Source organism: Mycobacterium sp. RTGN4 (assembly GCF_033804635.1).
Lineage (GTDB): Bacteria > Actinomycetota > Actinomycetes > Mycobacteriales > Mycobacteriaceae > Mycobacterium.
Genome location: NZ_JAPZLB010000007.1, coordinates 170015 through 285357, shown reverse-complemented (window position 1 = coordinate 285357; position 115343 = coordinate 170015). Strand labels below are relative to the sequence as shown.

Annotated in this window: 108 protein-coding genes and 1 pseudogene (2 of these 109 running past the window's edge); 36 read left to right on the top strand and 73 right to left on the bottom strand. The window is 66.3% G+C overall.

What is annotated here, in order from left to right:
* Positions 1–390, top strand: partial view of a PQQ-binding-like beta-propeller repeat protein gene (locus SLQ30_RS17550; RefSeq protein WP_319447048.1) — the final stretch only. It extends 924 nt beyond the left edge of the window; the window shows 390 of its 1314 coding nt (coding positions 925–1314); its start codon lies off the left edge, out of view; the stop codon is at positions 388–390.
* A gap of 4 nt (positions 391–394) precedes the next feature.
* On the opposite strand, the gene SLQ30_RS17545 is transcribed toward SLQ30_RS17550, so the two are convergent.
* From SLQ30_RS17545 to SLQ30_RS17515, 7 genes are read right to left on the bottom strand one after another with little or no spacing between them, the layout of a single operon-like run.
* Positions 395–1099 carry an esterase gene (locus SLQ30_RS17545; protein ID WP_319447049.1) on the bottom strand — a complete coding sequence of 235 codons (705 nt, stop codon included), beginning with the start codon at positions 1097–1099 and terminating at the stop codon, positions 395–397.
* Positions 1100–1153: 54 nt separating this feature from the next.
* Positions 1154–2269: a THUMP-like domain-containing protein gene (locus tag SLQ30_RS17540; RefSeq protein WP_413468074.1), complete on the bottom strand. Its 1116-nt coding sequence runs from the start codon at positions 2267–2269 to the stop codon at positions 1154–1156.
* A gap of 44 nt (positions 2270–2313) precedes the next feature.
* Positions 2314–3309 carry a class I SAM-dependent methyltransferase gene (locus SLQ30_RS17535; RefSeq protein WP_319447051.1) on the bottom strand — a complete coding sequence of 332 codons (996 nt, stop codon included), beginning with the start codon at positions 3307–3309 and terminating at the stop codon, positions 2314–2316.
* Between the two features lie 10 nt (positions 3310–3319).
* The gene (locus SLQ30_RS17530) at positions 3320–3979 is read right to left on the bottom strand and encodes an enoyl-CoA hydratase (protein WP_319447052.1); all 660 of its coding nucleotides are present in this window, start codon (positions 3977–3979) and stop codon (positions 3320–3322) included.
* Positions 3976–4782 carry an NUDIX hydrolase gene (locus tag SLQ30_RS17525; protein ID WP_319447053.1) on the bottom strand — a complete coding sequence of 269 codons (807 nt, stop codon included), beginning with the start codon at positions 4780–4782 and terminating at the stop codon, positions 3976–3978. Before SLQ30_RS17525 ends, SLQ30_RS17530 begins: the two co-directional genes overlap by 4 nt.
* A complete protein-coding gene (locus SLQ30_RS17520) occupies positions 4779–5651 on the bottom strand; it encodes an ABC transporter ATP-binding protein (RefSeq protein ID WP_319447054.1) in 873 nt (290 codons plus the stop codon). Before SLQ30_RS17520 ends, SLQ30_RS17525 begins: the two co-directional genes overlap by 4 nt.
* On the bottom strand, positions 5579–6223 hold the full coding sequence (locus SLQ30_RS17515) for a hypothetical protein (RefSeq protein ID WP_319447292.1): 645 nt from the start codon (positions 6221–6223) through the stop codon (positions 5579–5581). Before SLQ30_RS17515 ends, SLQ30_RS17520 begins: the two co-directional genes overlap by 73 nt.
* Before the next feature lie 286 nt (positions 6224–6509).
* Here SLQ30_RS17515 and SLQ30_RS17510 point away from each other — a divergent pair, with 286 nt between their 5' ends.
* Positions 6510–7952 carry a PLP-dependent aminotransferase family protein gene (locus tag SLQ30_RS17510; RefSeq protein ID WP_319447055.1) on the top strand — a complete coding sequence of 481 codons (1443 nt, stop codon included), beginning with the start codon at positions 6510–6512 and terminating at the stop codon, positions 7950–7952.
* Here SLQ30_RS17510 and serB read toward each other — a convergent pair.
* Positions 7949–9187: a phosphoserine phosphatase SerB gene (gene serB / locus SLQ30_RS17505; RefSeq protein WP_319447056.1), complete on the bottom strand. Its 1239-nt coding sequence runs from the start codon at positions 9185–9187 to the stop codon at positions 7949–7951. The two genes, SLQ30_RS17510 and serB, sit on opposite strands and share 4 nt — an antisense overlap.
* A 36-nt stretch (positions 9188–9223) precedes the next feature.
* The gene (ctaD, locus tag SLQ30_RS17500; protein WP_319447293.1) at positions 9224–10969 is read right to left on the bottom strand and encodes a cytochrome c oxidase subunit I; all 1746 of its coding nucleotides are present in this window, start codon (positions 10967–10969) and stop codon (positions 9224–9226) included.
* A 247-nt stretch (positions 10970–11216) separates the two neighbouring features.
* Here ctaD and SLQ30_RS17495 point away from each other — a divergent pair, with 247 nt between their 5' ends.
* A complete protein-coding gene (locus SLQ30_RS17495) occupies positions 11217–12281 on the top strand; it encodes an iron-siderophore ABC transporter substrate-binding protein (RefSeq protein ID WP_319447294.1) in 1065 nt (354 codons plus the stop codon).
* Here SLQ30_RS17495 and SLQ30_RS17490 read toward each other — a convergent pair.
* Genes SLQ30_RS17490 through SLQ30_RS17440 form a run of 11 tightly spaced genes read right to left on the bottom strand, consistent with a single transcriptional unit; the run spans position 12278 to position 23868 of the window.
* Positions 12278–13321 carry an isopenicillin N synthase family dioxygenase gene (locus tag SLQ30_RS17490; RefSeq protein ID WP_319447057.1) on the bottom strand — a complete coding sequence of 348 codons (1044 nt, stop codon included), beginning with the start codon at positions 13319–13321 and terminating at the stop codon, positions 12278–12280. The two genes, SLQ30_RS17495 and SLQ30_RS17490, sit on opposite strands and share 4 nt — an antisense overlap.
* The gene (locus tag SLQ30_RS17485) at positions 13318–13851 is read right to left on the bottom strand and encodes a hypothetical protein (protein ID WP_319447058.1); all 534 of its coding nucleotides are present in this window, start codon (positions 13849–13851) and stop codon (positions 13318–13320) included. The genes SLQ30_RS17490 and SLQ30_RS17485 overlap by 4 nt, the downstream gene beginning before the upstream one ends.
* The gene (alc, locus tag SLQ30_RS17480) at positions 13848–14873 is read right to left on the bottom strand and encodes an allantoicase (protein WP_319447059.1); all 1026 of its coding nucleotides are present in this window, start codon (positions 14871–14873) and stop codon (positions 13848–13850) included. The genes SLQ30_RS17485 and alc overlap by 4 nt, the downstream gene beginning before the upstream one ends.
* Complete coding sequence (locus SLQ30_RS17475; RefSeq protein WP_319447060.1) at positions 14870–15622, bottom strand: aspartate/glutamate racemase family protein; 753 nt, start codon at positions 15620–15622, stop codon at positions 14870–14872. The genes alc and SLQ30_RS17475 overlap by 4 nt, the downstream gene beginning before the upstream one ends.
* Entirely contained in the window at positions 15619–16917 is a 1299-nt protein-coding gene (gene allB, locus SLQ30_RS17470) for an allantoinase AllB (RefSeq protein ID WP_319447061.1), read from the bottom strand. Before allB ends, SLQ30_RS17475 begins: the two co-directional genes overlap by 4 nt.
* Complete coding sequence (locus tag SLQ30_RS17465) at positions 16917–17765, bottom strand: N-acyl homoserine lactonase family protein (RefSeq protein ID WP_319447062.1); 849 nt, start codon at positions 17763–17765, stop codon at positions 16917–16919. The genes allB and SLQ30_RS17465 overlap by 1 nt, the downstream gene beginning before the upstream one ends.
* Positions 17765–19345, bottom strand: a complete 1581-nt coding sequence (locus tag SLQ30_RS17460; RefSeq protein ID WP_319447063.1) for an ABC transporter substrate-binding protein — start codon at positions 19343–19345, stop codon at positions 17765–17767. The genes SLQ30_RS17465 and SLQ30_RS17460 overlap by 1 nt, the downstream gene beginning before the upstream one ends.
* The gene (locus SLQ30_RS17455) at positions 19342–19977 is read right to left on the bottom strand and encodes an isochorismatase family cysteine hydrolase (protein ID WP_319447064.1); all 636 of its coding nucleotides are present in this window, start codon (positions 19975–19977) and stop codon (positions 19342–19344) included. The genes SLQ30_RS17460 and SLQ30_RS17455 overlap by 4 nt, the downstream gene beginning before the upstream one ends.
* Entirely contained in the window at positions 19978–20982 is a 1005-nt protein-coding gene (locus tag SLQ30_RS17450) for an ABC transporter permease (RefSeq protein WP_319447065.1), read from the bottom strand. It abuts the gene before it with no gap.
* A 7-nt stretch (positions 20983–20989) separates the two neighbouring features.
* On the bottom strand, positions 20990–21862 hold the full coding sequence (locus SLQ30_RS17445) for an ABC transporter permease (protein WP_319447295.1): 873 nt from the start codon (positions 21860–21862) through the stop codon (positions 20990–20992).
* Positions 21862–23868 carry an ABC transporter ATP-binding protein gene (locus SLQ30_RS17440; RefSeq protein ID WP_319447066.1) on the bottom strand — a complete coding sequence of 669 codons (2007 nt, stop codon included), beginning with the start codon at positions 23866–23868 and terminating at the stop codon, positions 21862–21864. The genes SLQ30_RS17445 and SLQ30_RS17440 overlap by 1 nt, the downstream gene beginning before the upstream one ends.
* Positions 23869–24082: 214 nt before the next feature.
* Between SLQ30_RS17440 and SLQ30_RS17435 the strand changes: the two genes are divergently transcribed.
* Positions 24083–24748, top strand: coding sequence for a TetR/AcrR family transcriptional regulator (locus SLQ30_RS17435; RefSeq protein WP_319447067.1), 666 nt, complete (start codon positions 24083–24085; stop codon positions 24746–24748).
* Here SLQ30_RS17435 and uca read toward each other — a convergent pair.
* Positions 24745–28377, bottom strand: a complete 3633-nt coding sequence (uca, locus tag SLQ30_RS17430; protein ID WP_319447068.1) for an urea carboxylase — start codon at positions 28375–28377, stop codon at positions 24745–24747. The two genes, SLQ30_RS17435 and uca, sit on opposite strands and share 4 nt — an antisense overlap.
* 179 nt (positions 28378–28556) lie before the next feature.
* On the opposite strand from uca, the gene SLQ30_RS17425 reads away from it, so the two are divergent.
* Both SLQ30_RS17425 and SLQ30_RS17420 read left to right on the top strand, forming a co-directional pair.
* The gene (locus SLQ30_RS17425; RefSeq protein WP_319447069.1) at positions 28557–28832 is read left to right on the top strand and encodes a YciI family protein; all 276 of its coding nucleotides are present in this window, start codon (positions 28557–28559) and stop codon (positions 28830–28832) included.
* A 138-nt stretch (positions 28833–28970) separates the two neighbouring features.
* Positions 28971–30026 (top strand): NAD(P)-dependent alcohol dehydrogenase, encoded by a 1056-nt coding sequence (locus tag SLQ30_RS17420; protein WP_319447070.1) that lies wholly within the window; start codon positions 28971–28973, stop codon positions 30024–30026.
* Positions 30027–30035: 9 nt separating this feature from the next.
* Here SLQ30_RS17420 and SLQ30_RS17415 read toward each other — a convergent pair whose 3' ends face one another.
* A complete protein-coding gene (locus SLQ30_RS17415; RefSeq protein WP_319447071.1) occupies positions 30036–30395 on the bottom strand; it encodes a DUF3349 domain-containing protein in 360 nt (119 codons plus the stop codon).
* 78 nt (positions 30396–30473) lie between these two features.
* Between SLQ30_RS17415 and SLQ30_RS17410 the strand changes: the two genes are divergently transcribed.
* Both SLQ30_RS17410 and SLQ30_RS17405 read left to right on the top strand, forming a co-directional pair.
* A complete protein-coding gene (locus SLQ30_RS17410; RefSeq protein WP_319447072.1) occupies positions 30474–30638 on the top strand; it encodes a CopG family transcriptional regulator in 165 nt (54 codons plus the stop codon).
* 84 nt (positions 30639–30722) lie between these two features.
* Positions 30723–31568 carry a class I SAM-dependent methyltransferase gene (locus SLQ30_RS17405; protein ID WP_319447296.1) on the top strand — a complete coding sequence of 282 codons (846 nt, stop codon included), beginning with the start codon at positions 30723–30725 and terminating at the stop codon, positions 31566–31568.
* 3 nt (positions 31569–31571) lie between these two features.
* Here the strand turns inward: SLQ30_RS17405 and SLQ30_RS17400 are convergent, their stop codons facing one another.
* Positions 31572–31892, bottom strand: a complete 321-nt coding sequence (locus SLQ30_RS17400; RefSeq protein ID WP_319447073.1) for a DUF3349 domain-containing protein — start codon at positions 31890–31892, stop codon at positions 31572–31574.
* 247 nt (positions 31893–32139) lie between these two features.
* On the opposite strand from SLQ30_RS17400, the gene SLQ30_RS17395 reads away from it, so the two are divergent.
* Complete coding sequence (locus SLQ30_RS17395; protein ID WP_319447074.1) at positions 32140–33747, top strand: APC family permease; 1608 nt, start codon at positions 32140–32142, stop codon at positions 33745–33747.
* Positions 33748–33833: 86 nt separating this feature from the next.
* On the opposite strand, the gene SLQ30_RS17390 is transcribed toward SLQ30_RS17395, so the two are convergent.
* Positions 33834–34922, bottom strand: a complete 1089-nt coding sequence (locus SLQ30_RS17390) for a saccharopine dehydrogenase NADP-binding domain-containing protein (RefSeq protein ID WP_319447075.1) — start codon at positions 34920–34922, stop codon at positions 33834–33836.
* 90 nt (positions 34923–35012) lie between these two features.
* Here SLQ30_RS17390 and SLQ30_RS17385 point away from each other — a divergent pair, with 90 nt between their 5' ends.
* Entirely contained in the window at positions 35013–35579 is a 567-nt protein-coding gene (locus SLQ30_RS17385; protein ID WP_319447076.1) for a TetR/AcrR family transcriptional regulator, read from the top strand.
* 6 nt (positions 35580–35585) lie between these two features.
* Here the strand turns inward: SLQ30_RS17385 and SLQ30_RS17380 are convergent, their stop codons facing one another.
* The 5 genes from SLQ30_RS17380 to SLQ30_RS17360 form a co-directional block, all read right to left on the bottom strand.
* A complete protein-coding gene (locus tag SLQ30_RS17380; protein WP_319447077.1) occupies positions 35586–37283 on the bottom strand; it encodes an alpha-glucosidase in 1698 nt (565 codons plus the stop codon).
* Positions 37280–38284 carry a glycosyltransferase family 4 protein gene (locus SLQ30_RS17375; protein WP_319447078.1) on the bottom strand — a complete coding sequence of 335 codons (1005 nt, stop codon included), beginning with the start codon at positions 38282–38284 and terminating at the stop codon, positions 37280–37282. Before SLQ30_RS17375 ends, SLQ30_RS17380 begins: the two co-directional genes overlap by 4 nt.
* Before the next feature lie 51 nt (positions 38285–38335).
* Positions 38336–39208: a class I SAM-dependent methyltransferase gene (locus SLQ30_RS17370; RefSeq protein ID WP_319447079.1), complete on the bottom strand. Its 873-nt coding sequence runs from the start codon at positions 39206–39208 to the stop codon at positions 38336–38338.
* 65 nt (positions 39209–39273) lie between these two features.
* Positions 39274–40236 (bottom strand): class 1b ribonucleoside-diphosphate reductase subunit beta, encoded by a 963-nt coding sequence (gene nrdF, locus SLQ30_RS17365; protein WP_413468073.1) that lies wholly within the window; start codon positions 40234–40236, stop codon positions 39274–39276.
* Positions 40237–40372: 136 nt separating this feature from the next.
* The gene (locus SLQ30_RS17360; RefSeq protein WP_319447081.1) at positions 40373–41116 is read right to left on the bottom strand and encodes a TetR/AcrR family transcriptional regulator; all 744 of its coding nucleotides are present in this window, start codon (positions 41114–41116) and stop codon (positions 40373–40375) included.
* Between the two features lie 170 nt (positions 41117–41286).
* Between SLQ30_RS17360 and SLQ30_RS17355 the strand changes: the two genes are divergently transcribed.
* A complete protein-coding gene (locus tag SLQ30_RS17355) occupies positions 41287–42471 on the top strand; it encodes a geranylgeranyl reductase family protein (RefSeq protein ID WP_319447082.1) in 1185 nt (394 codons plus the stop codon).
* Positions 42472–42477: 6 nt separating this feature from the next.
* Here the strand turns inward: SLQ30_RS17355 and SLQ30_RS17350 are convergent, their stop codons facing one another.
* Together SLQ30_RS17350 and SLQ30_RS17345 are read right to left on the bottom strand one after the other, a co-directional pair.
* Positions 42478–43311, bottom strand: a complete 834-nt coding sequence (locus tag SLQ30_RS17350) for a GNAT family N-acetyltransferase (protein WP_319447083.1) — start codon at positions 43309–43311, stop codon at positions 42478–42480.
* Between the two features lie 41 nt (positions 43312–43352).
* Positions 43353–44075, bottom strand: coding sequence for a LysR family substrate-binding domain-containing protein (locus SLQ30_RS17345; RefSeq protein ID WP_319447084.1), 723 nt, complete (start codon positions 44073–44075; stop codon positions 43353–43355).
* A gap of 29 nt (positions 44076–44104) precedes the next feature.
* Between SLQ30_RS17345 and SLQ30_RS17340 the strand changes: the two genes are divergently transcribed.
* Positions 44105–44491 (top strand): DUF5997 family protein, encoded by a 387-nt coding sequence (locus SLQ30_RS17340; RefSeq protein ID WP_319447085.1) that lies wholly within the window; start codon positions 44105–44107, stop codon positions 44489–44491.
* A 7-nt stretch (positions 44492–44498) separates the two neighbouring features.
* On the opposite strand, the gene nrdE is transcribed toward SLQ30_RS17340, so the two are convergent.
* From nrdE to SLQ30_RS17320, 4 genes are all read right to left on the bottom strand, one after another.
* Positions 44499–46673: a class 1b ribonucleoside-diphosphate reductase subunit alpha gene (nrdE, locus tag SLQ30_RS17335; protein ID WP_319447086.1), complete on the bottom strand. Its 2175-nt coding sequence runs from the start codon at positions 46671–46673 to the stop codon at positions 44499–44501.
* A complete protein-coding gene (gene nrdI, locus SLQ30_RS17330; RefSeq protein ID WP_319447087.1) occupies positions 46640–47086 on the bottom strand; it encodes a class Ib ribonucleoside-diphosphate reductase assembly flavoprotein NrdI in 447 nt (148 codons plus the stop codon). Before nrdI ends, nrdE begins: the two co-directional genes overlap by 34 nt.
* A gap of 31 nt (positions 47087–47117) precedes the next feature.
* Positions 47118–47369, bottom strand: a complete 252-nt coding sequence (gene nrdH / locus SLQ30_RS17325; protein WP_319447088.1) for a glutaredoxin-like protein NrdH — start codon at positions 47367–47369, stop codon at positions 47118–47120.
* 486 nt (positions 47370–47855) lie between these two features.
* Positions 47856–48398 carry an NADPH-dependent FMN reductase gene (locus tag SLQ30_RS17320; RefSeq protein WP_319447089.1) on the bottom strand — a complete coding sequence of 181 codons (543 nt, stop codon included), beginning with the start codon at positions 48396–48398 and terminating at the stop codon, positions 47856–47858.
* A gap of 90 nt (positions 48399–48488) precedes the next feature.
* On the opposite strand from SLQ30_RS17320, the gene SLQ30_RS17315 reads away from it, so the two are divergent.
* From SLQ30_RS17315 to phoA, 4 genes are all read left to right on the top strand, one after another.
* Positions 48489–49106: a TetR/AcrR family transcriptional regulator gene (locus SLQ30_RS17315; RefSeq protein ID WP_413468068.1), complete on the top strand. Its 618-nt coding sequence runs from the start codon at positions 48489–48491 to the stop codon at positions 49104–49106.
* Positions 49094–50161 (top strand): DNA polymerase IV, encoded by a 1068-nt coding sequence (locus SLQ30_RS17310; protein ID WP_319447298.1) that lies wholly within the window; start codon positions 49094–49096, stop codon positions 50159–50161. The genes SLQ30_RS17315 and SLQ30_RS17310 overlap by 13 nt, the downstream gene beginning before the upstream one ends.
* 9 nt (positions 50162–50170) lie before the next feature.
* Entirely contained in the window at positions 50171–51310 is a 1140-nt protein-coding gene (locus SLQ30_RS17305) for an AAA family ATPase (RefSeq protein WP_319447090.1), read from the top strand.
* Between the two features lie 89 nt (positions 51311–51399).
* Positions 51400–52920: an alkaline phosphatase gene (gene phoA / locus SLQ30_RS17300; RefSeq protein WP_319447091.1), complete on the top strand. Its 1521-nt coding sequence runs from the start codon at positions 51400–51402 to the stop codon at positions 52918–52920.
* On the opposite strand, the gene SLQ30_RS17295 is transcribed toward phoA, so the two are convergent.
* Together SLQ30_RS17295 and SLQ30_RS17290 are read right to left on the bottom strand one after the other, a co-directional pair.
* Positions 52907–53761, bottom strand: a complete 855-nt coding sequence (locus tag SLQ30_RS17295) for an SDR family oxidoreductase (protein ID WP_319447092.1) — start codon at positions 53759–53761, stop codon at positions 52907–52909. The genes phoA and SLQ30_RS17295 overlap by 14 nt on opposite strands.
* 17 nt (positions 53762–53778) lie before the next feature.
* Positions 53779–54651, bottom strand: a complete 873-nt coding sequence (locus tag SLQ30_RS17290; protein ID WP_319447093.1) for an NAD(P)H-binding protein — start codon at positions 54649–54651, stop codon at positions 53779–53781.
* Between the two features lie 65 nt (positions 54652–54716).
* On the opposite strand from SLQ30_RS17290, the gene SLQ30_RS17285 reads away from it, so the two are divergent.
* Entirely contained in the window at positions 54717–55160 is a 444-nt protein-coding gene (locus SLQ30_RS17285) for a winged helix-turn-helix transcriptional regulator (RefSeq protein WP_413468067.1), read from the top strand.
* Between the two features lie 9 nt (positions 55161–55169).
* On the opposite strand, the gene SLQ30_RS17280 is transcribed toward SLQ30_RS17285, so the two are convergent.
* A complete protein-coding gene (locus SLQ30_RS17280) occupies positions 55170–55805 on the bottom strand; it encodes a TetR/AcrR family transcriptional regulator (protein WP_319447094.1) in 636 nt (211 codons plus the stop codon).
* 129 nt (positions 55806–55934) lie between these two features.
* Between SLQ30_RS17280 and SLQ30_RS17275 the strand changes: the two genes are divergently transcribed.
* Entirely contained in the window at positions 55935–57416 is a 1482-nt protein-coding gene (locus SLQ30_RS17275) for a cytochrome P450 (RefSeq protein ID WP_319447095.1), read from the top strand.
* A 32-nt stretch (positions 57417–57448) separates the two neighbouring features.
* Here the strand turns inward: SLQ30_RS17275 and SLQ30_RS17270 are convergent, their stop codons facing one another.
* Both SLQ30_RS17270 and SLQ30_RS17265 read right to left on the bottom strand, forming a co-directional pair.
* Positions 57449–57931, bottom strand: coding sequence for a homocitrate synthase (locus tag SLQ30_RS17270; protein WP_319447300.1), 483 nt, complete (start codon positions 57929–57931; stop codon positions 57449–57451).
* 156 nt (positions 57932–58087) lie between these two features.
* The gene (locus SLQ30_RS17265; protein WP_413468066.1) at positions 58088–58645 is read right to left on the bottom strand and encodes a Fic/DOC family protein; all 558 of its coding nucleotides are present in this window, start codon (positions 58643–58645) and stop codon (positions 58088–58090) included.
* Between the two features lie 120 nt (positions 58646–58765).
* On the opposite strand from SLQ30_RS17265, the gene SLQ30_RS17260 reads away from it, so the two are divergent.
* The gene (locus SLQ30_RS17260; protein WP_319447321.1) at positions 58766–58903 is read left to right on the top strand and encodes a hypothetical protein; all 138 of its coding nucleotides are present in this window, start codon (positions 58766–58768) and stop codon (positions 58901–58903) included.
* Here SLQ30_RS17260 and SLQ30_RS17255 read toward each other — a convergent pair.
* A complete protein-coding gene (locus tag SLQ30_RS17255; RefSeq protein ID WP_319447096.1) occupies positions 58873–59919 on the bottom strand; it encodes a putative nucleotidyltransferase substrate binding domain-containing protein in 1047 nt (348 codons plus the stop codon). The two genes, SLQ30_RS17260 and SLQ30_RS17255, sit on opposite strands and share 31 nt — an antisense overlap.
* Before the next feature lie 125 nt (positions 59920–60044).
* Here SLQ30_RS17255 and SLQ30_RS17250 point away from each other — a divergent pair, with 125 nt between their 5' ends.
* On the top strand, positions 60045–61577 hold the full coding sequence (locus SLQ30_RS17250) for an amino acid permease (RefSeq protein ID WP_319447097.1): 1533 nt from the start codon (positions 60045–60047) through the stop codon (positions 61575–61577).
* 69 nt (positions 61578–61646) lie between these two features.
* Positions 61647–62399: a sulfite exporter TauE/SafE family protein gene (locus tag SLQ30_RS17245; protein WP_319447098.1), complete on the top strand. Its 753-nt coding sequence runs from the start codon at positions 61647–61649 to the stop codon at positions 62397–62399.
* Between the two features lie 4 nt (positions 62400–62403).
* Here the strand turns inward: SLQ30_RS17245 and SLQ30_RS17240 are convergent, their stop codons facing one another.
* Both SLQ30_RS17240 and SLQ30_RS17235 read right to left on the bottom strand, forming a co-directional pair.
* Positions 62404–63468 (bottom strand): phosphotransferase family protein, encoded by a 1065-nt coding sequence (locus tag SLQ30_RS17240; protein WP_319447099.1) that lies wholly within the window; start codon positions 63466–63468, stop codon positions 62404–62406.
* 43 nt (positions 63469–63511) lie between these two features.
* Positions 63512–64318: a class I SAM-dependent methyltransferase gene (locus SLQ30_RS17235; protein ID WP_319447100.1), complete on the bottom strand. Its 807-nt coding sequence runs from the start codon at positions 64316–64318 to the stop codon at positions 63512–63514.
* A 102-nt stretch (positions 64319–64420) separates the two neighbouring features.
* Here SLQ30_RS17235 and SLQ30_RS17230 point away from each other — a divergent pair, with 102 nt between their 5' ends.
* Positions 64421–65674: a M23 family metallopeptidase gene (locus tag SLQ30_RS17230; RefSeq protein WP_319447101.1), complete on the top strand. Its 1254-nt coding sequence runs from the start codon at positions 64421–64423 to the stop codon at positions 65672–65674.
* 37 nt (positions 65675–65711) lie between these two features.
* Entirely contained in the window at positions 65712–66386 is a 675-nt protein-coding gene (locus SLQ30_RS17225; protein WP_319447102.1) for a helix-turn-helix domain-containing protein, read from the top strand.
* Between the two features lie 10 nt (positions 66387–66396).
* Here SLQ30_RS17225 and SLQ30_RS17220 read toward each other — a convergent pair whose 3' ends face one another.
* The 3 genes from SLQ30_RS17220 to SLQ30_RS17210 all read right to left on the bottom strand — a co-directional run bounded on the left by SLQ30_RS17220 (position 66397) and on the right by SLQ30_RS17210 (position 70393).
* A complete protein-coding gene (locus tag SLQ30_RS17220; RefSeq protein WP_319447103.1) occupies positions 66397–67761 on the bottom strand; it encodes a neutral zinc metallopeptidase in 1365 nt (454 codons plus the stop codon).
* 53 nt (positions 67762–67814) lie between these two features.
* Entirely contained in the window at positions 67815–69551 is a 1737-nt protein-coding gene (gene poxB / locus SLQ30_RS17215; RefSeq protein WP_319447104.1) for a ubiquinone-dependent pyruvate dehydrogenase, read from the bottom strand.
* 74 nt (positions 69552–69625) lie between these two features.
* Positions 69626–70393, bottom strand: a complete 768-nt coding sequence (locus SLQ30_RS17210) for an SDR family NAD(P)-dependent oxidoreductase (protein ID WP_319447105.1) — start codon at positions 70391–70393, stop codon at positions 69626–69628.
* Positions 70394–70506: 113 nt separating this feature from the next.
* On the opposite strand from SLQ30_RS17210, the gene SLQ30_RS17205 reads away from it, so the two are divergent.
* Positions 70507–72048, top strand: coding sequence for a molybdopterin-dependent oxidoreductase (locus SLQ30_RS17205; protein ID WP_319447106.1), 1542 nt, complete (start codon positions 70507–70509; stop codon positions 72046–72048).
* A 6-nt stretch (positions 72049–72054) separates the two neighbouring features.
* On the opposite strand, the gene SLQ30_RS17200 is transcribed toward SLQ30_RS17205, so the two are convergent.
* Together SLQ30_RS17200 and SLQ30_RS17195 are read right to left on the bottom strand one after the other, a co-directional pair.
* On the bottom strand, positions 72055–73065 hold the full coding sequence (locus SLQ30_RS17200) for a VWA domain-containing protein (RefSeq protein WP_319447107.1): 1011 nt from the start codon (positions 73063–73065) through the stop codon (positions 72055–72057).
* On the bottom strand, positions 73062–74066 hold the full coding sequence (locus tag SLQ30_RS17195) for a VWA domain-containing protein (protein ID WP_319447108.1): 1005 nt from the start codon (positions 74064–74066) through the stop codon (positions 73062–73064). The genes SLQ30_RS17200 and SLQ30_RS17195 overlap by 4 nt, the downstream gene beginning before the upstream one ends.
* A gap of 279 nt (positions 74067–74345) precedes the next feature.
* On the opposite strand from SLQ30_RS17195, the gene SLQ30_RS17190 reads away from it, so the two are divergent.
* The gene (locus SLQ30_RS17190) at positions 74346–75887 is read left to right on the top strand and encodes an ATP-dependent DNA ligase (protein WP_319447109.1); all 1542 of its coding nucleotides are present in this window, start codon (positions 74346–74348) and stop codon (positions 75885–75887) included.
* A gap of 4 nt (positions 75888–75891) precedes the next feature.
* Here the strand turns inward: SLQ30_RS17190 and SLQ30_RS17185 are convergent, their stop codons facing one another.
* From SLQ30_RS17185 to SLQ30_RS17170, 4 genes are all read right to left on the bottom strand, one after another.
* Complete coding sequence (locus SLQ30_RS17185) at positions 75892–77268, bottom strand: MFS transporter (protein ID WP_319447110.1); 1377 nt, start codon at positions 77266–77268, stop codon at positions 75892–75894.
* A 90-nt stretch (positions 77269–77358) separates the two neighbouring features.
* Complete coding sequence (locus tag SLQ30_RS17180; protein ID WP_319447111.1) at positions 77359–78594, bottom strand: cytochrome P450; 1236 nt, start codon at positions 78592–78594, stop codon at positions 77359–77361.
* A complete protein-coding gene (locus SLQ30_RS17175; protein WP_319447112.1) occupies positions 78591–79454 on the bottom strand; it encodes an SDR family oxidoreductase in 864 nt (287 codons plus the stop codon). Before SLQ30_RS17175 ends, SLQ30_RS17180 begins: the two co-directional genes overlap by 4 nt.
* A gap of 10 nt (positions 79455–79464) precedes the next feature.
* The gene (locus SLQ30_RS17170) at positions 79465–80532 is read right to left on the bottom strand and encodes an LLM class F420-dependent oxidoreductase (RefSeq protein WP_319447113.1); all 1068 of its coding nucleotides are present in this window, start codon (positions 80530–80532) and stop codon (positions 79465–79467) included.
* Positions 80533–80626: 94 nt separating this feature from the next.
* Here SLQ30_RS17170 and SLQ30_RS17165 point away from each other — a divergent pair, with 94 nt between their 5' ends.
* Positions 80627–82123, top strand: a complete 1497-nt coding sequence (locus tag SLQ30_RS17165) for an acyl-CoA carboxylase subunit beta (RefSeq protein WP_319447114.1) — start codon at positions 80627–80629, stop codon at positions 82121–82123.
* Complete coding sequence (locus SLQ30_RS17160; protein WP_319447115.1) at positions 82120–82509, top strand: lipocalin-like domain-containing protein; 390 nt, start codon at positions 82120–82122, stop codon at positions 82507–82509. Before SLQ30_RS17165 ends, SLQ30_RS17160 begins: the two co-directional genes overlap by 4 nt.
* Here the strand turns inward: SLQ30_RS17160 and SLQ30_RS17155 are convergent.
* From SLQ30_RS17155 to SLQ30_RS17145, 3 genes are read right to left on the bottom strand one after another with little or no spacing between them, the layout of a single operon-like run.
* Entirely contained in the window at positions 82506–83549 is a 1044-nt protein-coding gene (locus SLQ30_RS17155; protein ID WP_319447116.1) for a TIGR03857 family LLM class F420-dependent oxidoreductase, read from the bottom strand. The genes SLQ30_RS17160 and SLQ30_RS17155 overlap by 4 nt on opposite strands.
* Entirely contained in the window at positions 83546–83920 is a 375-nt protein-coding gene (locus tag SLQ30_RS17150) for a nuclear transport factor 2 family protein (RefSeq protein WP_319447302.1), read from the bottom strand. The genes SLQ30_RS17155 and SLQ30_RS17150 overlap by 4 nt, the downstream gene beginning before the upstream one ends.
* Positions 83921–83925: 5 nt before the next feature.
* Positions 83926–84969 carry a phosphotransferase gene (locus SLQ30_RS17145; protein ID WP_319447117.1) on the bottom strand — a complete coding sequence of 348 codons (1044 nt, stop codon included), beginning with the start codon at positions 84967–84969 and terminating at the stop codon, positions 83926–83928.
* A gap of 68 nt (positions 84970–85037) precedes the next feature.
* Here SLQ30_RS17145 and SLQ30_RS17140 point away from each other — a divergent pair, with 68 nt between their 5' ends.
* Positions 85038–85661, top strand: coding sequence for a helix-turn-helix domain-containing protein (locus SLQ30_RS17140; protein ID WP_319447118.1), 624 nt, complete (start codon positions 85038–85040; stop codon positions 85659–85661).
* Here SLQ30_RS17140 and SLQ30_RS17135 read toward each other — a convergent pair.
* On the bottom strand, positions 85627–87159 hold the full coding sequence (locus tag SLQ30_RS17135) for a carboxylesterase/lipase family protein (RefSeq protein WP_319447119.1): 1533 nt from the start codon (positions 87157–87159) through the stop codon (positions 85627–85629). The genes SLQ30_RS17140 and SLQ30_RS17135 overlap by 35 nt on opposite strands.
* 112 nt (positions 87160–87271) lie before the next feature.
* Between SLQ30_RS17135 and SLQ30_RS17130 the strand changes: the two genes are divergently transcribed.
* The 4 genes from SLQ30_RS17130 to SLQ30_RS17115 are packed head-to-tail and all read left to right on the top strand — an operon-like array spanning position 87272 to position 91168.
* Complete coding sequence (locus tag SLQ30_RS17130) at positions 87272–88294, top strand: aromatic ring-hydroxylating oxygenase subunit alpha (RefSeq protein WP_319447120.1); 1023 nt, start codon at positions 87272–87274, stop codon at positions 88292–88294.
* Positions 88291–88911: a cysteine hydrolase gene (locus tag SLQ30_RS17125; RefSeq protein WP_319447121.1), complete on the top strand. Its 621-nt coding sequence runs from the start codon at positions 88291–88293 to the stop codon at positions 88909–88911. The genes SLQ30_RS17130 and SLQ30_RS17125 overlap by 4 nt, the downstream gene beginning before the upstream one ends.
* The gene (locus SLQ30_RS17120; RefSeq protein ID WP_413468065.1) at positions 88908–89510 is read left to right on the top strand and encodes a PaaI family thioesterase; all 603 of its coding nucleotides are present in this window, start codon (positions 88908–88910) and stop codon (positions 89508–89510) included. Before SLQ30_RS17125 ends, SLQ30_RS17120 begins: the two co-directional genes overlap by 4 nt.
* Positions 89511–89533: 23 nt before the next feature.
* Positions 89534–91168: an acyl-CoA synthetase gene (locus SLQ30_RS17115; RefSeq protein ID WP_319447122.1), complete on the top strand. Its 1635-nt coding sequence runs from the start codon at positions 89534–89536 to the stop codon at positions 91166–91168.
* Here SLQ30_RS17115 and SLQ30_RS17110 read toward each other — a convergent pair.
* Positions 91165–92655, bottom strand: coding sequence for an aldehyde dehydrogenase family protein (locus tag SLQ30_RS17110; protein ID WP_319447123.1), 1491 nt, complete (start codon positions 92653–92655; stop codon positions 91165–91167). The two genes, SLQ30_RS17115 and SLQ30_RS17110, sit on opposite strands and share 4 nt — an antisense overlap.
* Positions 92656–92812: 157 nt before the next feature.
* On the opposite strand from SLQ30_RS17110, the gene SLQ30_RS17105 reads away from it, so the two are divergent.
* A complete protein-coding gene (locus SLQ30_RS17105) occupies positions 92813–93949 on the top strand; it encodes a cytochrome P450 (protein ID WP_319447304.1) in 1137 nt (378 codons plus the stop codon).
* 25 nt (positions 93950–93974) lie between these two features.
* Here the strand turns inward: SLQ30_RS17105 and SLQ30_RS17100 are convergent, their stop codons facing one another.
* From SLQ30_RS17100 to SLQ30_RS17090, 3 genes are all read right to left on the bottom strand, one after another.
* Positions 93975–94823 (bottom strand): mycofactocin-coupled SDR family oxidoreductase, encoded by an 849-nt coding sequence (locus SLQ30_RS17100; RefSeq protein WP_319447124.1) that lies wholly within the window; start codon positions 94821–94823, stop codon positions 93975–93977.
* A gap of 17 nt (positions 94824–94840) precedes the next feature.
* Positions 94841–96304 carry an aldehyde dehydrogenase family protein gene (locus SLQ30_RS17095; protein ID WP_319447305.1) on the bottom strand — a complete coding sequence of 488 codons (1464 nt, stop codon included), beginning with the start codon at positions 96302–96304 and terminating at the stop codon, positions 94841–94843.
* A 156-nt stretch (positions 96305–96460) separates the two neighbouring features.
* Positions 96461–98644, bottom strand: coding sequence for a molybdopterin-dependent oxidoreductase (locus tag SLQ30_RS17090; RefSeq protein WP_319447125.1), 2184 nt, complete (start codon positions 98642–98644; stop codon positions 96461–96463).
* Between the two features lie 71 nt (positions 98645–98715).
* Here SLQ30_RS17090 and SLQ30_RS17085 point away from each other — a divergent pair, with 71 nt between their 5' ends.
* Positions 98716–99864 carry a thiolase family protein gene (locus SLQ30_RS17085; RefSeq protein ID WP_319447126.1) on the top strand — a complete coding sequence of 383 codons (1149 nt, stop codon included), beginning with the start codon at positions 98716–98718 and terminating at the stop codon, positions 99862–99864.
* A gap of 49 nt (positions 99865–99913) precedes the next feature.
* Here the strand turns inward: SLQ30_RS17085 and SLQ30_RS17080 are convergent, their stop codons facing one another.
* On the bottom strand, positions 99914–100663 hold the full coding sequence (locus tag SLQ30_RS17080; protein WP_319447127.1) for an alpha/beta hydrolase: 750 nt from the start codon (positions 100661–100663) through the stop codon (positions 99914–99916).
* 91 nt (positions 100664–100754) lie between these two features.
* Between SLQ30_RS17080 and SLQ30_RS17075 the strand changes: the two genes are divergently transcribed.
* A complete protein-coding gene (locus SLQ30_RS17075; protein WP_319447128.1) occupies positions 100755–101786 on the top strand; it encodes a zinc-binding dehydrogenase in 1032 nt (343 codons plus the stop codon).
* 10 nt (positions 101787–101796) lie between these two features.
* Here SLQ30_RS17075 and SLQ30_RS17070 read toward each other — a convergent pair whose 3' ends face one another.
* The 10 genes and pseudogenes from SLQ30_RS17070 to SLQ30_RS17025 all read right to left on the bottom strand — a co-directional run bounded on the left by SLQ30_RS17070 (position 101797) and on the right by SLQ30_RS17025 (position 112281).
* A complete protein-coding gene (locus SLQ30_RS17070; RefSeq protein WP_319447306.1) occupies positions 101797–102771 on the bottom strand; it encodes an NAD-dependent epimerase/dehydratase family protein in 975 nt (324 codons plus the stop codon).
* A 20-nt stretch (positions 102772–102791) separates the two neighbouring features.
* Positions 102792–103982 carry an acyl-CoA dehydrogenase family protein gene (locus tag SLQ30_RS17065; RefSeq protein WP_319447129.1) on the bottom strand — a complete coding sequence of 397 codons (1191 nt, stop codon included), beginning with the start codon at positions 103980–103982 and terminating at the stop codon, positions 102792–102794.
* A gap of 11 nt (positions 103983–103993) precedes the next feature.
* On the bottom strand, positions 103994–105040 hold the full coding sequence (locus tag SLQ30_RS17060) for an acyl-CoA dehydrogenase family protein (RefSeq protein WP_319447307.1): 1047 nt from the start codon (positions 105038–105040) through the stop codon (positions 103994–103996).
* Positions 105041–105042: 2 nt separating this feature from the next.
* Positions 105043–105882 carry an amidohydrolase family protein gene (locus SLQ30_RS17055; RefSeq protein WP_319447130.1) on the bottom strand — a complete coding sequence of 280 codons (840 nt, stop codon included), beginning with the start codon at positions 105880–105882 and terminating at the stop codon, positions 105043–105045.
* Positions 105879–107510, bottom strand: coding sequence for an acyl-CoA synthetase (locus tag SLQ30_RS17050; protein ID WP_319447131.1), 1632 nt, complete (start codon positions 107508–107510; stop codon positions 105879–105881). Before SLQ30_RS17050 ends, SLQ30_RS17055 begins: the two co-directional genes overlap by 4 nt.
* A 2-nt stretch (positions 107511–107512) precedes the next feature.
* On the bottom strand, positions 107513–108730 hold the full coding sequence (locus tag SLQ30_RS17045; RefSeq protein WP_319447132.1) for an amidohydrolase family protein: 1218 nt from the start codon (positions 108728–108730) through the stop codon (positions 107513–107515).
* Positions 108727–109581 carry an enoyl-CoA hydratase gene (locus SLQ30_RS17040; RefSeq protein WP_413468064.1) on the bottom strand — a complete coding sequence of 285 codons (855 nt, stop codon included), beginning with the start codon at positions 109579–109581 and terminating at the stop codon, positions 108727–108729. The genes SLQ30_RS17045 and SLQ30_RS17040 overlap by 4 nt, the downstream gene beginning before the upstream one ends.
* A gap of 99 nt (positions 109582–109680) precedes the next feature.
* Positions 109681–110687, bottom strand: a pseudogene (locus SLQ30_RS17035) (dihydrodipicolinate synthase family protein).
* Between the two features lie 12 nt (positions 110688–110699).
* Positions 110700–111497 carry an SDR family NAD(P)-dependent oxidoreductase gene (locus tag SLQ30_RS17030; RefSeq protein ID WP_319447133.1) on the bottom strand — a complete coding sequence of 266 codons (798 nt, stop codon included), beginning with the start codon at positions 111495–111497 and terminating at the stop codon, positions 110700–110702.
* A gap of 22 nt (positions 111498–111519) precedes the next feature.
* Complete coding sequence (locus SLQ30_RS17025; RefSeq protein WP_319447134.1) at positions 111520–112281, bottom strand: crotonase/enoyl-CoA hydratase family protein; 762 nt, start codon at positions 112279–112281, stop codon at positions 111520–111522.
* A 425-nt stretch (positions 112282–112706) separates the two neighbouring features.
* Between SLQ30_RS17025 and SLQ30_RS17020 the strand changes: the two genes are divergently transcribed.
* Positions 112707–113492, top strand: a complete 786-nt coding sequence (locus tag SLQ30_RS17020; protein WP_319447135.1) for a TetR/AcrR family transcriptional regulator — start codon at positions 112707–112709, stop codon at positions 113490–113492.
* Between the two features lie 7 nt (positions 113493–113499).
* On the opposite strand, the gene SLQ30_RS17015 is transcribed toward SLQ30_RS17020, so the two are convergent.
* The gene (locus SLQ30_RS17015; protein WP_319447136.1) at positions 113500–114684 is read right to left on the bottom strand and encodes a CoA transferase; all 1185 of its coding nucleotides are present in this window, start codon (positions 114682–114684) and stop codon (positions 113500–113502) included.
* Positions 114685–114709: 25 nt separating this feature from the next.
* Positions 114710–115343 carry the 3' portion of a thiolase family protein gene (locus tag SLQ30_RS17010; protein WP_319447137.1) on the bottom strand. 542 nt of this gene lie beyond the right edge of the window, so only the last 634 of its 1176 coding nucleotides appear in the window; its start codon lies beyond the right edge, outside the window; the stop codon is at positions 114710–114712.

Sequence of the window (115343 nt, the reverse complement as noted above, 5' to 3'; positions counted from 1 at the left end):
TGGTCGGTGCCGTTGAACTACCAGCCCCAAACCCCTCCGTCGGTGTCGCCAGACGGGCTCATCGTCGTGGGCGGTGGACCCGGCGCCAAGCTGGTCGGCATCAAGGATCGCGGGGACAAGGCGGACGTGGTGTGGTCACGCGACGACGTGGCGCCGTTGTCCAGCTCGAGCCGCGCACGCGCGAAAGTGGCGTACACCGTCGTCCGCGATGGCGCCGGAGACCCCGCCGGTCAGGCCGTGCTGGTCTTCGATCCCACCGACGGCCACACCCTGAATCGGTATCCGATGCCCGGCGCCACCGGGTTCCCGGTAGGCGTCTCGGTTGGCCACGATCGCGGTGTCGTAGCGGCCACCAGCGACGGTCAGGTGTACGGGTTCGCGCCTGCCTGAGTGCTCAGTTGATCATCGAGTCGAAGGGCCCACGCGGGACCGACACCTGCACCGCTCCGGCGGCCTCAGGCAGCAGCTCGCCCTGGCTGAAGAAGAAGATGATCGCGTCATTGGTGATGGCGAAGTTCTGGTACTTCGTGGGATCGAGACCGGCGGCGGGCGAGATGTTCACGGGCTGACCGAGCTGTTTCTCGAGCTCGCTCTGCACGACGGGCAGGATCAGCGGGAAGGGCTGGGTACCTTCCCGGAAGAGCGTGTCGATGGTGATCGGCTTGCCCAGCCCTTGATCCCAGTTGAACGACTTGTAGTAGGTCAACGGGTGGGCACCGCCGACCCCCTGATAGGTCTTGAACACGGCCGACTCGGTGCCCCGCCGGGGGACGGTCGAGTTGTACTCCTGAACGGTGGTCTCGAGCTCGTACGGCATGTCGCGCCCGTCGGGCGTCTTGGCGACGTTGAGGAAGCCGTCCCGAGTCTGCTTGACGTAGTCGGTGACGGCGACGAGATCGGGGTAGTCGGTCGGATAGCTGATCGTCATCGTGTACCCGGGGTCGCTGGCCTGGATTTGGCAGGTCTGACCGCCGACCATGACGCCGGAGAGGTCCGAACACTTGGGGGGTGCAGGCGACGCAGCGGCGACACCTGACCAACTGAGCGTAGCGGCTGCCAGCGCGGCCACCGCCGCGAAGACTGGAGTCGGAATGCGCATTTGAACCTCCGGAAGGAGCGGCACCGGCGCCGCCGCCGCAAGGATACCTGTGGGTCAGCGGGACGGTCGGCAAACGTATGCCACCGCCCGGCTCGCGGTACCCGCCCCGATCCTGGTGATGATCAGGGACAGCGATTGCGAACCTCGCGGGCGCAGTCGGGCCCGCAACGCATCTGGGTCAACGTCGACGCCGCGCACGAGGATCTCGAGTACACCCACGTCACGGGCCGAAAGCTCCTGCCGCAGGACGCGTTCCCGGAAGTCGACTTGTGCCAGCACTTCGAAACCCCGGACGCCGGAAGGTAATTCGGCTCCCGACAGGTATGCGATGTCGGGGTCGAGCTGCCAAAGTCCGTGCCGCGCCGCGTATTGGCGAACCAGACCCGATCGCACCACCGCTCCGTCGGGATCGACGATCCATCGACCCGCGGCGGCGACGGCGCAGTCGTCGGGCTCGGCGTCGGTCAGCTGCTCGCCGGAATCCAGCATGGTGGCCCGCCTGGTCACCGACGCATCGGCCAACCCGCCCGACCACAGGCAGGCTTCGCGGACACTGCCTGCCAGCGACGTCAGCTCGATTTCGCCGGTGAATCCGATACGTTCCAATTGATCGAAATCCGCTCCCGGCGCGCACTTTACGACCATGTCCCGGTTTGCGTATACCTCGAACAACCGATCAAGCGCCGGCGCGTACGCGCGCGGGTCGAAGCGTCGACGGCCGCCACTTCGGCGCGCGGGATCGGCGACGATGACGGTGTCGCGGGTGACGGGCGCAAGCGCGTCGGCGCGGCAAAGCTCCACCCCACTGACGTTGTGGCGAGCCATCGCAAGCCGCACCGGGTCGAGATCGCTCCCGATGACCAAACTTGCCGTATCCCGAAGCGCCGCAAGCTCGGCGCCGATCGAACAGGTGACGTCGTGCACTCTCGCGCCGGCCAGTCGACGCGCCCGATGGCGGGCGACCGGGCCCGCGGTGGCCTGTTGCAGCGCCTCGTCGGTGAAGAGCCAGCCATCGGGATCCGCGACCTTGCCCGCCGCCTTGCGCCGCAGCAGCGTGGTCTCCACGAGCACAGCAACTCGATCGCCGAATCGTGTTCGCGCGGAAGCGATGTCGCCGATCCGAGTGGCATCGGTGAACCCGTGGCCGGCCACCTCGGCGAGAGCCGCCAGCCCGGGCTCGCTGCCGAGATAGGCGACGTCGTCGACGCTGAACGCTACGACGGAGTCGTCCCCCGTCGCTCCGCTCGCCCAGGTTTGGTTCCCGTCACCATCACGTTGTAGAACCAACCCTTGGGCACGACCTGCCGCCACACGTTGGCGTCGACCCAACTCAGCGTCGTCCAACTCTTGAACGCGAACCTCGCCCAGCCCCAACCCAATCGGCCGGGCGGCACCGACGCCTCGAACGTCCGGATGGGCCAGCCCAGCATCGCCGCGGTGAACTCCTCGCTGGCGGTCAGCACGTCGACGGCGCCTGCGCTGCGCGCCATCTGCTCCAGGTCTCCGGGTTCGAACGTGTGAAGGTCCACCACCGCCTCCAAAGCCGCGGCGCGCGACGATTCATCGAGCTCCTCCTGCGGGCGCCGCCAACCTTCCAGGCCAGGCAGCTTCGTGACTTTGGTGGCGATGCGCCACGTCAGTGTCGACAGGTTGCGCGCATAGACGTTGCCCTTGGTCGTCGGCTCACCGGCGAACACGAACCGGCCCCCGGGCTTGAGCACGCGCACCACCTCGCGCAGCGACAGCTCGACGTCGGGGATGTGGTGCAGCACCGCATGGCCGACCACCAGGTCGAAGGTGTCGTCCTCGTACGGGATGCCCTCGGCGTCGGCGACGCGGCCGTCGACGTCCAGTCCGAGCCCCTGACCGTTGCGGGTGGCCACCTTGACCATCCCTGGCGACAGGTCGGTCACCGAACCACGCCGAGCCACCCCGGCTTGGATCAGGTTCAGCAGGAAGAATCCCGTGCCGCAGCCGAGCTCGAGCGCGCGATCGTAGGGCAGTTCACGCTGGACGTCGTCGGGCACAATCGCGTCGAAGCGGCCGCGGGCGTAGTCGATGCAGCGCTGGTCGTAGCTGATCGACCATTTGTCGTCGTAGCTCTCCGCTTCCCAGTCGTGGTACAGCACCTGGGCGAGCTTGGAGTCGCTACGGGCGGCCTCCACCTGCTCGACCGTGGCGTGGGGGTTCGGAGCCGGATCCTCACTCATGAAGGGCAGCCTAACGGGGCGCATCGAAGGCGGCCTTGGCGGCTGCCAGTACCTGCGGCGATAAGTCGGCGAAGCGCAATGCCCAGGTGCGCGCCGCGTCGTAGACGTGGTCGGGAGCGACGAGCTCGTCGACCAGTCCCATGGCCAGCGCCTCCTCTGCTCCCGCGAACCGGCCGGTGAACACCAAGTCCTTGGCCTTGCTCTCGCCGATCGCGCGGGCCAACCGGGCAGGTCCCCCATCGGCAGGTGCCAGCCCGTCGAGGATCTCCGTGGCGCCGAGCTTCACGTTGTCGCCGCTGACGCGCCAGTCGGCGGCCAGCGCGAGCGTCAGCCCACTACCCAGCGCGTAGCCGGTCAGCGCCGCCACCGTTGGCTTCGGGATGGCCGCGACGGCGTCGATCGCCCGCCGACAGACGTCGGCGGCACCCTCGGCTTCGCGCGCATTCAGCGTGCGGAGCTCGGGTACGTCGCACCCCGCGGAGAAGATCTCATGGCCCCCGAACACGATCACGGCCGTTACGTCGGTCCGCTCCCCGACTTCGGCCGCGGCCGCCGCGAGCTCGCGGCACATTTGGCGGGTCATGGCGTTGGTCGGCGGCCGTGACAGCAGCAGCGTCGCTATCCCTGGACCGTCCGCATCCGACGTGTGGACGCTGACGAACTCGTTCATCGATAGCCTTCGGGCGACCTGCCCTCGCGCGCCGCGTTGTAGCGGTCACTGTTGAAGAACTCGATCTCCCAGTTGCCGTTGCCTGCAGTCAGGTGCGGTTCCACGGCGACGATCTTGCGCTCGACGGCCAGCACGTCGGCCACCGTGCGGTTGTTGAGCGAATCGAGCTGCGTCCACGTCGGCGGCAACAGGAAGGACTTGCCGTCTGCGAACTCGTCGAGCGCAGCCTGCGGGGTCGTCCAGAAGGCCTTGTCCGTCTCGGTGTTCTCGCCGTCGGCCCGTTGGCCGTCCGGCAGTGCCCCGACGAAGAAGTAGGTGTCGTAGCGCCGGGTGCGCTCCTCCTTGGGCGTCACCCAGTTGGCCCACGGCCGCAACAGGTCGGCCCGCAGCACCAGCTTCTCCTCGCGGAGGAAGTCGGCGAACGACAGCTCCTTGCTCTCCAGCGCGTGCCGTTGCGCGCGGTACACCGAGGCGTCGTCGACGAGGAGGTCGGGATCGTCGGCCGATCCCGCGAACAGCACGCCGGACTCCTCGAACGTCTCGCGCGCCGCGGCGCAGACCAACGCGCGTGCGAGGTCGACGTCGACGCCCAATCGGGTTGCCCACCACGCCGGTTCGGGACCGAACCAGGCGATCTCGGCGTTGCGGTCGCGCGCATCGACGCCGCCACCGGGGAACACCATGACGCCGGCGACGAACTCCATCGCCGCATGCCTGCGCATCAGGAAGACCTTGATTCCGTCGGCGGTATCGCGAACCAGCATCACCGTGGCCGCGGGCCGTGGGGTCAACGGGTCGGTCATTTGGCTCTCCTATGCGCAGCACGCGTGCGAGTCCGGCGCGCGAAGTAGCGGCCATCGATGACGTCGAGGGTGATGGACTGTCCAAACGCCTTCGACAAGTTCTCCGAAGTCAGCACGTCGGTCAACAGCCCCGAGGCGACGACCTTGCCTTCGGACAGCAGCAGACAGTGACTGAAGCCCTGCGGGATCTCTTCGACGTGGTGGGTCACCAGCACCGTGGCGGGGGCGTCCGGGTCGGCGGCCAAGTCGGCCAGCCGGGCCACCAGTTCCTCCCGGCCACCGAGGTCCAGCCCTGCGGCGGGCTCGTCGAGCAGCAGCAGTTCGGGGTCGGTCATCAGCGAGCGGGCGATCAGCACCCGCTTGCGCTCCCCTTCGGACAACGTGCCGTAGGTGCGCTCGGCCAGGTGCTCGGCACCGACGCTTTCCAGCATGTCGATGGCCTGGCGATAGTCGACGTCCTCGTACTGCTCGCGCCACCGTCCGAGTACGGCGTACCCGGCGGAAACCACCAGATCGCGAACGAGTTCGCCGTCCGGGACGCGCTGCGACAACGCTGAGCTACTCAGTCCGACACGGGAGCGCAACTCCGCCATGTCCGTCTTGCCGAGCCGCTCTCCGAGCACGTAGGCGGTGCCAGAGGAAGGATGTTCGGCCGCGGCGGCGATGCGCAACAGCGAGGTCTTGCCTGCCCCATTGGGTCCGACGACGACCCAGCGCTCATCCAGTTCGACAGCCCAGGTGACGGGCCCGACGAGCGTCTGACCACCGCGTCGCAGGGAGATCCTCGCGAAGTCGATCAGCAGGTCGGGGTCCGCTGCTCCATTTCCCGTCGCTTCGCTCGCCCCTTCTCCGTCTTCGGCTCCTGGCACTCGCCCATCGTAGTCAGGCTGGTGTCGGTGAACGCCCAACCACTGACGGCCAGCCATCGGCGGGGGGTCAAATGCACGAACAACTGGACGAGCGGCCCGATTCCGAATGCGTACACGGCGGTGCCGACGCCGACCGTTCCGCCGAGCAGCCATCCGACGACGAGCACCGTCACCTCGATTGACGTGCGCACCAACCGAACCGAGCGCCCGCTGCGCGCGACCAGGCCGGTCATCAGGCCGTCGCGCGGGCCGGGGCCCAGCCCGGCCCCGATGTAGAGCACCGTGGAGACGGCGTTCAGTACGACGGCGCCGAGCATCATCGCGATGCGGACCGGCATGGCCGACGGAGTCGGCAGCAGCGCAATGCCCGCGTCCACGGTGATGGCGATGACGATGACGTTGGCGACCGTGCCGATTCCGGGCCGGTTCCGGAGCGGAATCCACAGCAACAGCACCGCGACGCCGACGACGGCGGACGCCACGCCGATGGTCATCCCGGTCTGCTTGGACAAGCCCTGGTGAAAGACGTCCCACGGGTCGAGTCCGAGGCCGGCCTCGACCATCAGGGCCATCGAAAAGCCGTAACCGATCAGCCCAGCGAGCAGTGCGCCGCCACGCGTGGCGGCGCGGATCAGGCGCTTCACGCGTGGTCGGGGAATCGGGCGCGGATGGCGTCCAGTTCGACCCGGATGCGACGGGCGTCCGCGTCGTGTTCGTTCGCGTAGCTCCCGCGTGGCAGGGCCCGGAAAATGCCAGCAGCCCTACGAGCCACTGTTGAGGTCCAGTTTTGAGCCATGAGCCCATATTGGCGGCAGACTGGCCTTGATTTCAATATCCAGTTGCGGCAAACTGGCCTCAATGACTGACGATCTGGCAGCGCGGCGGCTCGACGCGGACCTCCTGGTCCGCGAGCTCGGTAACTGGCGCACCGCCAGCACGAGTGGCCCCGCCTACCAAGGACTGGCCGACGGGCTGCGGATGCTGATCGTCGACGGGCGACTGCCGATCGGTGCGCAACTCCCGAGCGAGCGTGCGCTGGCCGATACCTTGCGGGTCTCCCGCACCACAGTGACGGCCGCCTACGCCGAGATGCGCGAGGACGGCTACCTCAATGGCCGCCAGGGCGCACGCAGCACGACGGCATTGCCCGTCTCGGCGCCGGCAAGCGTTGCGCCCAGTCCCGTCACCGTGAATCTCGCCGCAGCCACCTTGGCCGCTCCCGCAAGCATCGCGGCGAAGGCGTTCACCGAGGCCGCGGCCGACGTCGCGCCCTACCTGCACGACATCGGCATCGAGTTGATCGGCGTACCACCCCTGCGCGAGGCGCTAGCCGAAAGGTATTCGGCCCGTGGGCTTCCCACCCATCCCGACGAGATCATGGTCACCACGGGCGCACTCCACGCCATCGGTTTGATCCTCGCGACCTACACCCAACCCGGCGACCGGGTGCTCGTCGAACAGCCCACCTATCACGGCGCGCTCTCGGCCATGGCGACGCGGGGCGTCCGTCCAGTCCCGGTCGCAATGACTTCGGACGGTTGGGAACTCGACGCAATCGAGGCCGCCGCACGTCAGTTGTCCCCGAGCCTGGCCTACCTGATTCCGGACAACCACAACCCCACCGGCCTCACCCTGCCCGCACCCGACCGCGAGCGCCTGGCCCAGCTCATCACCGAAACGCGCACCCGCACGATCATCGACGAGACGATCGCCGACATGTGGCTCGACGAATCCGTCCCCGCTCCGTTCGCCGCGTCGATGAAGACGCGCAAGGACCTGGTGCTGACCGTCGGATCGATGTCGAAGTCGTTCTGGGGAGGGCTTCGCGTCGGCTGGATCCGAGCCGAGCGCAGCACGCTCGCGAACATCGGGGCGCTGCGCCCATCCATCGACATGGGCACCGCGATCCTCGAACAACTCGCCACGGCAAGACTTCTCGCGGTCGAAGCCGACGTCCTTCCCGAGCGCCGCGACATCCTGCGCTCCCGGCGGGCACGACTGCTCAGCCTGCTCGACGAGCACCTGCCCGATTGGCAACCGTTGCCCGGCAAGGGAGGAATGTCGCTGTGGGTGCGATTGCCCGCGCCCATGAGTTCGGCCCTATCCGCCGCAGCTTCGCGGATGGGCCTGGAAATTCCGCCGGGTCCGCGTTTCGGCGTGGACGGCAGCCTCGAGCGCTACATCCGGGTGCCGTACACGTTGCCCGATGACCAGTTGATCGAGGCGGTCGAACTGCTGGGCCGCGCGTGGCGTGGGGTGACGGGTGCGGCCGGTCCGGAACCGTTCGCTGTCGTGGTCTAGTCGTCGTCGGGGATCTCGACGCGGCGCAGCGTGCCGTCGTTCGCGTCAGCGGCCTCGATCTCGCCGCGGGTGACGCCGAGGATGAACAGCACGGTGTCGAGGTACGGATGGCTCAAGGAGGCGTCGGCGACTTCCAGCAATGCGGGCTTGGCATTGAACGCCACGCCAAGCCCCGCGGCCGCCAGCATGTCGATGTCGTTGGCTCCGTCGCCAACGGCGACCGTCTGCTCCATCGGAACACCGGCCTGCTGCGCAAAGTCTCTGAGCGCCTTGGCTTTCCCCGGTCTGTCGATGACGGGGCCGATGACCCGGCCGGTCAGCTTGCCGTCGACGATCTCCAGATCGTTCGCGGCGACGAAGTCCATCATCAGCTCGTGCGCCAGGGGTTCGATGACCTGACGGAAGCCTCCAGAAACGATGCCGCAGTGGAAGCCAAGGCGGCGCAGGGTCCGAATCGTGGTCCTGGCGCCCGGCGTCAACTCGATCTGATCGGCGACGTCGTCGAGCACCTCGGCAGGCAGGCCCGCCAGTGTCGCCACCCGCTTGTGAAGCGACTCGGCGAAGTCCAGTTCGCCGCGCATGGCCGCCTCGGTGACCTCCGCCACCGCCGCCAGTGCACCCGCCCGCTCCGCAAGCATCTCGATGACCTCGCCCTGGATGAGGGTCGAATCGACGTCGAAGACGATGAGCCGCTTGGCCCTTCGCGACAGGCTGTAATCCTCGAGCGCGATGTCGACGCGCTCGTCGACGGCGACCCGGGCCAGCGCGGTTTGTAGCTGACCGTAGGCCGAGCCCGCGGGTACCGACACGCGGAGCTCGAGCCCCGTGACCGGGTAGTCCGAGACACCGCGAATGGTGTCGATGTTGACACCGAGGGTCGCCACTTCGCGGGCAACAACACCGAACGCCTCGGCGGTGATCGGCCTGCCGAGAACGACGATGGTGTGGGTCGACGGCCCGCGCAGTACCGGCATGTCCTCGCTGCGTTCGATCGTGACGTCCAACCCGACGCCGCGGATGGCCGCGCCGACCTCGTCGTGCAGCGCGGACCCTCCGGCTACGTCAGCCGGGCCGACCACCAGCACCGCGAGCGTCAGTCGCCCCCTGACGACCACCTGTTCGACGTTGAGCAAATCGACCTTGTGCCGCGAGAGCACTTCGAAGAGCGCCGACGTCACGCCCGGCTGATCGCGTCCGGTGACAGTGATCAACACCGACACCTTTGACGTATTCACGCCCTGGTCAACCCCTACTACGCCGCTACTAGTTGCTCAGGTACGGACGTTTGCGTCGTCCAGTTCGGTGACGTCGCCGTGGGGCGGATGGGGTCCACTACCAATGTGCGCCTCGGCGCGCATCCGCTCCACCATGTGCGGGTAGTGCAACTCGAATGCTGGCCGTTCCGAACGGATTCGGGGCAGTTCGGTGAAGTTGTGGCGCGGCGGTGGGCAGCTGGTGGCCCACTCCAGGGAGTTGCCGTAACCCCAAGGATCGTCGACCACTACGGGCTCGCCGTAGCGCCAGCTCTTGAACACATTCCACGTGAACGGAATGGTCGAGATGCCGAGGATGAACGCGCCGATGGTCGAGATGACGTTGAGCGTGGTGAAGCCGTCGCTCGGCAGGTAGTCCGCGTAGCGGCGCGGCATGCCCTCGTCACCGACCCAGTGCTGCACCAGGAACGTGGTGTGGAACCCGATGAACGTCAGCCAGAAGTGCAGCTTGCCGAGCCGCTCGTCAAGCAGGCGACCGGTCATCTTCGGGAACCAGAAGTAGATGCCCGCGTACGTGGCGAACACGATGGTGCCGAAGAGCACGTAGTGGAAGTGCGCGACGACGAAGTACGAGTCGGTCACGTGGAAGTCCAACGGCGGGCTGGCGAGCAGCACGCCGGACAGGCCGCCCAGCAGGAAGGTGATGAGGAAGCCCACCGAGAACAGCATCGGTGTCTCGAACGTCAACTGGCCCTTCCACATCGTGCCGATCCAGTTGAAGAACTTGATGCCCGTCGGAACCGCGATCAGGAACGTCATGAAGCTGAAGAACGGCAGCAGCACGGCACCGGTGGCGTACATGTGGTGCGCCCACACCGCCACCGACAATGCCGCGATAGCCAGCGTCGCGTAGATCAGCGTGGTGTATCCGAAGATCGGCTTGCGGCTGAACACCGGGAAGATCTCCGTCACGATGCCGAAGAACGGCAGCGCGATGATGTACACCTCTGGGTGACCGAAGAACCAGAACAGGTGCTGCCACAACAGCACGCCGCCGTTGGCGGGGTCATAGATGTGCGCACCCAGATGGCGGTCGGCGGCCAAGCCGAACAACGCGGCGGTCAGCAGCGGGAACGCCAGCAGCACCAAGATCGATGTCACCAGGATGTTCCAGGTGAAGATCGGCATCCGGAACATCGTCATGCCGGGGGCCCGCATGCAGACCACGGTGGTGACCATGTTCACACCACCGAGGATGGTGCCCAAACCGGCTACGGCAAGACCCATGATCCACAGGTCACCGCCAGCGCCTGGCGAATGGATGGCGTCCGTCAGCGGCGAGTAGGCGGTCCAGCCGAAGTCGGCGGCACCTCCCGGGGTGATGAAGCCGGCGATCGCGATCATCGCGCCGAACAGGAACAGCCAGAAGGAGAAGGCGTTCAGACGTGGGAACGCCACGTCGGGCGCGCCGATCTGCAGCGGCAGCACCAGGTTGGCGAAGCCGAACACGATGGGCGTCGCGTAGAACAGCAGCATCACGGTGCCGTGCATGGTGAACAGCTGGTTGAACTGCTCGTTGGACAGGAACTGCAGCCCCGGCAACGCGAGCTCGGTGCGCATGAGCAGCGCCATCAGCCCGCCGATGAAGAACATGATGAAGCAGGCGACGCAGTACATGATGCCGATCAGCTTGTGATCGGTGGTGGTCACCAGCTTGTAGATCAGGTTGCCCTTGGGACCCAGCCGGGCAGGGAACGGACGCCGTGCCTCGAGTTCTCCGATTGGGGGCGCTTCGGCTACCAACAGATCCTCCAAAAGTTCGACGGGCATGGCCCGCGTGCTCCCCCGAATCCTAACTCCCGACTGGCCGATGAGCGTCATGGGTCCTACAAACCGTCGTAATTGACAGGAAACTCGGCGCGCATGGCGTCTGACCGGCCCGAAAGCGCCTGGACACCGGTTCGGCGGGCTTGGACCCGTGCTTGCCGGCTGACGCGCAACGACCACGGGCATTGGTACCGTCGGCGGCGTGGTGTGCGCCAGTCAGCGGATGGGCCCGATCGCCGCGGCCGTAGCAGTGGCCGCGGCCGTGTCGGTCACCCTGGCCAGCGGCTGCGGGACTGATGCCAAGGCACCGTCGACCACCGGAGCCGTCGTCACCAGCACCACCAAGATCGCCGGCGCAGGCGTGTTGGGCAACGAGCGCCGACCCGACGAGTCGTGTCCGGCCGAACCCGCGCCGCTCGATCCCGATTCGGAGCAGCGCACCGTCCGCCACGCCGCTGGTGAGACCGAGGTGCACGGGGACCCACAACGCATCGTGGTGCTGTCTGGCGATCAACTGGACGCCTTGTGCGCGTTGGGCTTGCAGTCCCGCATCGTGGCCGCCGCACTGCCCGACGGGTCGAACGCTCAGCCTTCGTATCTCGGCACCGTGATTCACAACGTCCCGGGCGCGGGGACACGCAGCGCGCCCGACCTGAACGCGATCAAGGCCGCCAACCCCGATCTGATCCTTGGCTCCGAGGCGCTGACCCCGGAGAGTTACCGCGCGCTGACGGAAATCGCACCGACGGTGTTCACCGGCGCGCCCGGACCTGCCTGGCAGGACACGCTGCGCACCGTCGGGGCGGCGACGGGCCGGGCCGACGAAGCCAACCGACTGGTCGACGGATTCAAGTCCGACGCCGACAAGACCGGCGTTCAGAACGACGGAACCCACTACCAGGCGTCGATCGTCCAGTTCACCGAGGACACCGTGCGGGTCTACGGGGCAGCGGACTTCCCTGGCAGCGTGCTCGCCGCCGTGCGCGTCGATCGTCCTGCCGCACAACGGTTCACCGACAAGCCGTATCTCGAGCTCGGCACGACGGATGAGAAGAACGCCGACTTCTCCCCCGCGGACGGCGACATCGTCTACGTGTCGTTCGATTCACCCGCCGCGAAGGTACGCGCCGCCAAGGTGCTCGACGGCGACGCATGGAAGAAGCTGTCGGCCACCCGCGACAACCGTGTCTTCGTCGTCAACAACGAGGTGTGGCAGACCGGCGAGGGCATCGTCGCCGCGCGCGGCATGCTCGACGACCTCCGCTTCGTCAACGCACCGATCAACTAGGCCCGCTCCGACGCGCCTTGCAACGCCTGCTGACCGAATTGTCCGGTCGTCAACGAGCCATCGGGCAGCACGAGTTCTCCCGAGTCGATGCGGTTGCGTAGGTAGGCGAACGTCTGTGCGGTCTGAGCGAAGAGGTGCTCGCCAGCCCGCAGTGTCGGACGGTCGGTGCCGTCGGCCGAGGCGAACTGCGGCAGCGGCTTGACCTCGGTGTCGTAGTCGACGTTGAAGAACAGCGGAAAGGAGTACCGCTCCTCGACGACCTTGCGGACGCGGTGACTGGTCGCCACGAACGCGCCGTTGGTCCACAGTTCCAACATGTCACCGATGTTCACCACGAACGTGCCGTCCACCGGTGGCACGTCGATCCACTCCCCAGCGCCGTTGAGCACCTCGAGGCCGGGCGCCGTCGGCTTGAGCAAGGTGAAGCACTCGTAGTCGGTGTGCGCGCCAATACCGAGCGCGTCCTCGGCGTCCGGGTTGTAGGGATAGTGGACGAGCCGCAATTGGCTTGGCGTCTTGGTGGCGTGCCGGGAGAACACGTCGGGGTCCTCCCCGAGCGCCACCGCGAACGCCCGCAGCAGCCGGTGCCCCACCTCGAGGATCGCGTCGTAGTACGCGGTGACCGCCTCCGCGAAGCCCGGCAGTTCGGGCCAGGCGTTGGGCCCGAGCATCGGGTTGCCCGCGAGGTAGTCCGGATCGTCGGCGGGCAGGTCCAGCGCCGTGTCGAACGCCTCCTTGACGTCGGGTGTGCCGGTCTCGACGCCCTCCTCACCGACTGGCACGTAGCCGCGATGGCAGCGGGACAGGCCGATGTAACTGCGCATCTTCTGCTCGACCGGCAGTGCGAAGAACTCCTTCGTGGCGGCGAGCATGCGGTCGAACAACGATTCGTCGAGCCCGGAGCCGCTGACGTAGAGGAAGCCGACTTCGCGTGCCGCGTGGCCGATCTCGTCGGCCACCCGTTCCCTTTCGGCCCGGTCCGGTGAGCGCAACCCACTGATGTCCACGATCGGCACCGAGGTGAATGACGTGATGCTCATGGATTGACGTTCCCTTCGCTTCGTTCGATGAACCAGCGCACCCCGTTGGACTGGACCTGATGACCGGCAACGTCGATTTCGAGCGCGGCCCACCGCGACGTCCCGACCTCATCGATGACGACCTCGCCTCCGCCTGCCCAGCCAAACTTCAGGCCGACGCGGACGAGCAGGCCGGCGCCGCCGTCGGGCGCGGTCAGGAACAGCGCGCCGCACGGCTCTGCGGACACTTCGTCGCGCACCCAGTGCTCGACGTAGTTCTCGTGGACCCCCGTCTCGATCAGCGTTCGACCTTCCCAGCGCATCGAACCCGCGTCGGGAAACGGGCCGGGGGGTTCCAGGTCGACGGCGCGGTGCCACTCGAAGACGTCACCGCGCTGGTGCAGCGTGCCGGCGAAGCCACGTGAGTCGACGTAGCCGCTGATGCCCTGCAACCACGTCACGCCTGCGCTCGCATCGCGCGTGCCGTCCGATTCGATCAGCAGGGTGCGCCGCCACAGGCCTGCGCAGTCGGACAGTACCGGCGTGGTCACGACGACGCCTCCCATTGGCTGCGGAGTCGATCGAGGCCGGCGCTGGTCGGCGTGCCGATGGCGCGCACCCTCGCGATCCCGCCGTCAGGATAGGCCTGTACCCGGAGCGCGCTGATATTGCTGACGTCGACCGGGAATACCGCTCGCGTGTCGGCGGTCAGCCGAGTCCGAGGTAGCACCGCGACGTCGAATGGGACCAGCGCCCAACCGTGTTCGCTATCCGGGCGGACCCTGGTGCCGACGACGGAGACCTCGGGCGAGGCATTGAATACGAAGTACGAGGTGTCGATTTCCAGCCGCCGAAGATCGGCGGGCACGGCGAACGAGATCATCACGGCGTCATGGGTCTCCGGCCCGACGTCGCGGCGCCTGCGGGCCTCCCAGCCATCGCCCATGTTGCGCGGCCGGTCCGGCGCGATCAGCGCGCACGCGTGCGAATAGAAGCTGTCGCTGCACCATTCGACGCGGCCGCCCTGCTCGAGCCCGGACACCTCGACCGTGACGTCGGCCCACAGTGCGGGGTCGGGAATCACCTCGCCGAAGGCGCGCAACCGCGCGACCCCTCCGTCGGAGCTCAGCCGCAGCCGCAGGTGAGTCCACCGCCGCCGGTCCTCGATCGGCAGCAGATTGTGCGAATCCGGTTTCAGCACAGTCAGTTCCACCAGCGGTGTCCAGACCACGTCGGGTGTGGTCGGGTCCGTCGTCCGGTCGAGCAGGCAGGCCTCCACCAGGCCAGCGGTCGGATGGTTACCGGAGAAGAAGCGAGTGTCGACGTCGACCGTGTGCAGTCGGCCGGGTGCGCCGAGGCGCACGATGACCCAGTCACCGTCGGGTCCGGCGTGGCGTCGGGTCTCCCACCCGTCGACCACCTCACCGCGCAGGTCGAAGGTGCCCGGTACGAACGCGGGTTCGGCCGGGTCGATGAGCCGTTCCTTGAACCCGAACGACTCGTCGCTGGCGGCGACGACGCTGCCACCGATCACGCGGGACGCGAGATCGACCTCGCTCGAGCCGTGACTCACGAGTCCACGCCCAGCGCGCGCGAGATGGGCCAGTGACTGCGGGGATTCTCGGGTCCCGGCGCGTAGGTGCCCGCCTTGCTCGTCGACAGTCCGAGGCCGACGACGGCCTGCGCCAACGCAATCGCCGCCGCGACCCCGTCGACCGCGGGCACCCCGAGCTTATTGGAGATCGCGGCCGTGACTCCGGCCATCCCCGCGCAGCCGAGGCAGATCACGTCGGCGCCGTCCTCGGCGATAGCCTTGGCGGCCTCGTCGACGATTGCCCTGACGGCACCGGCGGGATCGGCGTCGACCTCTGCGGTGCCCAAGCCGCACGCCCGCACGGAGGCGCAGTGCGCGTCGAGCCCGGCCAGTAGCAGCCTGTCCTCGATCGGAGCGATCGAGCGGGCCAGCGTGGTGATCACCGAGAACCTTCGGCCGATGAGATGTGCTACGTGCGCGGCACATTCGGCGATGTCGAAGACCGGCACCGAAAGCATCTCGGCCAGCGCGTCTCTCCCGTGTTCCCCGAAGCCGGCCAGCACCACGGCGTCGTAGTCGAAGGCGTCCGCGTCGAGCAGCGTCGCGACGACGTCCATCACCCCGACCGCGGACAGGTAACTCTCGGCGGCGGAGTCGATCGCCGATGCGCCGAATCGCGGGGCAAGGCAGACCACCGTCGTCCCTTGAGCCGCTGCGGCCTGCGCCGCCTCGGCGATCTCGGCAGTCATCGACTCCGACGTGTTCGGGTTGAGCACCAGAATTCTCACGCTGCGGCCTCCAGTCGGGCGAACACGCGCTCGCCGGCCACCCAGGTCTGCAGTACCGAACCGCGCAGGGTAACACCGTGATACGGGCTCACGGGGTGCCGATGGTGGAGCGCATCAACGTCGACGACGTCGTCGACATCCGGCGCCAGTACACACAGGTCCGCACGCAGCCCGACCTCGATTCGGCCGCGGTCGGCGAACCCGGCCAGCGTCGCAGGCCGTGCCGACATCCACAGGCTGAGTTCGGCCAGTCCGATGCCGCGCGTGGCGGCCTGCGTCCATACCGCGCGCAGGCCGAGCTCCAGCGAACTGACTCCGCCGAAGGCGCGCCCGAAGTCGCCGTCGCCCTTCAATTCCGGAGCACACGGCGAGTGGTCGGAGACGATCATGTCGAGTGTTCCGTCGAGCAACGCGTCCCACAGTCGGTTGCGATTCCCGGCGTCGCGGATCGGCGGACATGCCGCGAATTCGGTTGCCCCGTCAGGAATCGTCTCGGCGACGAAGGTCAGATAGTGCGGGCATGTTTCCGCCGTGACCCGTACGCCGGACCGCTTGGCGTCGGCTATCAGCGGAAGCACGTACGAACTGGACACGTGCACCACGTGGGCCCTGGACCCGGTGGCGGCGGCCGTCTCGATCACCAGCTTCACCGCCTGCTCTTCAGCGGCGTCGGGCCGGGATGCGAGGAATGACGCGTAACCGCGGCCCGATGGCCGAGGGCCGCGTTCGATCACCTGATGGCTTTCGGCGTGCACCAACATCACCGAGTCGAGGTCGGCGACCCGGGTCATCGCCGTGCGAAACTGCGCAGGCGTCAGATGACCGAACTTCGGGTTGCCGGAATCGGCGAGGAAGCACTTGAAGCCGCGCACCCCCGCGTCTGCCAGTGGCGCAAGATCGTCGATGTTGTCGGGTACCACACCCGCCCAGTAAGCCACGTTGATCCGGCAATTACCCTGTGCAGCAGCCTTTTTGACTTCCAGAGCGCCGACACTGGTGGTCACCGGATCTGAGTCGAGTGGCATGTCCACCAGTGTGGTGATGCCACCGGCGGCAGCTGCGGCAGTAGCGGTCGCGAAGCCTTCCCAGTCGGTCCCCGGTTCGTTGACGTGGACGTGCGTGTCGACGAAGCCCGGGAGTAACACCGCTCCATGGGGCACCACGACCTCGGTCGCGCCAGGGTAATCGGCATCGACGTCGGCGATCGCGGCGATGAGCCCATCCGCCACCGCGACGGCGGCTGGCCGGAGCTCACCGCCGAGTAGCACCCGTTCGGCACGCAGCACCACGTCCATTACTGCGCGACCGGTCCGAACCGCTCGTGGAAGTGCTGCGTCAACTCGGGCCACACGTGCGGATCATGACCGGGTATCAGGGGATAGCCCTTTTCGGCGGCGAGTCGTTTGAGCTTGCGAATGGGCTCGATGGTCTCCTCGGGTTCGACGCCGATGAAGCCGCCGATGGCCAGTTCCTGCTCGATGTTCTCGGTCAGATCCGCAGCGTCGAACGCGAACACGAACCCTTCCGCGCCATCCCCACCGGTCACCGACTCGTCGAGTTCGACCACGAAGCTCTGATGCCCGGGAGTGTGGCCGTAGGTCGGCACGACGGACAGCCCCGGCGCGATCTCCGCCTCGCCGTCGGCGAGCCGCCAGTCGATTCGCGGGTCGTCGAAGTCCACCCTGACGATCGCATTGTGTTCCGGCTCAGGGTGATTCGACAGTCCGTATTCGAGCTCCCTGCGCTGCGCGTGTACCGGCACCCGGCCTGCGAAGAGCTTCAGCCCTCCGGCGTGGTCGTGGTGTAGGTGACTCAGCGCGACCACGTGGATCTGGTCGAAGTCGACACCGACCTCAGCCAACCGCTCCTCGATCGGCTCGCCAGGCCCTGGCAGCACTGGCCGGTACTCGACGGTCGGGAAGAACCGCCGCGCCAACGCCGGGTCACGCACCAGCGCGGTGTTGAACCCCGTGTCGAGCAGCACCCAGCCGCCGTCGGTCTGTAGCAGGACGCCGGGCACGGGCTCGCGCATCCGCTGCTCGGGTGGTGCTCCGTAGACCGACACCGACTTGGGCAACTCCTCCCAGCCGAGGGTCAGCAGGATGATTCTGCGGATGCCGCTCTTCTTGACCAGCGTCGCCATCAGCCCACCGACAGTGCGGCCAGCCGCAACGAGTTCGGGTTCGTCACGACGTGCGCCTGCTCGACACCCTTGAGCCACGGCTGCGCGACCATGAAGTCGTTGACGTCGGCGACGTTGAGCCAGCAGCCCGTCTTGACCGCTTCCAGTCCGGCCGTCGAGAAGTCCGGGTCCGAATCGTTTGGCAGACCCGCATTCAGCGCCGCGGTGACCGACGGTGCCGAGCACCCGAAGAAGTTCAAGCCGCCGTCGGCATCCCAGGAGATGTGCCCCCAGGTGTACGGCGACGGTGCGTCCGGCCACCCGAGATAGGTCATGATCTCCGGCGCGGCCTGCCCGTCGCTGCCGACCCAGCCATAGATCTCCGACGTGGGATACGCCTGCACCTTGGCGTTCAGGCCAGCCGCCGCCAGCTGCGTCTGAATAAGGTTGCTGATCAGCTGGTTGTCCGGGTTGCTGGAGTCGTAGCCGATGGTGACGGCCTTCTGGTCGGCTGGCAATCCCCCGGCGATGCCGGACAGCACCGACGGATCGTGCGGCACCGACTGCTTGCCGAACTCGGCGGGAATCATGTTCGGCGGGTAGATCTGCTCGGCGGTCTTCCCGCGCCCGAAGTACGTCTGCTTGACCAGTTCGTCGACGTCGATCGCCTGCAACACGGCGGTGCGATTCTTGGTGTCGGTCATCATGCCCTTGCGCGGGTTGATGTACACGTAGTTCGACATCATCGTCGGCAGCGAGTAGTTCGCGAACGACTTGTTGTCGAGATAGGACTGCACCGCAGAGGACGGTAGGTCGTGCAGTACCGCAGCGAGCTGACCGTTGTTGAACTGCAACTGCTGCGCCGACACGTCGGTGATGACCGGAAGCTCGACCTTCTCGAAGTAGGGCTTGGCGCCCCAGTAATCCGCGAAGGCGGTCAGTTCGTACTTGGAGCCGACCTCGGCGGCGGTCAGCGTGTAGGGGCCGGTGCCCAGGTCGTGGTTGGTGAGATAGCCCTGCGCGTTGTCACTTCCGGCGTTCTTCTTCAAGCCTTCCGGGCTCATGATGCGCGGCCCGTATGGGCAGGCCAGGTAGTCCAGGAACGCCGAGTTGGGCGCCTTGAGCGTGACGGTGACGCCGTAATCACCTTGGGTGGTCACCGATTCGACGTCGGTGACCATGTACGCCGGGCCCTGATTCACGGCCGCTCTTCTGTCGAAGGAGGCCTTGACCGCGGCTGAGGTGAACGGGGTGCCGTCGTGGAACTTGACGCCTTCGCGCAGCGTGAACGTGAACACCTTGTTGTCCGGTGAGGCCTTCCACTCCGTAGCCAGAAGTGGCTCCAGTTCGGGCTTCTCGGTGCCGGCCTTGTACTGCAGGAGGCCCTCGTAGGTGTTCGTGGTCAAGAGCAGGCCCTGCCCGGCGTAGTAGACGTCGGGGTCCGGCGGCTGGCCAGGATCCTGCAGGAACGACAGGTGCAGCACCTTGTCGGTCGGGGCAGCATTGGGAGTGCTTGGGCCGGAAGTCGAACCGCCACAGCCACTTAGCACAAGGGCCGTCACCGCACTGACGGCGGCCCAACCCAGCAGACGGTTCTTCATCGGGTAGCTCCTTCGAGGATCGGGGTGGACGTGGCGAGTTCGCCAAAAGCGGTGAGAATCTCGGCGCTGGTGCGTAGCGCACCGGTCTGCAGGTATTCCATGGCGTCGAGCGCCGCGTCGTGGCGGTATTGCGACGAGCCGCCGACGCAGTCGGTGACCACGCGGACGTAGAAGTCACGCTGGTGAGCATCGGCGAACGTGTAGTGCACGCAGACGTCGGTCAAGCCGCCGACCAAGATCAGCGTCGAGGCCCGCAGCCCCGAGAGCACGATCTCGAAATCGGTTCCGATGAAACCGGAGTAGCGCCGTTTGACGATATGAAACTCTCCGGGCTCAGGCAGTAATGCCGGATGAAGGCCGGTGCCCGGCCGACCCTCGACGCAGTGCACGCCCTCGGTGCCGTCGAGTTCGCGGCCGAAGTCGACGCCGCTCGGACGATGGACCTCCTGGAAGAACACCACTGGAATGGCCGCTGCCCTTGCGGCCGCCAGCAGGGCCTGTGTCTTGCCGATCCGCTCGGCATAACCCGGCATGTGCGGGATGCCGACCTCCTCGACCGGCATGTCACCGGACTCCTGCATGTCAACGACGACGAACACAGGGTTTCCCACTATCAGTGGCTGTTTGGGCACCTAACCTCCTATGACTGCAATACGTGGATCGGCGGCGGCCTGCAGTAGATCCACGGCCGTATTGATGAAGACGTAGAGCGCGCCGAGCATCAGCGTGACGCCTGCGATCGCAGGAAAATCGGCGACGGGGATGCTCTGCGCGATGTACTGGCCGATTCCTGGCCACCCGAATACCTGCTCCACCACGAGCACGCCCGAGAACATCAGTCCCACTTGCAGACCCGTCATCGAGAGCGCGGCACCGACGGAGTTGCGCAGTACGTGGCCCGCCATGATCCGACCCTCGGACAGGCCCTTGGACCGAGCGGTACGCGCGTAGTCGCTGTCGATGTCGCCAAGCAGGCTGCTGCGAAGCACCCGGCCGATTGCGACCGCGGGCCCGATTGCGATGACCAGCGCAGGCAGGATCAGGTGGTGCAGCGCGTCGGCCACCACGTCGAACCTGCCGTGCAACAGCCCATCGACCGTCAGCAGTCCGGTTGGCCCGGTCGGCGGGTTGGGTATTGCTATGCGCCCGTTGGCCGGAACCCAGCCGAGCTCCTTGTAGAAGACGATCAGCCCGAGGATGCCGAGCAGGAACATCGGTGCAGAGGCTCCGGTGAACAGAACCGCGCGCAGCACGCCTGCGCCACGCCAGTTCAACGTGGTGCTGAAGGCCAGCACCACCGCCAGTATCAGCGCGATGCCGATGCCGTACAGCGCAAGCTCAAGGGTGGCGGGGAAGAAGTTACCAAGGTCGGAGGCGACGCCGTGCCGCGTACGGTACGACGTGCCGAGGTCGCCGGTCACTGCGCCGGTCAGATAGTGCCAGAACTGCACCAGGATTGGCTCGTTCAGGCCGAGCGCTTCCCGGCGCGCGGCCACCGCCGACGCCGACGCCTGTGCGCCCATCTGCGCCTTGACCGGGTCCAGTGGCGAGATGTGTTGCAGTACGAACATCACCCCGGTGAGCGCCACCAGGATGGCCACCATGGCGCCGAGCCGGGTCGCGATGAAGGTCTTCACGGCGCTCCTAGCTCGTCTTCATCAGGTTGCGTAGGCAGTCGCCCGCGATGTTGCCCACCAGTGCCAGTACCAGCACACCGAGCCCTGGCATGACCGGAATCCACCACTGCTGCAGGAAATAACTGAGGTTGCGGGCGGAATCGGCCCCGAGTTCGGCGGCCGGAGCGGACTGACCAAGGCCGAGAAACGACAGCGCAGCGAGCGTGAGGATCAGCGTGCCAATGTCGAGGCTGGCGGCGACCAGCGCGTTGGGCACCGCGCCCGGTAGCAGGTGGCGACCTGCGAGCCGAAACCGGCTGACCCCAGCAAGTTTCGCCGCTTCGACGTGCGGACGTGCCGCCAGCCTCGCGACTTCGCCGCGCACCAAGCGCGCGTAGAACGGCCACCAGACGATCGACACCGCGACCAGCGTGTGCACGAAGCCCGGGCCAAGCGCTGCCACCACCGCAATGGCCAGGACCGGCGCGGGCAACGACAGGAATCCGTCGGTGATCCGCATCAGCGCCGCGTCCACCCAGCCGCCGGTGCTGCCCGCAATCAGGCCGACCAGCCCGCCAAGGAACAGCCCCACCGCAACCACCACCAGTGCGGCGAACCAACTTGACCGAGCGCCGTAGAGCACCCGCGAGAAGATGTCTCGCCCAACGCTGTCGCTGCCAAGCAGGAAACCGTTCTTGCCAGGCGCCTGCAACGGCATGCCGACGGGAAGCAACGGATCGTGCGGAGCCAGCAGCGGCACGGCGATGACGATCAACGTCACCACGATCACGAGCGAAAAGCCCACCCAATTGAGCACGACCGAGCGCGACTGCGGTAGCGACAGCACGCGTCGTCCGCGGACCAGCGGGACTTCGGCACGAGGAGATATCGCGATGGCCATCAGACCGCCCGCCGTTCGATGCACGCCACCTGATGCGGGTTGCCGGGCATGCCCTCGAGGCGGACGTCGAGTTCGTCACCGCTGCAGGTGTCGACGGCGATCGCGCAGCGCGGGTGGAACGCACAGCCAGTCGGTGGCGACAGCGGGCTGGCGGGTTCGCCTGGCAGGATTCGTGATTCGCGACCTAGGTCGGGGATTGAGTCGACGAGCGCCTCGGTGTAGGGGTGCGCGGGGGCGGCAATCACCTGTTCGGCAGGCCCGAGTTCGACGATGCGGCCCAGGTACATCACCGCGATGCGGTCGGCGACCACGCGCGCCACCGAGAGGTCGTGGGTGACGAAGACGACCGACATGTCGAGAGTGCGGCGGAGGTCGCCGATGAGGTTGAGCACCGAGGCGGCCAACGACACGTCGAGCGCGCTGGTCGGCTCGTCGCACAGCAGCACCGACGGCGGTACCACCGTCGCCCGCGCCAGCGAGACGCGCTGGCGCTGACCGCCGGAGAGTTGGCCCGCGCGCGACTTCGCAAGCTCCGCAGGGAGTCCGACGCGTTCGAGTGCGCCGACCACGGTGTCACGGCGTTGCGCCCGCGACATCCCATGCAGCCGTTCGCCGATCAGTTCACCCACCGACAGCCAGGGCGTCAGCGATGCGCCCGCATCCTGGAACACCATCTGGGGCCGCTCGCCATCGGCGAGCTCGACCGCACCCCCCGTGGGCTTCTCGAGCCCGGCGATCACGCGCAGCAACGTCGACTTGCCAGAGCCGCTCTCCCCCACCAGCGCAACGGATTCGCCGTGCCCCACCCGTAGCGTGACTCCGCGCAATGCGTGGAGCTTGCCGTGGTTGTCCGACGAGCGGTCCAGCCAGCGCCTGGTCACCGTGAACGTCTTGGTGACGTCCTGTAGTACCACCGATGGCGGCGGTGCGTCGCCAGCTGCGGGCGTTGCGGGCGTGAGCACGGCCTCATCGGTGTTGGTCGGGGCGGCCCCAAGGTCTTTGGCGATGTCGTCAACTGCCCGGATGCAGGCGCTGACCCGGGCCGGCCCAACAACGACGGTCTCCGGCGGCGTCACGGCGCAGTCGTCGGCGGCCAGCGCGCAGCGTGGCACGAACGCACATCCGGGAAGCGGGTCCACCGCGCTGGGTACCGAGCCCGCGAGCGCGGCCAGTCGCCGATCGCGTGCCGTCTCCAGGGTGAGCCGCGACCGCAGTAGGCCATGGGTATACGGGTGAGCGGGCGCGCCGAGCACCTCAGCGGACGGTCCGAGCTCGGCCATGCGGCCCGCGTACAACACCGCGATGCGGTCCGCGATCTGAGCAGCCACCCCGAGGTCGTGGGTGATCAGCACGATGCTGCACCCGAGCTCGTCGCGCAGCCGCCGCAACAGGCGCAGCACCTGGGCCTGCACGGTGACGTCGAGCGCCGTCGTCGGCTCGTCGGCGACGATCAATTCCGGGTCGCCCGCGATCGCGATCGCGATCATCACCCGCTGCCGCAGGCCGCCGGAGAGTTCGTGCGGGTAGGCCCGCATCCGCCGCTTCGGCTCGGGGATGCCCACTGCGGTCAGCAGGCGCAGCGCCTCTTCGTCGCTGCCTGCCGCTTCGGCGACCTGCTTGCCTATGCGCATGGTGGGATTCAGCGAGGTCATCGGATCCTGGAAGACCGCGCCAAGGTCGAGCCTGCGGACCTTGCGCAGCGCCTTGGCGTTGCCGTTGACCATGTCCGAACCCGTCACCGACACGGTGCCGTCGACCTTGGCTCCCTTGGGCAGGAGTCCGAGCAGGGTGAACCCCAAAACGCTCTTGCCTGAACCGGATTCGCCAACCAGCCCAAGGATCTCACCCGGGGCTATCGCGAGCGAAACACCGCGCAGCGCATGCACGTCACGACCGTTTCGGCGAAACGTCACGCTCAGGTCGGCGACGGTCGCGACGGGATCGGGGGTCGGCGGAACCGCAGCGCGCACCGTCGGTGCGTCGACTGCGGAAGCGGCGCTGCCCATCTGAGCACTCCCCGGGGTTGAGCTCGTATTGCCGCGGCACGTCAGCGGGCCGCTTGCCTGTCACTTGACAGTTTTCACGCCGCCCGGGATGGATGGGTGTCGCTGGCGTAACCAATTGACGATGGACGTAACCGATTCGTATCGCGCGTTTCTATCGTGTGACAGAAACCGTCGGGTCACCAGCCAGGCGCTCCCACGAGTCACGATGAGACTCATGCCGTTCGCACGGGCCGGGCGCCCAAGACTTCACTCCCAGCGGCGCCCTGGAATGACCCCGCGCGACGAAATCCTCGACGCCGCAGGCGAATTGTTCACCACGATGGGCTACGCCAGCACGTCGACCAGGACAATCGCGGAGTCGGTCGGCATTCGCCAGGCTTCGCTGTACCACTACTTCAAGACCAAGGACGACATTCTGTGCGCGCTATTGAGCCAGACGGTCGCCCCAACACTGTCGTTCATCCCGTGCCTACTGGGCGCATCGCCCGCGCTCAATGCGGCCGAGCACCTGCACGCACTGTCGGCCTTCGACGGTGATCAGCTGCTCGGCGGGCAGTGGAATCTGGGCGCGCTGTATCTGCTCCCCGAGTTGCGCGACGCCAGGCTGGAGCCGTTCTGGTCGGACCGCGAGCGGCTGCGGCTGCACTATCTCGCTTTGAGCCAGGCCGTCATCGAGCGGACCGGCGTCCACGCGGCGGCCGCCGACCTTCCGTTTCGGCTGGTCGAGTCGCTGGTCAACATGTGGTCGATGCCTGCGGGCCAGGAGCGGTCCGAGCTTCCCGTTCACGTGGCCGACGCATGCATGCGAGTGCTGGGCGTCTCCGATGACGCGACCGCCGCCTTACGCGAGCGCAGCCGTCAAGAAGTGGCGCGCTATTAGCCCGCGCCGACGACGACCAGCGGAGTACCCGGGTCGACCTGGTGCCCGGCCTTGACGAGCACGTGGGTGATGACGCCGTCAGCCGGTGCGGTCACCACGGTCTCCATCTTCATCGCCTCCAGCGCGAGCAGCGCCTGCCCTGCCACGACCCGCTCCCCGACGGTGACGTCGACCTTCCACACGCTCGATGAGAAGGGGGCGTCGACGCGCTGTTCGCCGACGTCGAGTACTAGCTCGGTGCTGACGGCGGCAACGTGAGACGCGGCCCGTTCCGCCCGGTCGAACTCGCCGGCCGCGGCCCATGCCGCGCGTTCGGCGCCGAACGCCGCGCTCTGAGCAGCCCGGAAGTCCGCGATCGAGGCTGCGTGGTCGGCCAGGAAGAGCTCGTGTTCGGCAAGTGAGAACGTGCCGTCGGTGATGTCGATCGATCCGCGGCCCGCGGCCACGTCGGCCCGAAGGTCGAGCAGTTCGCTCGCGGTCACCGGATACCAGGAGATGCGGTCGAAGAACCGCAGCAGCCAAGGCTTTTCGGGTTCGAAGTGGTGATAGCGGCTCCAGACCTGAGTCGTTCGACCGACGAACTGGTAGCCGCCCGGCCCCTCCATACCGTAGATGCACAGATAGGCCCCGCCGATGCCGACGGAGTTCTCCGCGGTCCACGTGCGGGCGGGGTTGTACTTCGTGGTGACCAATCGGTGGCGCGGATCCAGCGGTGTCGCGACCGGTGCGCCGAGATAGACGTCACCAAGCCCCAACGTGAGGTACTCGGCCGCGAACACCGTGTCCATGACGTCGGCCTGAGTGTCCAAACCGTTGACGCGGCGGATGAATTCGATGTTCGACGGACACCACGGCGCATCGTCGCGCACCCCCGACACATACCGCGCAATCGCTTCCTTGGTGGCCGGGTCGTCCCACGACAGCGGTAGCCGAACCGACCGGCTCGGCACGACCAGTTCGGACGTCGCCGGTAGCTCCGTCTCGAGTTCGAAGAGTAAGCCGAGCAGTCGCGAGCTGGGCAACTCGTCGGGGTCGAAGTGGACCTGCAGCGACCGTATGCCCGGCGTCAGATCGAGGATGCCCGACACCGTCCCGTCACGCAGCGCCGCTGCGAGCCGTTGGTGCAACGCGTGCACGCGGGCCCGCAGCGCGAGGTCGAGCACCATGTCGCCGTACTCGACGAGCACGTTGTCCTCGCCGTTGCGGCGGTACGTGACGGCGGGTCCCCCGGCCCCGGAACGCCGGGCGAGCACGCCGTCGTCGCCGTCGCCGCGACCCGTCGTGGACACGGTCGCGGAGGCGGCCCCACGCGCGGTCCCCAGCATTGCCCGCGACGGAGCGTCGCAGGCGCGAATCGGTACGAATGAAACGGTGTCCCCCGGCCGCAACTGCCCAAGCTTCCAGCGGTCTGCCGAGGTGACGGTCACGGGACAGACGAACCCGCCGAGGCTTGGGCCGTCCGGACCGAGCAGGATCGGGGTGTCGCCGGTGAAGTCAAGCGCACCAACGGAATAGGCGGTGTCGTGGATGTTGGACGGATGCAGCCCCGCCTCCCCCCCATCGCTACGGGCCCACTGCGGCCGTGGTCCCTCGAGCCGCACCCCGGTGCGCGCCGAGTTGAAGTGCACGCGGTAACGAGCTTCGAATAACTCCTCGACATCGGTCCTGGCGAAGAACTCCGGCGCACCGTGTGGCCCCTCGGTGACCGCCAGTTCCCACTCGGACTGCATCGCCGGTCGCAGCTCGGCAGGCACGGCGCCACGCTCACCCGTCGCGACCCTCGACGCGGCCCTCAGCACGTCGCCGGCGACCAGCGCGCGGCCGCCGTGACCACCGAACCGCCCGAGCGTGAAAGTCGATGCACTGCCCAGGTATTGGGGTATGTCGAAGCCGCCTGCGACGAGTACGTAGGTGCGCAGTCCGGCCGTCTCGGCGGCACCGACGTCGAGCAGTGCACCAGCCGGAAGCTCCAGCGGTTCCCACATCGGTGCGGGCGATCCGTCCACGGTGACAAGGCATTCCGCTCCGACGATGCAGACGGTGGTGGCGTGCGTCACGCGTAGCGCGGGCCCGGTTGCGGTGCACTCCAGCCCTGGCGCGCCCTCGGGATTGCCGAGTGCGCGGTTGCCCAGTCGAAACGACAGGTCGTCCATCGGGCCACTGGGCGGAACGCCGACGTCCCACAGACCGATCCGCCCAGGGAAGTCCTGCACCGTGGTGAGCAGACCCGCGCGCTCGACGGTGATTCGCGGCCGCGGATCGACGACTCCGGCGAGCGTCGACGTGCTGTGTCGCGCCGCGCGCACGTCGGGTTCGACCAGGGCTGCGCACAGGGCTCCAACATTGACCTCGACGCCGTGCAGCACGGTGTCGGCGAGCGCGCGCTCAAGCCGGTCGAAGGCCTGCTCGCGGTCGGACCCAACGGCAATCACCTTGGCCAGCAACGGGTCATAGGACGCAGACACCTCGGTGCCATCGGCCACCCAGGTGTCGACGCGAACGGCCTCGGCGATGGGAAACCGGACCGACGTCAGCGTGCCCGTGCTGGGTCGGTAGTCGCGGGATGGATCCTCGGCATACACCCTGGCCTCGACGGCGTGGCCAGCCACGGCCACTTCCCCCGTCGACGCGCCATGGTTCAGGTGGGGCTCCAGCACGTTGCGCTCGCCGCGAGCCAGCCGGAACATCCAGCCGGCCAGGTCGATACCGGTGACGGCCTCGGTGACGGGATGCTCGACCTGCAGCCGGGCGTTGACCTCGAGGAACGAGGCTTCCTTCCGCCGCGGGTCGTAGACGAATTCGACCGTGCCAGCGGACCGGTAATCGACCGCTGCGGCCAATGCCAGCGACGACGAATGCAGTTGCGCCCGCACTTCTTCCGGTAGGGCGGGCGCAGGCGCCTCTTCAATCACCTTCTGGTTGCGGCGCTGCAATGAGCAGTCGCGATCGCCGAGCGACACGACCCGACCGGTGCCGTCACCGAAGATCTGTACCTCGACGTGCCGTGCGTGCTCGACGAACTTCTCGACGAACATGCCCGCCGAGCCGAAGCTGCGTTCGGCCACCCGGGCCACTCGCTCGAAGGCGACGCGAAGCTCGGTGGCGTCGCGGCATACCTGCATGCCGATCCCTCCGCCGCCGCCGGTTGCCTTGAGCATCACGGGATATCCGATCTCGGCTGCTGCCTCGACCGCTGCTGTCGGGCCGTCGAGCAGTTCGGAGCCCGCGAATACCGGAACCCCCGCCGCCCGCGCCGCCGCGCGAGCGGTGTGCTTGCTCCCAAAGACCCTCAGCTGGTGTGGTGTCGGGCCGACGAACACCAATCCGGCGGCCTCGACGGCACTGGCGAATTCGGCGTCCTCCGAGAGGAATCCGTAGCCGGGATGAATCAGGCCGGCCCCCGTGGTCTTGGCCGCGTTCAGGATCGCGTCCGCCCGAAGATAACTCGCGCTGGGAGCGGCCGGACCAAGCCGCACGGCCTGGTCGGCCATGCGTACGTGGGGCGCGGCGCGGTCGGCGTCGGAGAACACGGCGACCGTACGAAGTCCGACGGACCGTGCGGCACTCACCAGCCGCACGGCGATCTCGCCCCGGTTGGCGATGAGTACCGTGTCGCCGGCCGCAGTCACGTTGCCTCCCACTGTCGATCCCGACGATTCCTGTCGACTGACAGTTTTCGGCCTCGCGGCCCGGCGGTGGTTGCCACGGTGTAACCGATCCCACGAAGCCCGTTAACAACGCGCGTCTCGCGTGTCTGTCATGTGACAGATATTCGATCGCGTCTTCGGCGTCCGATATCGTCGCTGGCGTGTTCCACGTGCTGACGCTGACGTACCTGCAGTCCACCGACGTCGTCGCTCAGGCCCGGCCCGCCCACCTCGACTGGATCAAGGACGAGGTCGCGCGCGGGCGACTGATTCTGACCGGGCGACTGGAGTCGCAAACCGGGGGCGTACTCATCACCGGCGATATCAGCACCGAGGACGCCGAGTCGTTGATCGCCGATGACCCCTATCACGTGGCCGGGTTGGTCCGATACGACCGCGTCGGATTCACCGGTGGGGCCCGCGCTCCCGGGCTGTGACCTTGGCAACCATGGGAATTAATCCCTGGTGGTCCCCCGTTCCCGTGACGAGGTGCAATGCTGCATCCAATTCGTTACCTTCGCTAAGTTTCTGGTGAAGGCATGTTTGCCATACGACACAAAGAGGGACGTAAAGACATGACCACGACCGTTTCGGCCTACGCCGCAACCGACAAGTGGGGTTCGGACGCACCCCTGACCAAGACCACCATCGAGCGCCGTAACGTCGGCCCCGCCGACGTGGCCATCGACATCAAGTTCGCAGGCATCTGCCACTCCGATCTGCACACCGTGAGCGCCGAGTGGGGCGAGGTCACCTTCCCGATGGTGCCCGGGCACGAGATCGCTGGCCTGGTCACCGAGGTTGGCGCCGAGGTCACCAAGTACAAAGTCGGCGACCGCGTCGGCGTTGGGTGCTTCGTCGACTCCTGTCGCGAGTGCGAGAACTGCAAGGCCGGCGACGAGCAGTACTGCAACAACCCGGGCATGATCGGCACCTACAACGGCGTCGGGCGCGACGGCAATCCGACCCAGGGTGGCTACAGCGACGCCATCGTCGTCGACGAGAACTACGTGCTGCGCATCCCGGACTCCATTCCGCTGGACAAGGCGGCACCCCTGCTGTGCGCAGGCATCACCACCTACTCACCCCTGCGGCACTGGGGCGCGGGACCTGGCAAGCGGGTCGCGGTCATCGGCTTGGGCGGCCTCGGCCACCTCGGCGTGAAACTGGCCGCCGCGATGGGCGCCGAGGTCGCGGTGCTGAGCCAGTCGCTCAAGAAGATGGAAGACGGGCTCCGCCTCGGCGCCACCGAGTACTACGCCACCAGCGACCCCGAGACGTTCACGAAACTGAAGGGCTCGTTCGACCTGATCCTGAACACGGTGTCGGCCAACCTCAACATGGCCGACTACCTCGGCTTGCTGAAGCTGGACGGCACCCTCGTCGAACTCGGCATGCCCGAGAACCCGATGCCGGTACCGGCGGGCGTGCTGATCTTCGGGCGTCGCAGGCTGTCCGGCTCGTTGATCGGCGGCATTCGCGAGACCCAGGAGATGCTCGACTTCTGCGCCGAGCACGACGTCACTCCGGAGATCGAGGTCATCGGGGCCTCCTATGTCAACGAGGCGTACGAGCGGATGCTCGCCAGCGACGTGCGGTACCGCTTCGTCATCGACAACGCGACGATCTAACCGACCGACTCAAGCGGGCGGGGCCTCTCCGGGGGCTCCGCCCGTCGTCATTTCCGGATCCACCCCGGATAGCGGCCAGCCTGCGGCGGCCAACTTTGCGGCCACCCGTCGGACATTCTCGGGACCGGCGTCGTAGTTCGTGACTTCGGAGATGAATGCCTCGATCTCGTCCTTGTCGATCGGATCGTCGTCGCTGGCCGGCGCCTTCACTTCGGTGATGTTGCGAATGACCTCCTTGAGCTCGTCCTCGGTGAGCGGCGTTTGGCGCAACAGCGCGAGCAGCGGAACCCGGTCGGGGCCAGGCACCCCCTCGGGATACCCGGCGCGCAGCCAGTCGAGGATCGAGGCAATCACAGACTTCGCGGACATCGGTCAAGTGTCTCGCGACGCGTTGGCACCATCAAAATGCCATTGCGATCTAGCTTGCTATCATGCTAGCTTCGACGAGTGGGCGATGACGACGTCAAGCAGTTCAACGTCTATCTGCCGATCGGACTGATCAGGCAGCTCAAGCACCACGCCATCGAAACCGAGCAGTCGTTGTCCGCGCTCGCCACCGAGGCGCTGCGGGCCTATCTCGACGCTCGTGACGCAACCGGCAAGGAGGAGTGACATGACTGAGGGCATCGAAGCCGTGTACCTGGAGACTCACAACTGGGGTGGCAGGGTGTGGACGCTGCACTCCAGAGCCGCGAAATGACGTCGGCGCCCGACAGCACGGCCGTCCGTGTCGCCTTGTGGCGCGCATTGCATCTCGAGGTCGACGATGCTCCGCACGTGATCACCGACGACATCGGGCTGCGGCTCGCCCAACCCGACCCCGACTGGCGTACCCGTGGCGACATGGATCCCGCAGGGACCGCCGCCTTCCGCGCCTCGATCGTGGCGCGTGCGCGCTTCATCGACGACCTGGTGTGCGAGCTGGCAGACGCGGGCGTCGGGCAGTACGTCGTGCTCGGTGCGGGACTGGACACCTTCGCCCAACGTCATCCCGACCGCACCGACACGCTGCGGATCTATGAAGTCGATCAACCGGGCACCCAAGCGTGGAAGCGGGGCAGGCTCGTCGCGGAGGGCTACCCGTTGCCAGCGGGACTACGTCTGGTGCCGGTCGACTTCGAAAGCGGTGAGTCGTGGTGGGAAGCATTGCTGGCCAACGGTTTCGATGCCGCGCGCACGGCAGTGGTGTCGTCGACCGGAGTCAGCATGTACCTGACGAGGGAGGCCACCGAAGCCACCCTGCGACAGGTAGCCGCGCTCGCCCCTGGCTCGGTGTTCGCGATGACGTTCATGCTGCCGCTGGACTTGGTCGACGCCGCCGAGCGCCCGATGCAGGCAAGCGTCGAACAGGCAGCGCGCGGTTCGGGCACGCCGTTCATCAGCCACTACGCGCCAGACGAGATGGTCCAGATGTGCCGCACCGCAGGGTTTTCGGCGGTGCGGCACATCGGCCCGAGCGACCTGATCCAACGGTACTTCGCTGGGCGTACCGACGGACTGCGCCCGCCGACGGCCGAGCAGTTGGTTGTGGCGACGGTGTAGTCGCTAGACCTTGTCGACGCCGGCCAGCTGCCAACCGGCGGCCGCAAGCTTGGCCGCCACCCGGGCGACGTTCTCCGAACCCGCGTCGTCATGGGTGACCTCGGAGATGAACTCGCCGATCTCGTCGGTGGTGATTTCGCCGTCGGTGAGCGCCGCCGAATCCGCAGTGGTGATGTTGCGAACGACGTCCTTGATCTGTACTTCGGTCAACGGCGTGCTGCGCAGGAGCGCGAGCAACGGCACCCGATCCGGGCCTGGCACGCCCTCGGGGTAGCCGGCGCGAAGCCAGTTGAGAATGGACTCGAATAGCGACGTGGTGGTCACATCGCCAAGTGTCTAGGTCGCCGTACGCGGAGGCTACCGCCGATCCGCACAGTTCCTCGGTCATTCACCGGTCGTTCACGCGACGAACTCGCGCTACCCGGGGTCGACCCGCGGCCCGAGAAACCTGTCAATTGACCAGAAATCTCGCCGCTCGAGTTGTGAGGTAGTGGCCCGAGTGCGACGCTTTCCGGTGGAACTGCAGCGTCGCCGTCCAATCACGCAATCCGATCCGAACCAGGATGGCCAGATGAGCACTGAATCCGAAGCCGCCGAGTCGGCGCCGCAAGCCCCCGCCGGGCTGAAGAAGGGTGCCATCGGCATCGTCGCGGTTCTGTTCATGGCCGTCGCGAACGCTGCACCGATCACCGCGATGACGGGCAACACGCCCATCGCGGTCGGATTCGGCAACGGCCTCGGCGCGCCCGCAGGGTTCCTGTTCGCCACGATCATCCTGACGCTCTTTGCGCTGGGCTATGTGGCGATGGCAAGGCACATCACCACGACGGGCGCCTTCTACGGCTTCATCTCGCATGGGCTGGGCCAGATCTGGGGCATGGCCAGCGGCATGCTCGCGACGTTCGCCTACGTGGTGTTCGAGGGTTCGCTGATCGGCGGGTGCGCCTACTTCGCGAACGACGCCATCAACACCATCTTCGGCTTAGAGATCCCGTGGCTGGTGATCGCCGTCGTCGCCATCGTGGCCATCGCGCTGCTCTGCTACTTCGACATCAGCCTGACGGCGGCCATCCTTGGCGTCACGCTGACCGCGGAAGTCCTTGTGCTGCTGGCGCTCGCGCTCTCGGTGATCTTCAAGGGCGGCGGACCCGACGGGTTCATGCTGAACCAGACCGTACTGCTCAACAACGCGTTCGAGAGCCTGCCCGCAGGAGCGTTCGGCACGGCGGCCGCCGCCGGATCCATGGCCATCGGCCTGTTCTTCGCGTTCTGGTCGTGGGTCGGCTTCGAGACAACCGCGGTCTACGGCGAGGAGTCCCGCAACCCGAAGAAGATCATCCCGAGAGCGACCATCATCGCGGTGGTGGGACTCGGCCTGTTCTACACCTTCATCTCGGCGATGGTCATCGCGGGCAACGGCGCCAAGACGTCAGTCGAGACGTCGATCAGTGCGTCGCCACTGGACCTCTTCTTCGGGCTGGTCAACTCGAACCTCGGCGGCGTGGTCCTCGACGTCTACAAGGCCCTGCTCGTCATCGGATCCTTCGCCTGCGCGTTGGCTTTTCACAACGCTGCCTCGCGCTACCTGTTCGCACTCGGGCGCGAGATCCCCTCCGACAAGGTCAAGTCGACCATCGGCAGCACTCACCCAAAGCACGGTTCGCCCTGGATCGCGTCGACGATCCAGAGCGCGATCACCCTGCTCATCGTGCTCGCGTTCGCAGTCTTCACCGCCGTGCAGGTTCCGGACACCAACGGCACTCCGGTCGACACGCCTGCGCTGGTGCCGTACGTCAACATCTACGGTCTGCTTGCGCTCATCGGCACCGCGGCAATCCTTCTCGTACAGGCCATCTGCTCAGCGGCGGTGATCTGGTATTTCTGGGTCCGAAAGACGCACCGCGGCAACGTGATAACGACGCTGATCTGCCCGCTGATCGGTGGCGTGGCGATGTTGTACGTGGTGTGGCTGCTGTGGGACAACCGCGCGTTCGCGGCGGGCCTGGCGTCCAACTCGGACGTCTTCAAGGTCGGCCCGTACATGATCCTGGCCGTCTTCGTGATCGGTGTCGTCTACGCGGTGTGGTTGCGCCAGGCCAAGCCTGCCGAGTACGCCGAGATCGGCCGCACCGTCATGGAAGACGCCCACGAGCGCACCGAGGACGCGCCCGCGACCTAGCGCGAGTTCCCAGCGCGAACAGACGCAAATGGCCCTGAATCGCCCGGATTCACGGCCATTTGTGTCTGTTCGCGGGGTGTTGGCGGTCAGTCGATTATGAAGTCGCCGCCTGCAGCGGTCGCAAGACCGGGCCCGAAGACGGCGGCAGGTGTGTACGCCCCTGGACGCTGCCCACCGCGGGCCAACCGAGTCGCCACCTCGGCGAGCACGCTCGCGGTGAAATCCATTGCCTCGCCGGCGCGCAGCCAACCCTCGCGGCTGGTTCCGTCCGGCCACGTGATCCGCGCATGTCCATACGAGTGTTCCCGGTCGCGGGGCCGCGACGAGGTGCGGGTGCGGGCGAGCATCCGAGTGGCGAGCGCGCGCAGCGGTCCGATGGACAGCGCGGCGCTCGCGATGGGCAGGACCGCCCGGACCGTAGACGTTGCGGGCAGCAGGCCGGAGCCCGCGGTCACCGAAGGAGCACCGCTGGCGATCCATGCGGCGTGCAGGTCCCCGGTGGGCACGGACGAGGTCGTCACCGCGGTGCCGTCGGGAAGGGTGAGGTGCTGCACCTCGCCACCCAGCCGGGCACGTACCAACTTGCCTTGTTCGTACCGTCGGCCACCGGCGGGCAGCCCGTCGAGAATGGTGGCGGCCAAGGCTTCTCCCACCACGCCGGTCTCGGTATCGACGGACGGCAGCGCGTCGACGCGGACGTGACTCGGGATCGGACGGCCTTCGCACAGCGTCATCACGACGCTCTCGGTGGCCAGCACTCCGAAGCCGGCCCCGGTCACCAGCGTGCGGCCGGCGGCTACCGCGGCGTCGTGCAGGCCGAGCAGCCCGAATAGCGATTCGAGGTCATTCGCGAGATCGACGTAGTGGCTGCCACTCAAACCGGCCCTGGCGATGGGCAGCGCGGTCTCGGTGAAGGGGCCGATCGTGTTGATCACCACGGTCGGCCGCTCGTGTTCGATCAGCGCGGCCATCGCGTCGACCGAATCCGCAGCCACCGTCCGGATGCCGGCGCCAATGGCCGTGGCCACCTCATCGAGCCGGGCGCCGTTCCGTCCGACAAGCACGGGTGCGACATCCGTTGCCGCCGCCAGCCGTTCGGCCACCGCTCGGCCGGACCGGCCGGTGGCGCCGAGGACCCACACTTCATCGCTCGGGCCGTGCTGCTCCATAACCATCTGCTCTCGTTCGTCCAGTAATGACACGGTGTGCCATCACTTCACCATAGCAGCGATGGCACGCTGTGTCATCAGGGCTACGATGTCCACATGGCGCGATGGGACCCCGGGGCTGAGAACAGGCTCCGCCAAGCGGCGATGGACCTATTCCTCGAGCGTGGGTTCGAGGCCGTGACGGCGACGGACATCGCGGTTCGCGCCGGGTTGACCAGACGGACGTTCTTTCGCTACTTCACCGACAAGCGGGAAGTGCTGTTCGCCGGTTCGGAGCGACTGGCGGACGCTGTGGCTGAGGCGGTGCACGCCGTCGATGCCACGCACTCCCCTATTGATACTGTCCTGCAAGCGCTTTCGTCAGTGGGTAGCGCACTGACAGAGCTCAGCGAACGGGCTTCCGACCGACGCGCGATCATCGCCGCCAGCCCCGATCTGCAGGAACGCGAACGGACCAAGATGGCAGCCGTGACCGCCGCCCTCACCGCAGCACTGCGCGAGCGCGGCATCGACGGCTCGACGGCGCACATGCTCGGGCAGGTGGGCGTGGCAGTCTTTGCGACCGCGTTCGGACGCTGGGTCGACTCCGCAGGCAAGGCCGACTTCGCGGAGACCTTTCAGCAGGCGGTCGCAGAACTCCGGTCCGCAATGGCCGACGGTTAGCATTCCTCAGCGGCACGTGGAGTAGATGCGCGCATCCCAGCCCGCAAGGTCGAGGACCGTCGACCCCGTAGCGGACGGGGTATCGGGCAGGTTGCCCAGCACTAGCTCCGCCGAGGCCCAATCTCCGCCGACATCGACGGTCCGTGGCGCACGTCCACAATTGGCGATGACGAGGAGTCGGCGGCCCACGGTGGTTCTGGTGTACGCCCAGATCTGCGGATCATCCTCCATCAGCGGCGTGAACACACCGTCCACCAGGACCGGCAGTTCGTGACGCAGGCGGATCAGCGCTTGGTAGTGCGCGAAAACCGAATCCGACGCGTCGAATTGGGCTGCGGCGTTCAGCCACGTGTAGTTGGGGTTGACGCGCAGCCACGGATCGCCGGTAGTGAATCCGGCGTTGCGTCCCGCGTCCCATTGCATTGGCGTGCGGGCGTTGTCGCGGCTCATCTTGGCCAGCCCGGCGAGCGCCGCAGCCTCGTCGCCTCCGACCTCGACCACACTGTGGTAGAAGTTGACGGCCTCGAGGTCCTTGTGGTCCTGCGGAGTTCGGAACGGGTAGTTCGTCATTCCGAGTTCCTCACCCTGATAGACGAAGGGCGTGCCGCGCATGCCATGCAATATGGTCGCGAGCGCCTTCGCCGACGCCGCCCAATAGTCGGGGTCGTCGTCGCCGAACCGGGATACGACGCGGGGTTGGTCGTGATTGTTCCAATACAGGCTGTTCCAACCGATTTCGGCCAATGCTGCCTGCCAGCGGTGGAGCGCCTTCTTCAGGACGACCAGGTCGAGCCCTCGGTAGTCGAACTTGCCCGCTGGGCCCTGGTCGACGGACACATGCTCGAACTGAAACACCATGTTCAGCTCGCCCCGCGCCGGATCGGTGTAGAGCCTGGCCTGTTCGGGCGTCACTCCCGGCATTTCGCCGATCGTGATGAACTCGCCCTCGCGGCCACCGAAGACCTCACGGCTCAGTTCGGCGAGATAGTCGTGAACGTGCGGGCCGTCGACGAACTCGTTCATGGCGCTGACGAATCGCTGTCCCGGCACTGGTGGCGCGTCGGGAAGCCCCTCGGCCTTGGAGATGAAATTGATGACGTCCATGCGGAAACCGTCGACGCCGCGGTCGAGCCACCAAATCATCATGTCCCGCACGGCTTTACGTACCTCGGGATGCTCCCAGTTCAGATCTGGCTGCTTGCGGTCGAAGAGGTGCAGGTAGTACTGCTCCGTCCGCTCGTCCCACGCCCATGCCGAGCCGGAGAAGAAGGACCCCCAGTTGTTCGGCTCGGTGCCGTCGCGCGCATCCCGCCATATGTACCAGTCCCGCTTCGGGTTGTCCCGCGACGAACGCGACCCCACGAACCACGGATGCTCGTCGGAGGTGTGGTTGACCACCAGGTCCATCACCAGCTTCAGCCCGCGTTGGTGCACCTCCGCAAGGAGCGCGTCGAACTCGGCCAGGGTGCCGAACGTCGGATCGATGTCGCGGTAATCACTGATGTCGTAGCCGTTGTCGACCTGTGGGGACGGGTAGACCGGCGACAGCCAGATCACGTCGACCCCGAGTGCCTGCAGGTAGCCGAGCCGTGCGGTGATGCCATTCAAGTCGCCGAGCCCGTCGCCGTCCGAATCGGCGAAGCTCCGCGGATAGATCTGGTAGACGACGGCCGACTTCCACCAATCCTGTTGGGATGGTGTCATTTCCGATTGCCGATGACGTCGCGGTACACCTTGACGTACTTCTCGATCATGGTGGCGACCGTGAAGCGCTGGGCGGCGTGCTCGGCAATCCCGCGTCGGTCCAGTGCGCCCGCAACACCCACCGCAGTCACCGCCGAATCGACGTCGTCGACCAGATAGCCGGTGATCCCGTCCTCGATCAGTTCACCCATCGAACCTCTGGCGTTGGCGATGACCGGTGTGCCACAAGCCATCGCCTCCACGACGCTGTAGCCGAACGGCTCGTCGAAGTCGATCAGGTGAAGCAGTGCGTGTGCGCCGCCCAGTACCTCGGCGCGCGTGGCGGCATCGACGGCACCGAGATAACGCACCCGCACTCCGTCGACGTGCGGCGCGACTTCGTCGCGGAAGTACTGCTCATCTTGGATGATGCCTGCGATGTCGAGTCGGCGGCCAGATCGGCGGGCGACCTCGATGGCGTGCGCGGTGCCCTTGTCGGGGTGGATTCGTCCGAAGAACAGCAGATGCTCGCCCGGACTGGGATGGACGGCGAACTCGCCGACGTCAATACCGTGGTGAATAGTGCTGGCGTAGTGCAGATCCGGGTGTCGGTCGGCGTCGCTGATCGACACGTATGCGCCTGCGCCGTCGTAACGCTGGTAGACGGGAACGATCCTTTCCGACGAGAACCCGTGGATCGTGGTGACCACGGGTGTATCGACGAGCTCGCTATACGTCAGCGGCAGGAAGTCGAACCCGTTGTGAATGACGTCGAACTCGCCGGCCCGCTCGAACACCGAGGCGATGTGCAGGCATTCCGCCACCTTCGCGTCGATCGTCGTGTCCTCAGACCAACCCGTCGGCGACGTCGCGTGCAAGGTGGCCGTGGTGATCGAGTCTGCGGTGGCGAACAGCGTGACGTGATGGCCGGCCGCCACCAACCCCTCGGTGAGCAACGATGCGAACTGCTCCCACGGCCCGTAGTGACGGGGCGGGGTCCGCCATGCGATGGGCGACAGCACGGCGACTCGGATCGGGCTGCCTGCCTCGCCATGGATGGGAATGTGCTCAGGCTACCCGCGCGTGAGCCGGACCACCGCACTCCACGGCCGCTTCTCCGGAGGGCGGTGCGCATCGGGTTGGGGTAGGTGGGCGGCGAGCCGGTACAGCCAGGGCAACCGGTGGAATCGGTAGGCCGCATCGAAGACGGATTCGACCTCGACCGGATGCCAACCGAGCTCCTCGAAGTAACCCAGGCCGTTGGCTGGCGCAAACTTGAACGGTGCGTTCTGCAGCAAGCCGTCGGTCTTGTCGTTCATGAACTTCTTCAGCCCAGGACCGGCCAGATCCAGCATCCACCACGCGATCTCGGGTCGGGTGAAGGCCTCGGAAAGGGCTGCCACGTCCCGGGTTTCGAGGTACATCAGCAGGCCCTCGGTGAGCACCAAGGCCTTCGTTGCGCCCGCCAACGCCTCGGTCAAGAACTGGTCGCGGGCGGCCGGATCGGCGAGGTCGACCGCATGCCGAGTCAAACTGCATCGCGGCCGCTGATCAGCGAGCAGCTGTTCCTTCTCGGCGAGTAGCGCAGGCAGGTCACCCTCGACCCAGGTGAAGCCGGGCGGAAGCTCCAGGCGGTAGGGCCGGGTGTCGAGCCCGGCGGCCAGGTTGAGCACGCGGTCGCAACCATCGTCGATCGCTTCGAGAATGATGTCGTCGATGACCTTGGTGCGCGCCACCAGCCACCAACCCGACCGCATCATGCGCGGGAACCGGGCGGCGATGTCGCGTCCATGTTGACCGGCGAGGCGCTCGGCAAGGGAATCCTCGAACAGCGCGTCGGGACGGGCGGATTCTCGTGCGCGGTAGACCGCTACCCAGCGCGCGGTGTCCGAGACGTTGGAAACGGGGGTGCGTCCCGGCTTGGACGCGTGGGCATCAGGGTTCACGTCACGCCAGCTTAGGCCGAGGACAACGTCGACCTGGCGACCGCCAAAGCGGTCATCGAGTCGCTCTAGAAGTCCCAGTCCGCGTCTTCGGTGTTGACGGCCTTGCCGATGACGTAGGAGCTACCCGACCCGGAGAAGAAGTCGTGGTTCTCGTCGGCGTTGGGCGACAGCGCCGACAGAATCGCCGGGTTGACGTCGGTCTCGTCGCGCGGGAACAGCGCCTCGTAGCCAAGGTTCATCAGCGCCTTGTTCGCGTTGTAGCGCAGGAACTTCTTGACGTCCTCGGTGAGGCCGACCTCGTCGTAGAGATCCTGGGTGTACTCCACCTCGTTGTCGTACAGCTCGAAGAGCAGCTCGTACGTGTAGTCCTTGAGCTCCGCCTTGCGCGCCTCGTTCTCGAGCGCCAGGCCCTTCTGATACTTGTAGCCGATGTAGTAGCCGTGCACAGCCTCGTCGCGGATGATCAGCCGGATCATGTCGGCGGTGTTGGTCAGCTTGGCGCGGCTGCTCCAGTACATCGGGAGGTAGAAGCCCGAGTAGAACAGGAAGCTCTCCAGCAGCGTGGACGCCACCTTGCGCTTCAGCGGGTCGTCGCCACGATAGAAGTTCATCGTGATCTCGGCCTTGCGCTGAAGGTTGGGGTTCTCCTCAGACCAGCGGAACGCCTCGTCGATCTCGGAGGTGGAGCACAGCGTCGAGAAGATCGAGCTGTAACTCTTCGCGTGCACCGACTCCATGAACGCGATGTTGGTGTAGACCGCTTCCTCATGGGGCGTCAGCGCGTCGGGGATCAGGCTGACCGCGCCGACGGTGCCCTGGATGGTGTCCAGCAGCGTCAGGCCGGTGAATACGCGCATGGTCAATTGCTTCTCATGCGCCGTCAGGGTCCCCCACGACGGGATGTCGTTGGACACCGGCACCTTCTCTGGCAACCAGAAATTGCCCGTCAGCCGGTCCCAGACCTCGGCGTCCTTGTCGTCCTGCACGCGGTTCCAGTTGATGGCCGAAACTCGGTCGATCAGCTTCATTCCATCAGACACGTTGGACCCCATTTCACCTGCGAACTCTATTGCCGAACTGGCTGTAGCCGACACTACCCCTGGGGTGAGACAACGGGGGCCAACACAACAGCTTGTGTTGCGCGTGTCGACAATTGGGCTTTGATCAGGCCACGGTTTCGCGCCGGGTGACGCCCTCGTGCAGCGGCAAGTCCCGGTCGATCCTGATGCCGAGCAACTCGCAGGTGCCGTTGATCGCGCCGAGCATGATCGTCGTCATGTGAGCAACGAACTCGTCGGCTGGCATCCGGCGCGGACTATCGACGTTGGGCCCCAGCCACCAGTCCGTTGCGGCGGCCGCCGACCCGAACGTGGTGAACGCGGCGAGTTCGATTGCCGCCCCGTCGAGTTCCATCTCGCGCAACTCGTTGCTGAAGAGGTTCGCCATGGCCAGGGTGATCTCACGCCCCTCGTTGATGGCGCGCATCGTCGATTCGCTCTGTTCTGCGAAACGGCCCTGGATCAGAAAGCGGCAGACGTTGGGGTGTTCGTCCACCAGTCGCACGTACTGTTCGACGCTCCGGCGGATGACCTCGCGGGCCGAGTCGGAGGCCAGGTCGATCTGCGGGACGATTGCCCCCCACAGCATGTCGCGCAGTCGCTCGCCGATGGCTTGGAAGAGGTCGGACTTGTCGGTGAAGTGACGGTAGATCTTGGGTTTGGCGGTACCTGCCTCTTCGGCGATCTCGCGCAGGCTCAGCTCGGGACCCAGCCGGTCGATCGCCCGGAAGGCGGCGTCGACGATCTCCTCGCGCACCTTCTTGCGGTGCTCGCGCCAACGCTCACTGCGCGCGTCCACCTTGACACCGGGCTGGGGGCCCGGCGGACGAGGTAAGGACGGTCTGCGCACTTATCCACTGTAGCGGCTGGCACCGCCTGACCTGGCAAGACCGCGCGGTGTGCCCACATCAACAGTGCGCCCGGGTCATGGTTCCGTCACGATGCTCGTCAGACTCGGTTCAATTACCCCGGGTACGATCGCCCCTGATACAGCCCAGCTATTCAATCGGGACGGATGAGATGACGCAGCGATACGACCTGGTCATTGCGGGCGGAGGCCCTTCGGGCGCCGCCGCGGCGTGGCAGGCGGCTCAAACCGGCGCCAAAGTAGTCGTCCTCGACAAGGCCGAGTTCCCCCGTGACAAGCCTTGCGGTGACGGGTTGACCGCCCGGGCGGTCAGCTACCTACAGAAGATGGGCCTCGCCGAGGAGGTCGACAAGTTCCACCGGGTCAACCGGGTCACGGTGTTCAGCCCGTCGGAATGGGAGTTGTCGTTCCCGAAGCGCCCTGGCATGCCCGACCACGGCTACGTGGCCCCGCGCCCGCTGCTGGACACGCTGCTGCTCAAGCATGCCGAATCGGCTGGTGCGGAGATCCGTCAGTCGTGTGAGGTGAGCGGCCCGGAGCTCGACGCGAACGGCCGCGTCGTCGGCGTTGTGCTCAAGAGCGGCGAGAAGGTCCTCGGTGACGCGGTGATCGCGGCCGACGGCGCCTACTCCCCCATCAAGCGCGCCCTGAAGCTCGACTCGGAGTACAACGGCTATTCGGCGATCGCGATCCGCGCCGAGATGGATGCCAACAAGCCGGACTCCGATTCGCTCGACATCTACCTCAAGCTCGCCTTCAACGGTGACCAACTGCCGGGCTACGGCTGGGTGTTCCCGTTCGGCGGCGGCCGCATCAACATCGGGCTCGGCTACGTCAACAGTTACAAGGACTGGCAGCAGATCAACGCCACCCAGTTCCTCGGCGAGTTCATGAACACGCTGCCACGCGAGTGGGACCTGCCGTCGATCGAACAGCTCAAGAAGGACAAGATCGTGCGGGCATGGCGGTTGCCGATGGGCTTCACCGCGTGGCCGCCGTGGCGTCCCGGTGTGCTGTTCACCGGTGACTCGCTAGGCGCAGGCAGGCCAACGTCGGGTGCGGGCATCTCCAAGGCACTCGAATCCGGCTTGGCCGCAGGCGAATGCGCGATCGCCGCGCTCACCAACGGCGGGCCCGACGACTTCACCAACTACGCACAGCGCATGGAAGCCGCCTGGGGCAAGGAGTATCGGCGGGGCCGCTACTTTCACAAGCTCGCGGGTATTCCCGCCGTCGCGAACGCAGGGATCAAGTTCATCGACAACTCGTTCCTCCGCGACCGGATGCTCAAGTCGCTGTACAAGAAGGAACAGGGCCCGCAGCACACGGTGAAGTAGGTCTGCTCACACCGTGAACGCGTATTGCACGTGCTCGGCGACGGGCACGAAACCCAAGCGTCGGTAGATCCGATTCGACACTGGGTTGGCCACGTCGGCGAACAGCACCACGTCACGAGCACCTAAGCGCTGCGCGTGCCGGACCGCTTCCGCGGTGACCGCGGCACCGTACCCGTGGCCTCGATGCTCGGGCGGCGTGTACACCGGACCGATCCGCGACATCCCCAGCAGGGCGCCGTGGACCCGTGCCATCGCAACCGGCGCACCGTCCACCTCCCACAGCACGACGTGGCCGCCCGCGGGGGCGATGTCGACCAGCACTTGCCGGCTCGCGTCGGGGTTGGACTCGGAGTCGAACGCCTCTACGAAGAACGCGTCGAGCCAGCCGACGACCAAGTCGGCATCCCCGTCGTCGGCAACCCGCGACTGGCCAACGACTCCGCTGGGCGGCACCAACTCGTCGAGGCGGTACAGCGTCTCCTCGAAGGACATCGCCGCGGTGACACCGGTGGCCTCCGTCCATGCCTGACTGAAAGCCGCAGCAGTGGTAGGCGTTCCACGCACGGCGGGAAGGTCGGCCCGGACCGGCGCTAGCGCTGCGGCAGCGTCCTTCGCCATCGTCGGTGGTAGTCCGCTGACCAGGAGCACCGCGCCCCTCATCTGCAGTGCGGCGCCCACGTCACCGTCGCAATCGAAGGCGGCCAACAGGATCTGATCGGTCGGCCATGTCGCGGTCCGCAGGGTGGTCAGCTCAGTCGTGAACAGCACCGGGTCCCGCCGGTACACCCAGCGGGCTACCGGGCCGAAGTCATCCGGCGAGGCGTGTAGACGAACGTTCACGCCTTCGAGAGTGAGCTACTCCGAGGCGAATCTCCACTGATTTATTGGCGTCCGCGCCCGGCCCGGCCCGGCTTGCGGGCGACCTTCCCCGCGGCGGCGCGGGCGGCCTGCTTCGCGAGGGTCTTCTCTCGTGCAGTGCGCTTCGGCGCCGACTCGACCAGCCCTCGCGACGAATTGGGTTTGCGACCCCGCACGATCCCGATGAACTCCTCGACCAGTGCCGGCTGCTGCCCCGCTGGAACGACAAGCGCGACGGGGCAAGTGGGCGCGTCGGTGATCGGGCGGTACGTGAGGTCCTTGCGGTGATGCAGCCGCGCCAGCGACTGCGGGACGACGAGCGCACCGACCCCAGCAGCGACGAGTTCTGTTGCGTCCTCGGCGGTCTCGGGCCGGTGATCGACCAGTACACCCGGGATACTTGCCCAGGCGACGACGTCGTCGAGTGGGATCAGGATTGGCTCACCGGCGAGGTCCGCGACGGTGACGGCGTCGACGGCGCTGAGCAGGTGATCGGTCGGCACCACGACCACCGTTGTCTCCTCGTAGAGCGGGATGACGGCCACCCCGGACCCCTCGACCGGCGGCCGGAGCAGCGCCACGTCGATGGTGCCGGCCCGCAACGCGTCGGCTGCGTCTGCTGCGGCGACGGCATGCAACTGCAGCGGAACCTCGGGGCGGCGCTGCGCCCAGGTCCGAGCCCACTTCGCTGGCGTCACACCGGGGACGTACCCCACTGTGAGCGAGGGCAGCGAGGATGAAGCCACCGCATCAGGCTACCGATAGGCTCTCCTTCATGAGCAGGCCGAACGCGCAGTCCATGAAGCCCGTCACGGCGGCGAAGAAGCTGGACGTGTACTTGCCTGCCACGCCTGCGGAGTTCCAGGAGAACGCGATCACCCGCGCCGAACTCGCCGCCCTGCAGGAGGACCCGCCGCAGTGGCTCAAGGACCTCCGCAAGAACGGCCCGCACCCCAAGAACCTGGTGGCAGCCAAGCTCAGCGTCTCGATCGCCGGTCTCGCGCGTGGCGGCATCACCGATGCGCTGACCACCGAGCAGATCAATCAGCTGCTCGAGGAGAAGCCGGAATGGCTTGTCGCGGAACGCGAGAGCTACCAGAGCGTGCTGCGCGAGGAGCGGCGCTTGAAGGCGTTACATGCGGAACGAGCTAGCGAAAGCTGAGCTGCCCTTACAACATGCAGCTGACGCAACCCTCCACCTCAGTGCCCTCCAGGGCCATTTGGCGAAGCCGGATGTAGTACAGCGTCTTGATGCCCTTGCGCCATGCGTAGATCTGCGCCTTGTTGACGTCGCGCGTGCTGGCGGTGTCCTTGAAGAACAGCGTCAGGCTCAGCCCCTGGTCCACGTGCTGGGTGGCCGCGGCGTACGTGTCGATGATCTTCTCGTAGCCGATCTCGTACGCGTCCTGGTAGTACTCCAGGTTGTCGTTGGTCAGATACGGCGCCGGGTAGTAGACGCGGCCGATCTTGCCTTCCTTGCGGATCTCGATCTTGGAGGCCACCGGGTGGATCGAACTCGTCGAGTGGTTGATGTAGGAGATCGATCCGGTCGGCGGGACGGCCTGCAGGTTCTGGTTGTAGATGCCGTGCTCTTGCACCGACTCCTTGAGCCGCACCCAATCCTCTTGCGTCGGAATGCGAATGTCGGCTTCTGCGAACAGTTCCCGCACCCGCTGGGTGGCCGGCTCCCACACCTGGTCGGTGTACTTGTCGAAGAACTCCCCCGACTTGTACTTCGATCGCTCGAAGCCGCCGAACCCGTGGCCGCGCTCGATCGCGATGCGATTGGACGCCTTCAGCGCGTGGTAGAGCACCGTGTAGAAGTAGATGTTGGTGAAGTCGATGCCCTCTTCTGAGCCGTACAGGATGCGCTCGCGGGCGAGGTACCCGTGCAGGTTCATCTGTCCCAGCCCGATGGCGTGAGAGTCGTTGTTGCCCTGCTCGATCGACGGCACCGACCAGATGTGAGTCTGATCGCTCACCGCGGTCAGCGCCCGGATCGACACCTCGATGGTCTGCGCGAAGTCAGGCGAATCCATGGCCTTGGCGATGTTGAGCGAGCCGAGGTTGCACGAAATGTCCTTGCCCACCTTGGCGTAGGTCAGGTCTTCGTTGAACAGTGACGGCGTCGACACCTGCAGGATCTCCGAGCACAGGTTGCTATGGGTGATCTTGCCCTCGATCGGGTTGGACCGGTTCACCGTGTCCTCGTACATGATGTACGGGTAGCCCGACTCGAACTGGAGCTCGGCCAGCGTCTGGAAGAACTCGCGCGCCTTGATCTTGGTCTTGCGGATCCGCGCGTCGTCGACCATCTCGTAGTACTTCTCGGTGATCGAGATGTCGGCGAACGGGACGCCGTAGACCCGCTCGACGTCGTACGGCGAGAACAGGTACATGTCCTCGTTGCGCTTGGCGAGCTCGAACGTGATGTCCGGGATGACCACGCCCAGCGAGAGCGTCTTGATCCGGATCTTCTCGTCGGCGTTCTCGCGCTTGGTGTCGAGGAACCGGTAGATGTCGGGGTGGTGCGCCTGCAGGTACACCGCACCCGCGCCTTGGCGCGCACCCAGCTGGTTGGCGTAGGAGAACGAGTCCTCGAGCAGCTTCATGATCGGGATGACGCCCGAGCTCTGGTTCTCGATGTTCTTGATCGGCGCGCCGTGTTCGCGAATGTTGCTCAGCAGCAACGCGACTCCGCCGCCGCGCTTGGACAGCTGCAGCGCCGAGTTGATGGAGCGCCCGATGGACTCCATGTTGTCCTCGATGCGAAGCAAGAAGCACGACACGGGCTCGCCGCGTTGCTTCTTGCCCGAGTTGAGGAACGTCGGGGTGGCCGGCTGGAATCGGCCGTCGATGATCTCGTCGACCAGCTTCTCGGCCAGCGTCGTGTCGCCGGCGGCCAGCGTCAACGACACCATGACGACGCGGTCCTCGAACCGTTCGAGATAGCGCTTCCCGTCGAACGTCTTCAGCGTGTAAGAGGTGTAGTACTTGAACGCTCCGAGGAACGTCGGGAACCGGAACTTCTTGGCGTACGCGCGGTCGAGCAGCGTCTTGACGAAGTTGCGGCTGTACTGGTCGAGCACCTCACGCTCGTAGTAGTTCTCCTTGACCAGGTAGTCGAGTTTCTCGTCCTGATTGTGGAAGAACACCGTGTTCTGGTTGACGTGCTCCAGGAAGTACTGGTGCGCGGCTTCCCGGTCCTTGTCGAACTGGATCTTGCCGTCGGCGTCGTACAGGTTCAGCATCGCGTTGAGCGCGTGGTAGTCCGTCTCGCCCGTTCCCGCGGGAACGTGGGCGCCGGAGGTTACAGGCTCTGCAGCTGTGACGGTTGGGGGCACGTCTGGTCCTTCCAAAATTCGGCAAGGCCCTCGCGGACGGCGACGACGTCGTCCGTGGTGCCCATCAGTTCGAAGCGGTACAGGTACGGGACGCCGCACTTGCGGGAGACGACGTCCCCCGCGTAGCCGAATTCGGCGCCGAAGTTGGTGTTGCCCGCGGCGATGACACCGCGCAGCAGCGACCGGTTCTTTTCGTTGTTGAGAAATGCGATCACTTGCTTGGGGACGTATCCCCCGGCGTCGGGATCGGGTCCGTTTGCGTGCCCGCCACCGTAGGTGGGGAGCACCAGGACGTAGGGCTCATCAACCTCGATGCGCCCGTGCAGAGGAATCCGGACGGCAGGCATTTCCAGCTTCTCGACGAAGCGGAGGGTGTTCTCCGAGACGCTGGAGAAGTACACGAGATTGCTCATCACACCCTCCTTCCTGCCCGTGGTCTACCCGTTACGCCGTGGCTGCGACTGCTCCGGACAAGGCCTTGATGCGGTCCGGCCGGAAGCCCGACCAGTGCTCGTTGCCGACCACGACGACAGGTGCCTGCAGGTAGCCGAGCGCCATGACGTAGTCGCGGGCTTCGGTGTCCAGGCTGATGTCGACGACGTCGTAGGCAACGCCCTGCTTCTCCAACGCCTTGTACGTGGCATTGCACTGCACGCAGGCGGGCTTCGTGTACACGGTGATCGAAGGCTGAGTCATCTTCGGTACGGCTCCTCTTGAATGAATCGGCAAGAACTAGACATGTACTGGACCATGACTGGCAACTGCTGGGTTACTGCATCTCACTCAGTTACAGCGGCCTCCGGACCTTTGAAATTCCAGTCGATCGGGGCCGTGTTTCGGGCGAGTCTGGGAACCGACGCCACCCGATTCTGGGCTCCGGCCGACCCTCGAAAGCTTGGGAACCGTGGGGGTCTGTCGGTCTGCAAGACACTACACCTAGTGGCCGACAATCAGAATAGATACAAGATGTTCTGAACAACATTCGTGAAATTCCCAGGTCGTAACGAAACTTGCAGTGCCGCGCTCGGCGTGTCGCACGTCACATTTTGGGGTGTGTCGCGCTATGTACGTGTGTCTACCACCAGCCACCGACACCGCTGCCGGCTCGACTGGCCAACAGCAAAGCCGCCGACGAGCCCGATTCGGGGCCCGCCGGCGGCGATGAGCGCTCGCGCGAAGGGTTCAGCCGACCTCGGCGGCGAGCTTGCCGACCACGTCGGCGACTGCCGCGGCCACCTCGGCGCTCTCGCGCGGATGCTTGCCGTCCAGTGATTTGAACGGCACCGACAGCTTGAGGTCCTCCACGATGCGCGGGCCCGCGATGCCGAACGTCTTACGCGTCTCGTCGTGCGCCCAGACGCCGCCGTACTGGCCGAATGACCCGCCGATCACTGCTGCCGGCTTGCCCTTGAGCGCGCCGTCGCCGAAGGGTCGCGACAACCAGTCGATCGCATTCTTGAGCACGCCGGGGATGCTGCCGTTGTACTCGGGCGTCACCACGAGTGCGGCGTCCGCTTCGGCCGCGGCCTCGCGTAGCGCCTTGACCGGCTCGGCCACGTCGTCGCCGTCGATGTCCTCGTTGTAGAAGGGCAGCTCGCCCAGCCTGTCGAACAGCTGCAGCGTCACCCCGTTGGGCGCAGCCTCGCCGGCGAGCTCGGCCAGCTGGCGGTTCACCGATGCGGCGCGCAGACTTCCCAGAAGCACCAAGACCTTGATGTCCGACATGTTCCCCAGTCCCTTCGACGTTGCGTCCGATCTTTGCATGAGTTAACCGGACTGCGGTCCGAATAATTCCGACTGAGTTAAAGTGCAGGTGTGCGCGCCAACAACGGATCGGCCGGGCCGACCGGGCTGCCAGTCAGCGACACCGCGCCGATCGAGCGCGGGGACGCCGCCCGCAACCGCGTGCTTCTGCTGGACGCCGCGCGCAAGCTGATCTCCGAACACGGTACCGACGCCGTCACGATGGACGACGTCGCGTCCGCCGCAGGTGTCGGCAAGGGCACGCTGTTCCGCCGTTTCGGCAGCCGCGCCGGGCTGATGATCGTGCTGCTCGACGAGTCCGAGAAGATCCAACAGCAGGCCTTCATGTTCGGTCCGCCTCCGCTCGGGCCGGGAGCGCCGCCGCTCGAGCGCCTGCTCGCCTACGGGCGCGAGCGGCTGACGTTCGTGTGGAACCACCACGCCCTGCTGTCCGACGCAGGCCGCGATTCGCAGACCCGGTTCAACGCTCCGATGACCTTGCACCGCACCCACGTGCGGACCTTGTTGAAGGCTGCGGACACCACCGGTGACCTCGACGCGCAAGCCGATGCGCTGTTGGCACTCCTCGACGCCGACTACGTGACGCATCAACTGACCGACCTGGGCAAGAGCCTCGACGCGCAGGGTGATGCGTGGGAAAGCTTGGCGCACAAGCTCTGCGGGAGGTAAGGGTGCGCTGGATCCTGCACGTCGACCTCGACCAGTTCCTCGCCTCGGTCGAACTCCAGCGCCACCCCGAGTTGAAGGGCCTGCCCGTCATCGTCGGCGGGAACGGCGACCCGGCAGAACCGCGCAAGGTCGTCACGTGTGCGTCCTACGAGGCCCGTGAATACGGCGTGCACGCCGGCATGCCGCTGCGGACGGCGGCGCGCAAGTGCCCCGACGCCACGTTCCTGCCATCCGATCCCCAGGCGTACGACGAGGCCTCCGACCGGGTGATGGGGCTGCTGCGCGACCTCGGCCATCCCCTTGAGGTGTGGGGGTGGGACGAGGCCTACCTCGGGGCCCAGGTGGACGACCCCTTCGGCCTTGCCGAGCGCATTCGCACCGTCATCGAGTCCGAGACGGGGTTGTCGTGCTCGGTGGGCATCAGCGACAACAAGCAACGCGCCAAGGTCGCGACCGGGTTGGCCAAGCCTGCGGGTATCTACCGACTTGACGACGCCAACTGGATGACCGTGATGGGTGACCGCGGCGTCGATGCCCTGTGGGGCGTCGGTCCCAAGACGGCGAAAAGGCTTGCGGGCCTGGGTATCACGACCGTCGCCGACCTTGCCGCCACCGATGCCGCGCTCCTGACGGCGACGTTCGGCCCGACGACGGGCCTTTGGATCCTGTTGCTCGCCAAGGGTGGCGGCGACGCAGGAGTCAGCGCCGAGCCCTGGGTACCCCGATCCCGCAGCCACGTCGTGACATTCCCCGAAGATCTCACCGAGCAAGCCGAAATGGATTCGGCCGTCGTCGAACTGGCCACCCAGACGCTGGCCGAGACAACGGCGGCGGGCCGCACGGTCACCCGGGTCGCGGTTACCGTGCGCACCAAGACCTTCTATACGCGCACCAAGATCCGCAAGCTGGCGAACCCTGGCATCGATCCCGAACCCATCATCGCCACCGCACTGGAGCTGCTGCACCAGTTCGAACTGGACCGTCCGATCCGATTACTCGGCGTGCGGCTGGAACTGGTGATGCCGGAGTCGCCGGTTGTCACCGACGGCGTTTAGCGTCGAGTCGTGCTGCACACCGTCGCCATCCGCGGCTACCGCTCGTTACGCGAGGTCGTGGTGCCGCTGTCGGGACTCACCGTCGTCAGTGGGGCCAACGGCACGGGCAAGTCCTCGGTGTACCGGGCGCTGCGACTGCTGTCGGACTGCGGTCGGGGTGAGGTGATCGGCGCGCTCGCCCGCGAGGGTGGGCTGCAGTCGGTGCTGTGGGCGGGGCCGGAACAGGGCGGCGCTCAGGGCACCACCCGCACCAGGCCGGTGTCGCTCGAACTCGGTTTCTCCTCGGCCGACTTCGGCTACCTGACCGACCTCGGGCTGCCACAGGACGCGGGCCTGCACTCGGCGTTCGCGCGCGATCCCGAGATCAAGCGGGAGGCGGTGTTCGCAGGCCCACGGCTGCGCCCAAGCGCGACGCTGGTGCGCCGCACCCGGGACTACGCCGAGGTTGCCGCGGAGTCCGGCCGCGGCTTCGAAGAGTTGACGCGCGCGTTGCCGACGTACCGCAGCGTGCTCGCCGAGTACGCGCACCCCGGCGCGCTCCCCGAACTCGCCGCCGTGCGGGATCGACTGCGCGGCTGGCGGTTCTACGACGGCTTCCGGGTGGACGCGGCCGCACCCGCCCGCCAGCCGAGGGTCGGCACCCGCACCCCGGTGCTCTCCGACGACGGCGGCGACCTGGCGGCCGCCATCCAGACGATCATCGAAGCCGGCTTCGACGACCTGCCTCGCGCGGTGGCCGACGCGTTCGACGGCGCGACCATCTCCGTCGCCGTCAACGACGGGCTCTTCGAACTTCAACTGCGTCAGCGCGGCATGTTGCGCCCGCTGCGGGCCGCCGAATTATCCGACGGCACACTACGTTTCCTGCTCTGGGGCGCCGCCCTGCTGACCCGCCAGCCGCCCACGCTCATGGTGCTCAACGAGCCGGAGACGTCGCTTCATCCGGAGCTCGTCGGCCCGCTGGCCGCGATGATCCGGTCCGCCGCCGCGGGCGCCCAAGTCGTCGTGGTCACCCACTCCGCGGCCATGCGCGACCACCTCGACACCGACGACACCACCGAGCTAGCGCTTTACAAAGAGTGGGGCGAGACGCGTGTCGCGGGTCAAACGATGCTCACCGCGCCGCCGTGGGACTGGGGCAAGCGGTGAAACGTCCGCTGTTCGCGTCGTCATAATCAGCCGTTCACCAACGTCCCGTTCAATCTCACAGGCAGTTCACGGCGAACGAGGAGTACTAGGTGTCGGTCAGTAGGCAGCTCAAGTTGGCAGCGGTCATCGGCGCCATCGCGGTGCTTCCACTCGCGGCGTGCAGCAGCGACGGCGAGAAGGGTTCGAACGGCAATCCAGTCACCCGCGCGGCCACCGGCGACCTGGCTGTCAACGGCGGCGCTCGCAGGCTCGATGGCGACCAGAGTCAGGCCATCCGCGACGCGATCAACGCCTCGGGCGCCAAAAACGTCATCATGCTGCTCGGCGACGGCATGGGCGACTCCGAGATCACCATCGCGCGCAACTACGAGAAGGGTGCGGCCGGCTTCTTCACCGGTCTCGACGCACTGCCGCTGACCGGGCAGTACACCACCTATGCGCTGCGCAAGGACGGCAAGCCCAACTACGTGACCGACTCGGCGGCCAGCGCGACCGCGTGGTCGACCGGGACGAAGACGTACAACGGCGCGTTGGGCATCGACATCCATGGCGCACCGCAGAAGACGATCCTGGAACTTGCCAAGGCTCAAGGCTTCGCGACCGGCGACATCACCACTTCCGAGATTCAGGACGCCACGCCGGCCGCGCTGTTCTCGCACATCACCGAACGCGACTGCTACGGCCCGAAGGAAGTCGCCGAGGACTGCCAGTCCGAGGCGCTGGACCGCGGCGGTCTCGGCTCGGTGACCGAGCAACTGCTGGCCACCAAGCCCGACATCACGATGGGCGGCGGCGGCGAGACGTTCGCTCAGACCGCAAACGGCGGCGAGTACAAGGGCAAGACGCTGGAGGTCCAGGCCAAGGAGCGCGGCTTCCAGATCGTGCGCACCGCAAGCGAATTGAACGGCGTGTCGAAGGCCGATCAGGACGCGCCGCTGCTCGGGCTCTTCGCCGACGGCAACATGCCGGTCAGCTGGACGGGTCCGGCCGCGGTGCGCCAGGGCTACCTTCAGCCGGCGGGCAAGTGCACCGACAACCCGGAGCGCGGCGCCGACGTGCCGGAGTTGGCGGCCATGACCCAGAAGACCATCGACCTGCTCTCCGGTAGCGAGAAGGGCAAGAACAAGGGCTTCTTCCTACAGGTGGAGAGCGCGTCGATCGACAAGCGCGACCACGCGGCCGACCCATGCGGTCAGATCGGCGAGACCGTCGCGTTCGACGAGGCCGTGCAGAAAGCCCTTGAATTCGCGAAGAAGGATGGCAACACCTTGGTGATCGCCACGGCGGATCACGGTCACACCAGTCAGATCGGCGAGCCCTACACCGAAGAGGATCTGCAGAGCATCGCCGAGGACAAGAAGCTACCGATCGAAAAGGTCCGCGACGTCATGTATCCCGGCCTCACACGCCTGCTGACCACCAAGGACAACGCCGACATGTTGGTCAGCTACGGCACGTCGGCTGACGTGGAGGTCGAGGACGAGGGCCACACCGGAACGCAGGTGCGGATCGCGGCGTTCGGTCCGGGGGCGGCCAACGTGGTCGCGCTGACCGATCAGAGCGACCTGTTCTTCACGATGACCGACGCGCTGGGGCTCAACCGGTCTTAGTGGGCCGCAGGGCACGGGTGAAGATGAGGTTCACCCGTCGCATCGCGACGCTGTACGGCCACCAGGCGAGCCGCTTGAAGGCGTACAGCGCGCGGATGTCATTCGACGTGTAGATCAGGTACCGATTGCGGGAGATTCCACGAAGCATCTTGTCCGCCACCACTTCCGGTGACACCGCGTGTCCGCCGAACCGATCCACCCACTTGCGCACCTGCGGATGCTCGCGGTCCACGCCCGCGATCTCCACGGTCTGCACCAGCGGCGTCTTGACCGCGCCGGGCACGACGACGGATACCCCGATCCGGTGCCGTGCGAGATCGAAGCGCAGCACCTCCGAGACGCCGCGCAGTCCGTACTTGCTTGCGCTGTACGCCGCGTGCCACGGCAAGGCCACCAGCCCAGCGGCCGAGGATACGTTCACCAGATGCCCACCGTTTCCGGCGAGCACCATTGGGGGAACGAAGGTTTCGATGACGTGGATGGGGCCCATCAGGTTGATGGACACCATCGACTCCCAGTGCCGGTGGGTGAGTTGGCTGACGGTCCCCCACGCCGACACACCAGCGATGTTCATCACCAAGTCCATGCTCTGGTGCGCGCTGTGGATGTCGGCAGCGAACGCGGCCACCTCGTCGTAGTTCGAGATGTCGAGCGCACGGTGCGCGCTGACCGTGGCGCCGAGTGCGCGGGCGTCCGCGACAGTCTGTTCCAGACCTTCGGCGTTGCGATCGGTGAGGAACAGTTCGGCCCCCTCGGCGGCCAACTTCAACGCCGTCGCCCGGCCGATCCCGCTGGCCGCTCCGGTCAGGAAACACCGCTTGCCCGCATACTCCTGCGCCATGTCGGTGACCTTACCGGCTACCCAGCGGCCTCCCGAGCGAGGAATTCCTCGATCGCGACCGGTGGGCGGCCGGTCAACGCCTCGAAGTCGCCGAGTGGCGTCTCGAACAGTCCGGACCGGATGCTCTCACCGAACCCGGTCAGCAACCCGGCCAGCTCGGCGGGAAGACCGGTCGCCACCAGGCCGTCCTGGTAGTCGACGTCCGCGATCGCGACGACGTCGACCGGACGCCCATGACGATTGGTCAGCGCCGTCGCGATCGCGCGGTCGTCGAGTAGCCGCGCGCCTGCGATGTCGTAGGCGACGCCGTCGTGACCCTCGCCGAGCAGCACCGCGGCCGCGGCGGCGGCGCAGTCGTCGCGCGTGATGGGGGCATGTCTGCCGTCGCCGTTGTTGGTGACGAGGTGTCCGCTGGCCACCGCATGCGCCCACCCTCCGCTGATCGCTTCGAGGTACATCGCGTTGCGCAACACGGTCCAGGCCGGACCGGCTTTCTGCAGCACTAGCTCGGTCGACGCGTGGTCATCCGAGAGCGCACGAGCCCTGGCGGGGAAGTCGGCGTCCGCGTTCGGCATCGAGGTGTACGCGATCCGGGCCACCCCCGCGTCGGCTGCCGCCACGATGGCCGCCTCGTGCTGGGCCCGCCTGCGCCCGACCGCATCGGTCGAGATCACCAGCAGCACGTCGACCCCGCCGAAGGCGTCGGCGACGGAGTCCGGCTGATCGAAGTCGACGAACCGGGTCTTGGTTCCGATCTTCGCCAGGTCGGACAGCGCGTCGGGCGACCGGCTGAACAGCACCAACTCCTCGGCCGGATGTGATTCGAGCACGTACTCGGCCGTGCGCCGACCCAGCTGCCCGGTGGCGCCGGTGATTCCGATGATGGTCATGGCGACTCCTCGCGTCGACGGTTACTGTTTGATACCGACCACATCGTCTGATCCTGGAGGACGTCATGCAAGAAGGCACTTTGATGTCCGTCGGGCACACCGATGTAACCGACTCCCTGGCCGGGATCCTGGCGAGGCCGGACGACGAGATGTTCGGCGCGTGTCCCGTGCGCGACGTGCTCGACACCATCGGCGACAAATGGTCGGTGCTCGTCATCACGCTGCTCGCCGATGGCCCCATGCGATTCATGGAGCTCAAGCGCACGATCGGGCTGGTATCGCAGCGGATGCTCACGCGAACGCTGCGGGGCCTCGAGCGCGACGGGCTGATCACCAGGACCGTGTATCCAGTGGTTCCGCCCCGAGTCGACTACGAACTCACCGAAGTCGGCAACGGACTACACGGCATCATGGCCGAGCTGGCGACGTGGGCGTTCACGCACGCCGACGACGTCGCCGCGGCGCGCGCAGCCTACCGCCAACTGGAGGATCGACACCCCGACGAGTGAGCGATCAGGTCAGCGCTCGGACCGGGAACTGCCGCCCCACAACGCATTTAGCCAGAGTCGCTCGAGCACCTCGAGTGCACGCGCTGGGTCGTTTTGCCTGCCGACAAAGGCGGGGTCGTGCGACAACGTCATCGCCGTCGTGGCAGTCAACATCCGGACCAGGGCGGGCACGTCGTCGGAGATGGGCCGCGCCCCCGCGTCTTGTTCGACGATCGCGACGATCTTGTCGATCAACGCGTCCTCGAGGTCGTTCATCATTTCGCCGATGACGGCGTCGGTGTTCTGCGCGATCGTGCAGGCCGTCATGATCGGGTCATTGCTCGCGAACATCAATGCAGCGCTACCGACCATGCGCTTGGCGAACGCCGGCGGCGACTCCCCGGGGTCGCGTGGCGCGAAGTCGTGAGTCAGTTCCTCGAGTTCGGCCAGCGCGTCCTTGACGATGAACGCGAGCACGTCGTACTTGGAGTCGAAGTAGAAGTAGAACCCCGATCGGGCGACCCCTGCGCGATCGCTGATGCTGCTGACCGACAGGTCGGCGAACGACTGGTGCTCGAGGAGTTCGCGCACCGCGGCAACGATCGCTTCGCGTTGCCGGTCGCCGCGACTGCGGCGGAGCTGCGGTGCGGCGGAGTCGGCGGTCATGGCCATCAACCCTTCCACCGGTGACACGCCCAAGCAAAACTTGACATGCGTCAAGTGTGCCCTACAGGATGGCTACATCGATCGAAATCGAGTGACATCGACCACAAGTCTTCAGCCCAGGAGTTTGCGATGGCGTCCATCAGCACCCCCGACTACTTGATCGACCAGGCCAAGCGCCGGTTCACCCCTTCGATCAACAACTTCCCCGGAATGGGGGCACTCGAGCGCAAGCTGCTGCGCACCGAGTTCAAGCAGACCGCACTGTCGGAACCGCCTGCGGGCAGCGACCTCAAGCCCGTGATGGGCGACAAGGGCCTGCCGATCCTCGGCCACATGGTCGAGATGTTCCGCGGCGGCCCCGAATACCTGATGCACCTGTACAACACGAAGGGGCCGCTGTACTACGCCGACTCCCCCGTCTTGCCTGCGGTGACCGCGCTCGGGCCCGACGCGGCCCAGGCCATCTACAGCAACCGCAACAAGGACTTCTCGCAGGAGGGCTGGATCCCGGTCATCGGGCCGTTCTTCCACCGCGGGCTGATGCTGCTCGACTTCGAGGAGCACATGTTCCACCGGCGGATCATGCAGGAGGCGTTCGTCCGCACCCGCTTGGTCGGATACACCGAGCAGGTCGACACCGTGGTCTCAAAGGTGATCGCCAACGACTGGGTCGCCAACGACCCGAGATTCCTGCTGTACCCGGCGATGAAGCAGATGACGCTCGACATCGCCTCGATGGTGTTCATGGGGCACGAGCCCGGCACCGACCACGAACTGGTGACCAAGGTGAACAACGCCTTCACCACGACGGTCCGCGCAGGCAACGCGATCATCCGCAAGGGCGTGCCGCCGTTCACCTGGTGGCGCGGGCTTCAGGCCCGCAAGGTGCTCGAGGACTACTTCGCAGCGCGCGTCGCCGAGCGCCGCGGCAAGGACGGGTCCGATCTCCTGACGGTGCTCTGTCAGACCGAGGACGAGGACGGCAACCGGTTCTCCGACGAGGACATCGTCAACCACATGATCTTCCTGATGATGGCCGCGCACGACACCTCCACCTCCACGGCCACCACCATGGCCTACTACCTAGCCGCGAACCCCGAGTGGCAGAACCGCTGCCGCGACGAATCCGATCGGCTTGGTGACGGCCCGGTCGACATCGAGTCGTTGGAGAAGCTGGAGTCGCTCGACCTCGTCATGAACGAGTCGATCCGGTTGGTCACGCCCGTGCAATGGGCGATGCGGCGCACGGTCCGCGACACCGAGTTGCTCGGGTACTACCTGCCCAAGGGCACCAACGTCATCGCCTACCCTGGCGTCAACCACCGGCTGCCCGAATTGTGGACCGATCCAATGAAGTTCGACCCCGACCGGTTCGCCGAACCGCGCAGCGAGCACAAGAAGCACCGGTACGCGTTCTCGCCGTTCGGCGGCGGCTCGCACAAGTGCATCGGCATGATGTTCGGCCAACTCGAAGTGAAGGTCATCATGCATCGGCTGTTGCGCAAGTATCGGCTGGAGCTTGCACATCCCGGACGCGAAGCGACCTGGGACTACGGCGGCATGCCGGTGCCGATGGACGGCATGCCCATCATCTTGCGCCCGCTGCGCTGAATCCTGAGCCCAGGCGCGCACTTTCGCGCCAACTAGCCGGCCAGCCGGTTCGCGCAGGCGATGACGGCTCGCAGCGCAGACTGCGTCGCGTCGGTGGCGAGCCCCATCGCCCACTCGTCAGCGCACCCATCCGAGCCGCACACGAACGTCGCAATGCCGTCGTCAGACGATATTTGGTGGAACTCGTGCAGTTCGACGGCAACGCCACGGTCGTGCAACATCGCGGTCAATGCTGCGACGGGCCCGCTGGCGGCGGCCATGGACATGCTGATGTGGTCACCGATCGCGATGGTCGCCCGGTAGTGCCGGGCCTGCGGGCCAAGCCGGCTTGCTGGGCGGGCTGCATCGGTGCACTCCCATTGGCCCAGTCGCACCGGGCCAGACGTCGCCGCGTACGTGGTGTGGAAATTGTCGAACGACATCGTTTCGGCCTCCTCGCGCAGTCCCCGCGGCAGTGGCGCCGCGAAAAGGGGGGTCGCGCTGGTTGCGGATTGTGTCGGAGCTTGGGAGAACATGTGCCGGGCCATCTCTTGTCAGAGGAATCGACCGACGGTGTAGCAACGACCCGCAACGAGGGGTCGGTCTGGATCAGACCCCGCTGCGGGTTGCTACTACGAGAAGACTGCGCACGGACGCGACCCTAGTCCGAGTCGGACTCTTCGTGCAAACGACTATCCCGACACGGTCCCCGACAGCAGGTAGAGGAACGGCCGATGGCTCGCCCGGCCGTCCCGGCGGAACGGCATGCTGTCAGCCGCCGCGGCGTACCACTGCGTGCGCCTCACCGCGGAAAGATCGAGGCTTCGGCCACAGCGCGTCGCCACCCCGTGCAATAACAATGCGCCCGTTCGACCGTTGCCCTCGCGAAATGGATGGACCTGATTGAAGTCGGCGTACAGCCTGGCGAGCTCGTATTCCAGCCGCGCATCGTCGTAACCAGCGCAGTCGGCCACGATCGTGAGCGCCGCGCCGTGCACCCTCGCCATGCCCGATTGAATCGTCGACACCCAGGCGAAACCCTGGTCGCCGCGACGCAATTCGGTGGTCCGGTACGCACCGGCCCACGAGTAGACGTCGACGAAGAGCTGCCGGTGCAACGTGCGCACGTCGAGTGCACCGGCGTAGTCGACCTGGCGGCCTAGCCACAGCGCCATTCGCCCTGCCGTGGCGACGAATTCCAGGTCGGCGAGCATCTCGGCGGAGGATGCGCCGAAGTGGTTGCGCAGCAACGTGGTTCCCGGGATCAAATATGGTGCCGCGCGACGCAGCCCCGGACGCCGACGGGGTCGCTGCGGCGGTGGGTGCCGGATGCGAAAGGTTGCCAAGTAGTCGGCGAACGTGATCCGCTCGTGCACCAGGTCGTTGAGCGCGGCGACGTGTTCGTCGGTGGGCGCCCAGCCCTCCAGGCGCTCGGCGGCCAGGGTCTGGGCGACGGCCTGTGCGAGGCGATCCTGGGTCAGCGGAAGGCCGATGTCGACGCCAGGTAGTTCAGCTTGCGACTGATGCCTGCCACTTCGTGGGCGACGTTGCGCAGTGCCGCCCGTTCCTGAGGGGCGAGTTCCGACAGCGACACCACGTCGGAGGTTCGGCGCCCCTCGAGGAACGCGGCCGCGCGCACCCGCCAGCGGAATCGCAAGAGCCATTCGAAGCAGTCCCGCAGGCTGGACACGTCGTCGGGATCGAGCACCTTGGCGGTCGCCGCGTCAAGTCGCGCGCACGTCGACAGCGCATCCGATCCGACCGAGACCGCCGCCCACCGGGCGATCTTGACGACCGGATCCACCGCGGCCAGCTTGAGGTCGACGGTGTCGGATTGCGTGGCGAACATCCGCAATCGCGACGGGATGCTCGCGCGCATCGACGTGGCGTCCTGCAGCATCGCCTGCCGGATCGGGTAGCTGGGTCGTGCCGCAGCCACGGTTTGCGCGCGCAGGACGTCCTCGGCCAGGCCGCCCGATACGCCCGTCGAGTCCGCCATCAGACCGGCCATCACCACACCGCGGTCCTCGCGTGGGTCGGCGGTCCAGCGCCGGATGCCGTCCGACCAACTGCTAGTACGCCTGCAGAACCGCGGCCTGCTGGCCAGTACTCCGTTGGCGTCACCGAGTATTCCGCAGCGTTCCAGTAGCGCGTGGACGTCGGCCGCACGGCTCAGTAGCGCGGTCTTGGCGTCGTCGTCGACGGCGTCGCCGAGCGCGACCATGGTCTCGACGTCGGAGCCCGGAGCGGCCTCCCCGCGTGCGACGCTTCCGGAGACGAACCACGTCCAGTCCGCGGGTCCGGCCAGCCGGACGGCGGCGGCCACCCCGTGCCGCAGCACCTCGGACCACACACCGGCCAGCGCGCCCGCGGGGGTGTTGGCCCGCAGTTCGGCGGCGACGGCCGCCAGCGCCGCATCCATTCCAGCGCGCAAAAGTGCTTCATCGCTGGCAGCATCAAGATCTCCGATGGTCGCGGCGATCTTCCGAGCCGTCTCCCGATCGGACGGCAGCTCGCTGGACATACGGATGATTGTCACCCGCCAGCGGCCTGGTCACACAGTCGTGACAGCTACGAAATGCGCGCAACATCAACTGCCGCTATTTTCTATCGCACGACAGGTATTTCCTTCACGTACCAGGAGCACACATGACAGCCACCGTCGATCCGGCGATCTCGTCCGAGGAGGACGCGTCGACTCTGGAAGAGCTCGGCTATACCCAGGAATTGCACCGCGGCATCGGCGGTTACGCCGCCTTCGCGTCCGGCTTCTCCTTTGTCTCGATCCTCACCACCGTGTTCGCGTTCTTCCCGCTCGGCTTCTCGCTCGGCGGACCGGCCTTCTTCTGGACCTGGCCGATCGTCTTCGTCTGCCAGTTCTGCGTGTGTCTGGTCTTCGCCGAACTGTCCGGAAAGTTCCCGGTCGCGGGCGCCATCTACCAGTGGTCGCGCCGCCTTGCCGGTAACGCGGTCGGCTGGTTCGCCGGCTGGTTCATGCTGGTCGGCTACATCGTGTCGATCGCCGCGCTGGCCATCGCCATGCAGACCGTGCTGCCGCCGATCTGGGGCGGCTTTCAGATCATCGGCGACGACATGGATCCCCTGTCGATCAGCGGAGCCGAGAATGGCATCGTCCTCGGCTCGATCACGATCGTGCTCTGCACCATCATCAGCGCGGCAGGCGTGAAGTTCATGGGCCGCATCACGGTCACCGGCGTCACGATCGAGATCATCGGCGTGTTCCTGATCATCGGCGCGATGTTCATCAACGCCCACCGGAATCCGATCGAGGCGGTGGCCAACTCCGGCGACCACGGCACCGGACTTGGCTACCTGCCCGCATTCCTGGCCTCGATGTTGATGGCCGCCTACGTCATGTATGGATTCGACAGCGCCGCAGAGCTTTCCGAGGAGACCAGAGATCCGCGCCGGACAGCCCCCAAGGCCATCGTCAACGCCCTGCTGGTGTCGTTCGTCGGCGGCGGGCTGATGATCCTCGCGGCCCTGATGTCAGCACCCAATCTTGGCGACGACCTGTCCACCGGCGGCATGGCGTGGATCATCGAGAGCCAGCTGTCCACCTGGCTCGGCAAGACGCTGCTGGCCCTGGTGGCAGTGGCGATGTTCTCGGCCACCCTCGCCATCCAGGCCTCGGCCTCGCGGGTGATGTTCTCGATGGCCCGCGACAACCGGCTGCCCTTGGGCAAGTTCCTGTCCAAGGTGAACAAGCGCACCGGCACCCCTGTCATCACCGGTATCGCGGTCAGCACGCTGGCAATCCTGGTGCTGCTGGTCAACATCGGTCAGTCCAGTGTGTTCCTCGCCATCGCCAGCGTCTCGGTGGTCATCGTCTACATCGCCTACCTGATGGTGACCGTGCCCGCCCTGATCCATCGACTGCGCGGCACCAGCCTGTCCTACGGACCGCCGGTGATGGACCTCGGCAAGTGGGGCATCCCGGTGAACCTCGTCGCCGTGGTGATGGGTGGCCTGCTGGTGATCAACATCGGTTGGCCACGCGCCGAGGTGTACGACCCCGCGGGCGGCTCCTGGTTCCTGCAGTACTTCGCACCGATCTTCGTGGCGTTCACGCTGATCGTCGGGTACCTGGCGTATCGCGTCGTGAAGGACCGCGACGGCGCCCCCGACCCGGCCGACGCTCTGGTCGGCAAGAAGAAGTAGCGATTTCGGCGTGGGCGGTTGCGGTGACCGCAACTGGCCACGCCGAAGTCACGCCGTAGCCTTGCCGCAGTGACGGTCTGGGATTGGGCGCTGCTGTTCGCCGCTGGCATCGGAGGCGGCTTGGCAGGCAGCATCGCCGGGCTGGCGTCGGTGACCACGTACCCCGCCCTCCTGCTGGTGGGGCTCAGCCCGGTGGCCGCCAACGTCACCAACACAATCGCCTTGGTGTTCAACGGCATTGGCTCGGTCTGGGGTTCACTGCCCGAATTGAAACCTCAGCGCGTCAGGCTCGTACGGCTGGTGCCGGCCGGTGTGGTCGGCGGCGCGGCGGGCGCGGCACTGCTGTTGTCGATCCCCGCAGAAGGTTTCGAGAAGGTCGTGCCGGTGTTGATCGCGGTGTCGGCAGTGCTGATCGCGCTACCCCAGCGCCAGCGCGCGGCGGGCACCAGTCGCAGCACTGCACAGCGCATCGTCGAGGCCGTCGCCGTGCTCGCCATCTGCGTCTACGGCGGGTTCTTCGGGGCCGCAGCGGGCGTGCTGTTGCTCGCACTGTTCCTGCGCACGGGAAGCGCGTCGCTTGCCGATGCGAATGCGACCAAGAACGTCGTACTCGGGATCGCGAATGCCGTTGCCGCCATTGTCTTCATCGTCCTGACGCCCGTACATTGGCTCGCCGTGGTACCGCTGGGCATCGGGTGCTTGATTGGCTCCAGACTCGGGCCGGTGATCGTCCGACACGCCCCGACCACTCCCCTTCGGCTGGCGATCGCCGTCGGCGGGATGGCGCTGGCGATCAAGCTTGGATTCGACGCCTACCGCTGATCGGTTAGCCGAACGGGTTGTCCCCCTTGGTCACCCGGGTGCCCAGATCGATCAACGATGTCGCCGAGGCGTGCAGGCGCTGGCCGGCTTCCCAGCTCGCCTGCCCGGCTAGGTATCGCGACCAGGTGCCCTCGATGACGATGCCGAGCTTGAAGCAGGCCAACGCCACGTACCAGTCCAGCGCGGGCGCCGGGCGTCCACCCGCAGCCGTGTAGGCCTCGAGTAGTTCGGCCCGGCTGGCGAGGCCGCCGAGTGCGGCCAACTCCGAACCGGCGTCGATGGTGTTGGGCTCGGTCGGCCAGCACACCATCATCCAGCCGAGGTCGAGCAGCGGATCACCGATCGTGCACATCTCCCAGTCGATGAAGGCGGCGAGCTCCGGGCGGTCGCGCCGCAAGAGCACATTGTTCAGATGGGCATCGCCGTGCATGATGCCGGGCTCGCCATCGGGTGGCCTGTTGGTCTCCAACCATTCGGCCAACTCGGTGACCGCAGGCAGGGACTCGGGTTCGTAGGATTCGTGTCGATAGCTCTCGAGCAAGCCCAGAAACTGCGGAACCTGCCGTGCCAGAAAGGATCCCGGCCGTCGAATCGCCGCGAGCGGACTACCCTCCCACTCGACCTCACCCAGCCGGGCCAGGCACGCGACGTACGCCAGTCCGACGTCGTGCCGCATCTGCGCGTTGTCGACGTACGCCTGCGCCAGCTCGCTGCCAGGGTTGAAACCGTCGACCTCTTCCATCAGGTAGAACACCACGCCGAGCACGTCGAGGTCCTCGCATCCGGCGATGAACCCCGGATGCGGCACCGACGTCTCCGCCAGCGTGCGAAGCACCGCGATCTCGCGCAGCATCGTCTTATCACTGGTCGGCCTCGGGTGTTGCGGCGGTCGGCGCAGCACCATCGGACGGTCGTCGATGCGCAACCGCACCACGATGTTCTGGCTGCCACCGGTGAGCGGTTCGACGTCGGTAACCGTCGAGCCGAGCCGCTGCTCACGCGCCCAGCGCTGCAGCGCTTCCTGGTCGGGTTCGGTCAGGGTGGGCAGCGCGGACACGTCATCGGCCATGCCACATCGTTACCGGCTCACCGACCCTCGAGCAAGCGCAGGGTCAGCACACGTGCGCGGTCAGCAGCAGGTACTCCCAGCCGCTGGCAGACTCCTGGTCGCCAAGCTTGGCGATGTCGGCATCGAGGGCGGCCACCTTGTCGGGGTGATCGGCGATGCCGCGGTACGCCGCGATCGTCGGGCCGTAGAAGGCCTTGAAGTAGTCGCGGAACTCCGCGCCGTCGGCGAACCGGTCGACGGGAAGTTCACGACGTTGCATCACCACGTCGGTGACCCGGTCGCCGAGCAGCCCGAGCACGTGTTGCTCACTGCCCCACAGCGGCGGGGACTGAACTCCCGGAGGCGGCGCGGCGACGTACCGCTTCATGGTCGCGAACAGACGGCCGATGAATCCTTCTGGCGTCCAACTGGTCAGCCCGATCGTGCCGCCGGCCCTGCAGACTCGGACGAGTTCGTCGGCGGCCTGCTGGTGATGCGGGGCGAACATCACCCCGATGCACGACAGCACCGCGTCGAATTGGCCGTCGGAGAACGGCAACGCCTCGGCGTTGGCTTCCTGCCACTCCAGCGAAAGCCCACGCTGCGCCGAACTACTGCGGCCTAGCTCGAGCAGTTCCGGGCACAGGTCGCTGGCGATGACGCTGGCGCCCGCCGCGGCCGCGGGGAACGCGGCGTTCCCTGTCCCGGCCGCGACGTCGAGCACGCGGTCACCCGGGCCGACCCCGGTCGCATCCACCAGCACGGGGCCCAACGGAGCGACGATTTCATCGGCGATCGTGCGGTAGTCGCCGAGCGCCCACAGCGCACGGTGCTTCGCCTCGAGCTCACGATCTTGGATCACGGCGGTCATCTCTGCTCCTTCGTTCGTTTGGAACAGCGTCTCGCTGACCGTCGCGCTCAGCTAGTTCCAGATCTGTACCAGGAGTGGTTCTAGATCTGTACCGATCGTGTGATGATCACCGGGACGGGGACGACGAAGGAGCCCACGATTCGAACCACGCTGCTCGCGATCCTGAGCGCAATCGTGCTGATCGCCTGCGTCGGGTGCGGCGCCTCCGGCGACACTCCGACCACGGTTTCGCAGGGCGAGCCTGCCGCCAGCGCTCCGCCGCCCGACACACTCACACCGCTGCTCGGCTCCGTGCCCTTCGCGCCGGTACCGTTCGCCGGCTCCGACGGCAAGACCCATCTGGTCTATGAGCTGGCGGTCACCAACTTCACCGGCGCCCGGTTGGTGGTCGACGACGTGAAGGTCGTCGACGGTCAGTCGGGCCGCGTGGTCGGCGAACTTGCAGGCGCCCAACTTCGGGACCGGCTGCAGCCGGCTGGCAGCCGCGAAGGCGCCGATCACCTCGAACCCGGTCAGGCCGGGACCATCTTCATCCACCTCGTCACCGACGCCGGGTCGGTGCCCGCGACCATCGCCCACGAGGTCGCGGTGACGAGTGCCGCGATGCCACCCGGCAGTAACCAGCTGACGGAGCGGCTGGCCACGACGAAGGTCGACGAGCGCACGCTCCCCGTCCTGTCGGCCCCGTTGCGTGGCGAGCGCTACGTCGCCGCCGACGCCTGCTGCGACGCCGTCCGCCACACCCGCGCCGTGCTGCCGGTCAACGGAGCGACGTTCCTCGCGCAGCGATACGCGATCGACTACGAGCAGGCCGACGCAGACAACCGGATCTTCATCGGCGATCCCCGAGATCCGGCCAGTTATGCGATCTTCGGCAAGGACGTGCTCGCCGTCGCGGACGGCACCGTCGTCGGCACCCGCAACGACTTGACGGAGCAGACGCCCGGCACGTATCCGACGAACATCCCGATCACCGAGGCCGACGGCAACTTCGTCGTGCTCGACATCGGCAACGGCTTCTACGTCAACTACGCCCACATGAAACCCGGCGGCGTCCGCCCGAAGCTCGGGGACAAGGTCAAGCGCGGCGACGTGATCGGCCTCGTCGGCAACACCGGCAATTCCGTTGCGCCGCACCTGCATTTACACGTCATGGACGGTCCCTCGCCGTTGGCATCGCAAGGCTTGCCCTATCTGTACGACCGCTTCGCGCTCACCGGCCAGGTCGCCAGCACCGCGGATTTCGACGCCTCCGAGGGCAAGGGCGTCCCGTTGGTGACAGTGCCTGGCGTCCACCCAGAAGCGCACACCGATCAATTGATCCTGGATCAGAACCTGGTCAGCTTCGCGCCATGACGGTGTAATGGACAGGTATCGAAACGGAGGTGAGGACATGACGGGATATGGCCAGTTCTGCCCGGTGTCCAAGGCCATGGAATTGCTCGACGAACGGTGGACGCTGCTGGTCGTCCGCGAACTGTTGTTGGGCAGCAAGCACTTCAACGAGCTGAGGCGGGGCGTGCCGAAGATGTCGCCGGCACTGCTGTCGAAACGGCTGAAGGCGCTGACCCGCGCCGGCGTGGTGGACCGCGTGGAGGTTGACGGCCGGACCGCCTATTCACTGACTCAGTGCGGCCAGGAGTTAGGTGAGGTCGTCGACGCCCTCGGGCGCTGGGGCGTGCGGTGGATCGGCGAACTCGGCGAGGAAGACCTCGACCCCCATCTTCTGCTGTGGGACATGCACCGCACCATCCCCATCGACGCGTGGCCGCGGACGCGCACCACGGTCGCGTTCCAACTCGACGGCGTGACGTCGAAGGCGTCGCGGTGGTGGCTCGTCGTCGCCGACGGCACCGCCGACGTCTGCGACTTCGACCCGGGCTACGACGTCGCAGGCACGGTGTGCACCAGTCTGCGCACGCTCACCCGTATCTGGCGAGGTGACGTCGGCTGGGCGCACGCCCTACTCGACGGCAGTGTCGCGGTGTCGGGTCCGTCCGATGTCCGGCGCGCCATCCCGACGTGGCTGGGGCAGGGCACCGCGGCCGCCGTACCTCGGCCGGCGTGAGGTACGGCCGCTAGGCCTGATAGTCCAGGCACGGTTTGGCGCCGTTGATGACGCCCTCGCGGAACGCCCGAGTGCGGTCGAATCCTGCGCCCTGGCGGTCGACGTCGCCGTCGCCGCGGAACAGCAGCAGCGCCTTGATGCCCTCGTCCAGATCACCCGGCGAGATGTGGTAGCTGCTCGTCTGTTCGCGATTGAACAGGATCACGCTGGCGGTGTATGCGCCGGCCAGACAGTCCCCGCGCAGCGTCGTCGTCTTCACGTCGGAAAGGTCGCCGCCCAGTCGATTCTGCGCTGCCAGCCCCCACTGCGTAGCGAGCAGCGTCGCCACCGCGTAGTCGCCACCCTGGTCGTAGATCTCGGGCATCCGCGCGACGTTGTCCCACCCGACGTAATCGTCTGGTACGCAATAGAACAACGCGTAGCCCTTGGCGGACTGGTCTCCACACATCGGCGGATTGTTCGGATCGAAGGGCTCGTCGGGCTTCAGCGGCTGCCAGGCCTTCCCTTCGGTCAACTCGGGGAAGACCTGCGTCCAGTAGTCCTCAAGGTCGTAGGGCACGCCGTTGACGATCGAGTCGTACGGCGCGTTCCCCTCGCTCGCCGCGTCCCGTTCGTCGTTGAAGGGCAGTTCGAGCACCACCGGCTCGCCGTCCTTGTAGTCCTTGCACTTCTCCACGCCATTGTCATAGCCCTCCTGAAACGCGCTGACCCGGTCGAACCCGCTGCCATGCGCGGACGGGTCTTGCACGTTGGTGCCCGGGCTGTCGCGCAGGTCGAGGATGCCGGCGAGCGACCTGTCGAGATCGGCGGCATTCACCTCGAATACGCCATCGTCCTGGGCATGTCGTGACCATCCGCCAGCGAAGCAGTCCGCCTGCAGCTCTGAACTGACGGTCAACTGGTTCTGGTCGAAGAACCCCGAGCGCTGCTGGACGGCGTGGCCGAACTCGTGCGCGAGCACGATGGGGATGACGAAGTCGCCGTACTTCTTCTTCAGCTCCGGCAGCAAGCCGGTGGAGTCCCAGGCGACCGAGTCGTCGAGCTTGCAGTAGAACGCGTTTCCTGCGACGTCGTCGTAGCTGGACGCGCAGGCCGGCCCGGACTCCGAATCGGGTGTCAGAGCGTAGAGCCCACCCTCCACGGGCTTGTAGTCCTCCTTGTACAGCTCGGGGAACTTGTCCTTCCAAAACGCCTGCAGGTCGGCGATGGCCTCGATGGCCAGCTTGTTCACCGGGGTGTCCGGGTCACCCTCGATCTTGATGTTGCTGGTGTCGGGCTTGTTGGCCTTCGACTGTGGGGGCGCCGGTAGTTTGGGGCCGCCACAGCCCGCGATCAGTGCGACTACAGCAAACAATGTGAGGACGCTCTTGCGCATGAGGCAAGAGCGTAACTGGCGCACTCAGGTTCCGTGCGGCAACTGTTCAGGATTCAGTCGAGCAGCCTGCGCGCCACGTTGGTGGAGACGAGGTCGAGTAGCTCATCGGCGCGGCCCGCCAGGATCGTCCGGATCGCGTACAGGGAGAAGCCCTTCGCTTGCTCGGCCGTGATGGCCGGCGGGATGGACAACTCCTGGCGCGCGGTAACGACGTCGACCACCGCAGGGCCGTCGTGCGCGAACGCGTCGGTCAGGGCTTGTTCGAGCTCGGCGGGATGCTCGACGCGCCTGCCGAACAATCCCATCGCCCGCGCGACGGCACCGAAGTCGGGATTGGCGAGCTCGGTGCCGAAGTTGACGATGCCCGCCGCCTTCATCTCGAGCTCGACGAAGTTCAGCGAAGAGTTGTTGAACACGATGACCTTGACCGGTAACCGATTCTGACTGAGCGTGAGCAACTCTCCGAACGACATCGTGAGCCCACCGTCGCCCGCCAGCGCCACCACCTGCCGGTGCGGGAACGCCGTCTGGGCGCCGATGGCGAGCGGCACCGCGCAGGCCATGGTGCCGTGGTTGAACGAACCGATGAGCCTGCGACGACCGTTCATGGTCAGGTAGCGGGCCGCCCACACCACCGGCGAGCCGACGTCGACGGAGAACACCGTGTCGTCGGCGGCCAGCCGGTTCGCCAGTCCGGCAACGTATTCGGGGCGGATGGGGGTGCGATCACGATCGTTGACGGCCAGCCCGTCCAGCGTCTTGCGGGCCTTGGAGTAGTGCTGCAGCGACCGGTCCAGATGGGCGCGGTTGGTCTTCTGCACCAACATCGGCTCGAGCGCGGCCAGGGTGTCGGCCACAGTGCCGACCAGGCCGAGTTCAATGGGCGTGCGCCTGCCGAGGTTGCGGCCGCGGACGTCGACCTGGATCACGTGCCCATGCTCGGGATAGAACTGCCCATAGGGGAAGTCGGTGCCAAGCATCAGCAGCGCGTCGGATTCCTTGATCGCCTTGTAGCCGGAGGCGAACCCGAGCAACCCGGTCATGCCGACGTCGAACGGGTTGTCGTATTCGATGAACTCCTTGCCACGCAAGGCGTGCACGACGGGCGCATTCAGCGTGCCGGCCACCTGAATCAGCGCGTCGTGGGCACCTTCCACCCCGGCACCGCCGAGGATGGTGACGCGCTCGGCGGCGTTGAGGATATCGGCCGCGCTGCGCAGTGACGCGTCGTCGGGGCGGATCACCGACCGGGTGGGTTCGATGGGGCGGGCCAGCCAACCGGATTCCTCAGCCGGTGCCAGGAAGATCTCGCCGGGCAGCACCACGACGGCGACACCGTTCTCCTCGACGGCGGCGCGCATCGCCATCTCGAGGATGCGCGGCGCCATTTCGGGGGTGCTGACCAGTTCGCAGTAGACGCTGCACTCGCGGAACAACTCCTGCGGGTGCGTCTCCTGGAAGTACTGCGAGCCGATCTCGGTGCGCGGGATGTGCGCGGCGATCGCGAGCACCGGAACCCTGCTGCGGTTCGCGTCGAATAGCCCGTTGATGAGGTGCAGGTTGCCAGGGCCGCAACTGCCCGCGCAGACGGCCAGCTGACCTGTCAGCCCGGCGTCGGCGGCGGCCGCGAACGCCGCGTTCTCCTCATGCCGGACGTGCTGCCAGGTGATGTCATCGGAGCGCCGGATGGCGTCGGTGAACCCGTTGAGGCTGTCGCCGGGCAACCCGTAGACACGACGGACCCCGCTGCGCCCCAAGGCCGCGATGAGTTGGGTCGCAATCGTGGCCATGGGCGCCTCCCGAAGTAGTGATTTCGGCGCGCATTTCGGGGTTGAGCCCGGAAAAGCGCGCCGAAATCACTCTATTACTTGGGGGCGAAGCGCTGGCCCGCATCCAGTCGGAGGCATTGGCCGTTGAGCATCGGGTTGTCGACGATCGCGACGACCAGCTTGGCGTACTCCTCGGGCTTGCCGAGCCGCTTCGGGAACGCCGCGTCCTTGGTCAATGCGCTGGCGAACTCGTCGGGGATGCCCTTGGTAAGTCCGGTGGCGAACAGGCTCGGCGCGATGGCCAGCACCCTGATACCCAGGCTGCCGAGATCCCGAGCCATGGTCAGGCACATTCCGGCGATGCCTGCCTTCGACGCGGTGTAGGCCACCTGCCCGATCTGGCCCTCGAACGCGGCGATGGACGCCGTGTTGATGATGACGCCACGCTCCTCGGCGTCGTCGTCGACCGGTTCCTGCTTGCTCATCTGAAATGCCGCCAGTCGGCTGATGTTGAAGCTGCCGATCAGGTTGAGGTCAACCGTCTTGCGGAAGGAGTCCAGATCGTGCGGGCCGTCCTTCTTGATGGTGCGCTCACCGATGCCGCCGCCCGCGGTCGTCACGATGATGTGGAGCCCACCGAGCGCCTCGATCGCCTCGCCGAGCACCCGTTCTGTTCCGTCGAAGTCGGTCACGTCGACCTCGTGGAAGGCCGCGCCGACTTCGGCCGCAACGGCCTTGCCCTCGGACTGGGGCCGGTCGAGAATCGCCACGCTAGCACCGCGCGCGATCAGCGTCTCCACCGTCGCCCGTCCGAAGCCCGACGCACCGCCGACGACGATCGCCTTCTTCCCCGAGATCTCCATTTAGCTCCCTTTCCGCGGGCTTGCATTCCAAAATGAGGCCATACTGTAAAGCAACCTAGCCGACGTCAGTTTGCGGTAAGCCTTTCGGGTCCGGTTATCGGTACGTTGGCGGCATGGCCGAACCGGATGCCCGCGACCGCTCCGCGCTGGCCGGCGTCGCTGCCGCCGCGGTCGCGCTCGGCGTCGCCCAGTTGGTCGCCGTGCTGTTCGGGCCGGGCGCGGACTCGCGGACCGCCGTCGGCTCCGCAGTCATCGACCTGACGCCTGGTCCCGTCAAGGAATGGGCCATTCAGCTGTTCGGCACGTCGGACAAGCTGGCCCTGTCGATCGTGGTGCTCGCGGTGATCGCGGTGATCGCCGCGCTCACCGCCCAACGCGAAACGGGCCGAATACCGTTGGGCAGCATCGCGATAGTGCTCGCCGGGGTGGCAGGCAGCGCCGCCGTGCTCACCAGGACGGGTGGCACGTGGCCCGACGTCGTGCCGACGGTGGTCGGCACCGTGTGCGGTGTGGCGGTGTTACGTCTGCTGGTGTCGGGCCGGTTCACCAACCGCCCCGCCGCCGCAGACCCGGATGTCGTCCCGGATACCGGGCGTCGACTGACGATGATCACCGTCGGTTTCCTCACCGCCGGAGTGGCCAGCGGGGTGGCTGGCACAGTGCTCAATCGGCTGCGCTCGTCGGTCGCGGGCGACAGGAGCTCCTTCGCTCTGCCCCGCGCGATCAACGAGATCCCGCCGATTCCCCCGGCCGTGCAACCCGCCGGCGTCGCCCTGCCGCCGTTCGTCACGCCCAATGCCGACTTCTACCGGATCGACACGGCCCTGGCGGTGCCACAGGTCAGCCGGAACGACTGGCGCCTGAAGATCCACGGCATGGTGGATCGCGAACTCGACCTCGGGTTCGCGGACCTGGATCGCTTCGAAGTGGTCGAGCAGGTCGTCACGTTGACGTGCGTGTCCAACCCCGTCGGCGGCGACCTCGTCTCCAATGCCAAGTGGCGCGGCTACCGCGTCCGGGACCTGTTGGCGCAGGCTGGAATTCATCGCGATGCCGACATGGTGTTGTCGACCTCGATCGACGGCTTCACCGCGGGTACGCCGACCGAAGCACTGACCGATGACCGCGGCGCGCTGCTCGCCATCGGCATGAACGACGTACCGCTGCCCACCGAACACGGTTACCCGGCCCGACTCGTGGTGCCCGGCTTGTACGGGTACGTGTCGGCCACCAAGTGGATCGTCGACCTCGAACTGACCAGATTCGATCGAGCCCAGGCCTATTGGACGCGGCTGGGCTGGTCGCCACGTGGTCCCATCAAGACCGAGTCGCGCATCGACGTACCGCGCAGCGGCCAGGTCGTGCCCCGCGGTCCCGTCACCTTCGGAGGGGTGGCGTGGGCCCAGAATCGCGGTGTCCGTGCCGTGGAGCTCAGCATCGACGACGGCCCATGGGCGCCTGCCACGTTGGGTGCCGGCTATTCGAAGGACACCTGGCGGCTGTGGAGCTTCCCGTGGGAGGCTGACGCTCCAGGAACTCACGCGATCCGGGTGCGGGCCACCGACGAGACGGGCGCCGTGCAGACCGCTCAGCAGGCCGACGTCATTCCAGACGGTGCATCCGGCTGGCACGCGGTGTCCTTCGTCGTAAAGTAGTCGCCGTCAGACGGGGATTCGGCGATTCGTCAGTACCGAGGCGAGGATCGCCAGCGCCATCACCAGCGCGCCGATCCGCATCCACGCGGCACTTGCGTCGCCGCGGATGGTTTCGTATCCGATTTGCTGCTGCAGGGTGGAGTAGACGCGGTTCAACTCGTCGAGGCTGCCTGCGTGGAACGCTTGCCCACCGGATAGCTCGGTGATCTTCTGCAGCGTGGCGTCGTCGACGGGCACTGGCACCTGCTGCCCGTTGATCTCGACGCTGCCGTCTGGTGTGCCGAACGAGATCGTGGAGATTGCCACGCCCTGGTCCTTGGCGGCGCGGGCGGCCATGTACGCACCGCGCGGCGCATCGGGATTGCCCGGCACGTTCTCCGCCCCGTCCGATTCCAGCACGATGTGTGCGGGCGCCGGGGTGTCGCCGCCGCCCATCACTGCGCCGATACTCGCAATGGCCTGCAGCGCAGTGAAGATCCCCTCCCCCGTCGCGGTGCGTTCTTCGACGTGAAGTCCGCCGATCGCCGTCCGCATGGCGGCGCGGTTGGTCGTCGGCGACACCAGCAGCGTCGCGGTTCCCCCGAACGCGATCAGCCCCAGGTTGATGCCCGGCGTCAGCTCGTCGGTGAATTGCACGCCCGCTTCCTTGGCAGCATCCAAGCGGCTGGGCGCCACGTCGGTGGCCGACATGGACTCGGACACGTCGATCACCAACATCACGACGGCTCGATTGCGGGGAATCCGGACGTCGTGGGTGGGCCCAGCGAGCGCGATCGACAACACCACCAACGCGATCACCAACAGAATCGCGGGCACATGGCGCCATCGCTTGGTGCGCCCGCGCGGCGCGACCCTTTCCAACAGATCCATATTCGCGAACCGGAGCACCTTTCGCCTTCTGGCGAATTGGACGACGACGTATGCCCCGATCAGCCCCAGGATGACCACCAGGTAGAGGAAGTACCACCCATGGGCGAAGCCCGAAAGGGCAAGTGGGCCAAGCAATGGCACGTTCATGCGGGAAGCCGACGATTGATCGCCAAGGCGAGGATGGCGGCGACGGTCAGGGCGAGCATCGCCAGTCTCAGCCAGCCGTCGCTGGCGGGACCGGGCACGTTCTGATAGCCGATCTGCTGTTGAACCGATGCGTAGCTGCTGCTGAGTTGTTCGACGGTGCTCGCGGTGAAGGACTGGCCGCCCGACAAGTCCGCGATCTTCGCCATCGTGTCGGCGCCGACGGGGACCGCCATCCGCTGGTTGTCGAGGTCGACGTACCCGCCCTTGGTGCCGAACGCGATGGTCGACACGGGCACACCCTGGTCCTTGGCCACCCGCGCTGCGGTGTAGGCGCCCCGCGGTGCGTTGGGGTCGCTCGGCACGGTTTCGTCGCCGTCCGAGAGCACCACTATTCGCGCAGGGGGCGGCGGAGTGTCGCCGTCGCTACTCAGCACGGCTGCGACGGTGGCGATGGACTGCAGCGCGCTGAAGATGGCCTCACCGGTGGCCGTCTTGTCCTCCAGCCGCAGGTTGTTCAGTGCGCTCAACGTCTGCTGGTGATCGGGCGTCGGCGCAACCAGCAGATTCGCATTGCCCGCGAAGGACACCAGCCCAAGATTGATCCCAGGGGTCAGGCTGGCGGTGAACCGTTTGGCCGCGTCCTGCGCCGCCGCCAGCCGGCTGGGGTCCTCGTCGGTGGCACCCATCGACTGCGACACGTCGATGGCGAGCACGATGACGGCACGATTCCGCGGGATCCTGGTGTCGCGGGTCGGCCCGGCCAGGCCAACGGTCAACAACAGCAACCCGACGAGCATCAGACCCAGCGGAACGTGACGCCACCGCGACGGCCTAAGCGGAACCGATGACCCGACACCGACGAACCGTGTAATCCGACGCCTGCGAAGCACTTCGGCAACGACGTAGCCCACGAGCAGGCCCAGCGGCACCACGCCGAACAGCAACAGCCACGGAGCTTCAAAACCCGTCAAGCTGAGCACGCCGATCCCGGGTAACGTCACCGCCACGGCCTCGAGCGACGCATCACTGAATCAGTGTGGCGTACAAACCATTCCACCTGAGGTGCCGCTGCCATCTGCAGTTCCGCCGTGCGCCGTTCGTCAATTGCAGGAGTGATGCATTCACTTGCAAGTGTGACAGCGTTGCCTGATCATCGGCTGCGAGCTTCCTTGGGTTTGGCGGGCTGGATCCGACGGCTACGGGGAGTCCGAGGCTGCGGTGATCGCCGAAGTGCTCGCCTCGCGCTGAGCCGTGTCGGACCTCCGTGCCAGGCTGATCGGGTGCTGCTTCTCGACGTCGCGACGGTGTCCGACGAGGTCGGTGCGGTGTCGGCCCGCTCGGCCAAGACGCGCCTGCTCGCCGAACTGCTGACCGGAGCAGCCCAGGAGTCTGACCCTGCGCTGATCGCTCTGATCGTCTCCTGGCTCTCGGGCGAGCTTCCGCAGCGCCAGATCGGCGTCGGCTGGGCGGCGCTGCGCGCGCTGCCACCTGCCGCCGATACGGCCACCCTGACCGTGCACGGTGTCGACAGCGCGTTCACCGAGCTCGGGGACGTGGCGGGCGAGGGTTCGCGGGCTCGTCGCTCCGAGTTGCTCTCGGCGGTGTTCGGCGCCGCCACCGACGTCGAGCAGGCCTTTCTTCGCCGGCTGCTCGGTGGGGAGCTCCGCCAGGGCGCGCTCGTCGGCGTCATGGCCGATGCCGTCGCCGCCGCGTCAGGACTGCCCTCCACCGGAGTGCGCCGCGCCGCGATGTTGGGCGGCAACCTGCCTGCGGTGGCCGCCGCGGCGTTGACCGGAGGTCAGTCGGCCCTCGCCGAGTTCACGCTCGTGGTCGGCCGTCCGGTCGGGCCGATGCTCGCGCAAACCTCGACCGGGGTTGCCGATGCGCTCGAAAAGCTGGGCGGCACTGCCATTTTCGAAGCCAAGCTCGACGGCGCGCGTGTCCAAATCCACCGTGAAGACGACGCGGTGTCGATCTACACCCGCAGCCTCGATGACGTCACCGACCGCCTGCCCGAGGTGGTCGAGGCCGCCCTTGCCCTGCCGGTGACCACCCTGATCGCCGACGCCGAGGCCATCGCGCTCCGTGAAGACGGTCGGCCGCACAGGTTTCAGGTGACCTCGTCGCGGTTCGGAAGGCGCGCGGGCCGAGACGCCCTACAGGCGCCGCTTTCGGTGTTCTTCTTCGACGTGCTGCACGTCGACGGCACCGACCTGTTGGACCTGCCGACCACCCAACGCCTGGCCCGGCTCGACGCGATCGTGCCAGCGGCCCAGCGCGTCAGTCGCGTCGTCACCTCCAGCGCGGCCGAGGCCTCGACATTCCTGGGCGAGACGCTGGCCGCGGGGCACGAGGGCGTGATGGCGAAGTCACCGTCTGCGCCCTATGAGGCAGGCCGGCGCGGTGCGGGCTGGCTCAAGGTCAAACCGGTGCACACGCTGGACCTGGTGGTGCTCGCCGTGGAGTGGGGCTCGGGCAGGCGTACCGGCAAGCTGTCCAACATCCACCTCGGTGCCCGCGACGCGGCGACCGGCGCGTTCGTCATGCTCGGCAAGACGTTCAAGGGCATGACCGATGAGGTGCTCGCGTGGCAGACCGCGCGCTTCACCGAACTCGCCGACGGTCCAACGGACGGTTACGTGGTCCGGGTGCGGCCGGAGCAGGTGGTCGAGATCGCGTTCGACGGAGTCCAGGGCTCGACGCGGTACCCGGGCGGCATGGCGCTGCGATTCGCACGCGTAGTGCGCTACCGCGACGACAAGGGGCCGGCCGAGGCCGACACCATCGCGACCGTGCGCGCGCTGTACGAACGCAGCGAATGACCCGCTAGCGCACCACGTCCGACGTCTCTATGTCGTCCAGCGAGGCGTCCTTGGTTTCCCGCATGACCAGGATCGCGATGAAGCTCAATGTCGCCGCGAGGAAGAGGTACAGCCCGACCCAGCCGACGCCGTAGGACGTCGCCAGCCAGGTGGCGATGAACGGCGCCACTGCGGCACCCAAGATGCTGGCGACGTTGTACGAGATGCCCGATCCGGTGTACCGCACATTCGTCGGGAACAGTTCGGGCAGGACGGCGCTCATGGGGCCAAAGGTGAAGCCCATCAACGTCATTCCAATCACCAGGAAGATCAGCATCGTGGTGTGCGAGGTGGTGCCGGCAGCAAGCATCGGGCCGAATAGCCCCCCGTAGGCCATGATGCCCACGGTGACGACCAGGAGCGTGCGTCGGCGGCCGAAGCGGTCGGAGATCAATCCGGAGAGCGGCAACGTCGCAGCGAAGAACACCACGGCGATCAGCTGCAGTTGCAGGAAGTCGACGTAGGCGAAGCCGAGGCCCTTTCCGTCCGGCGGCCGCTTCCCCGTGCCATAGCTCAGTGCCCACGTCGTCACGATGTAGAAGATCGTGTAGGTCGCCAACATCACGAACGTGCCAACGATCAACTGACGCCAACTGGATCGGAACACTTCGGCCACTGGCGTTTTCACCTTTTCGCCTCGTTCTACGGCGCGTTTGAAAACCGGCGTCTCCGCGATGCGCAACCGCACGTAGAGCCCGATCGCCACCATCACCGCGCTCAGCAGGAACGGGATTCGCCATCCCCACGTCAGGAACGCCCCGTCCAGATCTGGTTTCACGTTGCTGTGTCCGAGCCACAGAAGCAGCAGGATGAACAGCCCGTTGGCCAGAAAGAAGCCGAATGGCGCTCCGAGTTGCGGCCACATGGCGGCCCAGCCGCGTTTACCGGGCTTGGCGGTCTCGGTGGCCAGCAGCGCCGCACCGCTCCACTCGCCGCCCAGCGCCAAGCCTTGGGAGAAGCGCATGATCGCGAGCAACGCGGGTGCCAGAAGTCCGACCTGTGAGTAGGTCGGCAACAACCCGATCGCAAACGTCGCGATGCCCATCAACGAGAGCGAGGCGACCAGTGTGGTCTTCCTGCCGATGCGATCGCCGAAGTGGCCGAACAGCACCGACCCCACCGGACGGGCGACGAACGCGAGCCCGAAGGTGGCCAGCGAGGCCAGCAGCGCGGTCGTCGGGTCGCCCTTGGGGAAGAAGAGGTGTGGAAACACCGAGACGGCCGCGGTGGCATAGATGTAGAAGTCGTAGAACTCGATGGTGGTGCCCACCATCGACGCGATCACGATGCGCCGTCGGGGAACTCCCCCGATCAGATCGCCGTCCGCCAGTTGGTTGCTCATTCTCACGCCTCCCTGCCAGCCTTTGGCAAGGTGCCATCATGCCAGGGGTCAGGCGGTTCGGAGCCACGTACGCGGACCTGGGCGTGCAGGTCACCCCAGCGAGTAGCGGATCGGCAGGTGCTTGAGCCCGCCCACGAACGTGGTGGCCACGTACGCGGCGGGTCCGGCGAGCTCGACGGACTTCAGCCGCGGCAGCAGCGCAGAGAAGAAGCTGTTGATCTCCAACCGGGCCAGCGCGGCGCCCAGGCAGAAGTGGACGCCGTACCCGAAGGCTATGTGCTTGTTCGGATCTCGGCCCACGTCGAAGCTGAAGGGGTCGACAAACACCTCGTCGTCGCGGTTGCCGGACACGTACGACAGCAGCACCGATTCTCCCGCGGCGATCTTCACGCCGCGAATCTCGTAGTCCCGCTGCGCGGTACGCATGAACTCCTTCACCGGCGTCGTCCAGCGGATCATCTCCTCGACCGCCAACGGCATGAGGCTGGAGTCGTTTTGCAGCCGCGCCAACTGATCGGGGTGCTCCAGCAGCGCATGCATGCCGCCGGAGATGCTCGCGCTCGACGTGTCGTGGCCGGCCGCGGCGATGATCGCGTAGTACGACACCGTCTCGATGTCGGACAGCGGCTCACCGTTGATCGTCGCATTGGCGATCGTCGAGCCAAGATCGTCGGCCGGATTCGCACGACGGTTCGCCGTCAATTCGGTGAAGTACTGGAACATCTCGAGGAGCGCCGTCATCTGCTCCTCCTTACTGTCACCGCGCTGGAACTCCTTGTCATCGCTGCCGAACAATTCCTGCGTCCATCGCAACATGGAGGCGAAGTCGGCCTCCGGCACGCCAAGCAGCGTCATGATCATGTAGAGCGGGTAGTTGACCGCCACCTGTTGCACGAAGTCGCATTCCGGGCCTTCGGCCATCATCTTGTCGACGAACTGCGCGGCCAATTCGTCGGCGCGATCCTTCAACGCACGCATGGCCTTTGGCCGGAAGAAGTTGGTTCCGATCGCCCGGAAGTCGCGATGTTGCGGGTCGTCCATGTGGATGAGCGTCTTGATCCCGACGGCCGCCTGTTGCTCGTCAGCCTCCCTTGTGACCAACACCGGCCGCGGCGAGTTGGTGAACACGTCGTTGGCGCGCTCGATCTCCATGATGTCCGCGTGCTTGGTCACCGCCCAGAACGGCGCGTAGTCGTCCACGTCGACCCATGACACCGGCGCATGCGCGCGCAGATGGCTCAGCGCACGGTGTAGTTCAGCTTCGTCGGTGTAGGCCAACGGAGTCGCGAGTACCTTTGCAGCGTCGTCCATGATGGGCGTGCTCATGCTTCTGTCCCTTCCACTTCGAGACCCGTCGCATGTTGAGCGCGTTCCTCGTATGACTGCCTTACTCCGGAATCGAAGTCCAGGAAGACCCGGTCGCTACCCGTGCGCCGCTGCACCCACCTCCGACCGCGGGGGCCGAGCATCGCAATCACCGTGAGCGGCAACCGGACTGCGCTGGGCACCGACACGTGCGTCTTCGGCTTGTCGAGCACCTTCACGATGGCCGCCGCGATGTCCTCGGGTTCGACGGGCTTGTTGGCGGCTACCGGTTTGGTGCCGCTGATCAGTTCGGTGTTGGTGAACGGCGGCATGACAACGGAGACCTCGACGCCCTGCGGGGCGAACTCGTCGGCAAGCGCCGTGGACAACCCCACGACGGCGAACTTCGTTCCCGCATAGACCACTTGGCCCGGTACGGCCATGACGCCCGCCAGTGATGCGACGTTGACGATGTGTCCGCTGCGTCGGCGCACCATCTCGGGCAACACCTTCCGGCAGCCGGTGAGTACGCCGGAGAAGTTGACCTCGATGGACGTGCGGATCGCCTCGTCGGTCTGCTCGAGGAAGTGACCGATGGGCATCACCCCCGCGTTGTTGATCAACACGTCGACGTGTCCGGCCCCGTCGGTGCGAGCCTTGTCGAGGAAGGCGCCGAACGACTCCGGGTCGGTGACGTCGAGCGGGTGTCCCGAGGCCATCCCGAGTTCGGAAAGGGCTGCGACGGCGGATTCGAGCTTCGCCACGTCGCGGTCGCCGATCACCACCCGGGCTCCCCGTGCCAGCAATGCCTTCGCCGTCGCGTAGCCGATGCCGCGCGCAGCCCCGGTGATGACGATGGTCTTGCCACTGATCCTGTCCACTCCAGCCCTCCTAGCCATGCGCACGCACTTCGTCGAGCACCGCGGCGACGGTGTCCTCATCGATCCCTGCGGGGAACGCAGGCAACACCCGGTCGATCGCGCCATCGCAGCGCTCGCGCAAGGCCTTCGCGAGCACGGGCAGCGGCGCAACGACCGCGAACGCGGCGAGCACGTCGTCGTCGACGAGGTCGCCCATGGCGTCCCACTGGCCCTGTTTCGAGAGCCGGTGCAGCTCGGTGTGCAGGTCGCCCCAGCCGTGGAGGTCGAGCACCTTGCGGTAGGCGGGGGTCGATCCGTAGAAGGCGAGTTGCTTGCGCACCCCGACGGCGGCGCGCGCCATCGCCTCCTCGGTGTCCCCGGTGACGATGAACACCGGGCAGGCCACCTGAACGTCGGCGCGGTCCCGGCCGGCGCGCTCGAGGCCCGCCATCAATGCGGGCGTGGTGACCTCGTCGGCGTAGCGCTTGGTCGTGAACGCGTGGGCGATCAGACCGTCGGCCGACTCACCGCACAGCTCGGTCATCGCCTCGCCCACCGCCGCGATGAACACCTTGGGAAAACCACATGACAACGGTTCCGGAGTGAACATCGGCGTCATGAGCGTGTGCGTGTAGAAGTCGCCATCGAATCGAAGCCGAGTGCCGTCCTGCCAACACGTCCAGATAGCCCGCAGCGCTCCGACGAACTCCCGCATGCGCCGCACCGGATGACTCCACGGCATGCTGAACCGTCGCTCGATGTGCGGCTGAATCTGGGATCCGAGGCCGAGGTTGAACCGGCCGTTCGAATACGCCTGCAGGTCCCATCCGAGATTGGCTACCGTCATCGGGCTGCGCGCGAATGCCACTGCGATGCTGGTGCCGACCTCCAGCTGGGTCGAATGCTCCGCCGCGAGCAACAAGGGAAGGAAGGGGTCGTGGTCGAGCTCGCCGGTCCAACACCCGTCGTAACCTTGGCGCTCAAGGACACTCGCCACCTCGGGGACCCGCGAGAGCTCGCTGGGGATGCCCCTGTCGACCTTCAGCCGTCCGGCCGTGTCAGCCGACAATTGACCGCACGGCAGACCGGCCCTCGTCACCGTTACCCATGTGGCAGACGCTACAGTAAGCACTTCAGTATGGTCAACGCCCCGAGGCGCGACGCGCCGTCAGCCGAGCTGTGAGGATGGATGCATGACGAAGTCCGACGACTGGCAGGGCACGCTCGACGATCTCGAGCAGCGACGCCTGCGCACCTGGGCGATGGGCGGCGACGAGCGACTGGCCAAGCACCACGGCAAGGGCAAGCTCGACGCCAGAGCGCGCATCGACCGGCTAGTCGACAAGGGTTCGTTCCGCGAACTGGGCACCCTCGTCGGCGGCGAGATCGCCGCCGACGGGATCGTGGTCGGCTCCGGCGCGATCAACGGAACCCCCGTGATGGTCGGCGCCGAGGACTTCACCACCCTGGCCGGCAGCATCGGGCCAGGAGGCAACTCCAAGCGTTACCGCATCGCGGAACTCGCTCTGCGGGACCGCATCCCGCTGGTGATGATGCTGGAGGGCGCCGGCTTCCGCCCGACCGGCGGGCACTACGGACGCACCCCGACCGATCTGCTGTCGCAAGCCAATTGCTCGGGCAAGATTCCCACCGTCGCTGCGGTGCTCGGCCCTTCGGCGGGCCACGGCGCGCTCGTCGCGCCGGTGTGCGACTTCCGGATCATGAGCAGCCAGGGCGCGATCTTCACGGCAGGCCCGCCCGTGGTGAAGGAGTCGACCGGTGAGGAGATCACCAAGGAGGACCTGGGCGGGCCAGGGGTCGCGGCAGTCAGCGGCGTGATCCACAACGTCTGCGACACCGATGAAACAGTGATCGACGACATCAAGCGCTACCTGTCGTACTTCCCGGCCAGCGCGTGGTCCTATCCGCCCCAGCGACTGGCCGACGAAGCGTGCGCGCCGCGGCCGACACCCGAACTGCTCGACATCGTCTCGCGCGACAACAAGCGCGTCTACGACATGCGCAAGGTGCTCGACGTGGTATTCGACGACCCGGACTGGTTCGAGGTGCAGCCCAAGTACGGCCGGGCCATCATCTGCGCGCTGGCTCATCTGGGCGGTCATCCGGTGGCCGTCGTCGCCAACCAACCGCAGGTGATGGCCGGCTCGATCGATGCGGACGCCGCGGACAAGGCCGCCCACTTCATCCTGGTGGCCGACTCGTTCCACCTGCCCATCATCTTTCTCGCCGACAATCCGGGCATGATGCCCGGCAGCCGCTCGGAGCGCAGCGGCGTATTGCGCGCGGGGGCAAGGATGTTCGCCGCGCAGACCGCGGCCACCACCTTGAAGCTGCACGTGACCCTACGGAAGGCCTACGGCTTCGGGTCGATGGTGATGTCGTTGTTGGGCTTCGACAATCAGGGGGCGACGTACGCCTACCCAGGCGCCACGATGGGTGCGATGAGTGCGGCCGCACTCAGTCGGGCGACGCACGCGGAGGAAGACGTGAGCGCCAAGTTGCGCGACGCCGAACTGCAGGCGTCGTACCGCTCTGCTGAGCATCTCGGATTCGACGAACTGATCGATCCTCGTGAGACGCGTGACGCACTGCTGGCGGGCCTCCAACGCGGGCTCTTCAGCAGACAGGCGGCGGCGGAACCGGTGAGCCGAACCGTCATCCTGCCGTGAGCCTGCGCGAGAAGCTCTGCGGCGCCTGGAATCTGGAGTCGTTCGTCGCCCGCGACGTCGGCACCGGACTGGAGTCGCATCCATTGGGGCTCACACCGCGGGGGCTGATCACCTATACCCCCGACGGCCACATGTCGGCTCAGCTGTCACGCTCCGACATGAGTGAATACATCGCGTATGGAGGCGGCTTCGGTGTCGACGAGCGCACCGCGACCGTGCAACACGAGGTCACGATGGCGACGATGCCGGAGTTGTTGGCGGCGCCTCAGTTCCGGCACGCCGAGGTGGATGGTGACCGACTGGTGTTGTCGGCCGAGGTCACCGACAGCGACGGCACGGCGTCGCGCAGCACGTTGGTGTGGCTTCGCGCTCGCCCGTCCGACTAGCCGACGGACGCGCGGTACGCGGTAACGATCGGCTCGAGTTCGTCAGGGGTGGCGCCGTGCATGATCAATGCGTCGGCGCCGTAGTCGAACTCCTTGCGGATGCGGTCCACGCACTGCTGCGCCGACCCGGTGGCCGATGGCTCCAGCCATTCGTCCGGGATGAGCGTGGCGATGTGCTCGATCTGCTCGGCGGTGGCCTTGTGGTCGATGCCGCCTGCGATCGACTGCACCACCGAGTCGCTCCGGAAGCGTTGCAGCACTGAGTTATCCCAGCCGTTCGTGTTGACCAGCAGGTCGCCATAACCCTGCAGATAGGTGGCCAGCCTCGCGACGGTCTTCTTCAGCCGAAGTTCCTCGGGCAGGTGGTCGCCGACGGTGGCGAAACACGACCAGACCTTGACGTCGTCGGGATTGCGCCCCGCCTGCTCCGCGGCGTCCTTGACGGTCTTGACTGCCCGCTGCAGCGTCTCGGGCGTGAAGTAGGTGTGAAGGATGACGTCGTCGAACTCGCGACCGCCGAGCGCCAGCGTCTGCGGGCCGAACGCCACGATGGCCAGCCTGATGTCCTCGTTGAAGTCGGGATCCAGGAACAGCAACTGGTACTTGCCAATCGGCCCGTCGTGACCGAAGATCAGCTCACCGTGCCAGAGCCTGCGCATCACCTGCGCGAAGTCCTCCATCTGGGCAGTCGTCACCGCGGGCACGCCGAACGCTCCGTACATGGCCGCTACCCCTCGGCCGATGCCGAGCGTGAAGCGCCCGTTGGACAACCGGTGCATGGTGGTCGCGTACGACCCGGTGATCAAGGGGTGACGAGTGTTGTGATTCGTTGCGGCCGTGGCGATCTGCATGCGGTTGGTGACGGCGCACGCCGCACCGGTCAGCGATGACGCCTCCTTGACGTTCCACCGCTCGGAGATGAACGCGGTGCCGAAGCCAAGTTCCTCGCCGCGGCGGGCCTCGTCCATCAACCCGGCAGGCCCCTCACCGCCTGCCCCGGCCAGCAGGTAGTAACCCAGCTCATCCAGTACGCGTGTCATGCCCAGACCCCTTGCTTGTAGCCACAATTCCAGACTTCGGTAATTCTGCCGTCGACCACACGGAAGATCTCCATACTCCCGACGGTCGTCTCGGTTCCATCCTTTAGCTTCATCGGCGACTGATACACGATCGCCACGTGCTCCCCGTCGTCACCGGCGACCACGAGGTTCAGGTCGAATCGGATCGTCTCGAACATGTCCCAGTGGTCCACGATGCGCGCCACGGCCTGCTCGTGCGTCAGCACCGTCGCCTCTCCCACCTCATGCCGCGTCACCGTCTCGCCCATCAACTCCTCGGCGAGTGCGAAGTCACGTTCGTTCCAGACGACGAGGTTGTACGCCTCCACCACCTCACGCGCGGTGCGGGTCACGGCGGTCATACGAATACCTCCAGGGCGTTGATCTCGTCGATGGTCGCCACTGCCCGCTCGACCAGCTTGAGACATAGTGCGCGGGAGCGTTCGGGCATGGCGTCCCAGCCCACCAGGGTGATGACGGGAAGGACGATCAGGTAGGCCACTGCAAACCGGTAATGCCGCCAGGCCTCGTCGAATTCGTAGTCGGTGACTCCACGCTCGCGCAGCCGTTCAAGGTACTCGCGAACCAGCGCCTCATCGTGTCCTCGCCGCACGTCGGTGGGCAGCCCCTGGCTGACCAGATAACCGATGTCGGCGGCACCCGCACCATGGGCAGCGAACTGAAAGTCGACCACCTTCAATCGATCCCCGTCGAAGAACATGTTGTCGGCTCTGATGTCACCGTGCAGGAGCATGGACCGTTCACTCAAGGCATCGAGGGCTTGGGGCGCCAGTTCGGCGAATCGCTCGGCGTATCGGGCGACCGCGGGCGGCACGGGTGTCACCGAGTGGTCGAGGTAGACCTGCCAACCCATGGCGAATACGGGCAAGAACACGTCGCGGGCGATCGGAGTATCGATGCTCGGAAAGTCATCGGGCACTTCGGCGTCAGTCATCGACCAGGCATGCAGACCCGCGAGCTGCTCGATGCATACGCGGGTCCGATGCATCGACAGGCCGGCCAGGTGATCGGCGTTTTCCCAGCCTTGGAGGTCTTCCATGACCAGGACGAAGTCGACCGAATCTTGCGCCATGCGTGCGACATAGACGTGAGGCGTCGCCATCGGTGCGCGGTCCGCGACCTTCTGGTAGAACGCCAGTTCTCGCCGGTAGCCGCCCAGCATGTCCATGGCCCCGCGCGCCTCGGACTGTGCTGCCAACTTGACGATCACGGTGCCGGGCACGCCCACCCCGGTCAGTTGCAGGCGGTACAGCAACGACGAGAAGCCGCTGTCCTGCGCGATCTGCTCCGCACGGACCTCGTCGACGCGTGTGCCAAGCGCCTCGCTGAGCCAAGGCGCCGTGACGTCCTCGATTCCCGACGGCACGGTAGCGGTTGGCACCGAGGCTCTCCTTCGAGCTATTTGACAGTACGCAACTAAGTTAGTTGTCGAGCGTCTAATATGCAAGGGTGCCTTCCTCCGCCCGCGGGCTCACCCAGCCCCAGCGAGTCGAGCTCTCGGCCCGTAGGCTCGTCGAGGCGGCTGCGGAGTTGATCGCCGAGAAGGGTTGGGAAGCAACAACAGCCGCGGAGATCGGTCGTCGAGCGGGCTATAGCCGCGCGATGGTGCACGCGCGCTACGGCGGCAAGGACGCCATTCTGGATGCGTTCTTCGAGCATGGTTACGTGGAGCGACTCTTGCCAGCCCTGGAGCCCGGCGCCACCGGCATGGAGAACGCCGTCGCGCATTTCGGCCGGATCCAGGACTTGTACGCGCAGGACCCCGACTTCCTGCGTGCGATGTTCGTGATGACGTTCGAAGCGGTCAAGACGACTTCGCCAGTGCGCGCGCGGCTTCAGACCTGGTTCGAGCGTGGCGTCGAGGCCGTCGACGTTGGTCTGCGAGCCGGAATCGTCGACGGATCCGTGCGGCCGGACATCGATATCGAGCGTGCGGTCAACGACATCAGCGCTGCGGCCTTCGGCATCGCGTTCCATTGGATCGTGCTGTCCGAACGATACGACCTGTCGCGCGAACTCGACTACGCCCGCGCGCGCATCATCTCCGACTACGGTTTCCGCGCGCGGCGCTAAATTGCGCCCACGCGTCGCGTCGTGCTCCGACGGGATCGGACTCGACCCGCGATCGCCGGTCGAAGATCATCGTCGCCCGGTCTGCGGTCGTGTAGCGCGGCCAGTCGTCGCCCGGTATCCCGGTACGGCTGAACGCCCGCCACCGGCGCTGCACGTCGCGGCTGACGCGGCGCGCCGAGCCGCGATCTCCCGCCAGCGTCAACAAGCCACCCATCCGCGTGTCGTACACGTCGAAGACCGCCAGCAATTCGCTCGCGTGCGTGGCCCCGAAGCCCGCCCACTGCAGCGGGCGCGGCGCGTAGTCGTAGCGGTAGTGGTAGGTCGGCGCGTGCTCAGCGTGCGCCTCGGCCACCTCCCAGGCCCTGGCTCCGAAGGTGAAGTCGCTGCCGAAGGACATGCACGCCGCCTTGTCCGGATATCCCGGGTAAGCCGCTCGCAACCGCTGGGCCGCGACGGGTTCGGCGGCAGCCAAGTACTTTTCGATCACGGACTCGTTGGTGGGCAGATGATCCATGAAGCGCGCGAACAGCGTGGCTTCGGTCGCGTTGCTACCGATGATCAGAGGTACCCGGTGGGCCTCGCCGCGCGCCATCGCGTCGATGTGAATACGCGGCAGATAGTCCCCGCCGTAGGTGGCACCGATCGCGAAGGAGTCGGGCGTGGCGGCAATGGTGTCCGTCATGACCCGCTCTAGCGCTCGCACCAGCTGCGAGGGGCGCGCCGAGGACACCACGCGGGCTTCCTCACCGGGTTCGGCGCCGAGTCCGGCGGCGAACCTGCTGGCGATCTCGGCGGAGTACTCGGCCGAGTGGATCAGCCCACCGGGTGGGCTCTCCGAGATCGCCCGATGGAAGAGCCCGGCGGCGGCGGGCACGGCCAGCAGCGTGGCGACGGCGTGGGCGCCCGCACTCTCGCCGAAGATCGTCACGTTGTCGGGATCGCCGCCGAATTCGGCGATGTTGTCGCGCACCCAGCGCAGCGCCATCAACAGATCGCGCAGGAAGAGGTTGTCCTCCAAGGGATGTTCGGCAGTCGACAACGACGACAAATCGAGACACCCGAGCGCGCCGAGCCGGTAGTTGGCCGACACGTAAACGGCGCCGCGCCGCGCGATGGCCGCACCGTCGTACACCGAAGTGGCGGAACTACCGAACATGTAGCCGCCGCCATGGATGAAGAACATGACCGGCCGCGGGCCGTCGGACGCCTCAGTCGGGGCAACCACGTTGAGCGTCAGGCAGTCCTCGCTCATCGGCTGACGCCCGCCGATCCCGGTGTACGTGTATCTCGGGTCCTGCGGTGCGCAGTAACCGAACTCGTCGCAGTAGCGCACGCCCCGCCAGGGCAGCGGCGGCTCGGGCGCCCGGAAGCGCAGCCTGCCCACGGGCGGGCGGGCGTACGGAATGGACCGCCACCGCGCGATGCCGTCGCGGACGAAGCCCTGCACGGTGCCTGCCGTCGTCGGCACCCTGGTGTCGCCGGTCGGCGGCCTCGTCACGTCGCGGCCCACTTCCCGGCAAAAGCCAACTTCGTCACCCGAAGGACGTTACCAATCTGCGTGATACTGTAACTCTTACAGTAGCTTGTATCAGCGGAAAGGGCGACCATCCGTGAAGGTCCCGTTCACCTGGAAGGTCACCGGCTGGTTCATGATCGGCTGGTCACCGGAGTTTCCCATCGGCGAGACGCGCCCACTGCACTACTTCGGCGAGGACCTGGTCGCCTACCGCGACGAGGCCGGCGACCTTCACGTGATGGAGGCGCACTGCAAACACCTCGGCGCGCATCTCGGACACGGCGGAACAGTGGTCGGCGATTGCGTGGAGTGTCCGTTCCACGGCTGGCGTTGGGGTCCGGACGGCACCAACCGGTACATCCCCTATCAGCCGGATCGCCCCAACCGCGGCCTGACGCTGCGGGTGTACCCGGTCAAGGAGCAGTACGACTGCGTGTTCGCCTGGTACCACCCCGATGCTTTGGAACCGCAGTGGGAAATGCCCGACATCTTCAAGGCCTTCCCGCAGTACGAGACCGACCCGAACGCCTACTACCGGCCCTACCCCGAGTTCTCCCAGTTGGCGGAGCGGGAACCCGTACACCCTCAGATCGTGGCGGAGAACGGCCCCGACAGTGCGCACTTCCAGTACGTCCACCGCGCGACGGTCACACCAAAATTGTTGGAGTGGACCATCGTCGAGCAGGAATGGCGTTTCCTGACGGGCTGGCCGGCCGCCGACAGCGACGATGCCGACGAGATGGCGCTGCGGATTCACAGCAACATGTTCGGCCTCGGTGGCGCCATCAGCGTGTTCGCCGGACAGTCCAATCACCGGCTGATCTTCGCCTGCACGCCCGTCGACGACGGATACTCGAACATGTTCTACTCGATATGGGAACCGCGCCTGCCCGGTGACGAGTCAGACGTGCCACCGGAAGCGGTGCGCAAACGGATCGAGAAGCAGTTCCTCGTCACCGTCTGGGACGATCTCGACATCTGGCGCTACCAGAAGTACGTCGAGCATCCGGCCCTGTCCAAGGTGGACGCCAAACCCTATATGGCGCTACGTAAGTGGGCGCAGCAGTTCTACAACACTTCGCCCACCAGCCCGCCCGTCGACACAACGCCAGTATGAAACCTCAACTCGCCGACCAGGTCGACCCCGCGCACACGGCGATCGTCACCCAGGAAGTCCAGGGCGCGGTGATGGGCCCCAACGCCGGACTGGCGGTGCTGGCCGCCGAAGCTCGCCGGGAGGCACTGCCCAACATCGCCCGGCTACTACCCGTCGCCCGGGCCGCCGGGGTACGCGTCGTGCACTGCACCGTGCAGCGGCGACCCGACGGGTTGGGCTCCAACCACAACGCGCGACTTTTCGCGGGTGGCGCCAAGGGAGTGGACATCACCCCCGGCAGCGAAGGAGCCACGCTGCTGCCCGAAGTCGGCCCGGAGCCAGCCGATCTCGTCTTGTCCCGCTGGCACGGCCTTGGACCGATGGGCGGCACCGATCTCGACCCGATCCTGCGCAACCTCGGCGTGACGACGATCGTCGCCGTCGGCGTCTCGTTGAACGTCGCGATCCCGAACCTCGTCATGGACGCCGTCAACAAGGGTTACCGAGTGGTCCTGCCGCGGGACGCCGTGGCAGGCTTCCCCGCCGAGTACGGTACGGCGGTGATCGACTACAGCTTGTCCCTGCTGGCCACGGTGACCACCACCGACGAGTTGCTCGCCACGTGGCAGCACGCGTGACCGACACCCGCGGCTTCCCCGAGATGAAACCCGTTGAGGCGCCACCGGAATTGGACCGGTTCGCCACGGCGGTGCGCCGCCTGCAGGACCTCGCGGTGTCGACGAACCCCAGCGGTGAACTCTGGACGTCCACGGCCGAGCGGATCGAAGGGATCTGCGCGGAACTCGAGAAGTTCGAGGTGGGTGACGGCGAGGCGCCAGCAGGTCGGGCGACCAACTTGCCGGGACTTGGCCATCCCCTGATGCCGCCATGGACCATCAGCGACTACAGCGCGGACGGCGTCACGATGGAAGGGCACTTCAGCCGGTTCCACGTGGGCGGTAACATGGCCGTCCACGGCGGGGTCATCCCATTGTTCTACGACTGGCACTTCGGCATGATCGTCTCGGCAGCGGGACGGCCCATCAGCCGCACCGCCTATCTGCACGTCGACTACCGTGCCGTCACACCGATCGACAAACCCTTGATCAGCCGCGGCCGCATCGACCGCCTCGACGGTCGCAAGGCGTTCATCACCGCGACCATGACCGACCTCGACGGCACCGTGTTGAGCGAGGCGAACGGTCTGATGATCAAGCTGCTCCCCCACCAGCCGTAGGCCTATAACAGTCAAGGAGCGCAATGCAATTCACGGTTCCCGCCGTCCTCGACGCCGTGGCCGCGGCGATTCCCGATCGGGTGCTACTCACCCAGGGCAACCGGCGTTACACGTATGCCGACGTGGTCGACCGATCGAATCGGCTCGCGTCGTATCTGCACTCCGTCGGACTGGGTTGTCATACCCCGCGCTCCGAGCTCGCCGGGCACGACGTTGGCCAGGACCTACTCGGCATCTACGCCTACAACGGTAACGAGTTCGTCGAAGCGCTGCTCGGATCGTTCCGGGCCCGCGTGGCACCCTTCAACGTGAACTACCGCTACGTCAAGGACGAGTTGCGGTATCTGCTAGACGATTCCGGAGCGACGGCGCTGATCTATCACGCCGCGTTCGCGCCCCGCGTTGCCGAGATTCTCCCTGCACTACCGAAGCTCCGAGTGCTCATACAGATCGCTGACGAATCCGGCCACGAACTGGTGTCCGGCGCAGTCGATTACGAGGCGGCGCTCGCCTCGGTCGCACCGGAGCCGCCGCCGGTGCAGCCAGCACCCGACGACCTCTACGTGCTCTACACAGGGGGCACGACGGGTATGCCGAAGGGTGTGCTGTGGCGCCAGCACGACATCTTCATGACGTCCTTTGGAGGGCGAGACCTGTACAGCGGCAAGGCTGCCGAGTCCTACGCAGAGCTCGCCGAGCGGGCCGCCGCTGGTACCGGAACCAAGCTGATGGTGCTACCGCCGCTGATTCACGGCGCTGCGCAGTGGGGAGTGATGACCGCACTCACGACAGGACAGTCGGTGGTCTTCGCCTCTGTGGTCGATCACCTCGACATCGATGACGTCGTTGCGACGATCGAACGCGAGCAGATCATGGTCGCAACGGTGGTCGGCGACGCGATGGCCCGGCCACTTGCCGCGGCCATCGAACGGGGCACCGCCGACATCTCGTCGCTGGCAGTGGTGGCCAACGGTGGTGCGCTGCTTACCCCGACCACCAAGCAGCGGTTGATCGACGCGAAGCCTGGCATGGTCATCATCGACGGCGTCGGGTCATCCGAGACGGGTGCTCAGATGACTCACATGTCGGCTCCCGGCGCGGTGTCGACCGGGACGTTCAAGGCGGGGCCCGACACCTTCGTCGTATCCGAGGACTTCGGCTCCCTTCTCGAACCCGACCATGATGGGATCGGCTGGCTTGCCCAGCGCGGGTACGTCCCGCTGGGCTACAAGGGCGATGCCGCCAAGACGGCGGCGACGTTCCCGGTCATCGACGGCGTTCGCTACTCCGTGCCTGGCGACCGTGCGCGCCTGCTGAGCGACGGCACCATCGAACTGCTGGGCCGAGACTCCGTCACCATCAACTCCGGCGGCGAGAAGATCTTCGCCGAGGAGGTCGAGATGGCCATTGCCGCCCACCCGTCCGTCGCGGACGTGGTGGTGGCCGGGCGGCCGAGTGAGCGGTGGGGCCAGGAGGTCGTCGCCGTGGTCGCGCTCATCGACGGGGTATCCGTCGACGCCGATGAGCTGATCGACCATGCCGCACAGACATTGGCCCGCTACAAGCTGCCGAAGGCAGTAGTGTTCCGGCCGCTCATCGAGCGCAGCCCAGCGGGCAAAGCCGACTATCGGTGGGCCCGCGAGCAGGCGAGCACCTAGCGGCTGGCTTTCAACCTCTTGTTCGTGCGCCGCCGCGCCATCCGTAGCGAGAAGTCCGCGTAGAACTTCATCGGCCGAGTGAACGGCGGCGACGCGGAACCGGTGATGCTGAACGGGAGATCGCTTCCGACGATCGACCGCTGATGGCTGAACGTGTCGAAGCCGGCCTTGCCGTGGTAGGCACCCATGCCGCTGCGGCCAACCCCTCCGAACGGCGCAGCCGACGGAATCATCTGGGCAGCAAAGTCATTGCGCGCAACACCTCCACTGCGGGTGTTGCGCACGAAGCCGCGGAAGTACTCGTCGTCCGGCCCGTACCAGTAGGCCACCAACGGCGCAGGTCGCTGGTTGATGTAGTCGATGGCCTCGGGTAGTCGGGTGTACGCCATGACCACCAGCACCGGGCCGAATATCTCGTCGTTCGCGATCTTCATCCGATCGTCGACATCGCGGACGATGGTCGGTGCGATCTTGCGGGTCGCACGGTCCGGCAACGTTTCGCCGCCCGGCGCAACGGCCTCGACCCTGGCACCGTTGGCGCGTGCGTCGTCGATGAGGCCGACCACCCGGTCGAAGTTGGCCTCGTTGACCGAGGAGCAGTAGTCGGCGTTGGACACGATCGACGGAAACATCCCACGCAAGGTGTCACGGGCAACGTCGACGAACGTCTCGATGTGTTCGGCGGGCACCAACACGTAGTCGGGGCAGACGCATACCTGACCCCCGTTTACCATGCGCGCCTGAGCGATTCGCGTCGCCGAACGTCTCACGTCGGCATTGGGCGCGACCACGACCGGATTCTTGCCCCCGAGTTCCAGCGTCACGGGTACCAGGTTCTCCGACGCGGCCCGTTGCACCAGCGCCCCGACCGTCGGCGACCCGGTGAAGAACAGATGGTCGAAGGGCAGCTCGGCGAACGCGGCCGCCACCTCAACGCCACCCGTCACGACGTGAAGCTCGTCGGGTGCAAAGTACTTGGGCGCAAGGCGTTCCATCACCTCGGCGGTCCGCGGGGTGACCTCCGACATCTTGATCATGACGCGATTGCCCGCCGCGAACGCTGCCGCGGCAGGGAGCACCACGAGGTTGAGCGGGAAGTTCCACGGCCCGATGATCCCGACCACGCCGAGCGGTGTCGACTCGACCTCGGCGCGCATGCCGAACAGCCGGCCCCCACGCATGAGCTTGTTGGGCCGCATCCATTCGGTGACGTGCGATCGCGTGTGTTCGATCACGGGGATCATGCCGACGACCTCGGTGAACAATGACGCCGCTCGGGACCGGGTACCGAAGTCGACGCCCATCGCGTCGACGAACTCATCGGTGTTGTCGAGCACCAAGGCCAACATTCGGTCGATGCGATTGCGTCGGACGGCGTCACTCGGTGGGCCGTCGGCCACGAAGGCCTGGCGTTGCCGTTCAACCATGGTCCGCAGCTGCGACTGCTCCGCTTCGATGCCGTCCACCTGCTGCTCAGCTGTGCTCATCGCCACCCACGTTAGCATTCCTGGGCCGCCGAGATAGGATACTGTAATATTTACAGTACCTACCGTTGGAACTGTCCGAACGAGGTCATGGAGATCACCTGTGGATGAGGGCGTCACCGTCGACGAGACCTTCGACATACTCCGGGATCCGTACCCGATGTTCGCCCACCGGCGTCGTCAGGCGGGAGTGTTTCGCGGCAGCGTGATGGACTGGTCGAAGGCAGCCGAAATGATGCCGGAGAACCTCTACGCCGCAGTCTCATACGACGCCGTCAACCGAGTGTTTCGCGACAGCAAGGTATTCGACTCCAACATCTACGACAACACCATTGGCCTGTTCATCGGACCCACCATCCTGGCCATGGAGGGCAAGGTCCACCGCGAGCACCGAAATCTGGTGTCCGCGGCGTTCAAGACAAGATCCCTTGCCCGTTGGGAACCCGAGATCGTGCGGCCCGTTGTCAATGCCCTGATCGACGAATTCATCGAAACGGGCGAGGCGGATCTGGTGGAAGACTTCACCTTCGAGTTCCCGACCCGGGTCATCTCGAAGCTGCTGGGCTTGCCCGAAGAGGACCTGGCCTGGTTTCGAAAGCGCGCAGTCGCGTTGATCAGCTACCACGTCAAGTGGAAGCAGGCCTTCGAGGCGTCGGCGGAGCTGAAGGACTACTTCCTCGCGCAGATCGAGCTCCGGCGCTCGTCGCCGACGGAGGACATCATCGGCGATCTCGTCTCCGCGGAGATCGACGGCGAGCAGCTTAGCGACGAGGCCATCTACTCGTTCCTACGTCTGTTGTTGCCTGCCGGTCTGGAGACCACCTACCGGTCCTCGGGCAACCTGCTCTACCTGCTGCTGACTCATCCCGACCAGTTCGCCGCCGTACGAGCCGATCGCGAACTCATCGGGCCCGCCATCGAGGAGGGTCTGCGGTTCGAAACGCCGCTTACCACCGTGCAGCGCTCAGCCACCGAGGCCACGGTGCTCGACGGCGTCGAGATCCCGAAGGGCGCGGTCATCGACGTATGCATCGGTTCGGCGAACCGCGACGAGGCTCGCTGGGAGCAGTCCGAGACGTTCGACATCTTCCGTAAACGAGTGCCGCACATCTCGTTTGCCGCTGGCGAGCACACTTGTATGGGCCTGCACCTCGCGCGCATGGAGACCCGCGTCGCGCTGGAGTGCCTGCTCGACAGGATGGATGACATCACGTTGGTCACCGACGGCAACCCGCACATCCACGGCCAGCCGTTCAGGTCACCGACTGCACTACCGGTGACGTTCAGCACGGCCTAGGCATTCCGCCGAACGCCGTAGCGGCTCACCCCTTCCAGGGCACGGACTTGACGAATCCCCCGGCATCCACGCGTAATTGGGTTCCGGTGATGTAGCGCGAGGCGTCGCTGGCCAGGAAGACCACGGTGTCGGAGACGTCCTGAGGCTCGATGTAGGGAATCGGCATCGCCTGCATCGCGGGGAAGGCCAACTCCGCGTCCTCGCGGGTCGGTTCCTTCAGATCCGGCCGGAAGACCTGATAGAGGCCGTCGTTGTGGAGCATGTCGGTATTGACGTTGGTGGGATGGACCGCGTTGACGCGGATCATGCGCTTCGCCAGCTGAATCGACAGGTCGTTGACGTAGCGGGCGACGATCTGCTTGGCCAGGCTGTACGCCGATCCGCCCGGACCCTGGGTGGTCGAGCTACCGAGTTGTGCCGCAAGCGATCCCGTCGCAATGATCGATCCGCCGTCGCTGATGTGCGGCAAGCTGGCCTGGACGACGTTGAACACGCCGACCAGATCGGTGTCGATGGTGTCCGACCACGACTGGATGGTCTGAGCCTTACCCATGGGACAGATGCCCGCGTTGGCCACCACGATGTCAAGGCCGCCGAGGTCGGCGACACCGTCGGCGATGGCCTTCCACACCGCGCCCCGCTCACGCACATCGACGATGGCGGTGTGACACCGCACCGCTTCCTTCTCCACCATGCGCGCGGTCTCGTCGAGGTCCTCCGGCCGCGACAGTGGGTAGGTGTTGCCCTCGAGATCCGCGCAGATGTCGAGCGCGATGATGTGTGCGCCCTCCGCCGCGAGGTTGACCGCATGCGAACGCCCCTGGCCGCGCGCCGCGCCCGACACTACGGCGATCTTGTTGTCCAACTTGCCCATTGACGAACGTCCTTTGCTCAGCCCTGCCGGGGTACCCGGTGGGCGATGGTCTTGGTCTCCAGGTACTGCTGAAATCCTTCGATGCCGCACTGCCTGCCGACGCCGCTGTTCTTGTAGCCGCCGAACGGCGCATCGGCGCCGTAGTACATGCCGCCGTTGACGCCGATCGACCCGGTCCGGATGCGGCGGGCGATCGCATTGCCGCGTTCGAGTGACCCCGACATCACCGCACCCGCCAACCCATACGCACTGTCGTTGGCGATGCGTACCGCGTCGTCGTCGGTGTCGAACGGAAGGATCAGCAACACCGGGCCGAAGATCTCCTCGCGGGCGATCGCAGAACTGTTATCCAGCCCGACCACCACCGTCGGCTGCACGTAGAAACCTCCTGCCAATTCGGGCGGAAGATTGTCGTAAGAGCCTCCGCCCGTCGTGATCTCGGCGCCGTCTTTCCTGGCTCGGTCACATGCGGCAAGCACGCGGTCCTTCTGTTTGGCGCTGGTGACCGGGCCGACGAGGGTCTGTGGCAGCGCGGGGTCGCCGACGGGCACCATCCCGAACGCGGCCGTCACGCCGCGGACCACTTCGTCGAACATCGATCGGTGGACGAGCAGTCGCGTGTTCATGCCGCACGCCTGACCCGCGTGCACGCAGACGCCGACCGCGCCGGGGATGACCTTTGCAGGGTCCACGTCGTCGGTGACGATCAGTGCCGACTTGCCGCCGAGTTCGAGGAACGTCCGTTTCATGGTGTCTGCGCCCAGGCGGGCCAGCAGCTTGCCGACGGCGGTCGAGCCGGTGAACGAGACCATGTCGACCCGCGGGTCGGTGACGAGCAGCTCCGCGACGTCGTTCGCAGGAGAGGGGACGACGTTGAGCACGCCCGGCGGAATGTCGGTGTGCTCGGCGACCAGCCGACCGAGCCGAGTGGCGTTCCACGGGGTGTGGGGATCCGGCTTGAGGATGACGGTGTTACCCGTCGCGAGCGCGGGTCCCAGCTTGTTGAGGATGACCTCGACCGGAAAGTTCGACGGGGTAATCGCCGCGACGACGCCGACGGGCTCTTTGACCACGGTCCGGACGTTGCGATCGCCGAACAGCCCGCCGCCGTCGAGCACCCGTTCCCACTCGAAGTCGTCGATGAGGCCCGCGGGGTACCGCAGCGATTCCGCGAGCGGCCAGTCCAGTTGCGCGGTGGTGATCGTCATTTCCGGGCAACCGACCTCGGCGATCAGTTCCTCGCGCAACTGGTCCCGCTCGGTGGTGATGGCCGCCTGCAGCTGTTCCAGGCAGCGCTTGCGGAGCGCACCGTTGGTCGACCAGTCGGTTGTGTCGAACGCCCGGCGGGCAGCCGCGATGGCCCGACCCATGTCATCCGGACCGGCTGCCGCGGTGCCGCCGAGCACCGAACCCGTTGCAGGACTGATGTTGTCGAATTCCGCTCCGGAGGTAGCCGCAACCATCTCTCCGTCGACCAACATCCTGGACTCGGCCCGTTGTGCGGCGCGGCGACCGAGTTCCACACTCGGCGCAGCCGGCGCTTCGACGATTTCGCTCACGTGTCATCTCCCAGCCAGCGGAACTGCTGTTACCAACAGTAAACCTTACAGTATTAAGCTCGAGCGCTCGATGCGCGCCTAATCCACCGGGGTCTGCCCCACCTGCACGGGCACACCGGTCAACCACGACATTCCGGCCAGCGCCTCCACGTCGCGAGGATCACTGGACATCAGCTGGTTCACGTTCACGCCGCCTGCGCGATTGGCGACCCGCCATCCGCCGGTGCCCTTGTGGCCCCAGCCATGCGGGATCGCGATGGTCCCGCGCACGATGTCTCCAGTGAGCGACACCGGTAGCGCGATCCGCCCGTTCGGGGAGCTGACCTCGACCGTGTCACCGTCGGCGATCTGACGTTGCGCCGCATCGTCGACGTGCATCAGCGCGCGGTGCACTCGTTCGCCACGCATGAGCAGCGGCGCATTGTGCATCCACGAGTTCTCCGACCTGGGCTCGCGCATTCCGATCATCCGCATCGGGAACGCATCGGGTTGCTTGCGGGCCACCATTGCCGACAGTTCGGCGGCAATGTCGTCGTGCGCCAGCCGAATTCGCCCATGGCGGTAGACCACGACCTCACCGAGCACCCCGGTCTTGATGTGGGGCGCGACCACCACACCGTGCGGATGCTCGCCGCTGAGCCTGCTGAAGGTCAGCCCGCCCCGCCGCAGTCCGTAGCGGTCGCCACCGTCCGACAACCGGATCATCCCGTCGGCCAGTACGCGCGGATCGAGCCGACGCCCGAACGCCCCCAGCAACTTTCGCATCGCCGCCAGGACGGTGAATACCGGTGTGCGCGCGCCCATCGCGGCGGTCAGGCCGTCGACGATGTCCCATTCGGTGCGTGCCTCGCCAGGCGCGTCGACGACCGCTTCAGTGGTCTGCCGGAACGGGGTGGCCTGGAATTGCTGGAACGTCAGCGCGAAGTCGTCTCGCTCGTACATCGTGGTGACGGGCAAGATGTAGTCGCAGTGCGCGGTGGTCTCGGTGACGTAGAAGTCGAGTCCGACCGCGAGCTCGAGCCCTTCCAGCGCCGCCTCGAGCTCGTCGCCGTTCGGCACCGACAACACGGGGTTGCCCGCACTGACGAACAGCGCCTTGATCTGATGGCGTCCCGGCGTCGACATCTCCTTGGCCATCAGCGCCGCCGGCTCCGAGGCGATCACCGAGCGGAACCCTCCGATGCGGGTGCGCTTCCGACGGTAGCTACGCCGCAGCGAGGCGCCCATCGCCTTGAAACCCAGCCGTTGCCCGGAGATCCCGAGCGTGCTGAAGACGCTGCCACCGGGCCGATCCAGGTTTCCCGCGACGAGGTTGACGGCGTCGATGAGGTACGTGGTCAACGTGCCCTGCCGTCCCACGCACGTACCCAGCCGCCCGTAGACCGCGGCGCGCGGCGTCTGCGCCAGGTCACGTGCCAACGCGCGGACCGCTTCGGGCGCAACACCCGTGTGCTGCTCGGTGGACTCCGGCGAGAACGATGCACACTTGGCCGCCAGCCAGTCCAGCCCATCGGCTTGCGCGGCGACCGCAGCCAGGTCCACCAGCCCGTCGGCGAACATCACCTGCAGCAGCGAGAGCAGGAAATAGGCGTCCGAGTCGGGCACGACGCCGAGCCACTCGAACTGGACGGCCGTCTCCGATCGACGCGGGTCGATCACGACGACCCGGCCGCCACGTTTCACGATGTCGTGCATGCGGTCCTTGATGCGCGGCGCGGTGAGGAAGCTGCCATGGGACACAATCGGATTCGCGCCCATCAGAACCAAGAGGTCCGACCGAACGAGGTCGGGAATCGGCACCGACATCGGGGTGCCGTAGAGGAACTGGCTGGCGAGCAATCGACTACTGGTGTCCTGTGTCGACGACGTGAAGTAGTGACTGTGCCTGCCGATCCCCTTGATGAACGCCATGACCCCGAACAGATGTGAATAGCTGAATGCGGCCGGGTTGCCCATGTACCAGCCGAAGGCGCCGGATCCGTGCCTGCGGAGGATGTCGGTGCAACGAGCGGCGATGTCGCTGGTCGCCTCGTCCCACGACACCGGCACGAAGCCGTCGGGGGTGCGACGAAGCGGGTGAAGCACGCGGTCCGGATCGTTGACGATCTCGGTGAACGCGATGCCCTTCTGACAGGCGAACCCGGCCGACAGCGGATGGTCCTTGTCAGGCCTCAGCGCCACCAACCGGCCGTCCTCGACGGTGGCCACCATGCCGCATAAGGGCTCGCAGATGCGGCAGAAGGTGGGCTTGTGGTCGATCATCGGTACTAGGTTACTGTAATAGTTACAGTTGAACGGCGAAAACCCAACCTCGGCTCGCAGGGGGCATCCACATGACGAACGACGTCGCCATCATCGGCGTGGGCATTCATCCGTTCGGGCGCTTCGAGGGCAAGTCCGCGATGGCGATGGGTGTCGACGCGATCTTCGCTGCCGTCGCCGATGCGGGCGTGGAGTGGAAGGACATCGGCGCCGCCACGGGCGGCAGTTGGACGGTCGCCAACCCCGATGCGATCGTCGGGATGGTGGGGTTGTCCGGAATCCCGTTCACCAACGTCTTCAACGCATGTGCTACCTCCGCCAGCGCGGCGAAGGCCTGCGCCGACGGAATCCGGTTGGGCGACTACGACATCGGCATCGCGGTTGGGTTGGACAAGCATCCCCGTGGCGCGTTCACCGAAGATCCGGCACTGGTCGGCATGCCGGCTTGGTACGCAGAGAACGGCCAGTACCTCACCACCCAGTTCTTCGGTATGAAGGCGAACCGCTACCTCCACGAACACGGCATCTCAGCGCAGACCCTGGCGAAGGTGGCGAACAAGAACACCCGCAACGGTGTACTCAACCCGAACGCCTTTCGGCGCAAGCCGATCTCGGAGCAAGCCGTACTCGAATCCCCGATGCTGAACTACCCGCTCACCCAGTACATGTTCTGCTCACCCGACGAGGGCGCGGCCGCAGTGGTGATGTGTCGCGCCGACATCGCGCACCGGTACACCAGCAAGCCCGTGTACCTAAGGGCGGTCGAGATCCGCACCAGAAGCTATGGCGCGTGGGAGGTCAACACCACCTTCGCTCCCGTCGACGAGGACGTCTCCCCCACCGTGTACGCCTCACGCGCGGCATTCGAAAGGGCCGGGGTGGCACCCGAGGACGTCGACGTCATCCAGCTGCAGGACACCGACGCTGCCGCTGAAATCATCCACATGGCCGAAGCCGGGTTCTGCGCCGACGGAGACCAGGAGCAGCTGCTGGCCGATGGCGCCACCGAGATCGGCGGATCCATGCCGATCAATACCGACGGCGGCCTGATCGCCAACGGCGAACCGATCGGTGCGTCGGGACTGCGCCAGCTCCATGAGCTCGTCAAGCAGCTCCGCGGCGAAGCCGGCGAGCGTCAGGTTCCTGGCGAGCCGCGGGTCGGGTTCGCCCAGCTCTACGGCGCGCCCGGCACCGCGGGCGCGTCCATCGTGACCCTGTAGATCCCGCCGCTTCATGGGCCGCCCTTGGCCACCCCCGACCCCGACGCGGTCAATCCGCCAGCGCTCGCCAAAACTCACTGAGGGCGGCCGCACCCCGGGCCGGGTCCTCGAGCATCCACCAATGCCCAAGCCCGTCGAGTACCGCAGTGCGGGCGCCCGCGCGGTCGGCCGCCCTGCGGCGCATCTGCTCTGTGCCGACGAACGGATCGTCGGTGGCCAGCAGCGACAGCCCCGGCCGGGCCGCCGCCACCTCGAGGTCACGGCCGGCGTCGGCCATCGCGGGTTGGCTTGCCGACCGGTACAACTCGAGGATGGCACGGCCCATCTCCGGCCCCTGAGCCGCCGCGACCGACTTCGCCGTGTCCAGAGGTATGCCCAGTCCGGTGAGTTGGCCGGCCCGATCTTCCACGGTGCCGTCAAGCATGATGTTCACCAACTGCTCGCCGTCACCGGGCGTCTGCCACACCTGGGCCGCGTCGTGCCACACGTAGTCCACGTCGAACAGGCCCACCAGATCAGAGGCCCAACTGCGGACGAGTTCCGGGCGATGCATCATCAAATTCACGACATGACCGCCGCCCCAGTCGTGCCCGACCAGGTCGACCGGCTCGTCGAACGCCGACAACTCGCCCTCGAGCCAATCGCGGTACTCCACCATCGTCGCCGAGAAGCCGGCAGGCAGCGGGGCACCGAACCCGGGTGGCGACAGCCGCACCACGTCGTCGCGGCCGAGCGCTTCGACCAATGGGCTCCAGATCGCATCTGTTTCCGGATTCCCATGTACCAGAACGACAGTCATGCTGAACATCATGGCACGGGACGACTTCGAACCTAGGTCGGATGGGTTACCGTAATTCGTTACATCCGTCAACGCAGACGAGAGGGCAGCCGTGCGGGGAGTCGTCGCTCGAGCCGGAGTAGTCGGTCTCGAAGAACTCGAGGATCCGGTACCAGGGGCTGGGCAGGTCTTGGTCGCGCCGCTGGCCTGCGGTATATGCGGCTCGGACGTGCATTTCGTGGAGTCGCAGGCGGCAATGCCCGACATCGTGCCGCCGATCGTGCTCGGCCACGAGTTCGTCGGCCAGTTGCTCGACTACGGGCCGAACACCGACCGTCGGCTGGCCCTCGGGTCGATCGTCACGTCCGTCCCCTACCTCGACACCTCGGACGGTCCGCAGCTGATCGGGTTGTCGCCCAGCGTCACCGGAGGACTGGCGGAGAAGATGCTGCTGCAGGAGCGGAGATTGCTCGCAGTGCCCGAGGGCGCGGAGCCCAAGCTCGCGGCGTTGGCCGAGCCGCTGGCCGTCGGCGCTCACGCCGTTGGCGCGGCCGACATGCAGCGTGGCGACGTGGCCCTGGTGGTGGGTTGCGGTCCCGTGGGGCTGGCGGTCATCGCGTCGCTGAAGGCCGCCGGACACGGTCCGGTGGTGGCGGCGGACTTCTCTCCGGGTCGACGCGCGCTCGCCGAGCGCATCGGCGCCGACGTCGTGATCGACCCGAAGGCGTCCAGCCCATACGCTGCGTGGTCGGACCTCGCGGGGCCGGCGTTGCCTGCCTCGCCACTCATCGAGGTCGAAGCACGGCCGAACACGGTGGTGTTCGAGTGCGTCGGGGTACCGGGCCTGCTCCAGGCCGTGATCGATTCGGCGCCAACGCACTCACGCATCATCGTCGTCGGCGTGTGCCTCCAGCCCGACACCTTCACCCCGATGGTCGCGACCGTGAAGGAAGTGTCCATTCGCTACGTATTCGCCTACCGTCCTGACGAATTCGCGCGGGCTCTGGCGTGGATCGTGGACGGTACGGTCGACGTCGGCACCTTCATCACCGCGACCCGCGGACTCGACGAAGTGGCCGGCGCATTCGCCGATCTTCGTCAACCAGAAGAACACTGCAAGATCTTGCTGACCCCGGGTCCGTAGCCCTTCGGGATCAGTCCGAGCCTCGGCGCTCGACGTAGAACTGAGCAGCCCGGCGAATCGAGTCCGCCGTCGGGGCGGGCACCCAACCGAGTTCACGGGTCGCCTTGCCGTGATCGGCAGGCGACATGATGTGCAGTAGGCGAACTCCGGTGAGGTTGATCGCAGGGTCGCGGCGCAGCAGTCGGCCCGTCACTTGGATCAGACCGGCGACGGCGTACGCAACCGCGAGTGGCAACCCCAGCCGCGGCGGCTTGGCGCCGACCGCGGTAGCCGCCGTGCCCAACAGGTCACGCATCGGCATGAAGCTCTCGGAGATGATGTAGCGTTCGCCAACGCGCCCCTGCTCGCCGGCGAGCAGGAATGCCTCGGCCACGTCCTCGATTCCGACGACCTCGGTGGACACTCCCTTGAGGTACACCGGCACCTTGCCAAGCGCGGCCATCTGCACCATCATCCCCTGGTGCGGCTGAAAGTCCAGTGGCCCATATGGATTCGACACGCACATGGCGACCGCGGGCAGCCCCTCGTCGCGCGCATAACGCATCACCATGTCCTCGGCCTGACGACGGGACTCGATGTAGGCGCCGCCCTTGTGCGCCCAGTTGAACGGCATGTCCTCGGTGACGGGTTCGGGCCCCGTCGCGATGGCGATCGTGCCTATGGTGCTGCAGAACACGAAGCGGAACAGCTGAGCCCTCTTCGCGATGTCGAGCACCCCGCGCAGGCTCTCGACATTGGTCTGGAACAGCGGGGCCGGGTCACGCAGATTGAATCTGGTGTCGACCACGCAGTAGAAGACGACGTCGCGGTCGGACATCGCGGCGCGCAGTGCTTCCGCGTCGTGGAGGTCGCCGTAGCATCGCTCGACGTCGAGGTCGTCGATCCCGATGGTCGAGCTCGACTTGCGGAGATATACGCGCACGTCGTCTCCGCGCGCGACGGCGCGGCGGGTCACGTGGGACCCGACGAAGCCGCTCGCCCCCATGACGAGCACCTTGCGAGGACTCACGACACCTTCTTGGGCGGCGAGTAATTCGGCTTGCCAAGGCCCAGCACGTGTTGACCGATCATGTTGCGGAACACCTCGAGCGTGCCACCGTAGATGCCCACCAGCGGCGCGAACCGGTAGACGTACTCGGCAGCACCGTCGTCGGCGGCGCCCTCGGTCCCGACGGAGAGCGTGGACGCGGTGCCGAGCACGTCCATGAGGTCTGGCGCGACGTCGCGCATCGACTGCGCAAGAGCGACCCGGCCGAAGATGTTCGGCGTGCTGATCGCCACCTCCATCCGAGCCACACTGCGACCCAACCGATATGCCACGGAGTCGTCGTCGATCACCTTGCGGCCGTTCACATCCGGCGTCCCCACCACCTCGGCCACCCGATCGCAGGCCTTCACCATGAACTCGGCCTGGTGCATCATGATGGCCACGTCCTCGAGTCCATCACCGCTGCCTGCGGCCGCGCCGTGCTCGGCGTCGAGCGGTCCACGTAGCACCGTCCAGCCGCCGTTCACCTCGCCGAGCCGGTACTTGTCGTCGACGCGCACGTCGCTGTAGTACACGATGTTGGTGCGGTCGCCGTCGACGGTTCGGATGCCCTGGATCTCGATGCCTGGCGTGTCGAGCGGGACCAGGAACATCGTGATGCTCTTGTGCTTTGGCGCATCGGGATCGGTGTTGGTGATCAGAAAGACGTACTGGCAGTTGTGTGCACCGGTGGTGAACATCTTGGACCCATTGATGACCCACTGGTCGCCGTCGCGCACCGCACGCGTCTTGCACGTCGCGATGTCGGAGCCACCCTCGGGTTCGGTGTACCCGAGGCACAGTCGGGCGTGTCCGCTGAACACCTGGGGCAGCACTTCGTCGCAGAGTTCAGGCGACCCGAATGCGGCCACCGTCTTGGCCACCATCGACGTGGTACCCATCGTGACCCACGGCACGTGATAGCGGCGCTTCTCCAATTCCCACAGTCGCCGCTTCACGCGGCTGAACCCGCCGTCGTCCTCGGTATGCCACTCGCCATGGAGGTAGCCGGCCGCCCCGAGCGCCAGGTGGACGTCTTCGTCGAAGTTGTCGCCGGTCTCGCGGTCGCGCCTGATGACGTCGTCGGTCACCTGGTCGGCGAGGAACGTCCGCGCCTCGTCGAGGAAGGCTTGCTCGTCATCGGATAGCGCTACGCGTGAGAAGTCCATCGTGTTGTCCCCTACTGGCTTTCCCGAGCGGACACTAGCCGCCCGATCCGCTTCGTGGTCTCGCCGGGATCGCCCGCCGCAAGCGGCCAACCCCTGGCCCGCACCAGGTACGCGGTAGCGGCGGCTTCCGCGGAGACGCCGAGGCCGCCCTGGATGTGCACCGCCATGGTGGCGGCCTTGGCAGCCTCCTCGGAGGCGAAGACGAACGCCGAAGGTCCGAGTTCGGGCCGCACGCCAGGTTCGTTGTCGAGGTACCAGGCCGCACGTCGGGCCAATGCCCGCACGCCCTGCACCGTGATGGCCATGTTGGCCAATGGATGCGAGATGCCCTGCAACGTCGAGATCGGCACCCCGAGCGTGTACCGCGTCTTGGCGAACTCCGCGGCTATGGTCATGGTCTCCTCGACGAGGCCGGCAAGGGCGGAAGCCGTCAGCAACCGCCATTCATCAAGCGCGAGTTGGTAATCTGCGAGCGCCTGTCCTCCACTACCGAGCACGGTGCGGCCATCGGCGGTGGCCGGATCGATCCACGCCATGGGCAGCTTGCCGAGATTCTCGACGGGGGCAGGTCGGGTGTCGAACGTCAGGCGCACGACGTCGTCGCCGTCACGGACGATGATGTGATCGGCGATGGCACCGTTGGAGATCAGCCGGGGACCTGCCGCGTCGGCCTCGCGAAGGTCCAACCCCGCGACCTGCTCACCCGTCAGCACTCCGGCGGTGTCACCGCCGCACGCACCGAGTCGGGCCAGCAGCCTTGCCGCACAGACGTGATCGATCCACGGCACCGGGGCCAGCGCCCGCCCGATTTCCTCGGCGAGCAGGGTGAGGTCCACCAAACTCGCGCTGTCGCCGCCGACGTCCTCGGGTAGCGCCATGGTCGTTGCGCCCGTGGCGCACAGCTTCTCCCACAACCCCTTGTCGAAGCCGCTCGGCTCCGATGCCCAGACGACGTCGATGGGGCAGTTGGTCTTGATGAACTTCTGGTAGGCCGCCTGCAGTTCGGTGTGATCCTCGGTCAGGCTGTAATCCGCCCTACGCAGTTCGTAACGATCCACTCTCACTGCCCTTCTTTCGCTCCGCCGAAGAAGAACTCTTCGGCGTTGTTGTAGAGATAGTTGTCGAGCACGTCGGTGGGCAGATCCAGTGCCAGCGCTTCGGGCACCACGCGGCTCTGCCGTAGTACCGGCCAGTCCGATGCGAAGATGACCTTGTTCTTCCCGCGCGTGCGCATGTAGTGCAACAGGCTCTCCGGCAATCGCTTTGGCGACCAAGCCGACGTCATGATGCGCAGGTTCTGGTACTTGATCAGCATCCGGATCGCGACGTCCCACCACGGGTCGGCGCCATGGATCATGCAGAGCTTCAATTCCGGGAACCGCACGCACACCCGATCGAGGTGAATCGGGTTCTGTACCTCACCGGGGATCGGCGGACCCGGCAGTCCGGTGTTCATACACAGCGGCAGTTCGAGTTCCGCGCACTTCGCATACAGCGGGTAGTAAACGGCATCGCTGGGCGGATACATTCCGTCGCCCCAGAAGCTGGGCCCGACAGCGGTATACGCGACGGGCAGGTCGTTGCAGACGGCGGCCAATTCACGCAACGCGGGCACCGGCCGTAGCAGGTTGATTCCGCCGATCGCCAAGGCGAACCTGTCCGGCCGCTCCGCGACGAACTTGCGGGCCGTCACCGACGGCTTCCCGATGTTGTCCATCAGGATGGCCTTGGCGACGCCGTGCTCGTCCATTTCGTCGAGTAGCGCAGGCAATTCGACCTGGTCGTACAACGACTGCGGACCCTTGAAGTAGTCGTCTCGCACCTTGAGCATGAACTCCGGCTGCTTCTTGGTCTCGCCGAAGTGCACGTTGACCAAACAGTCGATCACTTTGTGCGTCATGGCCGGGTCGGCACCGCCGCGCGTCGAACCGCCTCGCTCTTCGCCCACCGGTAGTCAGCCTTTCCGTTGCCCAACCTGCGCACCTTGTCCACGAAGATGAACTCCTTGGGCGCCTTGAACCGAGCCAGATGTTCGACGCAGTCGGAATACAGTTCCTCGGGCGCGATGGTCGTGCCTGCCTGCGGTTCCACGAGCGCCACCAACTCTTGGCCCCAGCGCTCGCTCTCCCGGCCGACCACCAGCGCGTCCGCCACGCCGGTGTGCGCGCGCAACACCGCCTCGACTTCTTCGACGAAGACCTTCTCGCCGCCGGTATTGACGACGAGCGAGTCGCGTCCGAACAGCCGCAGGGTGCCGTCGGCCTCGAGCGAGGCGCGGTCACCAGAGATCACCACGCGCTGGCCCTCGACGACCGGGAAGGTCTTGCGGGTGGCCTCGGCATCGTCCAAGTAGCCCAAGGGAATCCGGCCCGTGCGCACTACCCAACCGACTTCTGGATCGCCGGGCTGCAGGAATCGGGTGAGGTCGTCGGACACCACCGTGCCGCCTTCACGCAAGTCGAACGTCTCGCGATGGGAGCCACGCTGGTTGTGCCCGAAGCCCATGTTCCCGGTTTCCGACGATCCGTAGCCGTTGATGATGGTGAGTTGCGGGAGGTGCTCCAATAGCGCGCTCACGTGCTTGGGATTGGTTGCCGCCCCGCCCGTTCCGATGGCGTACAGCGACGCGAGCTCATAGCTGTGCTGATTCAATTCCTCGATCAGCGGCGCCGCATACGCGTCACCGACCATCGTCATCAGGCCGACTTGCTCGCGCTCGGCGGTGCGCCACACGACCGGCGGATTGAACTTGGTCCGGTCGTCGTAGAGCACGACCGGCAGCCCCGCGAGCGATCCGGAGAACACGGTCCACAGCCCTGCCGCGTGCATGAGCGGGGAGACCGCGAACCACGGTGCGCCCTCGTTGCGTCGCACCTTGTCATGGATCTCGACGGCGGAGTCGTGGTCGGCTCCGACCATCGACGACACGTAGGAATCGCTCTGGCGCCACAACACACCCTTGGGCCTGCCCGTCGTGCCACCCGTGCAGTACATGATGACGTCGTCCGGCGATCCGGCGATCCTTCGGTCCGGATCACCTTGCGCCAAAGCGTCTTCCAACGTCACCGAGCCAGGCAGGATGGGCGCGTCGCTACCGTCGTCGACGGCAATGAGCAGGTCGGCACTCTCCGGCGGCAGCACGTCGGCGAACTTGGTCCCCAATGCCCGGTGATAGACCACGGCGCGGGGCTTCACATAGTCGAGCAACTCGGCCACTTCGCGCGGCGTGTAGTGGTGGTTGACGTTCACCGGAACGGTGCGGGCCTTGAGCGAGCCGACGACCAGTTCCGGATACTGGTCGTTGTACATGATCAGCGCGACGCGGTCCTGGCCGCACTCCCAGTTGTCCAGCGCATCTCGTTCGTCGTGGGCGCCGAATCCCTTGTCGGCCAGGAAGTTCGCGAAGCGCCGCGTGCGCGTCGCCATGTCGCCGTAGGTGGTCCTGCGGTCACCGCAGACCGTCATCGTGCGGTCGGGGATGACGTCGGCGATGGCGTCGACGACGTCGCCTATTGTCCATTCGCCCATGACTACGCGGCCGGCACGTGCACGCCGAGCAGGTCAAGTGCATTGTCGCGCATGACCTTCCGGGTGTCCTCGGCACTGAACAACGGGAATTGCGGGATATCGGCGGTGAAGGTCATCGGATCGGCGAGGCCCTCGCCGTGCGGCCAGTCCGAGCCGAACAGGATCTTGTCCACGCCGATGGTCTCGGCGAGCAATTGCACATCGTCCTCGTAGTAGGGGGCGATCCAGACGTTGTTCCTGATCTGCTCCACCGGATCCTCGGTGAAGTGGTGCGGCGCCGTGTTGGCGGCCTTCTTGAGCCGCTTGATCAGGCGGTGTACGAAGTACGAACCGTTCTCGATGCTGGCGACCTTCAACTTCGGGTGCCGAGTGAACACCTGGTGCACGACCATCGAGGCCATCGTGTCGTGGATCGCCCTGTCATCGAGCAGGATCTGGTCGAGCGGATCCTTCTTGCCGAAGCCCTCGAACTTGGCCTTGCCACCCCACAACGCCGCAATCGCCAGATAGCCGCTGTCCGACAGGTGGAAACCAACCGGCACACCGGCTTCGGCCAACCGCGCCCAGACCGGATCGTGGAGCGGATCGCCCAACGATCGCGGCTTGACGGGGCCGGGCACCGGCGCAGGGCGCACCAGCACCATCTTGGCGCCGCGCGCGAGCACGAATTCCACTTCCTCGATCGCCTTGTCGGGATCGGCCAGCGAGATGATGGGCGCGGAAACGAACCGGTGGTCCGGGCGATCGAAACCCCAGTCCTCATCGAGCCAGAGATTGAACGCGTGCACCGACGCCATCGTCGCCTCGATGTCGTGTTTGAGCGCCTCCTCCACCCCGCAGGCGAACGTGGGCAACATGAACACCGTCTCGAGGTTCTGCCTGTCCAGCACCTTCACGCGCGCGTCGCGGTTCTGATACTCGGGATGATTGGCCATCCGGTCGACCTTCATCAACGACGCAGGATCGACACCCTCGGGGATCTCGCCGCGGAACAGCAGGTCCAGGCAGCCCGGCTCGATGATCGGATCGAACGTCGGGTTCGGGATGAACTGATTGATCTCGCCGCCCATCACCGCGAAAGTGCGCTTGCCCTCGGTGAGCATCTGCACGCCGCGGCGTTTGAACTCCTTGGGCAGGTGGCGGGTGAAGGAGTCGATCGGCTCGTAGTAGTGGTTGTCGACGTCGATTGCGCGGTAGTCCAGCGGCTGCTCGTCAGTCATGAAGGCTCCTCCTGCTTGTCCAATCCCAGTGGCGGAAAGTCCGGCTGTCGCTTCTCGAAGAAGGCGGTGATGCCCTCGATGAAGTCGGGGCGCCCCATCGACTCGTGCATAAGTGTCTCCGCTGCGGCGCTGGTGTCGTGGACGTTTCGCAAGGCGTCCCCGTAGATCTGCCGCTTGATCACCGCCATGGCGCTTGGCGCGCAGTGCACGGCCATGTCCTCGGCGTAGGCCAGTGCCCGGGGTAGCAGATCGTCGGGCGGAAATACCTCTTTGACCAACCCCAGTTCCTTGGCCTCCTCGGCGAAGAAGGTGCGGCCGGTCAAGAGCAGGTCGAGCGACGCGCCCCAGCCGACCACGCGCGGCAGGATCCACGAGATGCCGTACTCGGCGATCAGCCCGCGCCGCGCGAACGCGGTGGTGAACTTGGCGCCCGCCGCAGCAAACCTGATGTCGCACATCAACGCCTGGGTGAGTCCGATGCCTGCACACGCGCCATTGATGGCCGCGATGATCGGCTTGCGCATGCCCGTGACGAAATGCGGATGGCGTTCGCCCACCAGTGCGGTCACGTCGGTCTCGCCGCCGACGCTCGCTCCACCGATGGTGCCACCGTCGCCCATGTCGGCGCCCGCACAGAAGGCGCGCCCGTTGCCGGTGAGCACGATGACGCGTACGGCGGGATCCGCTTCGGCCAGGTCCATGCAGCGATAGAACGCGGAGGCCAGTCCCCCGCCCCAGGCATTCATGCGCTCCGGCCGGTTCAGTGTCACGACGGCGACACCGCTGTCCCGCACGTCAAGCAAGACGGCGGCCTGCTGATCGACCGTGCTCGTCTGATTGGGAATGGTCACTTCGACCTCATCGATTGGGCACTCCTCGAAAGCGGCTCCAGGCTGGCTATTTGTACATACTGTACACCTATCGGTAGCGCCTTCCGCAACGCCGTCCGATCAGTCTTCTAGCAGGCCAAGGCGTACGTAGGCCTCGCGGATTTGGTGCTTGGCCGACTCGGGCAACTCGGCTTGCGGCGGCCGCGAATGCGGGTATGAACCGATGGGCAGCCCGAGCACCGAGGCCGCGTACTTGAACGCCCCGCCCCAGTGGGTGAAGTAGTCCGGCCGACCCGGATAGCAGGTGTACCAAGGCCCCGGTCGAGCTCGAACTGGTCCATGCCGGTCGTACGCGCATAGTCCATCGCCTCGATCAATTTGCCGTCCCACACCAGGTTCCAGTACTCGGTGAAGAGTCGCCGCTGCGGTGTCTCGAAAAGGTAGCCCGCGGTACCGAGTTGGGCTGCGCAGACGATGCCGTCGCGCAACCAACCGGCCCGGTAGACCGTGGTATCACACTCCCAGATGAGCAGTTCGGGTGACAGTTCGTGCAGCCGACGGCTATCGGCCGGCCTGAACGCGCCCTCCTTGGTGGCGCACACCGCAGGGATCGCGGCGGCGATGCGCGCACTCTCCTCCGCGGTCAGCACGTATCCGGAGGACGGTGAATTGAACATGCCAAGCGCGATGTCGGTGCGATCGGCGATGTAGCGGAAGAAGTTCAGCACGCCCTCGCCGCCGTGGGTCTCCATGACCGGCGTCTGGATGTACACGATGTCGGCACCGGACGCCTGCGCGTGGCGCGTGAGGTCCAGACAGTCCTTGGCGGCGGTAGTCGAGGTACAGGCCTGGATGACGACGTCCGGGTTGATGGCCCGCGCCTCTTCGATCGCCACCTCGAGCAGGCGCTTGCGTTCATCCAGCGTCAATGCCCAGAACTCTGACAGACCGCTTGTGCACCAGAGCATTTCGTGGCCGAGGGTGCCAACGCAATGTCGCACCAGCGTCCGGTATGCGTCCCAATCGATGTCGTCGCCCGCGTCCCCGCTGAACGGGGTGTACAACGAGTCCCCGATCCCGCGAATCGCTCCGCGCGCCCACTCGCGTGCTTCCTTGGCCGTTGCCATGTGCCGCTCCCCTCAGGTGAAGTCGCTGCCGCCGTCGACGTTGACATTGGCCCCAGTCATGTAGGAATTGCGCCGCGAGGCGAGAAACGCAGCGACCGGTCCGATCTCGTTGGGTAGGCCTGCCCTCGGGAGGTGTGCAGGATGCCCGAAGTGCTCGTCGATGGCTTCCATGAGTCGATAGGGATCGCTTCCGTCGACCCCCACCGAGTCGGCCCAACCAAGCAGCGCCTCCGATGAGATGCTGCCTGGCGAGACGACGTTCACCATGATCTCGTCCTTGGCCAGCAGCAGCGAAAGGTTCTTCGACACGCTGTTCACCATGGCCTTGGCGGCGGTGTATGCGGGCAGCATGACGCTCTGCCGTTGGGTGGAGTGTGCGGAGAAGTTGACGACGCGGGCCCACTCGGCACCACGCAGCAGAGGCAGGGCGGAGCGCACGCAGTGCACCATGCCCATCACGCCCTCGTCGACGGCGGCCCGCCACTGGTCGTCGGTGAGTTGATCGAAAGTGCCTGCGGCGCTGGGACCGACGGTGTTGATGAGCACATTGAGCTGGCCGTTCCAGCGCTCGCCCAATTCGGCGAACACCTCGTCAACGCGAGCGGCATCGCCGATGTCGGCCACCACGCCGAAGGCTTCGGGACTTCCACCGCGGGTCAGTTCGGCGGCCGCCTCTTCGAGTACTTCCGGCGACCGGCCGACGATCGCGATGCGCGCCCCGTCCTCGGCAAGACAACGCGCCGTGGCCAACCCCATGCCGCGGCCTCCGCCGACCACGACTGCGGTGGCGTCTGCGAAACCTAGATCCACGACACGACTCCGACCGGACCTGCTACGTGCCGGTCCAGTTCGGTGCGCGCTTCTCGGCGAACGCCGTGGCGCCCTCCATGGCGTCCTTGGACGAGAAGACCGGCAAGATCAGTTCCTGCTGCTTGCGCCACATCTCTTCTTCGCTCCAGCCCGCGGACTTCGCGATGATCTCCTTGGTCACTGCCACTGCCAGCGGGCCGTTGGCGGTGATGCGCTCAGCCAGCGCCAACGCGCCAGCGAGCGCTTCGCCTGGCTCGGTGAGCACGTTGACGAAGCCCCACGCCGACGCTTCCTCGGCAGTGAAGTTATCGCCAGTCAGTGCCAGCTCCAGCGCCTTCTGATACGGAATCCGGTGCGGCAACCGCAGTAGCCCACCGCCGGCAGCCACCAGCCCGCGCTTGACCTCCGGGATGCCGAACTTCGCGTTTTTGGCCGCCACCACCAGGTCGGTGGCCAACACGATCTCGGTGCCACCGGCCAACGCGTAGCCCTCGACGGCGGCGATTACGGGCTTGCGCGGCGGACGTTCCGTGAAGCCGATGCCGCGGCCGGGAACCGACGGCACCTCACCGGCCATGAAGGCCTTGAGATCCATACCCGCGCAGAAGGTTCCTCCGGCGCCGGTAATGATCGACACGGAGAGTTCGGGAGTGTCATCGAGTTCGTCCATCGCGTCCGCAAGGCCTTGCGCCACCGCGAGGTTGAACGCGTTGCGGGCCTCAGGCCGGTTGATGGTGATGACGAGGGTGCGCCCCTGGCGCTCTGTCAGAACTTCGTCGGCCACGTTGCCTCATTCACTTGGTCGTCCACACCGTCGGCGGAGCCGACGAATGTCACATCGGTACGCGGTGAAACTTACTATAGGTCTTTCAGTAGCTGCGGACTGGCCCGTCGTGCGACCGACCATCACCGCGAGTCGCTCGAGCTCCGGATTACCGACGCACCACCCGGCGCGCAATCGCGTTGCCGGACAGCACGTTCCGTCGGCCGCCCCCCGTACCCGGACGATCCGGGAACCACCTCGGGCGCGGGCACTCGAACAGGTCACTACCTGCGGAAACAACCGTGGAAGGGTCGCAACTGAATGGCTACCGGTAAGCTCATCGGGAACGGTGACCAGCGACACGCTCGCGTAGCCCCTGTTCACCTGGGAGTTGCCGGTAGATTGACGCTCAGCCACCCCAACGGGGCCGAGCGACGTCGAGTTCGATGGAGGTGCCACTCGTGGCCAAGCAGGCGACGACCGACAAACGTCAGCGCCGCGAACGGGGATCCATCAACCCTGACGACATCATCGCAGGCGCGTTCGAGCTCGCCGAGCAAGTGGGCATCGACAACCTCAGCATGCCGCTGCTCGGCAAACATCTCGGTGTCGGCGTGACGAGCATCTACTGGTACTTCCGCAAGAAGGACGACCTGCTCAACGCGATGACGGACCGCGCACTGAAACAGTACGTGTTCGCCACTCCGTACGTCGAAGCCAAGGACTGGCGTGAGACGTTGGCCAACCACGCCCGCACCATGCGAAAGACGTTCCTGGGCAACCCGATTCTCTGCGACCTCATTCTCATTCGCTCTGCGCTGAGCCCCCGCGCCGCGAAGCTCGGTGTGGTCGCGGTGGAGAAGGCGATCGAAAGTCTCGTTGAAGCCGGCCTCCCACCGGAGGACGCCTTCGATACCTATTCCGCCATGTCGGTTCACGTCCGCGGATCGGTGGTGCTGCAGCGGCTCTACGACAAGAACCGCTCGACAGACGACGGACCGGGCTACTTCGAGGAGGCGATGGTCATCGATCCCGAGACCGCCCCGCTGCTCGCGCGCGTCACCGAGGAAGGCCACCGTATCGGGGCGTCCGACGACAACAACTTCGAATACGGGCTCGACTGCATCCTCGACCATGCCGCCAAGCTGATCGAGGAGGCTCAATCGGGCAAGGCCCCGCAGCGCCGCAAGGCGACTACCGCACCGCGTCGAAAGACCACCGCCGCGCGCTAAGCGAGCGTCAGACGATTTCCCGCCCGCGAAGTTCGGTGATCTCCGCGGCTCCGTACCCAAGCTCGGCGAGCACCTGATCGGTGTGCTCACCGAGCAACGGAGCCCGATGACGAATGGTGCCAGGGGTCTTGGACAGCCGGAACGGTGTCTCGATGATCGGGACGTCGCGGGACGTGCCGGGGAACGGTACCGACTTGAGGTAGCCCATCGCCTCGATGTGGGGATCGTCGAGCACGTCCTGGGTCGAATGCATAGGGGCGGCAGGGAGTTTCGCTGCTTCAAGCGACTCCAACACCTGGGCCTTGGTCTTGCCGTCACACCAGTCCTGCATCAGGTCGTTCAGAAAGTCACCGTGTTGCCATCGTGAGTCGTCGTCGACGAAACGCGGGTCATCGATGAGGTCGTCGCGACCGATCAGCCTGCACCAGCGCCTGAACATCGGCTGCCCGGCCACTTGAAGTAGCACCCAGCCGTCCGTCACCTTGTAGAGATCGCACGGCGCCACCGACGCGCCGCGGTTGCCCATCCTCGGCTTGTCCACACCGAGCAACGCGCGCTCGATGAGGAACGCGTTGGACAGCATCAGCGCGGTCGGCAACAGCGCTGCCTCGACGTGCTGCCCCTCGCCAGTCTGGCTGCGGTGGTAGAGCGCCATCATCACGCCGATCGTCATGGTCAACGCCGTACCGAAGTCGGCCTGCGGCACCACCGTTCGGATCGGCATGTCGGGCAGTCCTTGGCGGTAGACGGCGCCCGACATCACCTGGCCCGCCCCATCGAAGCCGATGCGGTCGCTGTACGGGCCGCCTTCGCCGTAGGCCGTCGCACTGGCCAGGATGATGTCGGGCTTGATGTCGCGCAGGCTTTCGTAATCCAATCGGCTGGCCCGCATTCCCTTCAGTGGCATGTTCGCGATCACGATGTCCGATTGCGCGACCAGTCGACGAGTGACCTCCGCACCCTCTTCAGTGGTGGAGTCCAGCGTCAGCGAACGCTTGTTGCGGTTGCACTGCAGAAACGTGCCGCCTTCGCCTCCGTCGGCGACGGATTGCACCCAGCGGTCTTCGCCACCTTCGCGCTTCTCGACCCGCAGCACGTCGGCACCCATGTCGGCCAACAGCGCGCTGCACCATGGCGCGGCGATGAAGCGCCCGTAGTCGAGCACCCGCACGCCATCGAGCACGCCAACCATGATTCTCCTCGCGATTTGTGGGGGGCTAGACCTCCACGATGACGGCGCCGCCCTGGCCGCCGCCTGCACACATCGCAGCAACGCCGATACCGCCGCCACGCCGCTGAAGCTCATAGATCAGTGTGGTGATCATCCGTGCGCCCGAGGCAGCGATGGGATGTCCAAGGCTGCAGCCGCTACCGGAGAAGTTCACCAACTCCTCGTCGATTCCGAACTCGCGAACGGCCGCGATCGGCACCGCCGCGAACGCCTCGTTGATCTCCCACAGGGCAATATCGGAGGCCTTCAGCCCGGCCCGGTCGAGTACCTTGCCGATCGCCTTGACCGCGCCGAGCCCGGTGAGCTTGGGGTCGATGGCTGCGGCGCCCCACGCCTTCACGGTGGCCAGCACGCCGAGGTTGTTGGCCTCGGCGTAGTCGCTGGCGGTGAGCGCGACTGCCGCGCAAGCGTCGTTGGTGCCGCTGCTGTTGCCCGCGGTAATGGAGAAGCCCTCGATCTCGGGGTGCAGCACCTTCAGCCCGGCCAGCTTCTCGACGGTGGTGTCGCGACGCGGATGCTCGTCGACGCTGAAGTCGATGACGGACCCATCGAACTGCTCCACCTTCAACGGGATGATTTCGTCGAGGAACTTGCCCGCGTCCTGCGCGGCCACGGCGCGC

Coding starts and splice junctions, on each gene's coding strand:
- SLQ30_RS17545 (WP_319447049.1), bottom strand. CDS start 1,099: ATGCGCATTCCGACTCCAGTCTTCGCGGCGGTGGCCGCGCTGGCAGCC.
- SLQ30_RS17535 (WP_319447051.1), bottom strand. CDS start 3,309: ATGAGTGAGGATCCGGCTCCGAACCCCCACGCCACGGTCGAGCAGGTG.
- SLQ30_RS17530 (WP_319447052.1), bottom strand. CDS start 3,979: ATGAACGAGTTCGTCAGCGTCCACACGTCGGATGCGGACGGTCCAGGG.
- SLQ30_RS17525 (WP_319447053.1), bottom strand. CDS start 4,782: ATGACCGACCCGTTGACCCCACGGCCCGCGGCCACGGTGATGCTGGTT.
- SLQ30_RS17515 (WP_319447292.1), bottom strand. CDS start 6,223: ATGGCCCTGATGGTCGAGGCCGGCCTCGGACTCGACCCGTGGGACGTC.
- SLQ30_RS17510 (WP_319447055.1), top strand. CDS start 6,510: ATGACTGACGATCTGGCAGCGCGGCGGCTCGACGCGGACCTCCTGGTC.
- SLQ30_RS17495 (WP_319447294.1), top strand. CDS start 11,217: ATGGGCCCGATCGCCGCGGCCGTAGCAGTGGCCGCGGCCGTGTCGGTC.
- SLQ30_RS17490 (WP_319447057.1), bottom strand. CDS start 13,321: ATGAGCATCACGTCATTCACCTCGGTGCCGATCGTGGACATCAGTGGG.
- allB (WP_319447061.1), bottom strand. CDS start 16,917: ATGGACGTGGTGCTGCGTGCCGAACGGGTGCTACTCGGCGGTGAGCTC.
- SLQ30_RS17465 (WP_319447062.1), bottom strand. CDS start 17,765: ATGGCGACGCTGGTCAAGAAGAGCGGCATCCGCAGAATCATCCTGCTG.
- SLQ30_RS17460 (WP_319447063.1), bottom strand. CDS start 19,345: ATGAAGAACCGTCTGCTGGGTTGGGCCGCCGTCAGTGCGGTGACGGCC.
- SLQ30_RS17445 (WP_319447295.1), bottom strand. CDS start 21,862: ATGGCCATCGCGATATCTCCTCGTGCCGAAGTCCCGCTGGTCCGCGGA.
- SLQ30_RS17440 (WP_319447066.1), bottom strand. CDS start 23,868: ATGGGCAGCGCCGCTTCCGCAGTCGACGCACCGACGGTGCGCGCTGCG.
- SLQ30_RS17435 (WP_319447067.1), top strand. CDS start 24,083: ATGCCGTTCGCACGGGCCGGGCGCCCAAGACTTCACTCCCAGCGGCGC.
- SLQ30_RS17420 (WP_319447070.1), top strand. CDS start 28,971: ATGACCACGACCGTTTCGGCCTACGCCGCAACCGACAAGTGGGGTTCG.
- SLQ30_RS17415 (WP_319447071.1), bottom strand. CDS start 30,395: ATGTCCGCGAAGTCTGTGATTGCCTCGATCCTCGACTGGCTGCGCGCC.
- SLQ30_RS17405 (WP_319447296.1), top strand. CDS start 30,723: ATGACGTCGGCGCCCGACAGCACGGCCGTCCGTGTCGCCTTGTGGCGC.
- SLQ30_RS17395 (WP_319447074.1), top strand. CDS start 32,140: ATGAGCACTGAATCCGAAGCCGCCGAGTCGGCGCCGCAAGCCCCCGCC.
- SLQ30_RS17390 (WP_319447075.1), bottom strand. CDS start 34,922: ATGGTTATGGAGCAGCACGGCCCGAGCGATGAAGTGTGGGTCCTCGGC.
- SLQ30_RS17385 (WP_319447076.1), top strand. CDS start 35,013: ATGGCGCGATGGGACCCCGGGGCTGAGAACAGGCTCCGCCAAGCGGCG.
- SLQ30_RS17380 (WP_319447077.1), bottom strand. CDS start 37,283: ATGACACCATCCCAACAGGATTGGTGGAAGTCGGCCGTCGTCTACCAG.
- nrdF (WP_413468073.1), bottom strand. CDS start 40,236: ATGAAGCTGATCGACCGAGTTTCGGCCATCAACTGGAACCGCGTGCAG.
- SLQ30_RS17355 (WP_319447082.1), top strand. CDS start 41,287: ATGACGCAGCGATACGACCTGGTCATTGCGGGCGGAGGCCCTTCGGGC.
- SLQ30_RS17340 (WP_319447085.1), top strand. CDS start 44,105: ATGAGCAGGCCGAACGCGCAGTCCATGAAGCCCGTCACGGCGGCGAAG.
- nrdI (WP_319447087.1), bottom strand. CDS start 47,086: ATGAGCAATCTCGTGTACTTCTCCAGCGTCTCGGAGAACACCCTCCGC.
- nrdH (WP_319447088.1), bottom strand. CDS start 47,369: ATGACTCAGCCTTCGATCACCGTGTACACGAAGCCCGCCTGCGTGCAG.
- SLQ30_RS17320 (WP_319447089.1), bottom strand. CDS start 48,398: ATGTCGGACATCAAGGTCTTGGTGCTTCTGGGAAGTCTGCGCGCCGCA.
- SLQ30_RS17295 (WP_319447092.1), bottom strand. CDS start 53,761: ATGGCGCAGGAGTATGCGGGCAAGCGGTGTTTCCTGACCGGAGCGGCC.
- SLQ30_RS17290 (WP_319447093.1), bottom strand. CDS start 54,651: ATGACCATCATCGGAATCACCGGCGCCACCGGGCAGCTGGGTCGGCGC.
- SLQ30_RS17285 (WP_413468067.1), top strand. CDS start 54,717: ATGCAAGAAGGCACTTTGATGTCCGTCGGGCACACCGATGTAACCGAC.
- SLQ30_RS17280 (WP_319447094.1), bottom strand. CDS start 55,805: ATGACCGCCGACTCCGCCGCACCGCAGCTCCGCCGCAGTCGCGGCGAC.
- SLQ30_RS17275 (WP_319447095.1), top strand. CDS start 55,935: ATGGCGTCCATCAGCACCCCCGACTACTTGATCGACCAGGCCAAGCGC.
- SLQ30_RS17270 (WP_319447300.1), bottom strand. CDS start 57,931: ATGTTCTCCCAAGCTCCGACACAATCCGCAACCAGCGCGACCCCCCTT.
- SLQ30_RS17255 (WP_319447096.1), bottom strand. CDS start 59,919: ATGTCCAGCGAGCTGCCGTCCGATCGGGAGACGGCTCGGAAGATCGCC.
- SLQ30_RS17250 (WP_319447097.1), top strand. CDS start 60,045: ATGACAGCCACCGTCGATCCGGCGATCTCGTCCGAGGAGGACGCGTCG.
- SLQ30_RS17240 (WP_319447099.1), bottom strand. CDS start 63,468: ATGGCCGATGACGTGTCCGCGCTGCCCACCCTGACCGAACCCGACCAG.
- SLQ30_RS17235 (WP_319447100.1), bottom strand. CDS start 64,318: ATGACCGCCGTGATCCAAGATCGTGAGCTCGAGGCGAAGCACCGTGCG.
- SLQ30_RS17230 (WP_319447101.1), top strand. CDS start 64,421: ATGATCACCGGGACGGGGACGACGAAGGAGCCCACGATTCGAACCACG.
- SLQ30_RS17225 (WP_319447102.1), top strand. CDS start 65,712: ATGACGGGATATGGCCAGTTCTGCCCGGTGTCCAAGGCCATGGAATTG.
- SLQ30_RS17220 (WP_319447103.1), bottom strand. CDS start 67,761: ATGCGCAAGAGCGTCCTCACATTGTTTGCTGTAGTCGCACTGATCGCG.
- poxB (WP_319447104.1), bottom strand. CDS start 69,551: ATGGCCACGATTGCGACCCAACTCATCGCGGCCTTGGGGCGCAGCGGG.
- SLQ30_RS17210 (WP_319447105.1), bottom strand. CDS start 70,393: ATGGAGATCTCGGGGAAGAAGGCGATCGTCGTCGGCGGTGCGTCGGGC.
- SLQ30_RS17205 (WP_319447106.1), top strand. CDS start 70,507: ATGGCCGAACCGGATGCCCGCGACCGCTCCGCGCTGGCCGGCGTCGCT.
- SLQ30_RS17200 (WP_319447107.1), bottom strand. CDS start 73,065: ATGAACGTGCCATTGCTTGGCCCACTTGCCCTTTCGGGCTTCGCCCAT.
- SLQ30_RS17185 (WP_319447110.1), bottom strand. CDS start 77,268: ATGAGCAACCAACTGGCGGACGGCGATCTGATCGGGGGAGTTCCCCGA.
- SLQ30_RS17180 (WP_319447111.1), bottom strand. CDS start 78,594: ATGAGCACGCCCATCATGGACGACGCTGCAAAGGTACTCGCGACTCCG.
- SLQ30_RS17165 (WP_319447114.1), top strand. CDS start 80,627: ATGACGAAGTCCGACGACTGGCAGGGCACGCTCGACGATCTCGAGCAG.
- SLQ30_RS17155 (WP_319447116.1), bottom strand. CDS start 83,549: ATGACACGCGTACTGGATGAGCTGGGTTACTACCTGCTGGCCGGGGCA.
- SLQ30_RS17125 (WP_319447121.1), top strand. CDS start 88,291: ATGAAACCTCAACTCGCCGACCAGGTCGACCCCGCGCACACGGCGATC.
- SLQ30_RS17115 (WP_319447122.1), top strand. CDS start 89,534: ATGCAATTCACGGTTCCCGCCGTCCTCGACGCCGTGGCCGCGGCGATT.
- SLQ30_RS17110 (WP_319447123.1), bottom strand. CDS start 92,655: ATGAGCACAGCTGAGCAGCAGGTGGACGGCATCGAAGCGGAGCAGTCG.
- SLQ30_RS17105 (WP_319447304.1), top strand. CDS start 92,813: ATGTTCGCCCACCGGCGTCGTCAGGCGGGAGTGTTTCGCGGCAGCGTG.
- SLQ30_RS17100 (WP_319447124.1), bottom strand. CDS start 94,823: ATGGGCAAGTTGGACAACAAGATCGCCGTAGTGTCGGGCGCGGCGCGC.
- SLQ30_RS17095 (WP_319447305.1), bottom strand. CDS start 96,304: ATGTTGGTCGACGGAGAGATGGTTGCGGCTACCTCCGGAGCGGAATTC.
- SLQ30_RS17090 (WP_319447125.1), bottom strand. CDS start 98,644: ATGATCGACCACAAGCCCACCTTCTGCCGCATCTGCGAGCCCTTATGC.
- SLQ30_RS17085 (WP_319447126.1), top strand. CDS start 98,716: ATGACGAACGACGTCGCCATCATCGGCGTGGGCATTCATCCGTTCGGG.
- SLQ30_RS17080 (WP_319447127.1), bottom strand. CDS start 100,663: ATGACTGTCGTTCTGGTACATGGGAATCCGGAAACAGATGCGATCTGG.
- SLQ30_RS17070 (WP_319447306.1), bottom strand. CDS start 102,771: ATGGGGGCGAGCGGCTTCGTCGGGTCCCACGTGACCCGCCGCGCCGTC.
- SLQ30_RS17065 (WP_319447129.1), bottom strand. CDS start 103,982: ATGGACTTCTCACGCGTAGCGCTATCCGATGACGAGCAAGCCTTCCTC.
- SLQ30_RS17055 (WP_319447130.1), bottom strand. CDS start 105,882: ATGACGCACAAAGTGATCGACTGTTTGGTCAACGTGCACTTCGGCGAG.
- SLQ30_RS17050 (WP_319447131.1), bottom strand. CDS start 107,510: ATGGGCGAATGGACAATAGGCGACGTCGTCGACGCCATCGCCGACGTC.
- SLQ30_RS17045 (WP_319447132.1), bottom strand. CDS start 108,730: ATGACTGACGAGCAGCCGCTGGACTACCGCGCAATCGACGTCGACAAC.
- SLQ30_RS17020 (WP_319447135.1), top strand. CDS start 112,707: ATGGAGGTGCCACTCGTGGCCAAGCAGGCGACGACCGACAAACGTCAG.
- SLQ30_RS17015 (WP_319447136.1), bottom strand. CDS start 114,684: ATGGTTGGCGTGCTCGATGGCGTGCGGGTGCTCGACTACGGGCGCTTC.